Genomic DNA, 115,343 nt, shown 5'->3' with positions numbered 1-115,343 from the left:
TTTAGGTTCTAAACGAGAACGTTCAGGTTCTAAACGAGAATGTTTAGGTTCTAAACGAGAATGTTCAGGTTCTAAACGAGAATGTTCAGGTTCTAACTCTGCCTCATCTCCCTCATCCCCCTTATCTCTGCCCAAAAGCCGCCCCAACTCTTCCACCCAGTTGGTGTAAACGCGCATCACCACTGGTAAATTATCTTGAATACCGATCGCTTGATTCTTTAAAGCTGGCACTAGTCCCGCATTCACTAGCGAACTTTTACCTACACCTGATTGTCCATGAATTACAATCAACTTTTTATCTGGGCGACCAATGCGTTCTATTAAACGTTCTACATCCAATTGACGACCAGATGCAGCAATCTCTGGGGCAATACTATCTTTATTATTAACGCGCAGCGGTACAAATCCTGTGGCTCCTAATTGTTTTGTCGCCTGTAATCTCCCAGCACCAATAAACGCACGCAGCCCAAATTGCTGTTCCACAGAACGCTGTTGCTGTTTCATTTCGTAGGCTGCGAGATATGCTTTTTGCTCAAAATAAAGCTTTTGCAAATGAGCGAGAATGTTGAGATAAAGCTTTAAATCTACCTGCGGGTTACTGATATCTTTTGCAGTTTCTAAGTTATGAATTGCCTGTTGATAAGCACCTAAATGATATTGAGAACGAGCCAAAAGAAACCGATAGAGGCTCAAATCATTTGATATGAGGAGGGTGGTGCTGTGTCCGTCTACAATCTTGATGGCTTGCTGTGCAAATTGATTGGCTTCTAACCAAGATTGTTCAGCTAAAGCTACCTCAGCTAGAAAACCGTAATCTTTTGCTAATTCTATTATTTGATTATCATAACGATGTATTTCTAATGCTTGTGCAGCGAGATTTTTTAAATGTTCCCATTCTTGTAAATCACGCAAAATCACACCAATTTTCAAGATGGAATTTGCAATTAATCGTTTGTGTTCTCCAATTTGATTGATATATTGTTCAAGATAGTTACGAGTGCTATGCCAATCTGGATGATTAATATCTTGATTTTTAAAAGCTTTGAGATAATAACAAAAGGTAATCTCACCAAGAATTTTAATTTGTTGCTTTTTATAATTAAGTTGCCGAAAAAGCTCTAAAGCAACTTTATAATGTTCTAACGCGATATCGATTTTATTACTAACTTGTTTTACCAAACCTAACAAAGATGATAAATTAGCTTTCAGTTCTGGACGAGAATCCTGTAAATCTCTTTGGGCTGCTGCTAATTCTGTTTCTAAAACGCCATAATCATCTAAATTTAGATTGAGGGTGTTATTAAAATATTGCTCGGCGAGTTGTTGGAGTAAATCGATTAATTCATTCTGAGCGATCGCAAAATTCCTCGTAGTAGCCCAACTCTCTAAATCTGGAGCTATTTGCATCAGTTGTTTGTAGATTTCATCATCAATCCACAACACTAAAGGAAAAGCAAAATTCTTGCGAAACTCTTCCCGCACCTGATTCGCAGAAGTCAACATCGCAGCTATATTCGGTACTGTCTCTAAACCCACAACCATCACACACGCTGGTAGGTTCTGGCCAAATTCTTCCCGAATGGCTGTAAAAAGAGTTCTGTGAGATTGCTGCACCACCAACAGTTTAATTTCGACTTGGCAGATTTCCCGCAATTTTTGGATCAGGCGATCGCGCAGTTTGGCATAATTACATCGTGCCAAAATTAGCTTGAATTGTCCCACAGAAGATTCAATTGCCCATGCTAATTGTTGCAAAGAGCGTAGGCGTAGCCCGTCGTAGACATCGTTGTTTACAGGATTATCTTTTGGTGGTTGCGGTGAGTCTGTCATACCAATTTTGGATTATGTTGAAATTTCAACGCAAAGTAGCGCAGAGGTAATCGCAGAGGAACACAGAGAATTCGCCACAAAATTAAATTTCTTGGCGTTTTAACTCCTGTATCAATACTTGAGTGCGTTTACTAGCTTCTCTTGCTTGTTGTCTAAAATATTTGGCTTGCTGACGGTCAGTTAAACAAACTTCAGATGCTTTTCTACTAAATTCAACAGTTTGTTTGCTGAGTTCTTGAATACGAATCTTTAACTCTTGGATTGTTTTCATATCTCCTCTTGTTCTGAAATTACAATCTCTAAATTTTCTATTTCTTCATAAAGTCTATCTGCTCTACTAGCTAGTAAGCTAGCGTCCTCAAAATCATTATTTTCTACAGCTTTATCGGAGGCTGAATACAATTCTTCAGTGATTTTGTGCAACTGTGCGTAAGCTTTTAACAAAACATTTCTGGTTTCTGGTTTCATAATCTAATTATTTTCAGTTCCTGATTCCTCACTGCAACTCCCTTGCCTCCGCCAAAATGGGGTTGACATCGAACCAAGATTCGCCGCTGTCTCGATATTCAAAGACAAAGCGACTGCGGATTAATTTCTGGTATCCTTGGTCATCGCTGACTTTTTTGTTTTGCTTGACGTGTCGTAGGAGTTGCCATTCATCATCGGAAATTGGCATCATCATTTCGTTACGACGGGCGCGAACAACTTGGTCTAAGGTTTCACGGGAGAGGGGAAGCGCCATTTCTTCCATAATCCAAGTGTTCAGGAGTCTGAGCAAGTCTCGCACGTGACCGCCACTCAATCTACATAAGCGGTCTAGGGTGACGGGATTATCAAAAATTTCAGTAATCTGATGCAAGCGCTCATCTGCTGGCAAGTCAGGAAAGGCTCTTGCTAGCACCATTTGTTTCATGAGTGCCATTCCCTGTTCGTGAACGCTGCCATCAGGCCATTGCACTGGCACCATCGGCAATACTTTGGGGTCTTCGGGGAATCGCTGGGTAAGCATTCCATAATCGTTGGAAAATTTCAGCGATAAAGGCATGGTGTAAATTAAATGACAATTCAGCTTTGTCAAAAATTCACCCTGGTCTACAAATAAATATTCTTGCTGCGGACGACCCCAAGCTTTAACGCGATTATCTATCCGGTCGAGATTATCGACAATTACCACCAGACCATTTTTACCCTGCTGTTTTAGTTTAGCGATCGCTGTTTCCAATAATTCCCGATTTATCGCTTCTAACAAGTTAGTTTTCTGCGGCGCTAAATATTGATTGAGTTTTGCACGTAACGTCGGGTCACTTTTCATCTTGGTAGTGATTTCACCAATACCAAAAGCCAAAGACAACTTTTCTTGATCAACACCAACATCAACACCACCAAACTTGACTTTTGCTCCGGTGACTTCGGAGTTTAAGACCTTCCACGCACCTTGGAGTAAATCGTTAAATTTGCTGGTTTCCTCCAGTGTAATTTTATCCAGACTTTGACTAACACGACGAGCGATCGCCAGCAACACATCAGCAATATCCACATCAGTCATTTCCAAGTCTTCGCTGGACTCAAAATACACTACGTGAAAGCCTGATTTTTCCAGTTCTGCCTGTAATCTTAATAGTTCGGTAGATTTTCCACAGCCAATATGCCCAGTAAACAGGGTGCAGGTAGCTTCATTTGGCTTGAAAAAAGTAATTTTTTGCTTCAGCTTACCAATAATATCTCCGCCTCGTACCGAAGAAAAATCAATGTAGTATTTTACATCTGACAGATTGTTGACGAACAGGGTTCGACTGGGGTCAGTGGCCTGAAAAAATGCTCGTAAATCTATGGACATGGGGCTAGTAATATGCTTATCTTTTATAACTTTAGATATCCTTGAACACAAGAATAAAGCTAGTTACAGCATTTCAGGTGGATATTTCGCAGAATTTTTGGTTTGGGTAATACCGAAATAGATGTAGAGACGTTGCAATGCAACGTCTCTACAGATGTTATTTATCTATTGGGAAATTCACAACTATGGGTGGAATACCGTTTTCTGGGGTTGGTTGGGTCGGGGCTATCGGTTGTGGATGCAAAGGCGTGGCTGTTAAATCGCCATTTTTACTAGCAGTTTGATTCCATAAAATCAACGATAGTAGACCATCTACTAAGCCGTTATTATTGCCGTTACTGCCAACGAGAACATCTGGAATCAAGCGGACATGGCGATCGCCTATAATTTGCATCAGTTGCATTGCTGTATAACCTTGTGCTCCCAAGGCTTCCACACCAGCGCGGTAGGTTTCTGCTTTGGCGTTACCTGTGGCGCGAATACCTTCAGCTTCCGCAATTGTCCGGAGTTTTATCCCCTCGGCTTCACCTGTGGCTTCCTTGATTTGGGCTTGGGCTTTGAGGTCAGCTATATGTACGCTTTGCTCTGATTTCACCATTTCTTGCTGAATATTAGCCAGGGCTGTTTCCCGAACAAGTTGTTGGCGTTGGGTTTGCGCTAGCTGCTGGACTTCATAAGTTTTGCGTTCTTCTTCAGCAATTTTCCGGTCTGTTTGTGTTTGCATTAACGACGCTGGTGGCTGAATATCACCAATCAGGGTGTCGATCGCTTGCACGTCATAAGCCCGCAGTGCTGTTTTAATATACTCAGCAGCTTCCGCTTGTCGTTCGCTCCGAGCTGTCAAGAAATCTAATACTGTATAGTCTTGGGCTGAGTTGCGGAAATAATTCCCGATGGTTGGTTCTAATACATGGTCTACGAGGTTTTGCATTGCACCAACGCGGGAAATTACCTTCGGTGCATCCAAAGCACCCACATGGATAATTTGTGCTACTTCTAAATCAAAGGCAAATCCATCACGCGATCGGACTGTCAGGGATGCTAGTTGAGCATCATAACTATGACGTTCAGTGCGGTCTGACCAGTTTAATACAATGTTGGTCGTTGGCACCAATTCAATTTTCATGATCCGCGAATTAATCGGGTGCTTACCAGGATACAGCGGTTCCACCCAGACGCCCTTGTGTCCTTGATTCACCAAGTTACCATGTGTGAAAGCTGCGCCACTGACATCTTGATGCGCTTTACCCACGAAAGAAATCACCACACCTACATAGCCAATGGGAATTTCCGTCATCGGCACTTGTTCCACCTGAACAAACCAGGGATTTAAATTCCAAGAACCAGAAAGTAGAATTTGCTCTTGTAAACCTCGCCGTCCACCGCCATCAATAAATTTCTGACCATTTTGAAAGTTGTTGTGTCCCTCAATTATCGGCCCTGCAATTTCACCGTCGGAAATTGGTAAACCATCGAGAGTAGTAACAATGCCAACTTTATCAGAAGCTAGGCTATAAACCCGCAACTGTTCTGGAGTCATGCCATGTTCTGTAGCATTTGCGGCAGTGATAACTTTAAACAGCGCAGTGTTAATCCGGTAAGTCCCAGCTGTGAGAAAACCCATTTGCCGGCCTTTTTCTCCACCTTGAGTGAGGAACTTCCGGGCATCTTGATAATTGTCACAATCGACAATTTTGCCGAGAATGCGCTGTGGTGGGTTGGGTTCACCATCTGCGGCGACAATTAAAGCGATTTCACCTTGGGGGACAACAATTACCGACTCTTTGCGAACCGAATATTGCCAAGGCCAATATCCCCAGTGCCAGCCAGGAGCCAGAGTATCTGCCTGTAAACCAGCTTCACCGTTGAGAGCAATTAAGCTTCCAGCGGGGAGTCCGCGCCCGGAAAAGGAAAATTTTCTGACAACAATGCCAACTTTCCGTTCGTCAATTACCACCAGCCCGCCAAAGAACACTGGTACAAATTTAACTAAACCACCAACAAGGATGATACAAATCACTACAAAAGGATCGATTCCAGCAGTTTGATACCGAGTTTGATTAGTTTGTAACTGGGCAATACTTGGTTTAGTTGGACTTGGCTGGAGCGATGTCGAAGTTAATTCTTTTGCAGTAGTGATTTTTATGGAGGTAGCACTGGCATAATTAATACTGCCTGCAATCGCCAACGTCGCTATAACAGATGCTGCAAAACTGACTACTTTATTTTGTTTGCGTTTAGGAAGACAAGATTCAAAACTTTTCATAATTTTTGCCCAATTGGGCAACTAATTAGCTAAGTTAACACTTCACCAAGCCAGTGCTCGATTTCTTAAACTTGGCTTCAGGAGTAGGGAATGCTAATTGTTGACTTTTGACTGTTGACTGTTTAGTCAGGAGTTCTGAGTTAAGAATTCTCCCCTCTGCCCCTTTGCCCCTCTGCTCCTTATCCCCACTCTCCATTTTTTATGTCTCTTCCTGTTCTGAAACAGCGCTTTCGCACTTGGTGGCAGCCTAGAAGAGGTTTAGCGATCGCTGAAGCTTGTGTTATAGGTCTAGTTGCTGCCTTATCTGCGGTGTTGCTGAAAGTGGGTTCGGGATGGCTGGGAACATGGCGAGTCCATAGTACTAGCCTTTTACCTGCATGGCTGGCACTGCCGATGGTTGGTCTTGTTTTAGGGTTTGTGGCTGGCACTTTGGTGGAGAGGTTGGCACCAGAGGCTTCTGGTAGCGGTATTCCCCAAGTTAAAGCAACTTTAGCTAATGTACCCATGAGGTTATCTTGGCGTGTGGCTGGTGTAAAGTTACTCAGCGCCATCATCGCCATCGGTTCGGGTATGACTCTGGGACGCCAAGGCCCCACTGTCCAAGTCGGCGCAGGTTTAGCAGCAGGGATGAGTCGCTGGGTTCCCACATCTCCAGATCATCGGCGGCAAATGATTGCAGCAGGCGCGGGTGCAGGTTTGGCAGCTGCTTTCAATGCCCCGATCGCAGGTGTATTATTTATCGTCGAAGAATTACTCCACGATTTATCGGGGCTGACTCTGGGAACTGCGATTATTGCTTCCTTTATTGGTGGGGTGATATCCCGGCTTTTAGGTGGTGGCAGTTTAGACTTAAACCTGCGATTGGTGCAATCTAGCAGCCAATTCTCTATCCCCGAAATTCCTTTTTTCCTAGTATTGGGTATTTTGGCAGGGTTATTCGGTGGATTGTTTAATCAAGGAATAATATTTAGTATTAAATGTTATCAACGATTACATATCAGTTTACCGCTACGGGTAGCTTTAGCCGGATTTATCTCTGGTGTTGTGGTGGCAATACTCCCGCCTTCCTTCCGCGATAATACTGGTTTAAGAGAGTATGTAATTACTGGAGTAGCCCATCCCTCCGTAGCAGCGATCGCTTTTGGGGCACAGTTCATCCTCACACTGGTAGCATTTGGTTCGGGAGCGCCAGGAGGTTTATTCGCTCCTAGTCTAATTTTGGGTTCTTGTTTAGGACATATCATCGGTGTACTTGAGCTTTATATCACAGGAGCGGGTTCGCCGACTACTTATGCCCTAGCGGGTATGGGTGGATTTTTTAGCGCCGTCTCTAAGGTGCCAATCACAGCAATTGTGATTGTGTTTGAAATGACTACAGATTTCAATCTGGTGCTACCTTTAATGATTGTTTGCGTAGCAGCTTACTTAGTTGCGGAGAAGGCGGTACCTGGTTCGCTTTATGAAAAACTTTTGGAATTGAAAGGTATTACTCTCACCCAAGAAGTTGCTGTGGAGGGAGCATTAACTAAGTTAACCGCCAAGGATGTGATGCAAGAACGGGTGGAAACTTTGGATGCAGATATGAGCTTAGAAGAAGTAATGCAAGCTTTTGCTCGTTCTCATCACCGGGGTTTTCCCGTAGTAGAAGAAAACAAGTTAGTAGGAATTGTAACGCAAACAGATTTGCTGAAAATTCGCGATCGCAATCTAGCTAACGATCTTTCTTTAAAAGAAATTATGACGGCTTCCCCAATGACAGTAGCACCGATCTACACCTTGAGCAATGTTTTGTATTTACTCGATCGCTATCAAATCAGTCGCTTACCAGTGGTGGATGGACGAAAACTGATTGGGATTATTACCCGTGCAGATATTATTCGGGCGGAAGCAGGCCATCTCAATGCTGATGACAGGAAACCGAAACTCCGCTCAGAACCTTCTTATGTAGTTTATCAAACGCGATCGCCCAGCATTGGTAGAGGTAGATTATTAGTACCAGTAGCTAATCCCGAAACAGCAGCTATATTATTGCAGATGGCAGCTGCTATTGCCCGCGATCGCCATTATGAAATAGAGTGCATACAAGTAATCCTCGTGTCACGCCACAGTTCCCCATCTGAGACACAGGTAAGAACAGCAAAAAGTCGCCGTCTCCTCCGCAAAGCAGAAGTATTAGCGAAAAAGTGGCAAATTCCCCTACACACACAAATTCGAGTTACCCACGATGTCGCCCAGGCAATTTTGGAGACAATCAACGAACAACACATCGACCTACTATTAATGGGGTGGAAAGGTAACACATCTACCCCAGGTCGGATTTTTGGCAACGTCGTAGATACCATAATTCGCCAAGCCACCTGCGAAGTAGTCTTAGTAAAGTTAGGCAAAACTCCCCAAGACGCGTCACCGCGTCCCCCACTCTCTGCGTCTCCTCCCTCTCCCCACTTCAACCGTTGGCTAGTCCCGATGGCTGGCGGCCCGAATTCACGAGTAGCGATTAAATTACTTCCGGCTTTAATCACCTTGGGAAATAACCCAAAAATACGCCTGACACAAGTGTTTAAGCCATCTGAGTTGCAGCCAAACATGGAAGTTTTAGAAAATGCTATACGTGAGTTAATGCGCCGCCGGAAATTGTCTAGTACTGTTGTTGCTCTCCCAGTACAAGCTGATTCAGTTGCCGAAGGTGTGATTAAATTGGTGAAAACTGAAGGTTATGATGTCGTAGTTTTGGGAGCCTCCCGTGAGGGATTGTTGCAGCAGGCGATTCAAGGTAATATTCCAGAAGCGATCGCCTCTGGTGTAGAAATTACAGTAATTCTGGTCAGGAGTGCGATTAATAGTTAAAAGGCAATAGGAATCAGGGTTTGAGCCTGGTTTGTTTTTATTCGGATAGTTTCTAGTTTTTATTGTGCCAACTGTAATTAATTGCTTGAATTAGTGATACCAAACACCAATAATCAGAGTAAAAATTATTGGTATTAAGATTGGAATAGCAACTACAAGTCCCCACTTCCCAAACTTAATCTCCTCACCCTCAGATTTTAAAAACGCAATCCAGCCTACAACTCCCATCAAAACCCAAATAAACCCAAAAACAAGAAATATAACAAACACTGAATCTTGCATTTTTCAAACTACCAAATTATTTTCATAAATTCCCACAATCTAATTAATATAGTACTCATTACCTATTAGACTTCTTGCAGAAGTAGGGAAAAGGGGAAAGGGAAAGGGGGAAAGGTTTGGTATTTTCCTTTCCCCTTTAACCTTTTACCTTTTCCCACCTCTTGCAAAAAACACTTTTGCAAGAGGTCTATTGCCTATTACCTATTACCTCTTACCTATTACCTCTTGCCTATTCTCTACTAAACCAAATAACTTTGCTAATCTTGCACTAAACTGTCTAAATTCATAAGTTTCAATAGTTTTTTGTTGCAGGTATTCTGGTTGATAAATCGCTGGATTAGAGAAATTACCTTGCAAGATTTGAATGAGATTCTCAGAAATTTCTTCGACGTTATCAGGGTCAACTAAACATCCCAATTTTCCTTGGGCCAATGGGTCTACAGAACCATCTTGATTACCCGCTAATACTGGTTTACCACAAGCTAAAGCTTCTAGATAAACAATACCAAATCCTTCGCCTTTACTAGGCATAGCAAAAACATCGCAGAGATTGTAATGAGCGCACAATTCTTCATCTGGTATAAATCCGGCAATGGTAATAGAATCTTCCAGATTTAAGCTGTTAACTAAAGCTTTAATCCGAGGTAAGTCATCTCCTTTACCTGCAAGAATAAAGCGAACATCTGGAATCTGCGATCGCACTTTTACTAAAGCATGAATAATTTGGTCATATCCCTTATATTTTGCCATGCGTCCCAGGCGCGTTACAGTCAGAATTACAGGCTGATCCTCTCTCAAATTGTAGCGTTTGAGTAAGTAAGTAGGTTTAGGCTTGATTTGAAATTCTTTAGCATCAAATGTATTAGGCAAAACCACAATTTTTTGGGGATCGATATCTGTTTCTGCAAGCAACCGCTGACGAGTGTAGTTACTAACACTAATAATTCTGTCTGCTTTTTCTAATGCTAATTTTGTAAGTTTGCTATCAATTTCCCAAACTTCTAAGCCATGAGCAACTACCCAATAAGGAATTCCTGTTATTAGTTTGATAATATAACAAGCAGTGGCATAGTTAACATGAGTTGGTATAACTACAGTAGGACGTTGCAAAATAGCTAAAACAATTATGTTTATGGCAAATAAAATAGTTTGTAATAATCTTGGTAAATGTCCAAAATAATGGAATTTCGTTGAATCTAAAAATTGCAAATTTGGATCTTTTTTTAAATTGTGCTTATCATACTTGAGAAACACATCATAATTAGCTTCCGGATATAAATCTTGTAATGCTTTGAGCAAAAAAATTGAATAAACTTGAATACCTCCCTTAAAACCAAATATATTGGGAAATATTAGCTGGAAATGATATTGATTTTTCATGTGTTTTTTCAGCATTGCAACTAATTTTACTTGTTCGTTGAGATAAGAAAATAATTAGAGTTCAGAACTAAGCAGCGGAGTCAGAGATTGCGCTTTTGAATTTTCTGGCACAAGTTTTCTAGAATTGATTGCTGCTGCCAAAAAATAAAATTCAATAGTTGTAAAAGTATAATCTTCAGCAAAAAAGTCTGGTAATTGAGATGCTAAAAACATCATAATCGGAGCGATCGCCACTGGATTAGCATATTTAACTTTAGATCCAATTATTACTAAAAAATTAATAAAAATGAGTAATCCCGGAACTCCTTCTTCTACAAGCACATTTAAAAATATATTGTGTGCATGAAAACCTTTAGGGCCAAAAACTTTGGTTCCTATATGTTCTGCAAAAACTCCTACACCTATACCAGTCAGAGGTCTTTTAATAGTTTCAATAATAGCTGCCTTCCAAAGAGCAAACCTTGATAACGCTGTTCCCACAGGACTAGGAAGCACAATTTCACTCGGATTTGCTGAAAATAAATTAATTAATGGAAAGATTTTACTATCTCCCAAACCTATTCTATATGTAGATACTGGTATAGTTAGAATACACAAAAGCCATAGGCTTATAATAGCGATCGCTCTTTTGAAATCAATAACTTTATATCCCAATAAAATAATTAAACCAAAAAGAAAAATTAGCCAAGCATTTCTGCTGGCAGACAAAGCTAGGGAGATTAAAAAAATAAATTCACTTATATATAACTCAATTGCAGAAATTTTATTTTGTTTTTCTAAAGTTAAACTTAAACATAAACCAATACCCATTATTACTCCAAACTGATTAGGGTTTTGCATTATTGAACCAATTTGAGGATAAAAGCTGGGAAATTTCAATAGTTCAAAAATCCAGTGATTTGGAACCAAAGCTTCTAAAAAACCCAAAACTCCAATTATTTGTAATAAGTACAATATACAACGATAGTAAAATGTTAAAGATGAGGTTTTGAGCTTTCTAAAAGTTAAGACTAGAAAAGCAAAATATAATATAAAATAGCTGGAATATTTAATACTATAAGTAATAGCAGTACTGGGGAATTGGCTAGTTAATGACGAAACCCACATCCATACATATAATATTCCCACAGATATCACAATAATTTTATTTTTTTTAATAAATTCTTTTGTATCTTTTAAAGACAAACTAATTATACCAAAGCTGAAAGCAGGCAGTAATAAATAATGAATACCAATATTCAGCCCCGGAAATTTAATTCGCCCTAAAAGCGAAGAAAATAGTATCAGTAGGAAAAATATATTAATCATAAATTTTTAGTTTGGGGATAATTTTGTAACAACAAAAAACCTAGATTAAAACCTAAATTTATAGGTTTCAGTGTAGATTTTGATATTGTTCAAAGTGAAATTTTTTAATCCTGTGGAGGATATTATCACAAATAGTCCCCCACTGATATCAAGCTTGCAATTAATTTGCCATCAGCAGTTTTTATTGAATTGTCTGCCAAATTTTCAAAATATTTTCACCACTTCCACCACCAGCAATAGTATGTCCATCTGGGCTGATAGCAACAGTATAAATATATCCAGAACCCGTCTCTAAAGTGCGGATTTTTTCTCCTGTGACTGGATTCCATAGTTTAATAGTCCTGTCACTGCTACCACTTACAAGGGTGATATCATTTAAAGCTGTCCTTGGCAAAAAAGCGAGGGAGTTAATCTTATCATTATGTCCCTTTAACGTGTGTATTAACTTTCCCGTTTCCAGATTCCACAATTTAATTGTTTTGTCATTACTACCACTGGCAAGAGTTTTGCCATCAGGAGCAAAAGCAACTGAAAGAACTGAGCCACCATGTCCATTTAATGTGCGGATTAACTTTCCTGTCTCCAAATTCCACAGCTTAATTGTTTTATCCCAACTACCACTAGCAAGGGTTTTGCCATCAGGACTGAAAACTACAGATTGAACGCCATTGGTATGTCCTTCGAGAGTGCGGATTAACTTTCCTGTCTCTAAATTCCACAGTTTGATTTTCGTATCCTTACTAGCACTTCCACTGGCGAGGGTTTTGCCATTAGGACTGAAACTCACTGAGGTAACTCCGTCATTATGTCCTTCGAGAGTACGGATTAACTTTCCTGTTTGTACATTCCAGAGTTTAATTTTCGTGTCTGCACTTCCACTGGCGAGGGTTTTGCTATCAGGACTAAAGGCTATAGTCCAAATCCAATTAGAATGTCCTTCGAGACTGCGGATTTCTTCTTTAGTTCCAAGATTCCATAGTTTGATTGTCTTGTCGTCACTGGCACTACCGAGGGTTGTACCATCGGGACTGAAGGCTACGGAATTCACATCGCTGGAATGCCCTGTAAGAGATTTGGCTAGATAAGGGACTTCCAAGATGTTTTTTGCTGGGGAACTCACAGGCTGAGAAATTGGTTCAGAAAGCTGGCTCATTTCGCTGGGACGAGTTTGGAAATACCAAACTCCCCCCAGTCCCAACACTAAAACGCTAGTACCTAACAGCAGTGGAGTTTTGAGGTTGTTATTTAGTTTTGGTAAAACTGGAGTCGTGTTTCGTTTGTTATTTGGTTTTGGTGAAGCTGGGGCTGTATTTGCTGAAGTAGTTGTAAATGTTGGTGTCAGTATAGTTGGCGGAACTGGTGGCAATGGTGGTAGCTTTGATGTTATGTCAGCGATCGCTTCATCAGCTGATTGATAGCGCTTTTGGATATCGACTTGCAATAGCTTATCGAAAATTTCAGCCAACTGAACAGACACAGGAATTACATCTTTACCTGGAGGGTTCAAATATTGGCGCCACGATGTAGTCCAACCATAACCCTGCTGTATCCACAGTTGAGATGGGCGAACCCCAGTCAGTAGATGAAAACAAGTTGCTCCCAAACTGAATAAATCACTGGCTGGGTAAGCTTTGCCATCTTGCATTTGCTCTAATGCTGTGTAGCCGTGGGAGCCAATGACAGTGCCAATTTTAGTCTGCACGGTTGCTGTTAGCTGCTTAGAAGCTCCAAAATCAATTAATACTAATCGCCCATCAATTTGACGGCGAATAATATTTTGTGGCTTAATATCTCGATGAATCACTCCCAGTGCGTGAATAAATTTCAGCACCGGCAATAAATCTAGCAAAAGTTCTCGAATCTCTATTTCGTTATAGTTTCCCCGCGTTTCCCATTCTTTGAGCAAGTTTTTGCCATCAATAAATTGCTGTACTAAAAATAAATAGCCACTCTGCTCAAAATAAGCCAATAAAGTAGGAATTTGCGGATGTTCAGCTAATTGTTGAAGTCGGCTGGCTTCTTGTTTAAATAATTCAACAGCCTTTGTTAAAGGGCCGGTTCCTTGAAGTTTTGGTGCAAATTGTTTGACAACACAGCATTCATTGAGCTTGTGTACATCTTCCGCTAGATAGGTTCTACCAAATCCACCCTCATCTGATAATACCTGAGTCGGACGATAGCGACCTCCCAGTAGGGGTATCAATTCCGCTCGACAATTGTGGCAATACTTGTTTTTATCAGGATTTTGGGGTTTTTGGCAGTCGGGATTCACACAACAAAGCATACTGGGAATCCATTTCCATATTGGGGTATATGTTCATTTTAAGTCATGCAGTATAATCTCTCTTGTTAGTTAATCTTACTGAGATACCATCCAAATCGCTAATTTCCTTACCTCATCAGGTATTCAACAATTTAGATAACTTGAAAAAAGTTGCGATCGCACAATGCCTTTGAAGCAATTGATTGGCGCTAATTCTATATGCATTCTCCATTTAGTAGTCAAGCATCATTTGGGTGAGTCTCGTAAAAATATATCGACAAAAATCCGAAAACCAGTGATTTCAGTTTGTAGGTCAGTATATACCTACCAACTTGGAATTTACTCTGGTAGTCTAAATTGAGGCAAGAATTCAGAAGTCAGAATAATTAAAGAATCAACAAGTTAAATTTCAATTTAGTCTACACAAAATTCCAACTCGATTGAACTGGGGTAAAAACAGGAAATATTAAATTTATTCCCTAAAGATAAAATCGTCAGCAAAATTAGGAGCGTAATCATGCTAAGAGAAGACAACAGCTATCGTCACAAATTAAATCAATTTTTAATTTGTTGCTTGAGTAGTAGTTTGTTGATCGCAAGTAATGGGCTGCCTATCAGTGCTTTGGGAAAACCTCAAAATTCTCAAAACTTTTTAATTGCTAAATCTCCAGATGAGAGACAGCCAGAAGCAGTGAAGAAAGGAATTGAGCAGATTCCTGTTTCTAATGCGGTAACATCTCCAAGACGGAAACAATCTGTTGAGTCACCAATACAACAGCAAACTCGTCGGATATCGTCTAATACACAAAATTCTCAGCGTTCCTCTAGCACTGCGAATAATAGTGGTTCTAGATCCTCTGGACGGAGAGTTGCTAATTCTAATTCAAGCGGGAATCGTGCTAGTAATAGTGGTTCTAGATCCTCTGGAAGGAGAGTTGCTAACTCAAACACCAATCGTTCTAATGACCGCCCAGCGAGAGTTCGCAAGCCAAGTACTAATGTAGCTGTCAACAACCAAAACATTCAGGAGTCACCAGCACCTACTTACAGAGAAATTAACTTTGTAGATGTCGCGTTGGGTATTTTGAATAAAAATGACTTTCAATCTCAAGGTAGATATTTCCATTTCTACGAGTTTGAAGGTAGAGAAAATCAATTAGTGCAAATTAGACTGATTGGCAGTAATGATAACCGCAGAACAAATAATTTGAGTTTAAAACCGTTATTGTTTTTGCACGATCCCGATAATAATATCATCGTCAGAAAAGGTACTTTAGACAAAAGCAGTGGTGGCGATGATGCATTCATTTTTGCACGATTGCCTGTGAATGGCACCTACAAGATTGCAGTTACTAGCCAAGATCCCGGAGAAATAGGTCGCTATAGTTTGGCTTTGAGAAATGATAGAGCTAGCTATACTTTAGATGAAGCGGGTCAACTCAGTGCCAACAGTTCCACTTTGAAACAAAATGGTGGAGCTTACAATGTTTCTAATTTTCAAGGAAGAAAAAATCAGCTAATCAGCATTCGTGTAGATAGTGTTGATGAAGAGTTTTCTCCTTACGTAACCTTGCTCAATTCTAAAGGGCAGACCATAGCCATAGATCAAAATAAAGACAAAGGTGGCGTATATACTGCTTTAATCGACCGAGCTAGGTTACCTGAGGATGATACCTACTATATAGTTGTCACTTCCAAGAATCCACAGGAACAGGGTAAATATAGATTGACTATTTTTTAAATTGGGCAGAGGGGCAAGCAGGAAGTGTGGGAGGGGTGGGAGGTGTGGGAGGAGACGGAGGTGTGGGAGGTGTGGGAGGTGTGGGAGGTGTGGGAGGTGTGGGAGGTGTGGGAGGTGTGGGAGGTGTGGGAGGTGTGGGAGGTGTGGGAGGTGTGGGAGGTGTGGGAGGAGACGGAGGGGTGGGAGGAAAGGGAAGCATAAATTCTCTTTTTCCCCACACTCCCCACACTCCCCACACTCCCCACACTCCCCACACTCCCCCATCTCCCCACACTCCCCCATCTCCCCACACTCCCCACACTCCCCACACTCCCCACACTCCCCCATCTCCCCAGTCCCCAGTCCCCACTCACCAGTCCCCACTCCCCACTCCCATCTCACAGGCATACATGGCGGCGTAGCGTCCACCTGAGTGCAGCAATTGTTTGTGGGTACCTTGTTCTAAAATCTGACCGTTTTCGATGTAAAAAATTAAATCGGCTTGCTCGATCGCTCTGAGGTTATGAGACACTACAAAAGTGGTGCGTTTGTGAGTTAAGCGATCGAGTGCTTCGTTGACGACGCGTTCGTTTTCGTTGTCTAAGCCAGTGGTCGGCTCATCTAAAATTACGATCGCAGCTTGACGAATGGCAGCACGAGCAATGGAAATTCTCTGCCGTTGTCCTCCGGAAAGTGTCGCCCCTCTCTCTCCCAAAATTGTCTCGTAGCCTTCGGGTAACGCCATGATAAAATCGTGGGCGTTTGCTAGACGCGCAGCTTTTTCAATTTCTCGGTCACAAGCCCCCAAACAACCGTAGGCGATATTATCTCTAACGCTGGCAGCAAATAAAATCGTATCTTGCAGCACCACACTAATTTGCTGGCGGATAGATTGCAGTTTGTACTGGCGCAAGTCATGACCATCAACTAAAATTCGCCCTGACAATGGATCATAAAGGCGTAACAGTAAACTTACTAAGGTGGATTTTCCGCCACCGGATGGCCCCACCAAGGCAATGTGTTGACCAGGTTGCACTTCAAAACTGATGTTATGCAAGATTCTCTTTGTGGGTTCGTAGGCAAAGCTGACATTTTCAAACCGCACGCCTCCCCGCAAAGGCGGTGCGTCCGTTGCTCCCCGTGCATCGCGGATATCGGGTACTGTGTCTAAAATATCTAGGATGCGTTCGCCGGAGGCGGTGGCTTTAGCGATTTGTCCGGTATACTTGGCAAGTTGGCGCATTGGCTTAAAAGCAATCCGCAGATAGTTGACAAATACAAGTAAATCCCCTGGTGTGATTGCTTGCTTTAATACCAACTGCACGCCCCGCCATAACACCAAGGCAGTGGCAATGCCTACTAGCAGTTCTACCATCCGTTCTAAACCGGCTGTTAGTCTTTGGGCTTTGGCACTTTCTTTTAAACTTTGGCGGTTATGGCGAGAAAAGCTATTCTCCAACATATTTTGCAGGGACAGGGCTTGCACAACTTTGATGGCGGCGATGGATTCGGCTGCTGTTGCTGCCATTGCCCCTTCGCGTTGACGTTGCGATCGCACTACTTGGCGGATGCGTTTTGTCAACCGTATGGTACAAAAAATAAATAAGGGAAATACAGCGACGGCTATCAGCGCTAGTTCCCAATTCAGCCAGAACATTACAAAAATCATCCCCACTAAAGTCAGGGAATGGGCAATCAATGGTAGTACTGCCATCACCGTCACCTCCCGCAGCCGTTCAATGTCGGAGGTAACGCGGGTAATTAAGTCGCCCGTCTTGGCTTTGTGGTGAAATGACAGCGAGAGGTTTTGCAAATGACTGTAAAGTTGAGAGCGAATTTCAGTCAATACATTGCTAGCTGCCAGCGCCATACCCACTACACTAAAGTAAGCAGCAGTAGCCCGCAGTAAAGCGATCGCTACTAACCCCAATGTCAAAGTTGTTAATAGCCCAAACTGTCCCAGTCCTGATAACAGCGGAATTCCCAAAGACTGAGGCCGGAAACCAGGGACAAGAATATAGTCAAAAATAAACTTTAGCGGCCAGGGTTCCAGCAAATGTAAGAAAATCTCAGCCATCAGCGCCACAAAAGAAACAATCAGCAGCGTCTTTTGTTTGCTCAACTGAGGTGAAAATCGCCGCAAAATCCGGACAATTCCCGCTAAAGCTGCCCTCAGACTTTTGGAATTAGCCGCCATTATTACTTGTCTCCCTCCAGCGAATGAACGAGAGACACTAACTCGCGGATGGGTTTGATTGTGTTGGGTATGATTTGGTTTTGAGTGTAGCGATCGCTAATGTAATAGTTTAATTTTGTTTCTAGAGCGATCGCTATTTTCTCCAACCACAAGGGATTTTGCCCAAAGGTGAGGCGATTTAACAACGGCTTCAAAAATCCTTGATGGCGGCGATGTCCCATGCGCTGATAGCGTTTCTGAAAATACTTGTCATTCATCGTCAAATGCCACTTTTGGGCGAAGTGTTCTAAACTAGCAATTTCCCAAGCATTACTCCAACGCAGCATAAAAAATGCTAGTTCTGACAATTCAAACTTCAGCCCTGGCACATAGGTAACTACCGAAGTCGGTTCGCAGTAAAAAGTGCCTCCAGCCTCAGCCACCGTCAGACAAAAATCGATGTGTTCCCGCGTACTGAGCAGTTTTTCGTCTAACAGTCCGATTCGCCGGAAAATCTCAGTGCGAACTAACATACAATGAAACTCGGCAAACTCACATTGTTGGCGATGGAGTTTATTCCGTACCTCAACAACTTTGCGATTCACAAAGTAATGTTTTTCATGTACTCGGCGTTTAACTTTAGTTTCCTTTTGTTCCACAACAATATGAGCTTCGCCACCCGCCAGATGTACTGTTTCTCCCAAAGTGCCGATACAAGTCAGCGGACAGACTACAGTGGCTTTCGTTTCTTCGGCGCATTCGAGTAAGGAATTTAACCAGCCTGGACTGACAATTACATCGTTGTCGATAAATACCAGATACTCGCTGTTAACTTGTTGTAAACCCAAGTTGCGGGCTTGGTTTGGTGAAAGGTAACGTTCTGTGCGGATTAATTGAAATTTTTTTTCTTGGGCTTGTTGTTGCAGGTAGCGGTGGATATGTTGCGGTGAACCGCCGTCTACATAAATTAGAGAAAAAGGTAGTTGGGTGTTTTGGTAAATGCTTTCTAGCGATTCACGGGTGTAACTGAATCGCTCACGCTGGGAAACAATTATAGTGATTTGTGGTTTTTTCATGGTTAATAGTAGGGAGTAGCGAATAGGCAATAGGCAATGGGTAGAGAGAGGATTAATCGGGTTTGTTGGTGTAATACCAATTTGGAAGAATCCCACAAATACACCACTTGTAGAGACGCGATTCATCGCGTCTTAAGCTTTTAAGTGGACACAATTAAGTTGCGAGTCAATGCAATTGAGTTGCAAGGCGATGCAATTGAGTTGCGAGGCGATGCAATTGAGTTGCAAGGCGATGCAATTGAGTTGCGAGGCGATGCAATTAAGTTGCGAGGCGATGCAATTAAGTTGCAAGTCGATGCAATCAAGTTTGCGTGAAGAAGGCAGCTATGCAGAGGACAGAAATCAGAATTCCCTTCTGCCTTCTGCCTCCTGCCCTCTGCCTTTATTGCTAATCAATTTCTCCGCGTCCCTGCGTCCCCTCGTCCCCGCGTCAGCCCCAATTATGCCTAAAAAAGCTGCTTCAGATCTCCCTAAAGCTCGTTGATAAACATTTATCCAGTTTTGGTATTCTACTGATGGGGCAAGCTGTTGAGTTACTTTTGTTTTGGCTGCTGCGCCGAACTTTTGCCGCAGTTGTGGTTGAGTGGCTAAATATCGCAGTCCAGCGGTTAATTCTTTTGTATTGCCGGGGTTGACTAGCAAACCGTCTACGCCGTGTTCTATAATTTCAGCGATCGCATCTACACGAGTGCCAATTATTGCTCGGCTGGCTGACATTGCTTCCAACAGCGTATTCGGGCAACCGTCATGCACTGAGGGAATTGCAAAAATATCTAAATGTGGCAAATAAGCTAAAGCTTCTTGACGACTAGTAATTCCAGTGATGCACAGCCGATGCCCAATTTGACTTTGCTGGATTTGCTGCTGCCAATATTCTCGCTCTTTCTCAACAAAATCCCCTACCAGCAACAGTGTTAAATCTAACTCTTTACCCAACTCTGCACAAGCATCGAGGAGAAATTCAATTCCCTTTTTGTCTCGAAACCTACCCAATGAACCGATAACAATACCTGACAATTCGTTAACTAAAGATGGGGTAGGGAGTTGTTCAAAGTTGATGGGTGCAATGGAATTCCAAAAAGCTGAGGATTTTAACTTTACACTTGGAGCGATAATACTAGCCCTTTTGAGCAAGTCACGACTGACAAATGTTACCCAATCAGAATTTTCTAAAATCCACGCTATTTGAGCATGATTTTTAGGATGAAAAATATGTTTATGCAAATCATTACCGCGAACGCTATTGATTACGGGAATGTTATTTTCTTTAGCTAAAAGCGTGGTTACATAACCTGTTTCATTGAGAAAAAAAGCGTGAAATAAATTAAAATTGTACTTTTGATGTAAATATTTAATTTGAAAATAAATTTCACTAAAAAAATCTTGGACTTCTGTAACATTGCTGCGAATGGCTGACTTAATGCGATGCACAAATACGTTATCTTGAAACTTTGTTGTGCAACTTGCTCGTCTGCGAGTTCCATCAGAGGCTAAGCGTTGTTTCGAGCGAAAAACTACAATGTGAACTTCATAACCGTTATTAATTAGCATCTTTGCAATTCGATGCACTGATTCACCAACGCCGCCGATGTCTGGAGGATATTCGAGTGTGGTAATGCAAATTTTAGTTTTATCCATGATTTATTATGTTATTTGGGCAAGAAATCAGAACACAGAATTCAGAATTCAGAAATGAATTAAAGTCTAAATATTATTCTGACTAGTGAATTCTCTCTTCTGTATCCTAACTTCTGAATTCTGACTCCTGAATTCTGAATACTAAGCAATTTGTTGCTTAACTGCTAGATTTTTTAAGATATTTGCAGTTTTGTCAACTCCAGCAAAATCAACACTAATTTTAGTATGTTGTTCTTTGAGGTAATTGATAATTTTGATAGCCAAGTAATCAGGTTGCAAATCATGGTGGTTGAGAAGTTTGACGATTCCTAAATTACTTAACTTTTCGGCTCTGATAGTTTGTTCTCGATCTTCGTTACCTGTAAAGGGAAGAATCATAGCTTTTACACCGGTGGTTAAAATATTCATTGTGGTGTTATAACCAGACATATTTATCGAGAGTTCTGCCTTTTTCATATAACTTAGCAAGTAAGGAGTATAGCGTCGAATGTAGATATTTTTGCTATCTCTTGCCAGTGCTTGCAGTTCATTAAATTTAGCATCTGGAATAAATGGCCCTGTGAAAACTTGAATATTATGCGGCAATATTTTCTCTAAAAATGGTGCGGTTTTGACTACACAATCAAGCAATTCATGACCAAATCTGCCACCTCCTACGCTGGTCAAAATTAGAGGTTTATCTGATTTAAGAATTTCTTGGTCTTCATAAGTAAAAACAGGATTGCTTGGTGGTTCTTGCACCACATATCCAGTGTAATAGAGTTTGCATTTGAGGTCATCGACTCTGGAAAATGTTTCTTCTAATGGCACAAATTCAGGGTCGCCATGAACCAGCAACATATCAAAATATTTGTTGATTAAGTTGCAGACTTTTTCTTCATTTTTTGCCTGTTTATGCTGTTTAGTAACTACAATATCTCGCAAGCTAGAAACGACTTTAGTTCTACTTTTTTTTGACTTTGCTAATTCTAATAAAGGAATTAGTTCAAAAGAAAAGCGTCTCCTGCCAAAAGGAAACAATTCGACGATTAAAACATCAGGCTGGAATTCATTAAAGATTTTCAAAAGTAGGTTTTTTCTGATTTCTTTGACTTCATTAAGACTAAAAGCGTCATCCACCACTTGGAGTTCTGTAAATTCTGCATCAGTTTTAATTGCAGGCAAGTTAATGACTTCCACACCAGCAGGAATTTCAAATCCTTGAATTATTTCACCGCCATTAATAAAACAAATTTGGAAATCTTTAGTTAAACCGCGTATAATTTCCCTGCTGCGAACTAGATGCCCCATACCTAAAATATGTTGGCAGTAAAACATCAAACGTTTCATAAAAATTTTACCTCAATACAATTTTGGATTCTGAACTTCGACTATGCTCAGTCGAAGGATTTTAGATTTTTGATTGCCAAATCATTAAAGAAAAGAAAAGTTAGTGTTTATTCCTACTTTTTATTGAAGTAATTTTGGCAATCATAACTAAATCAGGTAATTGTTCCAGTTATTGGTAGCAAAATGGAATCAGGTTATTTTTTTTTGCCAGTAAGTTGGAGATGTATTGGCTAATTTTAGGCAAGCCATTAAGATTAATTTCTGGAATGGAAATCTTGGGAATATGCAGTTGTTGTAACAGCGATCGCAGTAATATATCTGGAGTCAGATCGTTTGGGTGAATAGCCGTCAAAACACCTAGCTTGGCTAGGTATTTTGCACGAATATACTGTTCTTGTGATGGCTTAATTCTGGGTACTATAACTGCTGGTTTATTGACTGAAAGAATTTCGCAAATTGTGTTATATCCACCCATTGCTACTACCGCATCTGCGGCGGCGATGTAACTCATCAAATCATTGGTAAACTCGCCTATTTCCACGTGGGAATATGCAGCTGCTTTCTGTTGTAGTGTAGCTTGCTGTTCTAGCGGCATTTCAGGGCCACATATAATTAAACTTCGCAGTTTGTAACGTGTAGGCAGTAATGCCAAACTTGATAGATAAGTGTCAATTAAACTGTAACCATCTTCACCACCACCAGGCGTAACCAAAATGAGTTGTTCTTCTTGGGAGAGTTTTAACTCACTGCGGACTAAATTTGGGCTTTTGCTTCCTAGTTGTTGACGGATGTAGCCGCAAAATTGCACCTTTTTAGCTACCATTGGCGGTAGTTGATATTGTTCGCGGATGTCAAAAATTTCTGGAGTCCCAACAACAAGCACGCGGTCATAATATTTTTCAATTGCTTCGTAGTAACCGTGCTTTTGCCATTCTGGGATTATTGCCTCTGGGCGATCCAAAATATCCCGCAATATTAAAATTAACGGAGTTTGCGGTAATTTTGTTGTGAGATATTCAATGGTAGATTTTAATTCATTACGAATACCATAGGGTTTTTTGTCTACTAGAAAGACATCTGGTTTAAAATTAGCGATCGCTGATAAAATTAACTCCGATCGCAACTTTATTGTTTGATCGATTCCTATCCCTAAATACTTGACAGATATCTCACCTGATGTTCCCCGATTTAAGCAGGGTAACTTAATATAATCTAGTCTTTTCTGTAGCCGAAAGCTGTGTAACATTGGCGAACCAGAAACTACTAAAATTGAAAGTCGATCGATTGAATCTAACAAGTGAGTGCAGATTCCTAACATCCTGCGAATATTACCAAGACCGAAGCCATCGTGGGAATATAACATCAGTTTCATGGCTAAATATCCCTCAATTATTCAGTGGAGTTTGTTCTTTTAAATTAGAAAAGTTTATGTATAACTCACGCATAAATAAGTGGATTTCAAGCCAATTTGAACTGGGATGTAGAATTTAAAACCCCTGTTTAACTAGGCTCTCAATGTTTAATGAATGTTTTGTGAAACTTTTATGAGAAAATTCTCATGAAATTTACCAAGAAGGGGAAAAGGGGAAAGGGTAAGGGAAGAAGAAAAAACTTTTCACCACAAGGTATAAAGCCCCTGTTTTTAACAATGGTGAACAAAAAACAATATTGAGGTATCTACATCGATATTGGTCGAAGTAGTATTTTTCAAGTCAGTCCCGATGAAAATTTTTTCATCGTCATGCATGTAAATATATAGTTCTTCCCTGTTGCCTGTTGCCTACTTACAAGTCAGAAGGTAAGAAAAAGTTTTAATTTGAACAAAAATCTGGTATCGCATAATTGTCTATCTGCACTTGGTTTTATGTGCGTAAGCGATAACCCATTCCTCTAACTGTTTCAATGATGTCGCTGCCTAGCTTCTTGCGGAGATAACCGACATAGACATCGACAATATTAGAACCTGGATTATAGCCGTAGCCCCAAACATAATCAAGCAGTTGTTCGCGACTGATAACTTGTCCGGGATGACGGCAAAACATTTCTGCCATTGTAAATTCACGAGCAGGTAATTCTACAAAGCGATCGCCTACTTTCACTTGTCGAGTCCGCAAATCCAGTACCACATTACCCGCACTCAGGATAAACTCTTGGGCGTCTCTGGCTGGTCTAGCAGTTCGCAAACGCAACTTTACCCGCGCCAAAAGTTCTTCAAATCGGAAGGGTTTGGTAACATAATCATCTGCGCCTCCTTCTAATCCAGCGACTTTATCATGAATGTCACTCCGAGCCGAGAGAATAATTACAGGCAAATCTTCTCCCTGTCCGCGCAGTTCTTCCAGCACTTGAAATCCATCTTTTCCAGGCAATCCCAAATCCAAAATTAGTAAATCAAAAGCTCCACTGTGTACAACATCTACCACATACAGTCCGTCGGCAACTGTTGTCGTTGTAAATCCTTGCGATCGCAATCCTTTTTCAAGAAATGAAGCAATCCGGGCTTCATCTTCAGCGATGAGAACGTGAGGCATAGTGGCGACTGGGGACTGGGGATTGGGGATTGGGGATTGGGGACTGGGGATTGGGGATTGGGGACTGGGGACTGGGGACTGGGGAGATGAGGAGTGCTGACTTCTGAATTCTGACTTCAGATTTTCGGAGAATCGAGGGGTAAAACGATGGTAAACATTGAACCTTTTCCTAGCTGACTCCGAAGTAATACTTGCCCATCGTGTGCTTCGGCGATGGCTCGGACAATTGACAGACCCAATCCCGCACCCTCAGAACGACGACGACTGTTAGAAGTTCGAGCAAAACGTTCAAAAATCCGTTTTTGATCTACAAGGGGAATGCCTTCGCCTGTATCACGTACCCAGAAATGCACTTTTCCTTTAGCGATCGCAGAACCTATGGAAATCGTATCACTCTTGATAGTATGCTGAGTTGCATTCTGCGCCAAATTCATTACAGCCTCAGTAATTCTTTGGCGATCGACTATAATCTGACCCCTTGCCACCGCATCTATTTGCCAGTCTCGCTCTCCTAACGCTTGAGCTTTGACAAATAACTCTTGGGTTAACTCTGCCACATTCACCGTTGCCAACTGCAAAAAGTCTAAGCGTTCTGCCTTTGCTAGCAAAATCAAATCATCCACTAGACGGCTCATCCTGTCTAATTCTCCCATCACCAACGCCAAGGTTTCCTGCTGCTCTTGGGGGTCATCTCCCATCAGTTCCAGATGTCCGCGAACGATCGTGATGGGAGTCCGAATTTCATGCCCAGCATCGTTGACAAATTCCCGTTGGCTGGCAAAAGCTGACTCTAGTCTGTCCATCATTTCATTGAACGTTGTTGCTAGTTCTGCCAGTTCACCTTTGCCTTGTACAGGTAAGCGCTGGGTTAAATCTGACTCGCTAATTGCATGAGCAGTGCTAGTAATTGTGCGTAGAGGTGCTAGCACCCTTCCTGCTGCAAACCAAGCCAGAATTAAGGAAATCACAAACACTAAGCTAGAAACTTCGATAATCACGGAAACTGCTTCTAAAGTCTCTGCCCGCTGGCCGGTTGTATTATGGGCAACCACAAAGACTCCCTGAGTTTTTCCATTAATTTTAATCGGTTCCACCATGTAAAGAATTTTACTAACATCCGGGTCAGAAAATTCTTTTTCTCCCTGCTCTGGTTTAGTTTGTTTTGCCCACCGTTGCATCAGTGGTGATTCCTTGGCAAGGGGTTTAGGACGCGCTCTAGGGCTAGATTTGTAAAATTTGCCATCAATAAAGGTGATGAAGTAAGAGTCATCCTCTGGTAAGCGATACAACAGATAAGCTCTCAAAAGCCGAATCAAATCTTCTTTGGAAGCCGGAGGAGCGATTTGTTTTTTGCCGCCGAGCAACCATTTCAACTGCTGTGGTTCAATTACTATGTCTTCTGGATTGCTTTCAGTTAGTGCATCATGTGGCTCAAAGGTTTCACCTTTAATTAACGCATTAAAAGCTGCCATGTCTTCTAGCATCTCCTGGCGAACGCGTTCATCAATGCGCTGGTAGAGATGATAGCGAAAAGCTGGAATGGCAATGAGAAATGCGATCGCCAAAATCAGCAAATACCAGAACAAAATTCGGGTACGTGCTTCTTTAAATACCTGCTGCCAACCAAACAACAGTTTCGGTATTTTAAGCCAAGATCTGCGATGGCTGGTGATACTGCTCATTTTCACCCCTGCTCACTCACTTGAGACAGTTTATCCTAATTGGGTGCTAGGCAGTGGGGATTGGTTTGAGGATCGAATGAGTATCCTTCAAGTTCTAAATGTTGCTTTTCCCCTGGCCATTTAAATTTCAAAGCTCAGCAAAGAGGGCTGAGGATCTCATTCATTTACTACGGTTGATCCAAACGGCTCTCAAACCAGCAGCTTTAGCTCCGTAATAATCTTCAACAATGCTATCGCCAACATGCCATGCTGCTTCTGGAGAACACTTATGTTTATTTAAAGCAATAGCAAAAATTTGCGGATCGGGTTTAGCTGCACGTACCTGGGTAGAAATGGTAATAGAACTAAAAAATTCTCTCAATCCCAAACTTTGCAATACTGAATAAATCCGGGAATCAAAATTAGACAACACTCCTAAAGTAATTCCCAACTGTCGCCAGTTAATTAAAGCTGGTAGGACATCGGGATAGACAAACCAAGGTTCACCAGTTCCAAAGTGGATGTAAAGTTCACTAAAAAAAGCCGAAAAGTCAGAAAACTGCTTGAGAACACCTGCACTTTCAAAAGTGTTTAGGGCAATTATCCGCCACCAATCAAACTCACGCTGGGGAATATCTTGCAGTTCTGCATCTGGAAATATGGGCGGCGGCGATGCTTTAAAGCTTTGGATAAAGGTTTTATTTAATGTTTCAGGGGAAACTGTAACACCAAATTCCTCAGCTATTTGACTATAAACTTCACCCACACTGCCTTTAACATCGAAGAGTGTGCCCACAGCATCTAAAAAAATAACTTTCGGTTGTTCCATATTGGGGACTGGGGAATGGGGACTGGGGATTGGGGACTAGGGATTGGGGAATGGGAAATGGGAACAGAGGGAATATGATAGTAAGTGTTTCCACTGTACCCTATTACCTCTGCCCCGTGCCTTTTACCAATACCCAATACCCAGTACCCAGTCCCCAGTCCCCTATTTAGAAAGTGTCTCTATAATAGGACGGACTAGCCAATTAAAGCCAACTTTAAGCTGATGGTCTAAAGTTGGCAACCTGTATAAATAAGCAAGACGACGACCGATGTATCCCAAACGCCCTTCTAGTTTGATTCCCAAGCCAGCGAGGGTGGCGTTATCTTTCCCCAATGCCATCATTTCACCTAAGTGTTGATAGTGGAAGGGAAGTAAAGGACGATTGGTAACAGAAGCCCAGATATTCCAAGCAGCGTAATCAGCTTGCTGGAAAGCTGCTTGAGCGGTGGCGGGGACTTGTTGTCCTTCTGCATCGTGACAGTCTGCTAAATCTCCCAAGGCAAAGATTTCTGGATGCTCGAAGACTTGCAGGTTAGATGTAGTGCTAATTTGACCGCGCTGATTTTGCTTGAGGGGAAGGGATTTCACTACTGGTGCAACTCGTGTTCCCACTGTCCAAATTACTAATTCAACGGGAATTATGTCTACCTGATTTTTATACTCTAAAGAGATGGTATCTTGTCCGATTGATTCGACTTTGGTTTCTAAATCAAGAAACACGCCACGTTCATCTAAAGCTTTCTTGGCTGCTTCCCGGTTAAATTCTGGGGAAGTTCGCAGAATTTGGTCGGCGATTTCAACGATGCGAAAGCGTCCTCTTTGGCCTAATCTATCGGCTAACTTACAAGCTAACTCTACGCCACTGTAACCAGCCCCAACGATCGCCACTCGAATTTTATCAGCATCGGATTCTTCTAAAAATCGCAAGCGTTCTTCTAAACGATAAGCGTCGGAGATTGTCCGGAATGTGTAGGCGTAGGCTGCTGCACCAGGTACTAAGTCTAGCGGTGTCTCTCCTCCTAGCGCCAGCACTAATCGGTCGTAGGGGATTTGCGGTCCTTCGTGTAAGTTTACCCGCCGCTGGTCGATGTCAATTCCAGATACCACTCCTTGATAAAAACGTACCCCTGTACCTTGTAAAAGTTCTTCAAATGGTGGGGCAATTTCCCAGGTTTGCAGTTCGCCAGTCAGTAATTCGTAGAGAAAGGGGGAAAATAGAAAGCGATCGCTTTGATCTACTAAAACAATTTCCGGTTTTTGTGTAGATTCCCAAGGTAACTGGCTTAAACGCAAAGCTGTGTAGAGACCACCAAAGCCTCCACCAAGGATGCAGATTCTAGAAGTTTGTTGAGTCATCGATTGTATGGGACGGTCAATACTAGGAGGGCAACTAACTTAAGTGTAATGATTTCTTTGCCGCGATCGCCATTATGACAAGGCAGGAGGCAGGAGGCAGTGTTTCGACTACGCGGTAATCGAGCGAAGTCGAGATTCAACAATCAGGCAGTAGGCAGAAGGCAGTGTCGATGGCGGTTTTAAACTTTTGTATTTTGCATTTAATTATGTCTACCTACTTAATAAAAAATACAGAAAATAACTGCTTCATCTCATTCTTTGATAAGTAATTTGTCTGCTTATATCACTCTTTATGAACTAGAAATATTATCTCTTTCATGATAGAATCTCAATAGTTTTTTATGAGTTAAACATTTTGCTATCAACTCATAATTATAATATTTTATATTGCATAATAATGTATCACTTGAATTGTGATATGAATAGGTTGATAGGGGCACGACAATGCCGTGTCCCTAAGGGAAATCTATATTTATTCAGCGTTTTAGTCAAATGGTACGAATTCTGAATTCTCAATCCTGAATTCTGCTGTATCCACAGATTAGATTTACTTAATTACCGCCAGAGGTAACAGATTTATTATGTATGGCAGTGTCTTCACCCTTTCTCTGCCATTTACCATCACTGCCTGGTTCATATTCATTTCTGACACTATTCCAAGCAACCTCGCGGGCACCTTCTTCACTTAAACCATCTTTTTGAGCAGCGTTTAATGCTGCTGCAAAAATCTGCTGTGCGTGTTCTGGCAATTGCTGTTTAATGTCTTCAGGTAATTGATTTATTCCTTGCTCTGGCATAAACTTAATTCCAATTTTCTTAACTTAAGTTCATACTAGAAAATTAGTAATCGAATGCCATCTTTCTCTAAGTAGAGAACTAAATAATCATACTTTTGGCTGATTCAAACAATTTTTAAATCAACGACGCAATAATATTAATACTCATAGCCAAAATCGTGGTATTGAAAAAGAAGGATAATATACCATGTAGCAACGTCAAGCGCCTCATGTCGCGTGATGTCGTTTGCACATCTGAAACTTGGCTAGTCATGCCAATTACAAATGAATAATATAAAAATTCCCAGTAGTCTGGATAGTCGTTATGAGGAAAATCTAAACCTCCAGTAATTTCTTCGGTATTATTGTGACTAATATATTTGTAATAAGTGTGTGCATACTGCACTGCAAATATCGTATGCACTAGTAACCACGAGCCTACAATTGTCATAATTGAAAGTATGACATGTAGGATAAGCATAATTGTTGAGAACTCTTTTTTATCAGTTAATAAAAACCCAATGGCTAAAACACTGGCACAAGCCGCAGCTATGACTAACATGAATATAGCTAAATGTCCTTCATATTCACTCTCAGCATAACGGCGAATTTTTTCTGGGTTAGCTTTGAGCATTTTCCACCAAGTTAGGGCTAAAAATAAATCAGCGCCAGAGTTCCAAGCACACAAAATCCGAGTGGGAAAATGCAGCCAAGGCGGAAGTATTACTGAAATTAATACAGCGACTCCAATAGCAATGAGCAATCGAGGTCGTGGGTCAAAGTTTTTCAATAAATTCAGTTTCACAAATATTGCGATCGCATACTTAATCCAAGAGAGTTTCAATCAGCTAAATATAGACTTATGGCAACCCACAGAGGTCTATTTAGCTGTAATTCAAAATCCAATAAGCTACTAAACTAGCAATCACTTTCCCATTTTAATTGTCTCGGTCAAAAGGGAAAATAATATTTAGCTAAATTTGGCTCTAATCGTCTCTATACGTTTGCGATTCACACCCAAATCACTTTGACCTAAACGGGAAGCTGAACGCACTTGTATTACATTAGCATTCCTGTCAAGATAGAATTCTACATCGTCTACAAATCCCAACAAAGCACTTTTAAATTCTGCATATAAATAATCTTGGCTTTCAGTAATTATTTTAGTCCTGGGTAAGGACTCAATAATCTTTTTGAGATTAGCAATTGCTTGTTCTGGAGTAGATGTAAAAGTCAGCGGTGCAATTTTGTGGAGTACATCTGCACTTTGGCTAGAAACGCAGTTAGGAGAGTTAGGACAAGGTGCTAGTTGACCGTTACTGACACCTAAATTACTCGGTCGTTTACCTGCAAAAACCATAATTGTGTTTGTTAGTAAGTGAATAAGTCAAAACCAAATAGTTAATGCTTGATATATAGCAGTCCTAAATCATTTGTGAAAATTATATATCTCTTTCTTCTTTCTTACCTTTGCGCCCTTTGCGCCCTTGGCGGTTCGTTTCCTTATCCATATTTTTCACGACTCATTTAGGATTGCTATAGCAATCTTATTTGATTATGGAAAAAACGATCCATTACCTTAGGGAATAAGCAATCGATCTTTCCCTATTCCCCATTGCCTGCGATCGCTTTATGATGCGGTAAGTACGTCTAAGCGAAGACAAATTATGACGCCAACAATTTCAATTAACGACTCTGGGCGCTTGCAACTCTCACCTTTACAAATCCCATCTCGTTTACTGTTGGGGCCTGGCCCCTCCAATGCCCATCCAACAGTTCTTGAAGCGATGAATACTTCACCAGTCGGGCATCTTGACCCCGCTTTTCTCGCACTGATGGATGAAATTCAGTCGTTGCTACGTTACGTATGGCAAACAGAAAACCCACTCACCATTGCAGTCAGCGGTACGGGAACAGCCGCAATGGAAGCAACCATCGCCAATAGCGTGGAACCCGGTGATGTAGTTTTGATTGGTGTAGCTGGTTACTTCGGTAATCGCTTAGTCGATATGGCTGGACGTTATGGCGCTGATGTGCGAACAATTACTAAATCTTGGGGACAAGTTTTCAGCTTGGAAGAATTGAAAACTGCCCTGGAAACTCATCGTCCAGCTATTCTAGCCTTGGTTCATGCCGAAACTTCCACTGGGGCACGGCAACCTTTAGAAGGAGTTGCTGATTTATGTCGTGAATTTGGCACTTTACTATTACTAGATACGGTTACAAGTCTCGGCGGCGTACCTTTATTTTTGGATGCTTGGGGGGTTGACCTTGCTTATAGTTGTAGCCAAAAAGGCTTGGGTTGCCCGCCTGGTGCTTCGCCTTTTACCATGAGTCCGCGTGCAGCCGAGAAATTGCAAAAGCGTGGCACGAAAGTTGCCAATTGGTATTTAGATATGTCTTTGCTGAGTAAATATTGGGGTAGCGATCGCGTCTATCACCACACAGCACCGATTAATTTATACTATGCATTGCGGGAAGCACTGCGTTTAGTTGCCGAAGAAGGATTAGCCAACTGCTGGCAGCGTCATCAAAAGAACGTAGAATATCTCTGGGAAGGTTTGGAAGACTTAGGATTAAGTATGCACGTTGAGCGGGAGTATAGACTGCCAACTCTTACCACTGTCCGCATTCCAGAGGGAGTAGATGGCAAAGCGATCGCTCGTCAGTTACTCAATGAATATAATATTGAAATTGGCGGTGGACTTGGCGAACTCGCGGGTCTTATCTGGCGCGTAGGATTGATGGGCTTTAATAGTCGTAAGGAAAGTGTTGACCAACTCATAGCAGCATTGCGGCAAGTTTTACCTTTTACCTAAGTAGTTTTTAGATAATTAGGTGCGTTAACAGTAGAGACGTAGCAATGCTACGTCTCTACAAGGGTTTTGGATAACGCATATTTAATTTCACCAGATGTCTAATATCCAAAAATTTTTTCGCTAAACAGACTCTACGACAGAAACACCAAAACGATAACCTTTGCCGTAAACTGTGTGAATTAGCGTAGTTTCTTTACCTAACTCAATCTTACGCCGTAGCAAACGAATTAATGCTGCTATGACGTTGCTACTAGGTTGTTCTTCCTCTGGCCACAAAGTCTGCATAATCTGGGCATGAGTCAACAGTTGTCCGGTGTGTTCCATAAAGTATTGCAACAACTGGCTTTCTTTTTGCGAAAGTTCAATTATCCTTCCTTGGCGATAGGCTACTTGATTTTCACAATCGAGTTCTAAATCAGCTACAGTCAGGCGTCCGGTGGGGGTTTCATAAGTTTGGGAACCAGAACGACGCAATAAAGCCCTGACTCTCGCTAGTAATTCCCGCAGTTCAAATGGTTTCACTAAATAGTCGTCTGCACCAGCATCTAAACCTTGAACCCGGTCATCTAGGGTATCTTTGGCTGTAAGAAACAGCACAGGAGTGGTTTTGCCTTGGCGTCGCAATTCCTGACAAATTTCTAACCCTGTTTTTCCTGGCAGCATCCAATCTAAAATTAGTAGGTCGTAATTACCTAGTCGGGCGCGATCGCTACCGCTTGTACCGTCATAAGCGGCATCTACACTATAACCTTCACGAGTTAACAAGCGACTCAAGGGTTGAGTTAGTTCAACTTCATCATCAACTAATAAAATTCTCATGCTGCTTGTGGTAAGCATATAGAGATATTCTCAATAATATTGAACCGCTAAGACGCAGGATACCAAGAAAAATAATGCTGACTGTTGCATTACCAAAAGGGGAACTTCTTAAACATAGCATCCGGTTGCTACAAGCTGTAGGGTTAGATTTCAGTGCTTTTTTAGATTCAGGAAATCGCCAACTTCAAATTCCTGACGCTAACGGGCTTGCAAAAGGGCTATTGGTGCGGGCGCAGGATGTACCCGTTTATGTAGAATATGGTCAGGCACAACTGGGTATTGTTGGTTACGATGTGCTGCAAGAAAAGCAGCCGCAAGTTGCCCACTTAGTCGATTTGCAGTTTGGATATTGTCGCATGTCGGTGGCGGTAAAAGCATCGAGTTCTTACCGATCGCCGCTAGATTTACCACCTCATGGTAGAGTTGCCTCAAAATATGTCAATTGCGCTCGTGAATATTTCCAAAGTCTTGATTTACCGGTAGAAATAGTGCCGCTATATGGTTCAGTAGAACTAGGGCCTATTACTGGTATGTCAGAAGCGATCGTGGATTTAGTTTCCACGGGGCGGACTTTACGCGAAAATGGTTTGATTGAAATCGCGACTCTGTATGAAAGTACAGGGCGATTAATAGCCCATCCCCTGAGTTACCGTCTGAACACTGGCAATTTGAGTGATGTGATTAGCAAGGTGCGGGAAACTGTTGTGTTAGGGGTTTAATAGTCATTAGTCATTAGTAAATAACAAATGGCAAAGGACAAAATTCAGGATTAATGGTGCGTTAGGACTAACCTCCATAACGCACCCTAACAGATCCTATTTGAACTACTAGACATTTTTATTTTTGCCTTGTTGGGTAAGTTTCAAGATTCTGTTTCATTGCAACACCTATGGACTTAACAATTGAATCCGGACTTTGTAGCAATGCATCTGCAACATTAGATTGGTCAAAATGGCTGCGGTTTTGGCTGAGTTTATATTTGCCTTCCAATCGCGTCACGGTCATTTCAAAAGCAATAATGCCATTCATCATTCCCTCACGAAAGTTATCGGATAAGTCATGCCATTGAGATTTATAATCAGAGTCATAGGTATCAATCATCTCGCCAATCATCTTATCCATCAGTTCTGGTGAATCGCTGAGGGTGATAACTTGGGGTAAACCATAGGCGTGTACAGCGATGTAATTCCATGTTGGTACGCTCTCTTTCTTTTCATATAAAGATGGTGAAATATAAGCGTGCGGCCCACTAAAGACAGCGAGTGTCTCACCAAAGCCAAAAGCTTTCCACTGAGGATTTGCTTTGGCAAGATGACCTGCTAGCTTAACAACATTGTTCTCCACTGTGACCACAAGGGGAATATGTGAGGCAACAGGAACATTATTCACAATAGATACCAAGGTGGCAAAACTATTAGCACGCATAAACGCCACCAATTTCTCAATGTCATCTTCTCGAAAATTAGTTGGGATATACATAGTGTTTTTCATTTGTTTAAGCCATGCTGTGCTATCCTACAGCATTGTTTAATGACCTGAAAATTAATGTAGTCTGCAACAAACGAATCTTTTGATGCATTTAAATGTCTATTTGTAAACAATATCAGCCCAAAATTTGTTTACACTGGGATTATGGCGATCGCCAAAGTTGGCGGGGTAAATAGGATAGCTGACTGTGGGCATGGCTTTTCTCAAATATGAATCTAGCTTTTAAAAAAAAGGCCTCATGCCTTCTTCTCAAAACTCTCCTGAATAAACAGAAGCACACAGATAGTTAGCTCATGTTAAAAAAGGTTAATCTATTTGTGAGGTACTTACTCTGCTGGCTGGATATCATAATTGAGATTTTTTAATAAAAGTTAATGAACATCGGAGACACAACTACAGAACAGGCGAGGCTAGAAGCCTTGCGCCAGTATCAAATTCTTGATACGGAGCCTGAAGAAGCCTACGACAATCTCGCCCAGTTAGCGGCATTTATTTGTAACACTTCTATATCTTTAGTAAATTTTATTGATGAAAACCGTCAGTGGTTTAAGGCAAAAGTAGGCTTAGATGTATCAGAAATGCCCCGTAGTATTGGGTTATCTTACCTTTGCCAAGAACGGCGTACCGTTGTTGTGGTTCCAGATACGCTAGCTGATGAAAACTTGGCGAACAATGCAGTAGTAACTGGCTACCCCTATGTGCGATTTTATGCAGGTGTACCTTTAATCACTCCCAAGGGGGATATGTTGGGGACTCTGTGCGTCATTGACCAAGTTCCCAAAGAATTGAGCGAAAAACAAATTCAGGCCCTTGTAGCTCTGAGTCGCCTAGTGATTGACCAGCTAGAACTGAGGCGTCATGTAACTGAGGTATCTCAAGTTACAGAGAAATTGATGTTGCAGGAGCAAACAGCACGCGCACAATCGGAAGCAGCCAGAACCCGGATTACTAATCTTCTTGAAAGTATCACTGATGCGTTTTTTGCCTTAGATCGAGAATGGCGATTTACTTATGTTAATGGTCAAGCAGAACAGCTGTTACAGAAAACCCAGAATCAGCTTTTGGGTAAAAATTTCTGGGAAGCATTTCCCAGAATTATCGGCACAAAATTTGAACAGCAGTATCGTAAAGCATTATTCAACCAGGTAAGTGTGGAATTTGAGGAGTTTTATCCACCCCTCAATCGCTGGTTTCAAGTCCACGCTTATCCAGGGAAAGACGGCTTATCGGTTTATTTTCAAGATATTACCGAACGACGCCAAACAGCAGAAGCACTTAAGGAAAGTGAGGAACGTTGGCAATTAGCATTGCAGGGTAATAATGATGGTATTTGGGACTGGAACCTCAAGACTAATGAAGTGTTCTTCTCAAATCGGTGGAAGCAAATGTTGGGGTATAAAGACCACGAAGTTTCCAATTGTTGGGATGATTGGACAAAACGAATCCATCCTGATGAGCGAGATTTGGTAGTTGAGGCCTTCCAGGATCACTTTGCCAAGAAAACACCATTTTATGTTTGTGAGTATCGAGTCCAATGCCAAGACGGCAGCTATAAATGGATTCTGGATCGAGGACAGGCACTTTGGGACGCATTAGGTGATGTGGTGCGAATGGTCGGTTCTTATACTGATATCACAGATCGCAAGCGAACAGAAGAGGAATTGAAGCGACAAAATTTGCGATCGCAATTATTTTCGGAAATTACTTTTAAAATCCGAGAATCTTTACAAATAGATGAAATTCTGCAAACCACTGTTACCGAAGTTCAAAAACTACTGCAAGCTGACCGAGTTTTAATTTTTCAACTTTGCCCTGACGGTTCAGGAAAAGTAGTACAAGAAGCTGTACTACCTGATTGGCCTGTAATTGTGGGAAAAAATATTATCGACCCCTGTTTTAAAGAAGAATATGTAGAAAGATATCGTCAAGGAAGAATCAGTGCAATTGAAGACATTGAAACTGCTAATATTCAACCTTGCCATCGAGAATTTCTTGAGCAGTTTGGTGTCAGGGCTAACCTCGTAGTGCCAATTCTTCTCAGAGAAGGGATTTGGGGCTTATTGCTAGCTCACGAATGTGCCGCGCCTCGAAAGTGGAATAACTTTGAGATAGAGTTGTTACAGCAACTAGCTAACCAAATTGGCATTGCTTTATCTCAAGGGCAACTACTAGAACAACAAACCCGCCAAAGTCAAGAACTCGCCCGTTCCAACGCCGAATTAGAACAATTTGCCTACGTAGCTTCCCATGACTTGCAAGAGCCATTGCGGATGGTAACCAGTTATTTACAATTGCTGGAGCGAAGATATAAAAATCAACTCGATACTAATGCCGATGAGTTTATCAACTACGCAGTAGATGGGGCACGTCGGATGCAAACACTAATCAATGATTTGTTGAACTATTCCCGCGTCAGTACCCGCGGACAGCCCTTTAAACGAGTTGATTGTAATGCTGTTTTAAAACAAGCGATCGCAAATCTCCAACTGGCGATCGCTGACAGTAAAGCAATTATTACCTATGATACTTTACCTAAAGTCATGGCTGATGCTACCCAAGTGACACAAGTATTTCAAAACCTCATCGGTAACGCCGTGAAATTTTGTCAAAATCAGCAGCCAAAAATTCATATTGGAGTGAGGAGAGGAGATGGGGAGATGGGCGAAACTACTCCACATTTCCCTACTGCTAACGAATACGTCTTCTGGGTACAGGACAATGGCATTGGTTTAGAACCCCAATATGCTGAACGTATTTTTATAATTTTTCAGCGCTTGCACACTAGAGATAAGTATCCAGGTACTGGTATTGGTCTGGCAATTTGTAAGAAGATTATAGAACGCCACGGTGGGCGTATCTGGGTTGAGTCGAAACCGGGGCAAGGCTCGACTTTCTACTTCACAATTCCAGATAGAAGCTCTTGAGCAATCGTAAACATGCAAACGATTATGCCTATTGAGGTTTTGTTAGTAGAAGACAATCCTGGGGATGCCCAACTTACACGCATAGCCTTGGAAGATAGCAAAATCTCCATTCACCTGAACGTCGTAGAAGATGGTGTCGAAGCAATGGCATTCTTGCGAAAACAAGAAAAATATGTCGAAGCAGCCCATCCAGATATTGTGCTGCTCGATTTGAATCTCCCCAAAAAAGATGGGCGAGAAGTATTGGCAGAAATTAAAGCAGATGACAACCTCAAGCGAATTCCTGTAGTCGTCTTGACGACTTCCCAAGCTGAAGAAGACATCCTCAAAGCCTATAATTTGTCTGCAAACTGTTACATAACTAAGCCAGTAGACTTCGATCAATTCGTTAAAATTGTAAAATCAATCGAAAATTTTTGGTTTGCGATCGTAAAACTGCCACCGGAGTAATGGCAATGGCAGGTGAAAATATAAAAGTCTTATTAGTAGAAGACAACCCTGGCGATGTATTTTTGTTACAGGAGTTTTTAAAAGAAGTTAACACAGTTGTAGTTGATCTGATGCCAGTTGAGCGGCTTTCCAAGGCTCTCAACCACTTAGAAAAAGAAATTTTTGATGTCATTTTATTAGATCTTTCCCTACCAGATAGTCAGGGACTGGAAACCTTTGTTACTGCTCATCAACAGGCAAAAGCAACTCCAATTATTGTGCTGACAGGTATAAACGATGAAACCCTAGCAACTAGGGCAATGCAAGAAGGAGCGCAGGATTATTTAGTCAAAGGGCAAGTAACTGGTGATTTGCTGGTGCGTTCTATGCGTTATGCAATTGAACGTCAACGAGCAGACAACGCATTGCGACAGAGCGAGGAGCGATTTCGCGTAGCCTTGAAAAATTCTCCAATTTTTGTCTACAACCAAGATCGGGAGTTACGGTACACTTGGGTTTACAATCCCTCCTATGGATTGACGGTTGAGCAAATATTGGGCAAAAAAGACATGGATATCATCTCGGTCGAAGATGCTCAACGTCTTACCAATATTAAACTTCGGGTACTCAACAGTGGCATAGGAGCGCGAGAAGAAGTATCAATTAGAACTACAGAAACAACTCGATATTACGATTTGACAGTTGAGCCATTGCGGAATGAGTCCCAAGAAGTTGTCGGGGTGACTTGCGCCAGTATTGATATTACCGAACGGCAAGCTGCATTGCGCGAACACAAGTTAGCCCAAGAAAAAATTAAAGAACAGGCTGCATTACTTGATGTCACCACAGATGCCATTTGCGTGCGAGATTTAAATAATCAGATTCTGTTCTGGAACAAAGGCGCAGAAACACTTTACGGTTGGCGAGCTACAGAGGCTAGGGGAAAAAGTGTAAGTGAACTTTTGTTTGACGAACCTTCACCGGAAATCGAAGCGGCTCTTTTAGAAGTTATTAATAAAGGTAACTGGCAAGGCGAGTTAACTAAAATTACTAAAACTGGTAAGGAAGTCCTCGTTGCTAGTCGTTGGAGTCTGGTATGTGATGAAGACGGAAAGCCCAAGTCAATTTTGAGCGTTGATACAGATATTACTGACAAAAAACATTTAGAAGCCCAATTGTTTCGCGCTCAACGTTTGGAAAGCATCGGCACATTAGCTAGTGGTATTGCTCACGACCTAAACAATATTCTGACGCCGATTTTGGCAGGAGCGCAACTACTACCGCTGAAATTTCCCGATGCAGATGAACGGACTCGCCATTTACTGGAGATTTTGGAAATCAACGCTAAACGCGGAGCGGATTTAGTGAAACAGGTGCTATCCTTTGCACGGGGTGTGGAAGGAAAACGCATCACTTTGCAACTCAGGCACTTAATTGTAGAACTTGCTAAGATTCTCAAAGAAACGTTTCCCAAATCTATAGAAGTTAGTATTGACATACCGCAGGATTTGTGGATGGTTTCTGGAGATAGTACCCAACTCCATCAAGTACTGATGAACCTCTGCGTTAATGCTCGTGATGCTATGCCTAACGGCGGTAGCTTGAGAATCTCTGCGGAAAATCTGTTTATTGACGAAAATTATGCCCGGATGAATCTTGAAGCTAAAGTCGGCCATTACACAGTGATTACTGTCTCCGACAATGGAGTTGGTATTGCTAGGGAAATCTTAGATAGAATTTTCGAGCCATTCTTTACGACAAAAGATGTCGGACAAGGCACAGGGTTAGGACTTTCCACCGTGCTAGGGATCGTTAAAAGCCACGGAGGTTTTGTGAATGTGTACAGTGAACTCGGAAATGGCACTAGCTTTAAAATTTACTTGCCAGCCGTAGGGGGAATGGAAACACCCACCTTAGAAGATTCACTATCACAAACAGGACATGGAGAGTTAATTTTGGTTGTGGATGATGAAGCCGCCATTCAGGAGATTATTAAATCATCACTAGAAGCCTATAACTATAAGACCCTAATTGCTGATGATGGGATTGAGGCGATCGCACTGTACGCTAAAAATATGGACAAAATTAGTGCCGTATTAATCGATATTATGCTGCCCTCCCTGGATGGTTTAACTGCCATCCGTACCTTAAAAAAAATTAACCCACAAGTCAAAATTATTGCCAGCAGCGGATTGATGTCCGATCATAAACTTAGCGCAATCACTGACAGCGGTGTGAATATGTTTTTATCCAAACCATATACTGTCAAAGAATTATTACTTTCTTTACAAAAAGTACTTTAACCAGCGAGAGGAAGTAAAACGGTAAAGGGCAAAATTAAAAATCTTTTGCCTTATTAGTTTTTACTTCTTACTATGACTCAATTTCTCAGGTTAATCATAAATATAGTAGTCGTTGCTGCATTTTTACTCATATCCCATCAAGTTGGGGCACAAGATTGGCGTCCAGTTCGCGGCGGTATTCCTTTTGGCATCAGTGGTATGGCTTTGATAAAGCAGCAAAGTAATTCTCTAGATTTTCTAATTGTTCATGATAACAAAAAACCAAATCAAAGCCGGGTAGCAATTATTAGTCTTAAAGGCAACAAACAACCGGAATATTTTCCTTTAAATTGGCCAAATCAAACAGAATTGCCCATTGATTTAGAGTCTTTAACATCTGTTCCGCAAAACCAAAATTTGGATTTTATTTGTGTAAATAGTACAGGTAAAGCTTATTATCTGAGATTAGATATTATCGATAAAAATATCTCTATTATTAAAGAATTTGAGTTGCCAGTAATTACACCAAAAACCAATTTAGAAGCATTTGCTTTGCAATATATAGATGGTAAATTTGTAGCTATTTGGGCCGATCGCGGAGAAGGAGAAACAGCAGCAACCGTTTATTTTGGAGAATTTAATCCCAAAATATATGAAATTAAACTTTCAGGTTCTAGTAAATTAAAAGTGCCATTCCCAGAGGGAAATGTCCGACATATTTCTGATTTAAAAGTAGATTCATCGGGAATTGTTTACATTACATCAGCAAGTGACGCTGGAGATGATGGCCCATTTCAGTCAGCTGTATATGTTGCTGGTTACTTGAGATTATCTGGTAATTTTATCAGCTGGCGATCGCATCCTCAATTTGTTCCCCTTTATCGTTCTTACTACCACAAAATTGAAGCTATGGAACTAATTCCAGGTGCCCAAGGTGGTGTGATAGTGGGCACAGATGACGAAAATCTCGGTTCCTATGTATACATTGTGGGTGGAAGTGACTAAACACTATGTCTTGATTTTGAAAATTGCAGGTTGATTGGCGATCGCTTCCTCAACTTGTTCCCCTTTAACACTCATAATAAGGTTGAGGACGATTTCAATGTCAAGTACTTACAGCAGATTGCTACTTTGTGAGGTAAAAATAGTCCTAGGGGCACAATATATTGTGCCCCTACCGATGTACTAAAATTGTTAAATCTCTAAAATTCAATTCAACATTTCCTAAACTTTTAAAATTCTTGATATTTGCAGATATTAAGTTTAATAGACATAAATAGATCCACTATTTTTTATGCTCATTGAAGTGTGAATAATTGAAAACTAGACTAAGAAAAATAAATTCCTTGCTCTAGTTTTCAATAAAAAACCTATACTTCCTTACACATTAAAGCGGAATAACATCACATCCCCTTCTTGCACAATATACTCTTTTCCTTCACTACGAACCAATCCTTTTTCCTTGGCAGCATTCATGGAACCAGTGGCTACCAAGTCTTTGTAAGCGACGGTTTCAGCGCGGATAAATCCCCTCTCAAAATCACTGTGGATGACACCTGCGGCTTGAGGTGCAGACATTCCTGCATGAATTGTCCAAGCGCGGGTTTCTTTGGGGCCGCAGGTGAAATATGTCCGCAAGCCTAAAAGGGTGTAGGTAGCACGAATTAATGACTTCAAACCACCTTCTTCCACACCTAAAGACGCTAGAAAATCAGCTTTATCTTCCTCTGGTAATTCCACTAATTCAGCTTCAACTTGAGCAGAAACTATGACAACTTGAGCATTTTCTGTTGCAGCAACTTGTCGCACTTTTTCCACAAAATCATTACCCGTTGCCAAGTCATCCTCAGATACATTGGCGGCATAGATAATTGGTTTATTAGTGAGCAGTCCTAATCCTTTAATAATCTCTACTTCTTCGTCATTCAAACTGACTTGGCGCACCGATTTACCTTCATTTAAAGCCGCAGCTAACTTTTCTAAAACTGTGACTTCAAACTGAGCATCTTTGCTAGTGCGGGCTTGTTTGCGAGTGCGGTCAATTCGTCGCTCAATTTGTGCTAAATCTGATAAACCCAGTTCTAAATTAATGATTTCAATATCTCGCATTGGGTCAACAGAACCAGCAACGTGGATAATATCATCATTTTCAAAACAGCGTACCACGTGGACGATCGCATCAACTTCCCGGATGTGGGACAGAAATTGATTACCTAGTCCCTCACCCTGACTTGCACCTTTAACTAAACCGGCAATATCCACAAACTCCACACGTGCGGGGACAATTTGTACCGAACTGCCAATTTTAGCGAGAACATTTAACCGCTCATCCGGTACTGCGACAACGCCGACATTCGGTTCAATCGTGCAAAAAGGGAAATTAGCCGCCTCTGCTTTGGCGTTAGCAACTACAGCATTAAATAAAGTAGATTTTCCGACGTTGGGAAGTCCGACGATTCCGGCTCTTAACATTTTGGATTTTAGATTTTGGATTTTGGATTATATTACCAAGGTAATTCAAACAGGTTCCGGTATGGTTTGGGGAATTGTTCCTGGAACTGTTTGAGGAATTGGCCCTGGCACAGTTTGAGGAATGGGAGCAGGTACTGGTTCTGGTACAGGCTCTGGTAAGGGTTGGGGGATGGGAGTAGGTACTGGTTCAGGACTTGGTAGTGGGCCTGGCTCAGGACTGGGAATTTGTGGTTCGTTGGGTATATAAATAGCAGTAGGGTTAATCATCATGACTCTAAATTTAAATTATTCAACCCCCCCAAACTAGATGACAACCCCAGTCGTTGACATCTCCCCAAAAGACTATACCCGTAATTGGGCATAGGGCATAGGGCATGGGGCATGGGGCATGGGGCAGAACAGGCAAAGGGGCAGAGGGGAAACCTAAAGCTCCCCTGCTCCCCTGCTCCCCTGCTCCCCTGCTCCCCATCTCCCCACTCCCCAACTACTTCTCTTCCACCTCCGGCACTGGGTCGTAACCGCCTGGATGAAAGGGATGACAGCGCAAAATCCGTAGGGTTGCCATCCAGCTACCGCGCAATACTCCAAATCGTTCAATGGCTTGAATGGCGTACATCGAACAAGTTGGTTGAAAACGACAGCTCGGAGGAAACAATGGCGAGATAAACATTCGGTAGCCGCGAATCAGCCAAATTAATAATAGTTTCATTACAGTTCCCTAAATCTTATAAATTAGTAATAGAGGTAAAAATATTCATTACTCTTGCATCTTTGTTGATTACATTTTCTGATTTCACCTCAATTTTGTTTTTATGGCTGCAAATTGCGTTGCCAAAGCCTGCCGTAGGCATCGCTGCAATTTGGGTCTTATTTATCCTCCTGATTGCATGGGTGGTCAACCGCTTTGCTAATGGCGAGGCAGAGATCGTCAGGAAAATAGTTCATATTGGCACTGGTAATGTGATTTTACTCGCTTGGTGGTTAGATATTCCCCCTAGCGTTGGGATTACGGCCTCGATTTTGGCAAGCGCAATCACTTTACTATCTTATCGATTTCCGATTCTTCCTGGCATTAATAGCGTTGGGCGCCAAAGTTTAGGAACATTTTTTTACTCTTTGAGTATCGGTATTTTAATTGCTTGGTTCTGGTATTTGCAACAACCACAGTATGCAGTATTAGGCATTTTAGTTATGACTTGGGGAGATGGATTAGCTGCTTTAATTGGGCAGCGTTTTGGTAAACACAAGTACAAAGTCTTCGGGGCAGAAAAAAGTTGGGAAGGCTCTTTGACTATGATGCTTGTTAGCTATCTCGTCAGCAGTTTGATTTTAATCGGAACTCAAGGAAACAGTTGGCAAAATTGGGCAATATCACTGTTAGTGGCGTTGATTGCTACTGCTTTAGAAGCTTTTTCTTTTTTGGGTATTGACAATTTAACAGTTCCTTTGGGAAGTGCGGCTGTTGCGTTCTTTTTAAGTCAATTAGTTTTGTAGTTAGATTCAACAAGAAAGGCAGAGGGCAGGAGGCAGGAGGCTTTTATGAATACTGTTTTGCGCTAAAGCCCGTGACCAGAGGGAACATGGGTCTTGAGTCTCCCACCATAATTTCTGATTTGGTGGCCAATGGGTTACAAATTGTGCCCTGAAAACGTATTCCACTTAGCTGAAAATAGCCATAACACAAGTCTGTTTCTGATAACATGAAAGCGAAAGCTCTTGCAGGCTGCGCGTAATACGGAAACGTCAAGGCGAAAGCTCTTGCAGGCTGCGCGTAATACGGAAATGTCAAGGCAAAAGCTCTTGCAAGGAAGGCGAAAGCTCTTGCAGACTGCGCGTAATATGGAAATGTCAAGGCAAAAGCTCTTGCAGGGAAGACAAACAGAAAAAAGCAAAAGGTTTTTTCTTATACCAATTCCAACAATTTTTGCAACATATCCTTGGGTGAAGGTGAAGACGCGATTCATCGCGTCTCTACAATTTGTGTATTTGTGGCATTATTTTTTTAATTGGTAGATTTTGGAATCTATATCAACCTAATTCCGGCGTCTTTGTGTCTCTGGTTTAGCCTCAATCATCCCATTATTCAGTTGCTTGTTTATTTGAATTTGTACTATTAAGATTTACCCAACAACTGATTAATTTGAATTTGTAGTTTTTCTCGTAATTTTTGCGCCTGCTGATAAGCTGCTGTACGTCCTTTGTTTGAGCCGCTGGCTAGTTCTGCTGATTCCAAGGGCTGAATAAAATAACGCAGACGAGTTTTCATTGCCCAAATTCCCATTGAGGGAAACAAAACTAAGGCAAACATCAAAGGCGACAAAGGCAAAAATGGTAATTTGACTAGTCGTTGTAATTTGGTGACATTAACACTCCAAGGATGGAGAAATTCACTACCGATGCAAACTACTGGAAGAATGGGAATATGATAGCGATCGCTCAGTTGCATAAAGCTGACATCAAACTTTTGTAGTTGATGGCGTTTGCTCCAACCTTTCCCAGGCCCCCTTATCCCTTCGGGTGCATATAGGAGAATTTTATCTTGGGCAATGGCAGCCTCAAAATCATTGAATTCTGCTCGCACACCACCTAAAAGTTGCGACCATTTGGGTGGTAACCACCAAATCATCCAAGGATGGTCAAATAATGCTGGACTTGCTATGGGTTGTACTCTCCATCCTCTAGTTTCACTTAATAAATAAGCTAAAGTCAAAAAGTCCCAAGGAAAACACATCCCGGCGTGGTTCATCGCCACAATTAATGGCCCCCTTGACGGCAAGTTTTCGATTTGCTGTAATTCTCCCCGAAAATAATATTTGACGATGGGGCCTAGAACTTCTTGGCCAAAGGCTTGTTGATAATTGGGATCGAATTCACCGACTTCTTGACGCGGGGAACGACAACCCAAACGCAACCAACGACTCAGCATTGCTAAATAAAATCCGCCAGGAATTAAAAATAATCCATATTCAAACCAATTCCAACCATCTGGATCTTGATGATAGTGTTGCCAGTGGCGGTTAAATAAAATCAGCCAACCTGGAGGATACCAAAGACAAAACCAGTCGAACCAACTAAATTTATAGCCTTGGGCTGGTGCTTTTTCCTGTTGAGTGTTGAGAAGATTTTCTGAGTGTTGATTAATCAAAATAGCAAGGAATACAAAATAGGCAATAATCGGCTTAACAATATATTCTAGCTTTACACATTTGCCATTGACATCTTACCCTAGAAGTAAAATTAACTACAGCTTTTTACTAAACAAGCAATATCGCAAACTTATTACATAAATCGAAGGTTTGACCTTGGTAATTTTATTTATAAATAAAATCTCAAGTGTAAGAATTTTAAATATTATCCATCAGTTTTTATAAATATGATAATAGTACAGAAAAATATTTAACAATCGACAATATTACTATCAATGGTCGACTAACAGAAGAAATTTTATTTTTATTTTATAAATTACCTTGGTGCTGCCTTCACCTTGACAAGTTTTTACTTGCGTGAATTCTAGCAATCATCAGGAGCAGAGCATTGGTGTAGCAATAGGTTATACGCGCAGCAGCCAACACTAATAACTGATGTTTGGGTTTGACCAAAAGATGCAATTTATCTGTGGGTAGATGGTATCTCATGATTATTAAAATTCTTCCTCAAGCCGGAGACAAATGACGCAAGACTTGTCTTAATCTGCTGACTATGGAACTAGGAAACTCTTTAAAAATTGCAGATTTAATTCGCGAAATTCGGCAGCAACTAGATCTGTCTCAGAAAAAGTTTGCAGCCAATTTAGGAGTTTCCCTGCGAACAGTCAATCGCTGGGAAAACGGATCTGCGGTGCCTTCACGGATGGCACTAAAGCTAATTGAAGAAATGCTAGAGAAAATGGGCGAACCAGGGAAAAGACTACTAAGCGAGTATCTCTCTAAAGCAAAGCAAAGGGAGGACTCTTGAGATGAGCGTTAAATTACTGGAAAAATTCTTGATGATGCGCTCTGGCTCAGTAAGTCATGGCGTGATGATTTTGGCGATAGTAGTTGCCTTAATTATGGCGCGATTATTACAGCCGGTATTCGATCCGAGTGTGTTTACCTTTTTTTATGCTGCCGTGGCGGTTAGTGCGTGGTATGGTGGCATGGAAGTGGGAATGCTAGCGATCGCTTTATCTGCCATAGTCGCCTTCTACTTTCTCATTGAGCCAGTCTACTCCTTTGAGATCCCAAGCTTTAGCGTTTTGGTACGATTAACAACTTTCTCACTCGTCTCTTTATTAATAACTGCACTTTTCTCAGAATTACAAACTGCTAAAGCTAAAGCAGAGTCAAGTCTAAAGTTGTTACAAAATAGCGAAATGCGATTTAGCCGACTTGCAAAATCTAACATCATTGGAGTCATTGTCAGCGACCTCAACGGCCGCATCATCGAAGCCAATGATGCGTTTCTGAACATGGTGGGCTACACGCGAGAAGATTTGTCTGCTAAGCAAATGGACTGGCGGGACATCACCACGCCTGAGTCTCTGATTTTAAGCGAGCGTTGCGCTGAAGAACTGAGAACTAGCGGAGTTTGTAAACCTTTTGAGAAAGAATATATTTGCAAAAATGGTTCTCGCGTTCCTGTTTTGCTTGGTTCTGTCCTCGTAGAAGATGGTCAAGAAACAGTTATTGGCTTTGTTGTTGATTTGAGCGAACGCAAACAAGCACAAGCGGCATTACAGCAAGCCAACGACCGAGTGACGCGCACCCTAGAAAGCATGAGCGATGCATTTGTCAGTTTAGACCGACATTGGCGAATTATCTACCAAAATGCTGAAGCAGAGCGAATTAACGGCAAATCCCGTACAGAAGTCGTTGGTAAGTGCCACTGGGAAGAGTGGCCGGCATCAGTAGGCACAAATGTTGAGCTACAATACCGACGAGCGATGGCAGAACAAATTCCCGTCCACTTTGAACATCATTATTACTTGCCATGCGAATATGACTTGTGGTTAGAGATTCACGCTTACCCTTGTAAAGATGGTCTTGACATTTTTTTTCGTGACATCAGCCAACGCAAACAAGTAGAACAAACTCTGCGTGAAAAAGAGGAACGCCTGAGGTTAGCTAACGAGCGTTTCGAGTTAGCCGCAGCTGCTGTCAATTGTCTCATATATGACTGGGATATAGAGCAGGATCGGGTTGAAAGAACCGATGGTTTAACCCGAATTTTAGGCTATCCCCTCGATATTGCCCAAACAACTGGTAATTGGTGGCGTCAGCTTGTTCATCCAGAAGATTTACAACGTGTAGAAAGTGAAGCGGGGGTTGCGTGGTCAAATGGCAACCGTTACACTGCTGAGTATCGAATTCGCAGCCAAAACCATCAGTATATCTACGTGCTAGACCAAGGAATAGTCGTCAAGCGAGATGCTGACGGTAAACCACTGCGCGTAGTTGGCAGTACTACAGATATTAGCGAACGCAAGCAGATAGAAGCAGCGCTGCAAGAACAGGAAAGAAAATACCGTTATATTTTTGAAGCCGCAGGAGTGTCAATTTTTGAAGAAGATTTTTCCCTTGTCAAAGCCGCCCTTGATGATTTGAAAGCCCAAGGTGTGGAGAACTTTCGCACTTTTTTTGCCGAACACCCTGAGTTTATTCGACAAGCCGTTGACATGGTAAGAATTGTCAACGTGAATAACGCAGCTGTGAAAATGTTTGGTGCTGAAAATAAAAATGAACTCCTGGTTCCGGTTCATCAAATATTCGTACCGGAAACTCTAGAAGTATTTGTCGAAGAATTGCTAGCAATTACTGATGGGGAAACTTACTTAGAATCAGAAACGATTCTCAAAACTCTCCAGGGAGAACCTCTTAACGTCCTATTTACAATTACCTTTCCCCCCGCAAATGCTAAATTTGACAGCGTATTGGTGAGCACCATGAATATCACTGCTCGTAAGCAGGCAGAAGCCGCAGTTAAAGCTAGTGAGGAGCGGCTGAGGAGTTTTGTAGAAGCGAATGTAGTCGGGATTATATTTGGTGATGTGGAAGGAAGTATTAATGAAGCCAATGAAGAGTTTCTGCGAATTGTCGGCTATAGCCAAGAGGATTTGCAAACTGGTAAATTACGCTGGACTGATATTACACCACCAGAATATCTTTATTTAGATGAACTAGCCATTGCCGAAGCCAAAGCCAAAGGAGCTTGTACTCCCTATGAAAAAGAATACATTCGCAAAGATGGTTCTCGCGTACCCGTTGTCATTGGCTACTCTGTGTTAGGAGAATCTCGGCACAAAACAGTGGTATTTATTCTTGATATTAGTGAGCGCCAGCAAATAGAAAAAGCTTTGCACCAGAGTGAAGAACGCTTCCAAGCTTTTATGGACAACAGTCCAGCCGCAGCATGGATTACAGATGCAAACGGGCGCATACTTTATCTCAGCCCGACTTATTTCCGCACATTTGAATTAGCAACAAATAACGCGATTAATAAAAATATTTTTGAGCTTTATCCAGCTGAAATTGCTCAGGTATTCCTCAGTAATATTAGAACGGTTGCCGAAACAAATCAGGTATTGGAAGCTATTGAATCTGCCCCGCGCACAGATGGTAGCCCTGGCGAATTTTTAGTATACAAGTTTCCCATTGCAGACCCGTCTGGGCAACACTTAGTAGGAGGAGTTGCAGTTGACATTACCGAACGCGAACGCGCCCTGCGAGAACGCGAACAAGCCCAAAAAGCTTTACAAGAGCGTAGTGAAGGACTGAAGTTGCTGTTTGAAACCGCCAGCGATTTGCTGTCAACCGAGCGGCCTTTGGATTTGATGAATAGCTTGTTCAGCAAACTCTCGGCGCAGATGGATTTGGATTTTTACTTCCACTATCTAATTGAAACCCACCAAAATAAACAGAAACTTCATTTGGTAGGTTGGAACGGCATCAGTGAAGAAGTATTTAAAGCAATTGAATACTTAGAATTTAATCAAGGAATGTGCGGACTAGTAGCTCAAGAACAGCGTCAAATTGTCGTCAACGATGTGCCGCACTCAACCCATCCCAATGCATACATCCTTGGTACTTTGGGAATTACAGCCTATGCAGGTCAGCCATTGATTGTTCAAGGAAAGTTGCTGGGTGTACTTTCTTTTGCCAGTCGCACCCGTATTCACTTTACTCCAGAGGAAACTGCTTTACTGCAAGCAACTTCGGATCAGGTGGCGGTTGCTTTGGAACGTTTTGAATTAATGGCTTCGTTACAGCGACGAAAAGAAGAATTAATTCAAGCTAACCGCATCAAAGATGAATTTTTAGCAGTTCTTTCCCACGAACTTCGCACGCCACTAAATCCCATCCTGGGATGGTCAAAGATGTTGCAAACTAGAAAGTATGACGCAGCAACCACCGCTCGTGCCCTGGAAACCATTGAGCGTAATGCCAAGCTGCAAACTCAGCTAATTGAAGATTTGCTAGATGTTTCTCGCATTTTGCAAGGCAAACTGAGCTTGAATATTGCTCCTGTGAATTTGGTAAGTGCGATCGCCGCAGCTTTGGAAACCGTTCGTCTAGCTGCCCAAGCTAAATCTATCAATTTACGATTTGTGATTTTAGATTTGGCATCAGAAAATACTAACAGAAATTTAGCATCCATTGAGTTTAATAAACAACCCGACAATCTCAAATCTCAAATTCAAGTGGTGCTGTCGGCGCACCAAGGCTATGACTCAAAATTTTTAGTAGCGGGTGATTCAGTCCGCTTACAACAAGCAATCTGGAATTTGCTCTCCAATGCCATTAAGTTTACACCCCAAGGCGGACAAGTAGAAATCAGTTTAGCCTCTGTTGATTCTCAAGCTCAACTGCAAGTATGTGATACAGGCAAAGGAATTAACCCCGACTTTTTACCATTCGTCTTTGACTACTTCCGACAAGCTGACGGTGCAACTACCAGAAAATTTGGGGGTTTGGGGTTAGGATTGGCAATTGTTCGTCACATCGTCGAATTACATGGCGGTACAGTTCAGGCAGAAAGTTTAGGTGAAGAACAAGGAGCAACCTTTACAGTCATGTTGCCGTTGATTAAGGTTCATCTGAATAATCGCGAGATTGATAGACAATCAGATGATTTACCTGATTTAAATGGGCTGAAAATTCTGTTGGTGGATGATGAGCGCGATACGCGAGAGTTGATTGCTTTCATTTTGGAGCAGTCTGGGGCGATGGTAACCCAGGTAGGCTCAGCTGTGGAAGCACTACAAGTTCTGCCTGAGTTACAGCCAAATCTACTCCTAAGTGATATTGGAATGCCTGAAGTAGACGGCTATATGTTGATCCGTCAAATCAGAAATATGCCACCAGAACAGGGAGGAAAAATTCCGGCGATCGCTTTAACCGCTTATGCAGCTGAAATTGATTATCAACAGGCAATTGCCGCCGGATTTGAGAAGCATATCACAAAACCAGTGGAGCCAGCGAAGTTAGTTCGAGCGATCGCTAACCTGGTTTTTTGATTCAACTGCCTTCCGGAGAGGGAACAGGAAATAGGTAACAGGCAAAGATGAGGTTTGTGCTTGCAGATACAAGTTTTACAAACCTATACTTTGAAGAGAGCATTTTGGTAAGTAGCAATTTGAGGTATCTACGATCTGTCTTGTGTAGTGAATGCTATTCATACCATAAGTAGAGATATTCATATCGATTAATTCGTTAAGTTTAATGAAGTATTGAGATTAAGTTTTCTCAATCACTTGAGCAATCGAGAGTAACTTTAACTTCTTTGGAGTTTTCTATGACTTACACAGTTGACGAAAAAACAAGACCAGCTTTAGAAACTTTTCGACGCTTTGATGTAGATACTCAACTGGCCATACTTTGGTTTGGTTACCTAGATATTAAAGACCAGCTACAACCAGCACCTCCTGAAAGTGTAGAAGTCCCCGGAAAAGCAATATTTGACCAAATTCAAGCTTTGTCTAAAGAACAACAACTGCAAGCACAACGCGACCTACTTACAGGTGCAAATGATATCGGTCGAGGCTATAAGCAACTGATTCCTAACTCTAGATTGGTAGTTTGGCTATTGTTAGCACAAGGAATAGAAAATGGAAGTATCATCGGAGTACCATCTGATTATCAGCTACCAAGTGATACTAATGAGTTGAGAGCGCAAATTAACGACCTAGACTTTGAGCAACGGATTAGTTTCTTGCTAACTGCTGTATAAGCAATAGGTTCACTCATACCATTTTGAATGTTGGATTTGCGTTAATCTATCCCATTCATTTTCCAAATTGGTATCGTTCCAGCAATCTTTAAAAGCTTTGAATCATTGGGAATAACAGAAACAGTTTGTTTCGTTGCAGTTGAGAATAATGCAGAGATGCTAGCCCCTGCATTATTCCCAAATTACAATAGATGTAGAGACGTTGCATTGCAACGTCTCATTTTGCTGATATTTGTTTGCCAGATAAAGTTAATTTAGGGAATCAATTAACTTTAAAACTCGTTCTTTAACTTCATCCCGAACGCGGCGAAAAACTTCAATTGATTGTCCTTCTGGGTCGTCAAGTTGCCAATCTTCAAACACATCTCTTAACACCCATGCTTCAGGTAAGTTAACGCCACACCCACATAATGAAATCACAGCGTCATAATCTTCAGCTTGAAAATCGCTTAAAGCCTTCGAGGTTTGATTGCTAATATCAATGCCAATTTCTGACATAATATCAACAGTTTTTGGGTCTACATGACTTGCTTCCAAGCCCGAACTACTAACAGAAATTTTCCCTGCTCCTAACGTCCGAGCAAAGCCTTCCGCCATTTGCGATCGCCGAGAATTTTTCTTACAAACAAACATCACCTTTTTCATCAATTCTCCCCTCCATTTCTCTGTGTCCTCCGTGCCTCTGCGGTTCGTTTTTCTTGCTTTACCCACAACAAGACTTACTCACACCTTGCCCCACCGCCACATTTTTTTCCGGTGCTGTATCTCCCACTTTCACCACAAACACTTCCCAACGATTGCCATCTGGATCTGTTACCCAAACTTTATCTTGCAAAGCGTAACAACAGTCAGTATTATCTTCAGTAAATAAGGCCAATCCTGCTTCTGTAAATCGCTGTATAGCCGCTTGTACTTCTTGCGTACTTTCAACTTGTATTCCTAGATGAGACAATGCACCGCCAGACTGCACATTATTAGTTAAATTCAAAGTTAAATTTAACGCTGGATTAGCAATATCAAACTTAGCGTAGTCAACCTTATACTTAATAGGCTCCACACCAAACATTGCCCGATAAAATGCCACAGATTTTTCAATATTGGTAACATTTAAAGCTACATGAGTTTTCAAAATAGTCATAAATTTGCTCCTTTATTCTTTGAAATCGCGAAATCCATAAGAAAGCTGTCGATATACTATCACTGCTAATTGCGCTCCTAAAATGGGTGCAACCCAATAAACCCAATGATGTTGCCAAATTCCTCCCACCAAAGCCGGGCCAAAGGAACGCGCCGGATTCATACTTGCACCCGTAATCGGCCCCATAAATGCTGCTTCCATTCCCACCGTCAATCCAATCGCGATTCCCGCAAACCCAATGTGGGCGCGTCGGTCTAGTCCGGAACCCAGAATTACAAACATCAATATAAAAGTGAGAACAAATTCCAACACCAACGATTGCAACCAGTTACCGTTTAGTGGTATTGTCGCCCCCAAATTAGCAACTCGCCCCAAACTAAGTAGCAGTAAAGTTGAAGCCGCGATCGCCCCCACCAACTGCCCTAAAATATACGGCAAAACTCGCTTTTTCGAGAAAAAACCACTACTCCAAAACGCTAACGTTACCGCTGGATTGAAGTGTGCATCGCTAATATGCCCTAATGAGTAAATCAACGCTGCAACAACGGCACCAAAGACAAAGCTGATACCAATATGGGTGACTGCACCTTGACTAAGGTAGTTCACCATCACCGCACCAGTACCCGCAAACACTAAAATAAAGGTGCCTATTGCTTCTGCTAAAGCCTCCCGCCAGCAAGACACCAGCGATTTAGTTACCCAAATCTGCAAACTTAACTCTATGCCCCTTGCAGGCATATCAACAACCTACATTTCAAAAAAAGTTGATGTATTGATGTTATTTCAAAAAAAGTTGATATGTCAAGCAGGATTATTGAAAACAATAATTATAGGACTTACGCACACTCTACGCTTCTTGGCGTTCTTCTCTTCGAGATGCTTTGCGTTGGCGGAAGCCTCTCGTAGAGAAGGCGGTAGCCTACCCTTCGGGAACGCCAAGGGCGAACGGCAAGCCGCAAAGCGTCTACGATAAATTAAGCTTTTTACAAATTTTTGCGTAATACCAATTCTTCGTGAAGCTGCATAGAATTTTACCCCTCCCCAACCCTCCCCTTGGCAAGGGGAGGGTGCGCGCTAGCGCGGGTGGGGTATTTATATGCGTCTTCATATTAAATTGGTATAAGTCCTAAATTACAAGTTATTTCAGGTATATGAACTACCTGGGTAGGGAATTGTGTTCCTACGATTATCTCTATGGGAGATTCCCGGCTTCTGTTGAATCTGGGCGTACACCTGCTAAAACAAAATTTAATGCTTCTTGAGAATGTTCGTGTAACATACCTTTACTTAGCATTCGCTTTCCCGGCCACAGATGCTTGACATTTTCATAGGCTGCTACGTAGAACACACAAGTTCCGATAATATTGACTGCCATGTGTCTCGGATCTAAAGGACGAAAAACACCTTCTGCAATTCCTTGCTCCAAAATCGCAATTAACTTGCCATATATTTGTTCTATCGACTCCTTTGGATAGTACTTTCCTCGATTCTGAATGGCTTCTAGAAATAAAATTGAAGGAATATTGGGATTTTTCGCTGTCTGTTCTAGAAACAACTGAGTGAAACTCTCCAATGCTGCTTGGGGCGGTAGTTGTTCTAAATCCAACTGTACAATTTCATCAAGCGGCTTGATAAATGCTCGGTTGAGAACTTCCTGATATAACGCTTCTTTATTTTGATAGTAGTAATAAATCATAGTTTTCGTGACACCTGTCTGAGCTGCAATCGTCTCCGTGCGAGTAGCAGCTAATCCGGCGATCGCAAATTCCTTTTCCGCCGCATCCAAAATACGTGCCTTTGTCGCTTCTGCATCGTGTACCGATGATGAACGTTTACTTTTTGCTGGTTGAGAACTAGGCATATAAACTAAAACTAACTAACTAGTAAGTTAGTCTAGCTCATCAAAACCCTTATATTACAGAGTATTGGCAACTTTTTACATCATTACCTGTTGACAGAAAATTATAACTATCATAAACTTACTTACTAGTAAGTAAGTTTTATTGTTTTATGAATAAGCTGTCTCAGGTAGAAACTGACCTAGCAACAACAAAGTTAATGACCAACCGAGTTGCCTTAGTAACGGGTGCTAGCCGGGGCATTGGTGCGGAGATTGCGAAATTGTTCGGTAGGCATGGTGCGGCGGTTGGTGTGAACTATTACAGCAATGAAGCGGCTGCCCAATCGGTTGTAGATGCGATTGTTACTGAAGGAGGTAAGGCGGTGGCTGTGAAAGCCGATGTCAAAGACCCTCGCCAAGTTGAAGTTATGGTGCAGCAGGTGGTGGAAGCCTTAGGGGCAATCGACACCCTTGTATTAAACGCGGCTGGTTCCTTTAAAGTCGCGCCATTTACTGAGTACAGTTGGGAGGACTTTGAGGCAAAACTGTTGGGTGAAGTGAAATCTACATTTCATCCAGTAAAAGCAGTCGCTCCGGCAATGATAGAACAAAAACGGGGTTGCATCATTGTCATGAGTTCCGAATATTCCCGTTTTGCAGGTCAAGGGTTTTCTGCTCATAGCACAGCTAAGTCAGCATTAGATGGTTTAGTCAAAAGTTTAGCTTTTGAGTTAGGGCCGCATGGCATCCGAGTAAATGCTGTATCTCCAGGTTTGACTATAACAGACGCCTCCGCATTTGTTCCTCAAGAACGTAGAGATGCGATCGCTCAAATGACTCCCCTAAGAAGAATCGGTGTGCCTGAAGATATTGCTGGTGCTGTGCTTCTTTTAGCATCCGAACAGGCTAGGTTTATTACTGGAGCCTACCTTCCTGTAAACGGTGGCATTTTTATGCCTTAAAACAATGAACGATCCTAAATTTACTGAGCATCACGTCACGGCTGTAATTACTCATTTAGTCAAACCGGGACGAGAAGAAGGATATGAAGAATGGATGCGAGGAATTATTCCTGTTGCGAAAACATTTGATGGGCATTTAGGAGTCAATATCTTACGGCCTGAGAAAAATCTGCACCCCGAATATATCATTGTTCTTCACTTTGACAATCAAAAGAATCTCCAAGCATGGCTAGATTCAGATGTGCGTCACGAGTGGATTGAACGAGCCAAGCCTCTGATTCAAACATCAGAGAATGTACAAGTTGTCACAGGTTTAGAAACTTGGTTTGTCTTGCCAAGACAACCGCCAAAGCTTCCTCCTAAACGTTACAAGATGGTTTTACTCTCCTGGTTAGCGGTTTTTGTGACACTATCAACTGTGAGATATTTCCTTAAATCTTTACTTGCCTATCTTCCTGAATTACTGGGGCAAATTATCATTATTGGGATTGTTGTTTGCCTGCTTACTTATGTTGTAATGCCTCAGTTAACTCGATTGTTCTACAAATGGCTGTACCCAAATTCCTAAATGGAATAACAGGTGTTTAAATTTTGTTTTGTATTGTTTAAAATTCTCAAGGAAAAAAGATGAGCGATAAATTTACATCTGATAACTCAGTCATGCTTTTAATCGACCACCAAGTTGGAACTATGCAATTAATTAAGAATATTCCCTTGGAGGTTGTGAAGCGAAATACCCTCGCTTTAGCCAAAACTGCAAAAATTCTCAATATTCCAATCGTACTTACTAGCAGTCAGGAACAGAATGTTCAAGGTGCGCTGATGCCTGAGTTAGAGGGCATTTTACCTGAAGCTTTTGAAAAGCGGATTAAACGGGCTGGTCTTGTGAATGCTTGGGAAGATATTAACTTTAAGCAAGCAGTAGAAGACACTCAACGCAAAAACATCATCATGGCGGGTGTGACAACAGATGTTTGCCTAGTCTATCCAGCGATTAGTGCCCGGCGTGAAGGATACAATGTCCAAGCTGTGATGGATGCTTCTGGCTCACCCTTCGATATTTCCGAGGAGATGTCTAGACGCAGAATGGAGCGTGAAGGAGTTGTGTTAACAGCAACTAATACCTTAATAGCTGAACTAGCTCAAGATTGGAGTCGTCCACAGGGAAGCCAATTATTGCAGGTTTTGTTTGAGGATGTTCTGCCTAAGATTGGGTAGTAATAGCAATTCGTAATGGGCTACGCCCCGCTACGCTAACGTAATTCGTAATTAAGAAACTTAGATGCAGCAATAGTTTCCTAGTTTACACTTTTGCCGAATTTTGTAGAATTGGTATGAGTTTTAGCCACCACTAGCAGATAGCCGTGTTATCGGACTTCAGGCAAAAAAATAATAAGCTGCCTTTGCATTTAACTTGGACGTTTTTTCGTGTTGACTGTTGACAGTTAACCGTCAGCAGCCAACTAACTTAGGAAGTGACCATCGAGTCCTGATGATATCAAACATCATCTAATCAAATAACGAGATCGGCGATCGCTTTTTAAGCAGAGACTACAGCTTCAGGTTGATAGCGAATGCCTGCTTGCTTAAAGCGATGTAAAGCTTCACCCAAGCGATCGCAATCTGCAATCAAACTAATTCTCACATATCCTTCACCCGCAACCCCAAAGGCGTTACCAGGAGTAACCACAACGCCAGTTTGCTGCAACACATTCAAGGCAAAATCTGTGGAACCCATGCCCACAGGACATTTCACCCACAGATACATCGTCGCTTTGGTTTTAGGAATATCCCAACCCAACTGTCCTAATCCTTCAATCAGGAAATCGCGGCGGGTGCGGTAGCGTTGTTGTACCTCATGCAAATACACATCTGGTAGTTGCAAAGCGGTTTCGGCAGCTGTTTGCAAGGCGGCAAAAATGCCGTAATCCAAGTTAGTTTTTAGCGTCCGCAAACCTTGAATTACATGGCGGTTACCCACCACAAACCCGACACGCCAACCAGCCATATTGTAAGTTTTGGATAAAGTGTGAAATTCCACACCAATTTCCTTCGCGCCGGGAATTTCTAACAAGCTAGTGGGTTGATAACCATCAAACGCTAACTCGGCGTAACACAGATCGTGTACCAGCAAAATTTCATATTTGCGGGCGAAGGCGACGATTTCTTCAAAGAATTCGCGGGGGGCGGTGGCGGCGGTGGGATTGCTGGGATAGTTGAAATAGAGGATTTTGGCTTTTCGGGCAACCTCATCAGGAATGGCAGCTAAATCAATTAACCAGTCATTTTCCGGTTTGAGAATCAAGCTATGAACTTGACCGCCAGCAATTACGGGGCCGCGAAAGTGGGCGGGATAAGCGGGAGAAGGAACCAGAACTACATCGCCTGGGTTGATGTAAGCGATCGCTAAATGTGCTAATCCTTCTTTAGAACCGAGTAGCGGTAAAGCTTCACTATCAGGATCGAGAATCACATCATAACGCCGACGATACCAATTAGTAATCGCTCGCCGGAAACTCGCAGTGCCTTCAAAGGGAGGATAACCGTGATTGGCGGGATTTTGCAAAGCAGCGATGGCGGCTTCTACGACTGGTTGTGGTGTCGCACCATCGGGGTTTCCCATCCCCAAATCAATTAAATCTAACCCTTGTTCCCGTGCTTTAGCTTTTAGTTCGTCTAAACGGGCAAATACATAAGGCGGCAGTTTTTGTATGCGTTCTGCTGGCACTATCCAATTCAAACTCATGGTTCAACCTCGTCACTCATTCCCTTGGGCGAAACTCGATTCATGTCTCTACTATCTATCGGTGCAGTGGTAGAAACCATTGCCGCCATCAACTGTTCCAGCGCGACTTTAAAAGGTAGTCGATGGATGTCAGAATTAGGAGCAAGGGCAATTTCGGCGGCTGTTTGCAACTCACCTAATGTAATATTGCCCAATCCCAAATCACTTAATTTCTGGGGTAGTCCAATTTCTGCGTAGAACTTTAACAACTGCTGCCGTGCCGATGCTGCTAGTTGATTGTTTTGTAGCATTTCTTCTAAACGCAGTTGCACCAAAATTCCGAAAGCAACTTTTTCGCCGTGAATACTGGCGTGTCCCGAAATGTGCGTTAACCCATTATGCACTGCATGGGCGGCAACAGTGCGACACTGCGCCCCTCCAAGTCCGCCAACTACGCCAGCGAGTAACACACTAGCGTCTACAACTTCTCGCCAAACTTCACTACCCGGTTCTTTGAGGGCGGCGGCTGACTTCTGTAAGAGGATATCCCGCAAAACTCGTGCTTGTTGGACTGCGGCAATAATTAGAGTGTCTTGTAGGTGTCCGCTACTCACTGAGGCTTCGTACCACTTGGCGATCGCATCACCAATTCCAGCTATTAAAGTACCTTGTGGTGCTGTTTTAATCAAGTCATAATCGAGTATCAATAAATCCGGACAACGAGACAGTCCCACATCATAAAGAAATGCCCCGTCTTCGGAATAAACATTCGACAGGGCACTCCAAGCTGCACAGGTAGCCGCAGAAGTCGGAATCGTCACCACTGGTAGCTGTAATTGATGCGCGACTAATTTCGCTGTATCCAAAGCTTTGCCACCACCAACACCGATAATGACATCAGCTTTATGTTCTTTAGCTGCCTTGCGTAAAGATTTCAAACTAGCTTCGCAGCAATCTGCACCATAACTAGCTTGGGCAGGATGTAACTGTTGCGTTTCTAAAATCGGTTGCAGATTTTCTTGGCTGAGGGCAAGAGTGCGTTCTCCCGCCACAATTAAAGGACGATTTCCCAAGGAGGCGATTTCTGCTGCGGCGGCTTGCAACACGCCAGAACCACGGATTACTTTTGCTGGGGCAACTGTAAGGGTAAAGAACGAACTAGAAGTTTGAGTAGACAAAGAAGGTTGAGTAGAAAATTTATTAGACATATAGACTAGTTTGCCAAAACTTTGATATTTCTTAATCAAATTGACTTCGACTTAGGGATACTTGTTGCCAACTGATTTAAAGATGGCTACAAATTTTACACCCCTTCAACTGGATTTTAGCCGAGCCATGAAATAGACAAAGCCTGTTGCCGAGTGTTTAAGTAATTTGACGACCTTGCTTGAATCTACGATCTTCATCGATCTAAAATTCCGAACTATCAAAGTTTTGAACAACCGTATAATTAAATAACATTAGCACTCTTAGATTCCCAAAAAAAGCGTAGTTGACCGCCGCAGGCATCGGCAACTGGGATTTTCTTCGTAGTCTTACCATTCAAGCAATTGCAGCTACAGAATAGATAAATTAAGGGCGTACATCTGTATGTCCCTACAGCCAATCATGTGCTGAAAATATTTTTGAAATAGCAAAACTGGTAACTACGAAAACAACTGACAAAGCGCAAGGTCGGAGCGCCGGCTTCCGGCGCTCGGAACTTTGTAAGACATCGCAACTGCCAGTACCCATTACCCGTATACTGATTAAATTTTGCCTACAGCCCGATCGCTAAAGTGTGAATATCTTAATCTAAAAATAATCTTTAAAGTATCGGTAAATACAAAATAAATTATGTCATCCTGATAACAAGCATTGGGGATGGGCATAGGTCATGGGGTATGAGGAGATGGAGATAATGGGCACACAGACAAGGAGCAAAAGAGCAGGGGAGCAGGGGAGGCAGAGGGAGAAATAACCAATGCCCTATGCCTTATGCCCAGTTCCCTTAAGCCTTCGATTTCGGCAATTGGGCAAATTTGTCTTGATAAATTTCCACTTTTATTGGAGAGTTGTCACGAGAGACTAGCGATCGCTTCACCTCACCCAAGTAAACTGGTACTGAAATCCCTGGTTCTGGGTGCAGAATGGTACGGGCGCGAACTGTTAATTTGTCGTCTTGGAGCGTACCAGAACGACCATAAGAATAAAGATTGCTAGCTGCTTGACGTAAAGTTGCTTCTAATTGTGTAGTAGAAATTTGAGGTGACACGGCAATCACCGCTTGGGTTGAGGCATTGTCATAAACTAGACTGTAGCGCACTGCTCCCGGAATCACAGTGCGACTCAAGGGGACTATAGAGAGTGCAAATAAACCAGCTGTTAGCACTACCATAAAGCCAGTCGTACCTACCAGCCGAAAGCGAATGCCCCATTTGAGAACAAAAGCCAACACTGCTAAAGCAGCGAATACCAAGGTGGCTATACCCGACCATTGGGTGTATTGAAAAAAATCAGCTGTTGTGGGCATAAGGTTAATTACTGAGGCGTCTTTTTTTGTTGACTGACAACCCCATTTTACCGAGATGTGCATTAAAAATAGGGCATTGAGCATCGGACATGGGGCATTATTCTCTCCCTGACTTGAAAAAGGGTGTAGGGTGTGGGGTGTAGGAAATATTCCTTTTTCATGCATGGTAGTGAAATTTATGTCATTGTGAGTGACTGATTTAAGGCGGTGAAGAACGACGCCGATATCCCGTGCCGAACGTAGTCTTTGCTGATTGTTGCGGCTGTAGCAGTATGATTATTTGTAGCTTGCAAGCGTCTATCATCACGATTAAAAACTGGAGCCAGAATTCCAACGGTTCTAGGTGCTGGCCGTCGGTTTTAAGCTTTTTTATAAATCTCCAACACTTTTTATTGTTGTCCTAATTGTAATTTTTTACTAAATCTTTAAGAAATAAATTATCAAAAATAATGCCAAAAATTGGAAAATAATTTAATGGAAAAATTATAATTTAATTGCTGAAAAATAAACATACAAAAGGGCATCTACAAGAGATGCCCGTCATGCAGGAAAACCCCAAAGGGTTGTCCCTACACCTTCCCAACAATCAGCAACAGTGACTAATTAGGTTTTAGTCACACTCACAGTCACAGACGTGAATATAGTTATATTATTAACTTAAAGCTTCAAATGCCCCCAGTGCATACACTGAAAAAAAACCAATAGACTTCCATTCTAAAAAATAAGCTGTTGCGGATTGAACGTACCGCATCTTTTCATGTTGGTTGTTGACTGTTTACGGGTGACAGTTAACCATCAATATGATGACTGATACCAATTCTCTATGAAGATGCGCCTAATTATTCTCCGACATAGCGAATTATCTTTAAAAAACCTCCGCGTTCCTTGGCGTTAACCATTGCGTACCTTTGCGTTGAAAAAAAGACGATGTATTATTCCACAAGTAGCAGCCAAAATTAACCATGAAAGCGTATTCAAACGAAAATCAAACAGGGTTACGTCTACGTTATTTAATAGAACCCACCCTACACAGGCCAGAAGATAACTAAAAATTAGCAATCTATCTTCTGTATATATGTGTTTGGAATTTCGCAGTAATTGGACTCCTGCAATCAAAATCCAACCTAGTAAGCCACAGAATAATAAAGTAGCGATAAAACCAGTTTCAGCAGATAACATTAAAAACAAGTTGTGGGGATGACCCAACTTAATTTGCGTATGTGCTTTGTAGAGTCCAGTAAAACTACGTAAACCCCAACCCGTCCAAGGATGTTGCCAAGCCAAAGACCAGGCGAACTCCCACTGAGTTTTTCGCATCAAAGCTACTGGTCTATCTGGATACATATCGTCGTTTAACCTTGCCCAAAAGAAAGCAGGAACGTACTGGCGAAAAAACTGAGCGATTGGTGAGGGAGCAAAAGCCGCTAAAAGTACGCTAGTGACGATACCGACAACGCTACCCACAATAATCCGCCAACCCTGATAGACTGCATAAGCGAAACAGGTAAAAATAGCGATCGCCCATCCATTACGTGAGTTGGTAAAAATCAAGGTGATGAAATTCGTAAGCACCGCGATGGTAAGGAAGATGAAGGGGAGTGTAGGGGATGAGGGGGCAGGGGGGCAGGGAGCAGGGAGCAGGGGAGAAGAGTTTTTGCCCCTGCCTCTTACTATGTCCCATGCCCTATGCCCAATCTTCAATTGCCATTGTTCCAACCACAAACCTACACTAACGATGAATACTATTACTAAATAAGCCGCGAAGGTATTGGCGTGCAAGAATAATGAAGCTATGCGGCCTGGTGGATTTCCTCCTGGTCTAATTGTCCAACTCAATACAACCCAGATAAACTGGAACTTAAAATTCCAGCCCAAAAATAATTGTCCTAAACCAAGAATCGCCACAGGCATCGAACCTATTACCAAAGCCCAAGCCATTTGCCGCAATTGGGCAGTTGTTTGAATCAGGGTGCTGAAGGCGGCGAAAACTAAAAAGAATGGTAAGAAATTAAATAAGCCGAGGAAAGCTTCTATTTTGTTCTGAGCAAACCCACAACTGACTATTAGCAACAGACTCAAAAGGGCAAATCCCCAGTTGAGGGGGCGGCGACTAATTTGGCGGTATTGTTTAATCCAAGTTATGAATGATACCAAAACTATAGTTACAGCCCCGACAAAAGGACTCAACGGGAAGATTAATACCGCCAATAAAGAGTAGTTCCAACGAGAGTTTAAAGGGTAAAAAGCTTTATTCAAGCTGGCTCCCAACATTCAGCACGAGTGAGACGAATTTGAGCAAGGGCGAAAATCGTAGGAATGATGCGACCATAGTTAGTAGCGATCGCTCTCCACCCTAAGTCCGCAAAAAACCAAGCCCACATCATTGGCCCAATCACGGCAAACATAGTGCGAACTGCTCCATAACGAGCTGCACTCACGGTCATACCCCGTCTGGCCATTTGCATAGTTACATAGCTTTGAAACTGCGTTGTGGCTGCTTCCGTGCCTTTAATCGCTGCTTGTTTGGCTACTTCGTAGGTAGCAAGGTGTATAGCAAATTGACGGGCAATTTGCTTGAGTACAACTGGTTGCAGCATGGAAGTAACAGCCAATGCACTACCACCTTTAAAAAGTAGCCCCAAGGGATCGCGTTGCAATAAAAGTGGTAAAGGTTGTTTTAATTCTGATTTGACAAGCTGACGCTGTATCCGTATTGTCAATTTTTGCTTTTCCTGTTCGGGCAATTTTTTCCACACCTGTCCTAGCAGATGCAAAAATACTTCTGCTTCTAAATCAACGGTTGTCAACTGATTAGAATAAGGAATCTTAAGATATCTACATACTTGAACAAGTGCTTGTCGGTAAGTTACTTGGTCTGTGCGCCCCCGCAATACCGTCATCCCATCTGCCGCCAAAAAGCGGAAGCGACCTTCTAATGCATCTAGCCAAGCTTTGCGGTCTTGGCTTTGCACTTCGATGGGTTCGGGTGTGTGAACGTAGTCTAGGGGATTGAACTTACGACTAAATAAAATTGCCGTTAAGTCTTGTAGTTCTTCTTCAGTCGCTAACTCTAGCGCCGCCCTCATCTCATCCAATTTCGCTTCCTCCCTTCCATGCAGCTTTTCTGTACCTTATTCTACTATTAGCTTTCAGCAGTCATTAGTAGTAATTTTGTCGTTTGTCATTTGATGATAACTAATGATGATAGCTAACGATCGCCAGAGAAGTCTCTTGCGAGGCTACCCTTGTCCCGCAAAGACGCTAAGTGTAGCTTGCTTCTTTCAAGGAGTAACGACTATCAGAACTTGGGATAGTTGATGACTAATATTCAACTAATTAGTACCTCAACGGCAGGTTTAACCTGCACCCAGTAGTGACAGCGCTTTTTCAGTAATTGAATCACACTGCCTCTAATCTTCACCTTTCCATCTCAGTAGTAGTCTAAATACTTAAAAACCATTATCAATATTTATTACCTCCTCTTACCTATCAGGTAATGAGTGCTTTATAGCTTCTCTTCTGACAATAGAGAAGTTCCCGGTATATTTTTTGACTTTGAATACATGCTTTTAGATAATGTGAACTTTTTCAAAGTTTTTACTCAATCATTTCATCTGTCGCTAGACTGATTTGACAGTCTAAGAGTTAAGTATTTTCCCGATTACTAAAACTAATGTGCAACAAATAACTTCTGTCTATGAAACAGTAAATTGTCTAATCAACCCCAAAGCGATCTTAATTACCAAGAAGCTTAAATTTAACTAAAAATTTCCAACCAAAGTAAGTTGCCGACTTGCCCATAATCTTGATCCCCTAAACTTTATGCTGCGTTTTATGTAGATTTCTGCCAAAAAGGCATAAATTTGAAAGAATAAGTATTATAAATATAAAATGTCGGCAGTTTATCAGTTTCTTCAGTGCTGTCTTTATGCAAAATACTGCAAATCAGTATAAGCTTTAACTCAAATCTGCACAGTAAAATGTTTGATATTCTACCCTAATAAAAGGCTAACTTCAGAGTCTATTGCATCTATCAGTTGAATCATTTATAACTGATTGTCATGACAACCTTACCATCTAAAAAAGTTGTTTACTGAATTAATCTTTGACTGAATTAAAAAAGGAGTTTAAAAAATTATGAAAACTGTAGTGAATTTGACTCAGCAATCAGTAATAGGAGAGATTGAAAGCGTTTTGGATACATATCCATATCATCCATATCAACAAGCTTTTGCGATGCCTGACTTACGCCAAGAGCTAATTGCTTTCGTCCTCAACCGTATTCCCTCTTTTTATAGCGTCATATCTGACGGAAATATTCCACTAGCTGAGGCTGAACAAGAAAGCTTGCTAAATTATCAGTTGCCTCGTAAACGCTTAGAACAGCAACTACATTTACAAAATTTAATTCACCAAGGTATTTGCTCAATCGTTCAAGAAAAGTCAGATTGGATTAGCCATCACCTTTGTGAAATAGTTCAACCCGGTTGTGAACCCTCTCACTGGTTTGGTTAATACTCTAGAATTCAGAATTCAAAAAAGATGCCTGATGTTTAGCTAACACTTATGGGGCATTGGGCATGGGGGAGCCACTGATGGGTAAAGGCACTGGCTCCCCATGAGCAATTGCCGTGAAGTGGCGTCATGGGGCATTGAGAGGTGTGGAAGGAGGAAGAAGCATAAATTCTATTTCTCCCTACACTTCCCCATCTCCCTACTCCCTAGTCTTTTTTAGTAAATTATTTAGAGCAAAGCTTAAGTATATTGTTCTTGAAGTGTAAACTTTGACAAATAGTATGTTCAAAGGACATTGCCAGAACATGAAAAAAATAACTGCTGTGATGCTGGTAAGTATAACTATGACTGTTGGGATGGAAGCATTAAGGCCTAAAGTCGCTAATGCCCAATTATTTTATCCACCAGCGAGCGATCGCCATTCATTAATGGTAATGGGTCAAGGGGTAGTAAGAGTACCAGCTGATACAGCGGATATTGAATTGGTAGTCAGTAGTAAAAATAGTAATGAAGAGTTACAAACGCAACCATCAACGCTCTCACAAGTCCGTCGGGTAACTTTACCAGTTCTCCTCTTAAATACCAAAACACCAATAGGACAAATTCCACCTACACCTGCTTTAGAAAGTCAAAAACCCTTAACTAAGGCAAATCTCCAGCCAATAATTGATAGCCTAGTTACTAATGGAATTAGTGCCGATAAAATTCAAGTGCAAGTTAACCCTAACTCCACTGAAAATAATGCCAAGATATTAGTGAGGGTGGAAAAACCAACCCGCGATCGCATTCACGAAATTGTTGGTACAGCGAATAAAGCAACGAGCAAACTGGAAAACTTAACTATCAATAACGTCGGCGTGGAATACGCAGTTAATGATTGTCAAGCTTTGCAGAGTTCAGTTTATCAATCAGCAATGAAAGACGCTCAAAGTCGCGCTCAGGCTTTAGCAACTGCTATGGGTGTTAAACTTGGTGCTGCTTCTGTAGCCGAACCATTTTATACCTTATTCTATCCTTCGTGTAATTCTAAATCTGGAGTTACTTTACCGTCTTTTGCTAGTTTTTTATTGACACCAACTTACGATCCAGATGCCCCGGCGGAAGTTGAGATGAAAAAGGATATTTTTGTAACATACACAGTGAAATAAATATTTCTATTAAGTGCGATCGCATTAAAGTTAGCCTTAAAGGGTAAAGTGCGATCGCTTGACTATTTAATGAAAAAACTCCAGAAATGTTTATGACAAATCTGGAGTCAGGAAAGATACGCATTTACCTATATCAATTTTTTCCATGAATGAATCATACGTCATCAGGGTATACACCCAAATGTACTAAATTATGTTCCTTGACTTCATATTGTGCTTCTAGTTCACACACCTTCAACGCAAAACAGCCCCAGTTCTGCTGGGGCTATTTTGCGAGAGTTGTTTGGCACAGGAGTACATCAACGAGTGATGCTCCGTATTAGATATAAATAATTCGGTATGCATCCCCTTTCAAGCTTGTTTTGGCATATCCGGATGATTTAGAAAATTTTGATCGCTTTATCAAAAAGAAACTCCAGAACCGCCTAAGGCGTTCTGGAGCAGTAACAGGTTTCTAACATAAATAAATTTTTACCTATGCGATCGCCAGATGTCGTTAGGGTATATACTCAAATGTATTTTATGTCTCATCAACTCCAAATAGATCAACAGATTACCTTCTTCTATACCCACGACCTTAATGCGTCTACAGAATTCTACGAACAAAAGTTAGGCTTCGAGTTGTGGCTTGACCAAGGTAGCTGTCGAATTTACAGTGTTACTGGCTCTGGATACTTGGGGTTATGCCAAGCAAGTGAAACATCAATTCTTTCATCTGAAAACGAATCACGTGTTATTTTTACCTTGGTAACACAGCAGGTAGATGAATGGTTTGAATATCTCCAACAACGTGGCATCAGGTTTGAAAAGCCACCAACAATGAATAAAAAGTATAATATTTATCATTGTTTTTTACGCGATCCCAGTGGTTATTTAATCGAAATTCAACGTTTTGAGACTAATAACGAAAAAAGACATAACTAAATGTTATGTCTAGACACTGAATTTACAGGGCAGGATTTGTACAGGTTAGAACTTGCTGATTTACTAGGGTACATGATAACGATTAATGCCCTATGGTCATCATCGTTAGGTATGTACCTTTTCTTCTACAGAGTTATCAAGGCAGTTTGCGAGGTTTATGCAGCCAGCCTCAAACTTTTACATTTCTTTACAATTAGCTGCGTAGGCGTAGCCAGCCTGAGGTATCGCTTTGAAATTTTTCATACAGAAAGTAGGATATAGCAGTGCTAAATAAGTTAGGAACAAATCCACTTATGTACAAATGCGATGAGCCGTGTCTCTACTCCATGAGCTTATAGATCAAATAGGATTGCTATACAGTCGTCGATCTAAGAATGTTTCATGGGTTTTTAGAGCTACTTTTTACAGTATCTTCCTTGGCAATAATACTGATTGTAGAGCTATTATTTTTAAGTAATTATTAAGATGTTATCTTAGGGTGACTACATGAGTGGCGTAAACCTGAAATGGGTAAACACGACATTACGACTCAAAGGTTCAGTAGTACACGCCATTTACAAAAACGTTTTATGGTGTGGGTTTTTTGGATTTTTTGTTTCTATCCTTCATCATTTGCAGCTGCCTGTATCCCAACCTATTTTAGGTAGCGTTATCCCTAGTATTGTTTTGGGCTTGTTACTTGTATTTCGTACCAATACTGCTTATGAACGATTTTGGGAAGGGAGAAAATGTTGGGGTTCTATAGTAAATAATGTCCGAAATCTAGCGCGGCAGATTTGGGTATCCATTGACGAAATCTCTCCAGATGATAAAGATAATAAAATTGCAGCATTAAATTTATTAGTAGCTTTTGCTGTAGCGACCAAAATACACTTGCGCGGAGAAACCATTAATGACGAATTAGAAGAATTTATGCCATCTAGCAGATATCTCAAGCTGAAAATCATGAATAATCCTCCTATAGAAGTAGCTTTTTGGATAGGAGATTATTTACAGCAGCAATATTATCGTAATTGTATCAATAGCTACCAATTAACAGGAATGCAAGAATTATTGAATAATCTTGTGGATAATTTAGGTGCTTGTGAACGGATTTTAAAAACACCAATGCCGCTGGCTTATGCAATTCATCTAAAGCAATTACTGGTACTATATTGTTTACTACTGCCATTTCAAATTGTCAATAGTCTGGGTTGGTGGACAGGTTTAATTACTGCGTTAGTTGGGTTTACAGTCTTTGGCATTGAAGCCATTGGTTTGGAAATAGAAAATCCCTTTGGTTATGACGCCAATGACTTACCCCTAGATTTAATTTGCAAGACAATGAAACGCAACATTGATGATTTAATCAGCTTGACTCCAAGTGCGCGATCGCCTGAAAATAATGCCAGTTATTAAGTAAATTTAATAAATTATTTGAGATTTGCAACCTCACACAAATAAAACTTTTGAACAACGAAGATACTAATTAACTGAGTCATTAGTAAAAGTCTCAGTCTACTTCAACTTGACAAGACTTAACTTATTAATTGGAGTATGGGATTTTAGCGAACACGTAAGTTAGATTATTGAGTATTAAGTGCTACTTGTAAGTACTACTTACTTGTGACTTTTTGTTAGACTTAACAAAATCTCAAAATCCTTGCCAATACTGGGTTTTAGTCTTTTTTTATGGGCGAAAACACTATTTTTCAATCAAATATCTTGTCCTAAAACGTGGACAAATTGAATCTTTACTGTAGAATCAAAACCAACTTCAAACATATAAAATACGTATTACTTTTGGAGGTAGGATTATTAATCCTTCTAGCAACTTACCAGATGCCAAATTTGCTCCGAAAGCAGACTCCTCAGTCTTGCAAATTTCGGGTGGGCATCCCTTACGAGGTCATGTGAAAATTAGCGGGGCGAAAAATGCAGCATTGGTAATTATGGCTGGAGCCTTGCTGTGTCCAGGTGATTGTCGCATCCGTAATGTTCCCCTATTAGCCGATGTAGAGCGGATGGGTCAGGTGTTATCGGCTTTGGGTGTACGCTTGACACGACAAGGTGACATCTTAGACATCAACGCCAGCGAAATTAAAACATCAAAAGCTCCCTACGAACTAGTTACGCAATTGAGGGCGAGTTTTTTCGCCATTGGTGCGATTCTGGCAAGACTAGGAGTCGCGCAGATGCCTTTACCAGGCGGTTGTGCTATTGGGGCCAGACCAGTTGACTTGCATGTCCGGGGACTGCAAGCAATGGGAGCTGAAGTGCAAATCGAACACGGCATTTGTAATGCTTACGTTCCTGGCAGCAGCCGCAGGTTAAAAGGAGCGAAGATTTACTTAGATATCGCCAGCGTCGGAGCCACAGAAAACTTGATGATGGCGGCTACCTTAGCAGACGGCGAAACAATCATCGAAAACGCTGCCAGAGAACCGGAAGTAGTTGATTTAGCTAACTTCTGTAATGCGATGGGAGCAAAAATTAGTGGGGCGGGGACTAGCAGAATTATCATCGAAGGAGTCCCCAAGTTGCATTCTGTTGACTACAGTATTATCCCCGATCGCATTGAGGCAGGAACGTTTTTAGTCGCAGCAGCAATTACCCGCTCAGAACTCAGTCTCTCGCCGGTGGCTCCAGAACATCTCATACCAGTGATTGCCAAGCTGCGGGATATTGGAGTCACAATCATCGAGGAAGCACCGGAACACTTACGTATTTTCCCGGCAGAAACCTTGAAGGCAACAGATATAGAAACCCAATACCATCCAGGTTTTCCCACAGACATGCAAGCGCCGTTCATGGCTTTGCTGACATTGGCCGAAGGCGACAGCGTAATCAACGAATCTGTATTTGAAAATCGCTTGCGTCATGCCTCAGAGTTAAATCGTTTGGGGGCAGATATTCGCGTCAAAGGCAATGCTGCTTTCGTTCGGGGAGTACCTAAGCTGTCTGGCGCACCGGTATTAGGCACAGACTTGCGAGCATCAGCAGCGCTAGTCTTGGCAGGACTAGCCGCAGAAGGACAAACCACAATTCAGGGATTGCAGCACCTCGATCGCGGCTATGATCGACTTGATGTGAAGTTGCAGCAATTAGGCGCTAAAATCCTGCGGGTGGGCGAAGTATCACCAGATTTAGAAATCCTTCCCAGCGTCAGTAGTCTGTGAAGTTGTGATGCTTTGATGAGGTAGACAAGGTAGACAAGGGGGACAAGGGAGACAAAGCAATCTTTCTCCCTCGTCTTTCCCCTCTCCCTTGTCTCCCTTTGTGCCCTACCCCCTCCATAAAGCCGACCCTACTTAATCGCTATACTATCTGTGGGAGGCTGTTTACTTAACCAGCCAGCTTCCATACTTATATTTTTTATAGCTTGCTGCACTATGTCCTTCTTCAAAACCCCCCTGATTGGTTTAAAAGCTGACTCATTTCGCCATCCATTAGACCTAGAATCTACTAATGCGCTCAAGCAGATACCAGGCATCGATATGTTGGTGCGAAATTGGCTAGGGCCAATGGCAGAGCAGGTTTTTTATGTGGAAAATATTGCCTCAAGTGTTCTAGTGGGTGAAAAACAACTGCCTGATTTACACCAGTTGCTGTTAGAAGCTTGCAAAATCTTGGATATAGAGCCTCCCCAGTTGTACGTCCGACAGCATCCGGCTCCTAATGCTTACACTTTTGCGGTGCGCGGTAAGCAGCCTTTTATTGTCTTGCACACATCTTTAATTGATATTCTCACACCAGAGGAAATCCAAGCGGTAATTGCCCACGAGTTGGGACATCTCAAGTGTGACCATAGCGTTTACTTAACGCCTGTAAATTTATTAATATTAGCTGCGGCAATTGTCCCCAATGTTGGAGGCTTCATTGCCCAAGCGATACAAGCACAACTTTTGGAATGGGTACGCTGTGCTGAGTTTACCTGCGATCGCGCCGCATTGCTAGCAACCCAAGACCCCAAAGTTGTGATGTCGGTGTTGATGAAACTAGCTGGTGGTTCTCCCGCCTTAGCACCCCAACTAAACCTCGATGCTTTTGTTGCTCAAGCCCGTGCTTACGATGATATTAGCAAGACCGAACTCGGTGAAATGGTCAAAGCTGCCCGCACAGCCCAATTAACCCATCCAGTACCAGTACTACGGGCGCGAGAAATTGACCGCTGGGCAAGCAGTACAGAATATCAATCTTTAATTGAAGGTCACGGACTCAAGCCGACGATTGATGAAGTTGCACCCAAAGGCGGCTGGCGAAACTGGTAAATCTACTTACAGGCTTTGCTCAACCATGAGGATAGTGGTTTAACAAAGCCTTCTAAAGTACAAGCACAAAAACTAAGAGCAATTTCTCAGCAGCGGATTATTGGTGAAGTAGTAGGTAGTTTAAATCCAGAAACAATAGTATTAGTTGATGCGGCACTGAAATTGTATTTAGGATTGGGTTGAGTTTGACAGGAGTTTAGCAATTGTACGATGGGCTAGGCTCCACCAAAGGCGATCGCACTTGCTGTCTCTCTTAACTCATCGAAGAAGCGTCTGGTCACTATTGTAAAGTACTGGTACATCTAAAAAATTAACTAATGACCAGGTTTCCCTACGACCAGTTCGCAAAAGACTATCTTAAAGAATTGTTACAACCACTCGGAGAAGTGGAAACAAGTCGCAAAGTTCCGGCACAAATCCGCGAGATTGATGTTTATTTTATACCTTCATCTCAATCAAGCGAGACGATAGAATTAGGATTGTTAGGTAAATTTGCAGCCGAACCTGCTTTAATTGAACCATTTAGAAATGCGGCGACAATTGCAGAAATTCGCAGTTGCATGAATAAGTTATTTGATATATTTGCCGAAATCAAGCGCCAAACCAAAGTTGATAAAAACCGAATTCCAGAATCAGAATTACCACGTTTGTGGATTTTGTCACCCACGGTTTCTGAATCTATCTTAAATGGTTTTAGAACTAGCTCAGATGAAGATAACTGGGGAGTAGGAGTACATTTTCTCGCCGAGTATTTAAGAACATCTATTGTCGCTATTCACCAATTACCTTCTACACAAGAAACATTATGGTTGAGAATTTTAGGCAAGGGTAGAGTCCAGCAACAAGCCATAGATGAACTAGAAGCACTTCCCCGAAATAATCCCTTGCGTTCTAAGGCAATAGATTTATTATTGAGTTTAAAGACGACCTTAGAAGTAAATCAAAATATAGACGACGAGGATAGAGATTTAATTATGCGCTTATCACCCATTTACGAGCAAAAATTAGCGGAAGCTAAACAAGAAGGAATTCAAGAAGGACTGGACGAAGGAATTCGAGCAGAACGTCGTAATGTTATAGAAAATTTGTTGCGAGTTAGGTTTGGTTCTTTAGATCCAGAACTAATCATAATTATTGAACCTTTATTGGCATTATCTCCAGAACAATTTACTCCTTTATTGCTGCAACTATCACGGGAAGAGTTATTAAATAGGTTCCTCGGCGATTTATCATAACTTTGATGGGATTAACAAACATCCCATCCCTTAACCCACGATCGCTACCATGACAGCTGTACCCAACGAAGATCGTTTTCAACCCATTAACCTGTTTGAGTACGAAAAGCTCGCAAAACACTATCTATCTCAAATGGCCCTTGATTACTACAGTAGTGGAGCCTGGGACGAAATCACCCTGCGAGACAACCGTACCGCCTTTGAGCGAATCAAGTTACGACCTCGTGTTTTAGTCGATGTTAGCGATCGCCATCTTAATACCTCCATTTTAGGACAACCCCTGCAACTACCTTTGTTGATTGCACCAATGGCTTTTCAATGTCTGGCTCATCCCGACGGCGAAGTTGCTACGGCTTTAGCTGCGGCATCAGCTGGTGTGGGCACGATCTTAAGTACAATGGCAACAAAGAGCATTGAAGAAGTAGCAACTGCGTGCGAACAATTTCCAGATTCGGTACGCTGGTTTCAACTTTACATCCACAAAGACCGGGGATTGACTCGCGCCTTGGTAGAAAAAGCTTATAAATCAGGTTATAAAGCACTTTGCCTGACCGTAGATGCACCAGTCCTCGGACAGCGCGAAAAAGATAGACGTAATGAGTTTGCTTTACCTTTAGATCTACATCTAGCGAATCTCGCAACTATCTCAGGGCTGGATATTTCCCATGAAAAAGGTGAATCGGGGTTGTTTACCTATTTTGCCCAACAACTCAACCCAGCAGTTACTTGGAGTGACTTGGAATGGTTGCAGTCCATATCTCCACTACCCTTAGTAATCAAAGGAATTTTACGCCCAGATGATGCATTGCGGGCTGTGGAATATGGGGCCCAAGCAATTATTGTTTCTAATCATGGAGGCAGACAACTTGATGGTGCAATCGCTTCTTTAGATGCTCTCGCTGAAATTGTGCCAGCAGTCAATGGTAAGGTAGAAGTATTGCTAGATGGAGGTATCCGTAGGGGTACAGACATTCTCAAAGCCTTAGCATTAGGAGCAAAAGCAGTACTCATCGGCCGACCCATTTTGTGGGGGCTAGCAGTAGCAGGACAAACCGGTGTATCTCATGTCATCTCACTTCTACAAGATGAGTTAAATATCGCAATGGCACTTAGCGGCTGTGCCAAGCTACAAGATATTGACGCTAGTTTATTAAAGTTTGCACACATTTAAGCGTTAAACTTCAGCGAATCCCTCCAAGAGTAGGGAAACACATCCTGGTTATAGATCTTTTGTTTGCAAATACTTGCTAGCTGTCTAAAAAACTAGATCGGGATACAGCTTCGATGAGCGTAAAACTATTCATCACAGCAAAACTTTGAGAATCAATCTTGAAATTTGTTGTTGCAAAATTAGTAAATAGGCTATAATAGTGAAGTTGAATATAAGGGCGGGTGGCGAAACTGGTAGACGCACCACACTCAAAATGTGGCGACCTTGCGGTCATAGGAGTTCGATTCTCCTCCTGCCCACTACCAAAAAACTTAATATTTTTCATGTTACAGAGAATATGTAGCTTGAAATTACGTCATAATTAAGAGAAATCAATAAATATCAGGTAATTTATGTTATATTATTGCAATATGGTGTATTTTACAATCATAAAGTAAACAAATATACTATAAAATATACATGATTACAGGATTTTTGGTCTCCTGTAGTTAACTATATAAATATCACAGAGGTCAAACTAACTTTATGCGACTTAAAAGATGGGAATCTCCCCGAAAAGAAGGGAGGAATGATAAGGGTAGAGGCGGTTCTGCTAGAAAGCGGCAACTCAAAAAGCAAAGGCAAATGTTACGGCAAAGGCTTAAGGAAGGTAACAAAGCCAACGAAAACAAAGAAAACAAAAATAATACAGCAGGGGAAGATAAGTTTATCTTCCCTTTATTTTTTGCTTTTTGCTTTGAGCAAAAAATAAAAATTATGAATTTTTAAATACTGGCTTTGAGTTTAATCTGTAATAATAAAGAAATAATAAAAGTTTTTGAAAAAAATAACTATAATCTAACCTCTTAAGCCAAGCGCATACCTACGTACCAAAATTATGACATTGATTTTCTAGTATTTTTCCTAGCTTTCAAAAGAAGGTGTAACGAATATTACGTAATACAAAACATAATCTTTAGGAATTTATCGCAATTGTAATGCTTACATGAATCAATCAAAAATTAATTATGAAGGAAATATGAATTTTGTCAAACAGCCTCTGAAATCCTTTGGTTAAACCAGTAAACTAAAACACAGCAAAGAATAATTCTAGTATTACCGGAAAAACCCAAAAGTATACAGAGAAGGCAATTGCACCTCCATGTGTTAACTTCCAAAGGTAACACAAGCCTAAAAAAAAGGCCAGGAGTTATCTAATCTGAATTGTTCAATATTCGGAATGGTCTAGGTAATCTATGGATTCTTTTATTGGACACAGGAATTATTTATGGTGGCAAGAGTGCTTCTACCTACTCAAAAAGTACTTGATTTTCCTATTACGGCTCTACGCTTTAACGACCAGGTACAAACAATACTCAAGTGGGCAAATAAGCGTGAGAGTAGAAGTGTATACGTAGCAAATGTGCATATGCTGATTGAAGCTCATTGGAACCCAGAGTTTGCCAGCTTATTACGAAATGCAGATATAGTTACCCCCGATGGTATGCCTCTTGTATGGATGATGCGGAAAATGGGAGCTATCTACCAAGACCGCGTTGCGGGGATGGATATTTTTCTGGCTTTGTGTCAGTTATCTCAAACACAAAATCTCAGTATTTTCTTTTTGGGTTCCCAAACAGAAATTCTTTCGAGAATGGAAAAAAGGTTAGAACGCGAGTTTCCTCAAATGAAGATAGCGGCTATGGAACCTCTGCCGTTTCGTCCCCTGACTCAAATTGAAGATGAAGCTTTGATTCAAAAGATTAATTCGAGTGGTGCGAACGCTGTCTTAGTCTCTTTAGGATGTCCAAAACAAGAAAATTGGATAGCTCAACATAAGGGCAAAATCCAAGCTGTAATGATTGGACTGGGTGGAGTTTTCCCAGTTTATGCAGGAATCCACAAACGCGCACCTCGGATAATTCGAGACTTAGGGCTTGAGTGGCTATATCGATGGATTCAAGAACCACGTCGGCTTTTTGGTCGCTATTCTAAAACAATTCCGCTCTTTATATGGCTAGCTACTAAGCAATTAGTGTCATCAAGTCGTATTGCAGCAGTCTTCCTGCAAGAAACTGGAGACTAAGTAAAGTCAAAAAAATATAAATATGTCTATGCTCTTATAAGCAAAGATTAGCAGATTTACACATTACCTCAAATTCCAAAATATAAGTACCCATTTATTTAATACCGAAATTTAAAAGACTCACTTATCAGTGAATTCTATGGGAACAAAGTTTATTAAAAAGTTATAAATCTATAAAAAGATTATGGTAGACTCTTATTCAAGGTTGAGTGCTGAGGAATAAAAGTATACTTAAAAATAGTACGCATCGATTACTAAGTGTTTAAATTCGATTTGATTTTTCAAAAACCGCTTACTTTATAATTACATCGCAAATACTTTAATGAAATTACCTAAATATTTATCAAAATTATGACATGCTCTAGAAAGTTGCGATCGCCAAGCAGTTTCTATAGTTATTTTATTCGTCCTAGTTCCTTCAATCGATCGAGAAACTTACTTTAATTGGTTAGCATCTTTTATTATGATTGTGCAGATTTTCATCCAAGACGCACAACCGCTGAAGTTTTGATTACAAGTCTTTTTGAGATTTCAGAGATAACTAGGACACTTACTTAATTAACGTCAAATTAACCACTAATTTATAGTAGATAGCAGAGAGCAAAGATGAAAATTGGAATTTTAACTTTTCACCATGTCACTAATTACGGAGCAACACTCCAAGCTTGTGCCCTTTGGACTTTCCTTAATAGCCAAGGTTATGATGTTGAAATCATAGACTATCGACCTCTAAAGATAGTATGGAAATACCTCAGGCCTTTAATTCCCCTGAAACAGCCTGAAAAAATCCTTGTTAACATTCCAAGAGCTTGGAAAATGAGACGGTTTTTACTTTCTCATGTGAAGTTGAGTCCGAAAAAATTCTATGATAAAAAAGGCTTGGAATACTATCGCGATAAGTATGACGTAGTAATATGCGGCAGCGATCAAATATGGTGTCTAGATTCATTTAGAGGTTTTGATTCTGCTTTTTTTTTGGATTTTGTTAGCAAAGAAACTACCCGTAAGATAAGCTACGCCGCTAGCTTTGGTAATACGGTAAAGTTAGGAAAATACCACGAAACAATCCGCAATTTAATCGATCAATTTCAAACTATTTTAGTTCGCGATTCTAATAGCGCAAATATTATTAATAACGAATGTAACCAAAAAGCAATAAAAGTTTTAGATCCTACTTTTTTAATTAAGTATGACGCTATTAAAACACCTCCGAAAATTCAAGGTAAATATCTTTTGTTATATTTCCATGCGGAAATAGAACCAGAAGAAGAAGAATTTATCAAATCATTAGCCAAATCTGAAAATCTCACTATAGTTTCGGTAGATCAACCTAAAAAAATAGCACAGATAAATCTGGAAAGTGCTAGTCCAAAAGAGTGGGTTGGGCTATATAGTGAAGCATCTTACATAGTGACTAACACCTTTCACGGCACTATATTTTCTCTGCTTTTCCAAAAACCTTTTAATGTATTTCTCCGTAGCGACAAACAGAATAAAGTCACAGATCTTCTCAGAGATTTAAATTTAGAAAACCGGATATTTTCCGTTAAGGGAAAACCCCAGCCAAGCCAGGAAGAAATTTTTGATATTGATTATGAATCAGTATCAAAAATATTAGAATCAAAAATACTCGAATCAAAACAACATTTACTTCAAGCAATTTCACTAGAAACAGTTGATGATAGAAATAAGGTGGTTATGTAATCAGGAGTAAAAATAATAAAAATGTCTAATTTGAAAATTGAATCTTTAACATCGAATAGTCTTTCCCACTATAGAACTCAACATCACTTTCAGCGAGTAGGAGAGCTTAATAGTATTGACGATCTTCAGGAATACTGTAATTGGTCCCAAGAAAATAAAGTAAATATTTACATAATTGGAAATGGTTCTAATACATTATTTGCGAAAAAGAATATCCAATCATTGATCTTGAAAAATAAACTACCTAAATATATAAAACCTCTAGGTGAAAATAGAGTAGAAGTCTCTTCTTCTGTTTCAATCATGGAGGTATTAAAATACTGTTACCAAAACTCTGTAGATTCTTTTTATTATCTTGCGTCTGTACCGGCAACTATTGGTGGTGCATTAGCAATGAACGCTGGTAGGGGAAGGCAACACAAATGTACGATATATGACTTTGTTGAAAGTGTAACTTTCTTTGAAAATGGCTCTATAAAAACACTTGATAATAGTGAAATTGTACGAGATTATCGACAAACTATATTCACTGGTGTCCACTCCAAACTGATATTGAGCGCAGTTTTCAAATTTGAACCAGCCGAATTTACAGAAAGTCCTATAGTTTCAAGACAGCATTGGGCAAAAGAACATCAAGATAATACAGCACCTAACTGTGGTTCGGTATTCAAAACTGCGAATTTTAAAATACTTAGTAAGCTCAGAGGTATGTCTATTGGCAAAGCTATGTTTTCTGCCAAAACAACTAATTGGATACTGACTAAATCACAAAATAGCCATGCAATACTTTTGTTGATTAAAATAGCTCAAATTTTACATTTTGTCAGCGGGCAAAAAATTGAACTCGAACTAATTGTAATTGATTAATTTGTTTAAAAAATAAATTAATGCTTGAAGCAGGAATTTTTTGAGCGATCGCCTGCTTACATACACCACTGAGGAAATCTTAGGTTATTATACCCCTACTTGTAATATGTCCTGCTTGTGAAGAACATAGACTAGGTATTGTCCAAACTCTTCACGTCTATTGGCTTGCTTGTGCCAAAGCAATCCCTTTTCAACATGCCAAGGTTTGTGCGATCGCTTTGGAAACTCACTGCTGTATTCTAGGACTGTGTAAAAATCCACCATTCAAAATCAACTATAAAAATACTTGACACAAACCCATGACTAGCTGTTATATTAATTAGGGTGAAGTTGTTGGGGCGTAGCCAAGTGGTAAGGCAGCGGGTTTTGGTCCCGCCATCCCTAGGTTCGAATCCTAGCGCCCCAGTAAAGAAAAAGACAGGCATAAAACAGCCTGTCTTTTTGCATTTGGATTTAAACAACTTAAGATTTATTCTTTAAGAATTACTTATCAGGCGACTTCAGAGCTAGATCCAGAACTTGCCGAGCTTGTTCTGCTTTAGCTCGTGCTTCCTGATAACGCACATTAGCTTGGGCAAAATTTTTCAGAACTTTAAAGCCTTCCTTGAGGCGAGTAATTTCCTCTTCACTCACCGATTCGTCAGTGAACAGAACATCAACTGCTTTCCGAATCTCCAAGGCTTCAGTCCGTGATTCTTGAACTTTTAGCTTGAGCGTCGCCAAGTTACTCAGAACTTGCACAGCTTGGGTAATAGCATCCTCACCGTTAGCACTATCAACACTTGGCTCTTTAACCTCAATTAATTGTTGAGGGCCAAATCCTTCTTCTAGTTCCGTGGGTAGCTTACCTGCATCCATCAGTTCCATTAACTGATCCATTGCTTTGTCACGGGCTTTAGCTGAATCTTTTCCAGAAACAGTGAGGATAATTTCTGGGCTTTGGGCGAGAGTATACTGAACCATATTTAAGCAGAAAATTTGCTGGTTAATTAAACCAAGGATGATAATTATAACATGTTGTGTGTCATGTTATTTGTTAGTTTATTTATGCCTTTGAGGAGGGTTTTAAAATAAAACTTTATACTTGAAAAAAGAAGAGTATATTTTCGCAGGAGGGCAAAATAATGGCTCTCAATCCCACCATCATGCAAGCAGTGGAACATCTGGGTTACCGCGTCACCGTCGGTGATGTGGCAACTCAGGCAGGATTGAACGTTGCTGAAGCTAATCAAGGTTTGTTGGCATTAGCATCTGAGGCTGGCGGACATTTACAAGTAGCAGAACATGGTGATATTGTTTACCTATTTCCCAAAAATTTCCGTACAATTTTACGTAATAAATACTTCCAGTTACGATTGCAGGAATGGTGGAAAAAAGTTTGGAATGTACTGTTTTACTTAATTCGGATTTCTTTTGGTATTTTCTTAACTGTTTCCATCGCTCTGATAACTATTACCATCATTATTATCATTACCGCTGCCAATTCAGACCGTGACGGCGATAACCGAAGCAGTAATTCCGGCGGTGGGTTCTTTTATTTCCCAAATTTATTTTGGTACTTTAGCCCAGATTATGACACTCACTACCAGCAACAGCGGCATGAAAGGCGACAACAAAGCGATTTGAATTTCTTTGAAGCTGTGTTTTCCTTTTTATTTGGCGATGGTAATCCTAATGCCAATTTAGAAGAACGTCGCTGGCAAGAAATTGCTACGGTGATTCGCAATAACCGTGGCGCAGTGGTAGCCGAACAAATTTCCCCATATCTCGATGACATTGGGGAGGAATATCAAAGAGATTACGAAGATTATATGCTACCGGTTCTGACACGATTTAATGGGCAACCATCCGTCAGCGAACAAGGGCAAATTGTATATTACTTCCCAGAGTTGCAGGTAAGTGCAGCTAAAAACCGTCGTCGTTCAATAGCAGTTTACTTAGAGGAATTTCCTTGGCGTTTTAGTGCTGCAAGTTCAGGACAAATTATGCTCAGTGCTGGCTTGGGCATACTCAATTTTGTTGGCGCTTTAGTGTTGGGAAGCTTATTGAGAGATGGTACTGTTGCTGCTCAATTAGGGGGACTGGTAGCTTTTGTTCAAGGAATTTATTGGGTGCTGTTGGCTTATGGAATTGGTTTTTTAGGCATACCGTTATTGCGTTATTTTTGGATTCAGTGGCGGAATAAAAAAATTGCTGCACGCAACCGCGATCGCCTTTCTCGCGCTAGGCTATTAGCAAGCGCAGATAGTTCCTTGCAGCAAAAGCTTGACTTTGCCCATCAGTTTGCGGCAGAAAAAGTAATTGGCGATGAAGAATTGGTTTACTCCACTGAAACCGACTTACTAGAACAGGAAGTTGAACGTTCTGCACAAATTGATGCTGAATGGCAACGGCGGTTGGATGAAGGGAATAGGCAATAGGCAATAGGCAATAGGCAATAGGCAATAGGCAAAAAGGCATATTGCCTATTGCCTCTTCACGTTGGCGTATCATATTAAACTATCGTGGAGAAACTTTTCAGAGATTTTATCAGTCTGGTTCTCCAAATTCTGCAAGAATACGCCAATGTCATCTTCTGCTCAAGGTATCCCTGGATTACCTGATTTAACACATCCCACTGAGCTTGTGCAATTTGGAACTCAAGCACTGAAAGCTTCGGTATTATTAGTATTTTTAGTTATAGCTTTAGGAATTGCGATCGCTCTGGTGAGTTTTTCTCTACGCCGCCACCAAGGCGAGAATGTTATTGTCATTGGTGAATGGGCTGTTCGTTATTCCCAACTGCTGCGGGGATTACAACATTTAACTTTAGTATTAATTCTGTTAGTGCCGGGATTTTTTCTCTGTTCAACTTTGAGCAACCGCTACCATCACTGGGAACAAGCAAAGGTGGCTCAAGTGGTAGAAAGCGTTGCAGGTGAAAGGCTAGAACAGTCTGCGCCACAAGTGCGCTACTCTATTCAAGAGCCATACTCTTATACCACCCAAGTCAACGGCAAGATAGTTAAGGTAAATGATACGCGAGAAGTTACCCGCTTCTTGACGTTGGGTGGTTCGCAAATTCAAGTCAAACTCGACCAAAGCGTAGATGTTCCAGGTCGCAGTTCAATTTATCGTGTGGAATATACCGCTGATTATAAAGTAGTTAATCAACTCAACGATATTAATAATTTTTTCTTTGAAGCACCGCCGCCTAACGGCTATTCGCTGCTTGCTAGCTACAAGGTAGAGCGTGACGGTACTAGATTACAACAAACCAATCCCGGAGACTATGGCTTTCCCTTCCGTCTGCAACCAGGGGAAGCAACCACGTTTCGAGTTACCTATCAAGCTCAAGGAGGGCCGCGTTGGGTTTACAGCGCCGAAGGACAGTTGCTTTCTAACTTCCGCCTCACCGCAACTGCTAACTTTGCTCCGGCTGATTTCGCCAGTGGTGTTGTACCGAATGAGATTAAAGTTGATGGACGCAGCACTCAATTTACTTGGATATTTAACGATAATGTTTCAGTGAAAAATCCATTTGGAGTGTTTACCAACACAGAACCCATTCGTCACACTGGTATCATTCCGCGGCTGTTGTTGCTAGCACCAGCAATATTTTTGTGGTGGATATTATTGTTATATTTATCACTGCCAATGAATTTCAAAAATATAGCGATCGCTGGTAGTATTTTCTTTGCTTGTCTATTAGCTTTGACCTATCTCGCTCGTTTGATAAATCCTCAATTGGCTTGGGCTTTCATTTCCATCATCTTATTGTTTTTGACATGGGGATTAGGTGCTAGCCGCAGTACTTCCCTTGCTGCTATCATCTGCACTATTGCTGGAGCAGTATTACCTATATTTGGATTGTTAGTACCGTTTAGCGGCCTCACCCTCAGTCTCGCGGGTTTGCTTTCTGCCATCTGGCTAGCAGTTCGTCACTGGTACGGTTGGTTCAGTTTGCATCCAGAAGACCAAAGATTACAGGTTCAGAGAAACGGTAGAGATTAAGAAACTCCAAGAAATAAATTATCTTGCTTTAAGTTGATGACTGTTGACCATTGACTGTGAACAGTGCAATATTTTTTATTACTCACAAGCGATTAGCCGGACATGATATCACGGTAATCTGATTATGATAAGCAAAGTTTTAGCTAATAATACTCATGGATGGCGATTTACTAACTTTCTTTGCAGCTGCTGGGTTACTGATTCTCTATCTCATCTTCTCAGGATTGACGGAAATGGGTACTAAATTCCCTTGGAAAAAATAAGCTAATCGGGCGATGAATTGAGGAATGGACAGTTTCTAAAATCAAAAATACAGAAGAATTCAGAATTCAGCACTCAGAATTCTAAATTCAAAATTACAATAGGCTCTGTACCTAGCTAACAAAGCTAGATACAGATTTACACTTCTCAACCTTATTGGACTTGGAAAAAGCTGTAAATATCGATTAGGCTGGGCTATTATATTTAATTCATTGAGAGAATACCAAATGAGCGACCCACAGAAGAACCAAATTAAAATTGAGCCAGCAACCCTCGTTTTGATTGTGTCTGTCTTAATATTTTTGCCTCTGCTGGTTGTTGGTTTTTTCTCCCAGTGAAACTATAGCAGGCAATAAGCAATAGGTAATAGGCCAAGAAAGTTTTTTGCGATCTGGGTTTTACGGGAAGCTAAACCTGTACATAGGTACGGGCGTACAGTAGCAACTATAGCACCAGGCAGGAGGCAGCTATGCTGGAGGTAAAAGTATTACGATTCCTAGCATTCAAGCTTTTAAAATGTCCTAACCTATGTGACTACCGCTATACTACCCCATTACGATCTTGGGTATACCAAATTTTTACAGGTATATTTTCTTCCTCTTAACTTGTTGTTGTTTTGTTAACGGTTAATTGTCAACCCTCAACAGCCAACAATATGGGTAACTGTGCAATAAACTAATCGTAAAATCATGGCATCAACAGATTTTGAAGCCTGTTGGCTATACTTCGACTTCTCTACGAGACGCTACGCGTAGCTTGCTTCCCCGTAGGGGTACGCTCAGTACAAGTTGCCTGTTCCCTACAATATCCCAGATTCCTTAATATTATGTTCAAATATTCTAAATATTTTCAAAAACACAAAATATTGACTATACCTGCTCTAGCGTATTGCCATATCTAAAAAAAATAGAAGATTTTATATCTACCTTGAGAAACAAAAATGGAATTTTCAATTATGTCTCAAGATTTATGAAATCCTGACAAACAATGCCTATAGTTGGGTCTTAGGTGGTGAAACACCTGATTTTGTAAGTGAGGCCAATAATCATGTCATATCAAATAATTGCATCAGAGTTGCTACTCGATTTATCTGATGAGCAACAACAGCTGTTAGCTGGCGGCGTTGACTCAGAGAATAGTCGCAGCATCTACGGTCAAAACCAAGGATTTATACAAGGAACAACTAGTTCCGGTCCCCAAGGCAGCAGTTCTAATTCCCTAGCCAGTAAGAGTAAGTTAATTACTGGGGCACAAGATACTCTAAGCTTGGGAGGAGAAGGTTTTCCTCGCCTTTTGAGACGCTTTGCTAGATAACTTGTACAAATCATCTGTTAAACTAGAGCGCTGAAGATAAAACAGCTAATTGCGAGTAGTGACTGTCAAAAAGTTAAGAGTCGAGAACGAATCAATGTTTCTAGCAGACTCATTGTTTGTTGATACTCCTTTCCAGTATCAAAATCTGGACTTTTGACCCCAATAATTCATATTCCAGGTGTTAGCCTACTCCAATTTTTTTAACAGACTGCGAACTCCACTATTGTAATAGTGGTAAGCAATATAGGCGCTCAGGTTTCTTAGTTCTTAAGCACTGGAATCAGTTGCTGGTTCCAGAGCTTTTCTCAAAATTTCGCATTTGGATAACCCAATAACTTGGCTAAATGCCTTTTTTATATTGAGAGGTAAGTTGCACAAGTATTTGTCACCTATTAAGCAAAACTGCCACCTTTTCGGTCTACATAAATAACGTTAGTAACACTTCACAAAATTCTTGAAGCTTGAGTTAAATTATTCTTACCAGCGTCACAAATTTGAGTTCTGTATTACTCTTAAACGGTAGGATAAGAACTGCAATCTTCCTAACTCGCTCATTTACCACTATCAACAACTCAGGTTAAGTCAGCGCTATTATCAAAATTTGCTGTTACACCAAGATGCTTTAGATATCTAAAAGTAATTTAGGGATAGACTCATAAGTTGGATTTTTCAAAAGCTCAAGATTTAAGGATGAATTTTTACATCTTCCTTCTTCTTTGTCTAACTGAAAATCTTCAAGTTTGTAGCTGTAACACTCAAAAATTCCAAAGCTTTTGTGTAATTTTCATTTTTGCATCTATAAGACTTTGGTTGAGTGCTTTTGGTAAAATTCACTCTGCAAGCAAGCAAATCTATGAGATTTTGTGGTTGCAGATAAAAGGGGGACAGAAGATTTTTATGACTCGCTCAATGTAAGTGAGGACTTTGAGAGAGTTTGAGCGTTCTTCTTGATTTTATCAACCCTTTGTCGGCGTCAAAAATATAAAAAAGGCGATTCTAGCGCATCGCAGTTGCCTTTTTTCCCCCTTTATTGATTATAAACAATTATGGAAAATGATGTTGGTTCCTATGGGCAATGTATGTAAAAATTTGAGTCTTTTGTAAAAGTTTGTAGTCACCAATTGAGGGCTTGAAATGGAGTGATAAGTCCCTCACAAAGAATATTGCACAATTAGTCAAACAGACTCTAGTGGTTTGCCAAGGGAATTTGGCCAGTTAATGAGTTGGGATTTGAAGTATCTATTAATACGAAAGGTGTAATGTTGTGAGCTTGTCACGCCCTGAAGAAAACTATTTTGGAAATAGGTTTAATCAACCATTACCAGAGCAACTCAATCTAGTTGAAGCTAACGAGTTTCTCCCCCCTATCGGTAAATGGACTACTATCGGTGCGGGAGTTCTGCTAGGTACTTTTCTAGTAGGGGTGACTTTAACATCTGTTCTGAATTACAACGTTACGGTCAAAGTTCCTGCAAGTATTCGACCGGTGGGAGAACTTCGGGTTGTTCAGTCTGCTATGACTGGAAGCGTTCAAAACATTAATGTTCAGGAAAATCAGGTGGTGACTCAAGGGCAAGCTATTGCGACTATTGATGATTCCCGCCTCCAGACTCAAAAGAGCCAACTAGAAAGTAGTATTAGGCAAAGTAAATTGCAACTAACTCAAATTGATGCTCAACTGCATGAAATTGAGATTCAGATTGCGGCGCAGACAAGTTTAAATAACCGCTCGATTATAGCTGCACAAGCCCAATTAGATGGTACACAACGCAACTATGAAGATCGACGAGTTGTAGCTACAGCTGAAATGGCGCAAGCACAAGCAATTTTGACTTTAGCCAAGGCGCAACAAGAACGATCGCAACAACAAAAACTCTTCAGAGCAACTCTCGAAGAAGCCGAAGCCGCTTTGACTTTAGCCAAAGTTCAACGCGATCGATTACAACGAGAAAAAGTTTTAACGGCAACTGTACAAGAAGCCGAAGCTGCTTTAACTTTAGCTAGGGTGCAACGCGATCGCTTGCAGCCAATAGTAGCATCAGGGGCTGTTCCTCAAAATCTATTTGAGGAAAAAGAACAAGCAATTATATCTGCCGAGGCGAAACTAGAAGAAGCTAAAACTAATGCTAAAAATCTCCAGGAGGAAAAAGAACAAGCGGTTAAAGCGGCTCAAGCCAAGCTAGAACAAGTTAAAGACAGCGGTAAAAATATCCTAGAGGAAAAAGAACAAGCCTTGAGGGTCGCCGAAACAAACCTCAAAAAGGCTAAAACCGCCATTAATCCTACTACTTCTCCTGTAACCGTTGCATCTGAGCGGATTAAGCAGGAACAAGCCAGAGGTGAGGCTACCTTAGCTGGTTTGAAAAAAGAACGAGAAACTCTACTCCAGCAGCACCTCGAACTTCAAAAGGAAATCGATCGCACCACTAAAGAACTGCAACAGATCAAAACCGACCTCGATCGAAGTATAGTGCGATCGCCAATCACCGGAACACTGCTGCAATTAAATCTTCGCAACCCCGGACAGGTAGTACAGCCAAGCGAAGCCATTGCTCAGATTGCTCCTCTTAATGCACCTTTATTAATTAAAGCTCGTGTGCCGGCTCAAGACATTGACAAGGTAAAACCAGGGCAACAAGTTAAAATGCAGGTTTCTGCTTGTCCCTATCCAGACTACGGTACCCTTAACGGCAGCGTCAAAACAATTGCCCCAGATGCGCTACCAATTGTCAAAAATAATGCAAATCCAAGTCTAGCCCAAGTAGTTGCCTACGAAGTAACTATTGAACCCCAAACTCCATATGTCGGTAGCGATCGCCAATGTTATCTCAAATCTGGCATGGAAGGTAGATCTGATATTATTTCTCGCCAAGAAACTGTACTTAAATTCATTCTCAGAAAAGCCAGATTTATTACGGAATTTTGAATTTAGGGGTCAGGAGTCAGAATTTAGAATTCAGAATGAATAGTATTTTTAGACTCAAGCTTAATAAATTGAATAAAATCTTTCCTCCTGCCCCCTGCGCGGTCACTGAGCGTAGTCGTACCCCTACGGGGAAGCAAGCTACGCGCAGCGTCTCCTAGAGAAGTGCTGCCTCCTGCCTTCTCTTGTAATTAAGAATTATTAAAGGTTAACATGTTTAATCTATTCAAACTCGGTAAAAATTACGAGTGTGTTTTACAGTTGAGTGAAGAAGACTGTGGGGCAGCTTGTCTAGCTGCAATTTGCAAACATTATGGACGTTTTTTAAGCATCAATCGCAGTCGAGATGCAGTTGGGACTGGACAGCTAGGAACAACTTTGCTGGGTTTAAAACGTGGGTCTGAGGCTTTAGGATTTAATGCTAGGGCAGTTAAAGCTGCACCTGCGCTGGTAGACAGAATTAAAGAAATACAACTACCAGCAATTATCCATTGGCAGGGTCACCACTGGGTTATTTTATACGAGCAGCAGGGGAAGAATTATGCGATCGCAGATCCAGCAGTGGGTATCCGTTATGTCAACCGAGAAGAGTTGACAAGAGCCTGGAATGGCGTAATGTTATTAGTCGAACCAGATCCAGAGCGCTTTTTTGGGCAGCCCCAAGAAGAAGCAAAAGGTGGTTTAGTACGCTTTTTTCATCGGATATTACCTTATCGTGGGTTATTGACTCAGGTTTTAGCACTCAATATTGTCCTGGGTCTATTAGCTTTAGGTACTCCAGTTTTAATCCAACTGCTAACAGATGATGTCCTTGTACGCGGCGATACTCAGTTACTTACTGTTGTCGTCTCTGCCGTTGTAGTCATGAGCTTGTTCAGCAGTTGTCTGCAAGTATTACAAAGCACCATGATTGCTCATTTTGGTCAACGACTACAATTAGGCTTAGTTTTGGAGTTTGCCCGAAAAATTCTTCAGTTACCCTTAAATTATTACGAAGCCCGCCGCAGTGGTGAAATCACTAGCCGACTGAGAGATATCAATGAAATCAATCAGCTGGTATCGCAGATTGTGGTTCTTTTACCCAGTCAGTTTTTTATAGCAGTTATATCTTTCTGTTTGATGCTGTTTTATAGCTGGAAACTCACACTAGCAGTTATTTTGTTTGCAGCGTTAATGACTTTATCTACCCTACCTTTTTTACCCATCCTTCAACAAAAAACCCGCAGTTTGTTGGTTTTAGGAGCGGAAAATCAAGGGGTTTTGGTAGAAACTTTTAAGGGAGCGCAGGTACTCAAAACTACAAATGCTGCGCCGCAATTTTGGGATGAATTTCAAAGCCGTTTTGGCCGCCTAGCAAATTTGACTTTCAGTACCATCCAAATCGGAATTATTAACGGTACAATTGCTAAACTTTTAGCTACTCTCGGTGGGGTAATTTTACTTGGGCTAGGAAGTATTTTGGTAATTCAAGGTGAATTAAGCATCGGTCAAATGCTTGCTTTTAATGCCCTACAGGTGAATGTCCTAAATTTAATTGACTCTTTAATTAACTTTGTGGATGAATACTTTCGCTCTCAAACAGCAGTCTCTCGCTTGCTGGAAGTTATCGATGCTACGCCGGAAGTAGTTGGAGGTAGTCAAAAGCCAGTTGCTCAAATCGCTGGAGATGCAGATATTCGCTGTTCTCATCTGCAATTTCACCACGCCGGGAGAGTTGATTTATTAGAAGATTTTTCTCTCAAACTTCCTGGGGGGAAAGTAACTGCTTTGATTGGTAAATCAGGCTGTGGTAAAAGTACTCTGGCGAAAGTGATTGCAGGTTTATATCAGCCGAACTCTGGCAATATTCGCATTGGCTTCTATAACATTCAAGACCTTTCGTTGGATTGTTTGCGACAACAAGTAGTTTATGTCCCCCAAGAGCCTCATTTTTGGAGTCGGTCGATTTTGGAAAACTTCCGCTTAGGAACGCCTTACATTTCCTTTGAAGAAATTGTCAAAGCTTGCCAAATCGCAGATGCAGACGAATTTATCAGCCAACTTCCAAATCAGTATCAAACTGTTTTGGGTGAATTTGGGGCGAATCTCTCTGGTGGACAAAGACAAAGATTAGCGATCGCTAGAGGCATTCTTACTAATCCACCCATACTCATTTTAGACGAAGCAACCGCCGGACTCGATCCACTCAGCGAATCTCACGTACTAGACCGACTCTTGGAATATCGGCAAGGCAAAACCACAATTTTAATCACCCATCGTCCCAGCGTAGTTAATCGAGCCGATTGGATTGTACTACTAGACAAAGGTCAAGTGCAAATACAAGGCACTCCTGAAACTTTTCTCTCTCAGCAAGGAGAGCATTTAAAGTTTTTATCACTGTAAAAAATAGTCTTTGAGTAAATAAAACTATGTCTGAAAATATCAAATCTGAAAATTATCAATGGTTCAGAGATTTGTCATCAAAAGAACAGGAAACCTTAGCTGGTGGGCAGATTAAAAATATGCTAAATGAAGGGAATTTTTTACTCCAGCAAACTAAAATCGAAACTACAGCAAACAACACATTAATAAGTGCAAATGGTGATATTTCCTCACAAAATACTAAATATCTTTCATCACAGCTTACCCTAGCGTCTTCTATAAACCTAAATCTGGCGATACCAAATTTTAGCTCATTGCTGAATCTAATCAATGAGCCTATTGTAAATATTCTCAATAAAATCTTAGCAGATAAGTAAATCATTTATTGAAAAACATTTTAATTTTACAAACGCAAAATTAAAATGTTTTTTAAATAATTAAATAAAATTGATTTACTATTAGGACTTACGCAAAAACTCTCTGAAACTCTTATTTCTTTGTGTCCTTTGCGTCCTTTGCGGTTTGTTTTTTCATAATTTTGCGTAAGTCCCGACTATTTTGCTGAGTATATGTCCTATACAGGCATTAAATCAGTAGACCAGAGATAAGAAAAGTGAATGTTAAAGATAGAATTTACTTTTTTGTTTCTCTTTCTTACTCTATATGCAAATCTTTTTAACTACTTGACTAGTAATTTTTGGATTGAATAACTCAATGTTGCAGCTTAAATTTAGTACCCATGAAGGTATTTTGCCAGTATGGGTGCTTACTTATTTATCAATTAATGCAGTTTATTTAAGCAAAAAAATAGGTGCGATCGCTAACACCTATCTCAATACTGATCGGGTTTTGCCAAATTATGTTTCTAATTTTGCCGAGTCTATTAACTGCGATCGCTCCCAAATCCAATCTTGTCAGGTGTGTTAGGCGAAACCCGTAACGCACCCATACCCACTTTGAAAGGGCTAGTCCTACACGTGCTAAGGACTACAAGTAAACATAGTTGCAGTAATTTGAGGGCAATTGACAGCATAGCAGAAGTGGGTCAGCCCAAAGAACTGACCCACTTATAGTACAGACTTCTTAAGCCTCAAGAATAAAGTTAGTTGCCGCCAAAAGAGGATTGGTCGTTAGCGTAGCAAACCCAGCCCCTGTTCCCAAACCAGCCGAAGATCCATTCTGGTTATAGAATAGATTTCCTGTTCCTTGGCTGTAGACAATAAAAGCTTTACTAGTGGCAGCAGCAGCGTCATTAGCAACAACAGCAAACTCACTCGACTTACTAAAGCCAATACCCACATTACTAGTTAGGGCAGTGAAAGTTTTCTTACTTAAGACTATTTTGTCATTTGCTGTTTGAAAGTCAGTGATTGTATCCACACCAAGTGTAGCATTGCTAAAGGCAGCACCTGTGGCATACTTAAAACTATCGTTGCCTCCTCCTCCTACTAGTACGTCATTTCCCGAACCCCCAATTAGAGTATCATTACCTGACAAACCACTTAGCGTATCGTTGCCACCGCTACCATTGAGGACATTATTGGCATTATTGCCTGTAATTTTATTACTTCCACCATTCCCCGTACCGTTGATTGCATTACTTCCTGTCAGGATTAGGTTATCTAAGCGATCGCCCAGTGTATAGCTAACAGAAGACCTAACTGTATCGTTGCCTCCATTGGCCAATTCTATAATCGTATCAGTAGTACTATCGATAATGTAAGTGTCATTTCCGGCGCCACCAATTAGCGTGTCTTTGCCTGCACCACCATTGAGAGTATCATTGCCATCTCCACCTGACAGACCGTTGTTACCACTATTACCGTTAATAGTATTGTCAAGACTGTTACCTGTACCACTAATTGATGCTGTGCCTGTTAAAGTAAGATTTTCTAGAAAAGTACCTAGTGTCCAGCTTACAGAAGATTGAACCGTATCTGTGCCATCTTGAGCACTGTACTCAGTGATGCTGTCACCAATACTATCAACTACATAAAGGTCATTACCAAAGTTACCAATCAAAAAGTCATTTCCTGTGCCACCGATAAGGGTGTCATCCCCGCCGCCACCATCCATAAAATCGGTTCCGGAACCACCGATTAGTGAGTCATTGTCAGCCCCACCTTGGAGATTATCATTTCCTGCACCGCCATTAATGGTGTCATTGCCACTTCCCCCTTGCAGGTCGTCGTCACCATCAAACCCATTTATTACATCGTTTTCTGGAAAGAAATTTATATCGCCAAACAAAACATCGTTGCCAGAAGTGCCATTGATAGTAGCCATAAGAGTTATTTCCGGTGAATAGGTAAAGAAATAAGGATAAAGTTAAGCTCAGTGAACCTCGCTGTTGAGCTTATGTACGATGGGTTTTATTTTTTATGCACCCCAAGCAGAAAATTTTTTTAAAAGAGCAGGGGGACAAGAAGAGGAGTTATAAAACAATACAGTTGAGATAATACCAAAACACTTGTAGAGACGGCGATTTATCGCGTCTGGTAAAACCCACAATATTGTAGAATTAGCCTTTAACCCAAGCGTATTGGATTATTGTTAAAAAAAATTAAAAATCGGGGTAACTCTGAACAATTCTAGAGTTACCCCGATTTTTTAAAGTTAGAAGTCATGAATTATTATTAACTCCTAACTTTTCTTTGATAGCTATAGCTTTTGCTTAATTAAGCAAACGCAGCAGTTTTGACATCGTTATTTGCTAGAATTTCTTGCAATTCTTCGGCGTCTACTGTTTCTTTATCAACCAGCATTTGCGCTAATTGATCTAGAATGTGGCGGTTGCCCACTAATACTTCTTTAGCGCGGGTATAAGCGACATCCACAAGTTTGCGGACTTCTTCATCAATAGCAGCAGCGGTTTCTTCCGAGAAATCGCGTTCTGACATGATATCTCGTCCCAGGAACATGTTACCTTGTTGACGACCAAGGGCGACTGGGCCGAGTTTATCGCTCATGCCAAATCGGGTAATCATTTGACGGGCAACACGGGCTACTTGTTGCAAGTCGTTGGAAGCACCAGTGGTAACTTCTTCTTCACCAAAGATTAATTCTTCGGCGATGCGTCCGCCCAAAGCCACAGCCATCTGATTTTCCAGATAAGCGCGGCTGTATAAGCCGGTGTCCATACGGTCTTCGCTGGGAGTAAACCAAGTTAAACCACCTGCACGGCCGCGAGGAATGATGCTAATCTTTTGTACTGGGTCATAGTCGGGCATCAAAGCACCAACTAAAGCGTGACCAGCTTCGTGATATGCTACCAAGGTCTTGCGCTTTTCGCTCATTACCCGGTCTTTCTTTTCTGGCCCGGCTAATACGCGGTCGATCGCATCGTTGATTTCATCCATCGAAATCTCAGTTAAATTCCGCCGTGCTGCTAAAATTGCGGCTTCGTTTAACAAGTTGGATAAATCTGCACCGGTAAATCCAGGGGTACGACGGGCGATTTTATCTAAGTCCACATCTTTCGCCAAGGTTTTGCCACGGGCGTGTACCTTGAGGATTTCGCTACGTCCAGAATAGTCGGGACGGTCTACTACCACTTGACGGTCGAAGCGACCAGGACGCAACAATGCTGCATCGAGAACGTCGGGACGGTTAGTAGCAGCGATAATGATGATGCCGGTGTTACCTTCAAAGCCGTCCATTTCTGTGAGCAGCTGGTTGAGGGTTTGTTCGCGTTCATCGTTACCACCACCCAAACCTGCACCCCGTTGACGGCCTACGGCGTCAATTTCATCGATGAAGACGATACAGGGAGCGTTAGATTTGGCTTGCTCAAATAAGTCGCGAACGCGGGAAGCACCGACACCCACGAACATTTCCACAAATTCCGAACCGGAGATTGAGAAGAAAGGTACGCCCGCTTCACCAGCTACGGCACGTGCCAGGAGGGTTTTACCTGTACCAGGAGGGCCAACTAACAGCACGCCTTTAGGAATTTTTGCACCAACGGCGGTAAAGCGATCGGCGTTTTTCAAAAAGTCTACGACTTCGTTTAATTCCAACTTGGCTTGGTCAATACCAGCTACATCACCAAATGTCACCTGAGTTTGGGGTTCCATTTGTACTCTGGCTTTGGATTTGCCAAAGTTCATGGCTTGGCTACCGGGGCCACTTTGAGCGCGACGTAGCAAGAAGAATAAGCCAACCAAAAGCAATACAGGAAAAAATAAGCTGCTCAGTGCCTTAAACCAAAATCCTTCGTCGGTTTGGGGCAAAACTGAAATATCAACGCCTTTTGATGTCAAAGTATTGATTAAATCTGGGTCGTTGACCAAGGTTACTAAGCGTTTATTCCCATCATATTTGGGTGTAACCAATGCTGTAGAACGGTCTGCACTCAAGCTGACTTTTTCTACTCTGCCTTGTTCAACTTCTTGAATAAATCGGCTATATCGCCATGTCTCTCTGCTTTGGGGTTGTTTGTCAAAAAATGCTGTTCCCAGGGCAATGACAACAATAAATAGCAGTGCATACAGCCCTGCGTTTCTCCATCTTTTATTCACTAAGGTCTATCCTCCTGTATTTTTCGCGCCATCGCGTAGCGAGTGCTGTCTGTGAGCGGAGAGGTCATTATTAAGAATTATGTTAACTTATCTTAAGATATAACAGAATGGCGTGGCTGTCATGCTAAAAAAAGCCCCCTTATTTGCTGAAAACTGGGATGGTGTGGATTATATTGTAGCGATCCTGTAGGCTGATGAACGGTATGAATGGGGATAATCTCTACCACACTATTAGTGTAGGCGATCGCTTCAAATTTCTTGACTAGCTCTACACTCCAAGGTTCTTGCTGTATTGACTCCTGCTGGCTTTGCAAATAATTTATAAGTTGCGATCGCATAATTCCCGGCAAAATTCCCGCTTTTATTGGCGGCGTCCACCAAGTACCGTCACACCATCCCCAGAGGTTACCTGTGCTGGTTTCTAGCCAATTTCCTTGAGCATCTACTAATATTGCTTCTTCGGTATGTGAGCTAGTTTTTGCTAACCAAGCACTCAGGTAATTTCCAGTTTTATGAGAAGGCAGAGAACGAGAAAATTCTGAATTGGCAACGCAGCACGCAACACCATTTTTTTGTTTTTCTGTCAAATCTAGCGTTAAGAATCTGCCAATTATCCACTCTCGTCCATCGGGAAAGAGGGTAATTCTGAGAACGGGGAAGTGTGAGAGGAGAACTTGGGCACCTTGGCGGACACGCTGCCAGTCGGGTTGTTGCCAGCCAAAAGATTGTAGTGAAAAAACTAGGCGATCGCAATGTGCTTGCCAATTAGTTAAATTACTATCCAAAGAGTTCTCATAAACTCGCAAAGTTGTAAAAACAGTCGCCCCATAAAGTAAACCTGGATCGTTAATATTTAATTCCAGAATTTGCGACTGTATTAATTTGCCTTCATACCAAAAAATGTCATTTTTTAGACTCATCTTGCTTGTCGCTACAACTCTATTGAAAAGTGATGAGCTGTAATACTCATACGCTGCGTGAGATAAAATCTATGAGCAGCAAATCGTTGAACACCAGAATCAAGGCTTAGTTGTTGACAGTGGTTATTTGTTGCATATTCAATTAGCCATTGAAATAACTGTTGACCATAGTTTTGTGACCGCTTCCACTCATCAACCACTAAATCATCAATATATAAAAATTTACCGGACGATAAACATGTAGAAATGCGAAATCCAGCAACCGCTAAAGTTTGCTCATCTATTTCTAAGAATGCAATTTTGTATCCTTCTTTCATCTGATATCGAACTTGTTCTATAAACTTGTCCTCCTCAAGGTGAGGACGCAACTGAGACATCACAGGAAAACATCCTAGTATTTGAATATCAGATTCTGCTAATTGTATTGACACCGCTATTACTCCTAAAGATATTACGCGTTTTCTTTAGTCATTAGTCATCAGTCAACAGTCAGCCAGCAATTTAATCCTTTGGCGGAAATATAATTTTATAATTTCCTTCAGGAGTTTGAATTAGTTTGCCTCCCAAAGCTTCGATTTCGCTAATTGCCCGTGTCCGAGTTTTCTTGTCAACTTGATTATTTAAAACCATTGACCAGGTAGCAATTTGAGCATATTTACTGTTAGGATTTCGGCTGAGAAATTCAGCAGTTTTTTGAGAAGTAGCAGCTATCATCTGGCTTTCTTCATCTGAAAAGTTTTTCGCCCAATTTGCAGCTGTTCCAAAAGATTGTTGGGCAGCTTGAGGATTACCTAAAAATAGTAACTCATCGGTTCCTTTATAACGCCAGACGTAATAAGACTTTTCCGGAACCGACGGAGATAGGTGTTTTAAGCCTTTTTCTGATAATGCGATCGCTCGTTCTGGCATGGCAGCATACAATGAAGTACTAACGGAAAGACTGCGATACGCTGCTAAAAATCGTGGGTCACGTTCTAAAATTACTTCAAAATATTCTGGACTTAAACTATAACCTGTTTTATCCCGGACTTCATCATCTCCAAAATATTGTAAAAAATTTAGATATACCCAATCTCCAATCAAGTTATCATAACCAAAACTAGGCATTTTTTTCAGAAAATCAAGTGTGGTTTTTTCTGCTTTAATATCTTTCTCTAGAGTTTCTAACGACGCAGATTTTTTACTAGTTAGTAGTTTTTCTAACCGAGGGAGTTGCATCAAGCCAACTCCTAAAATACACGCACAGATTATAAAAGGTGTGACAATGCCTTGACGCAATAGCAACATGTTAGCCAATTCTATATCAAACTGAAAGTATTATATTATACTTTAAACTGATTGGCATCTTAGGAGCAGCCGCACAGACGGCACACTACCTAATATGAATGACAGAAACACTTTCTTTGCCAATACCTACTTCTATGTTTCTTGAAACATAACTTGCGCTTAGCTTGTGATGGCATTTAATACCGTATTTTATTCTTCAAGAGAAAATTAATTGAATATATTAGCGTTACTTTTGTCGATCTATACTTTCTTAAATTATTAAGTTATTTTGATTTTACTTATTTTTGTTGCTTGAAGTCGTAGAATATTTAACATTGCCTAAAAATAGGTTTAATTTTGGCTAAAAGTTTTTAATTTTATAAGGTTATAGAAAATATAATATGTCTAATAATATTCAAACTAAAGAACGAAATGAGATTTGGACTCTAAACCACAATGGTGTTGAATCCCAAAATATTCAAAACCTAGCTAGAGGAGTCTTAAATAATTTAGTATCGTCTGTAGAGACATTAGTTTCTGACATCACAGCTTTAGAAGTTAATACTATAGTTGTGGATAGAATTAATGGGTCAAAATTTAATGCTTGGGAAGCATATCAAGAAATTTATTCTATACATGACCCAAACTATTTTGACGCCAAAGGAATTCCGAAAGAAGGTTCTCAAGCTCAAGAACTGCGTCAGCATTATAAAAGTTTATTTGACCAACTTGAAAGAGAATATTTTTACCTTTTGCTGGAACAGGGTTCTGGTTTTTATAATCCTGTGGATGAGAGAATAAAACGATATCGTCAGAATCTTGAAGACGCAAAAAAACGTCAAAAAAATCTAGTTGAAGCTGATGAAGATAATATCAAGCTAGCCAAACCCATACTACCTGCTCCAACTCCGATTATTGATGAAAAAGATGGAAATGACCAAGAAGATTGGATTGAAAATTATCACGATATTCAAAAACTTTTAAAAAATGGGAAATTTGTTCGGACTTTGCGAAAAATAGCTGAACTAAAAGCAGCACTTGATGGTGGTAACATTACAAGTACTCAAACTGATATTATTTATGCTCAAACTGTGATGCAGTTGGATGGAGATATTATCACTCGTTACAATAAAGAATTGTTTAATTTACCTGAAGAAGCCAAAAATTCCATCATTAGTACACATAATGAAGGGCTGGTTGCTGGCGAAAAGCAGTGGCGTGGAACATTTAGTTTTTTAATTAGTTTGGTACAAAATATTGCAAAATTATCTTGAAAATGAATGCCAGTTTAGAAAAAACAAATAATAAAATATTACTACAGATTCCTGAAGGCGATCGCTTTGAACTTAAGATTGAAGAAGGAGTGTGTAGTTTTTATTTAAATCAAGCAATTATAGAACAGATTCAGCAAGCAAAAGAAAATAGCGTTTCTCTTGAAATTCCCCCAAAGCTGATAATTTATCTCTGGTACTATAGCTGTTTTAGTAGTCATTTAGTATTTGAAAATCAAAATTCAATAAGTCAAAATTTATATTTACGTATTTTCCAGATTTTTTTCAGTAAAACTGCACAACAAGAAACAAGCTTACAGTCTGGAATCAACTTCAATTCTTACTACAAACACGATAACTCAGCTTCAGATACTTATGAAGATGAAGATATTATTTTGCAAACTACTGTAATTTTTAATGGTGATATATTTCACAAAATTAAGCATAACTTTCTCCAAAATTCTAACTTTTCAAAAGTTGTCTCTGCCCACTATTGGCTGACTGAACAATTAATAAGCAGTTTGCAAATTCAACCCAATTTATTAATTTGGGAAATAGCTTCGTCGTTTACTGCCGGTTTTGTAGTCTACAATCTTAATCCAGCAAATGCAATGCTATCAATATTTACTTGGTTAGGCTTAACTATATTATTTGCTACTACCCGCTATGTGCTTGCTAATCAGTTTAAAAGACTTACTTCTATCAACTCTAAATTTATAAATTGGTTAGCTTGGGCACTAGTTTGTCTAATTCCTACCATTGCTATTGGTGGTATTCATGGCTTTACTGAGATTAATGTTTTATTATTGCCATTATTATCAGTTATTGCACCAAAATTGGTGGAGTACATTTTAAGTTTTATCCAGCCACGAGTTGGTAAATTGATTCTGCGTCAGTTGCTATTTTAAATCAGCGAAGAGTAGACCTCTTGCAAAAGTGTTATTTGCACTCTTGTGGGAAAAGGGAAAAGGTTAAAGGGGACAGGAAAATACCAAACCTTTCCCCCTTTCCTCGACTTCTGCAAGAAGTCTAATACTTATATAGCGGTTCACAAGCAAATGAGGTACAGAAATTTGTAGGGACGCAAAGCTTTGCGCCCCTACCTTGTATTTCGCTAGAACGAGAAATGCTATAAGTAGGTAGACATAATTAAATGTAAAATACAAAAGTTAAAAACCCTGATCGAGATTGGCTTTTCCCTTCTGCCTCGTGCCTTCTACTTATTCAGCTTTCTGTCTTTCGTTATTGAACGCACAAGCCCTACGTCTGACTCAAAAACAGACGCGGGCTTGAACACAAACTGCTTTAAAATACGAGAGCTTGGGCTGTACCAAACAAAGGAGTAACTGTGTATGTCTGTCTTTGTCCTTCATTAAATGCCGGAATCGTTGAAAAACGGTTCACAGTCGTAATACCCTTAGTTATAATGTTGGCTTGGTTGCTTGCTCCTATATTCACAGCAGGTATAAGTAAGGTAAAAGTAGTAGAGCCAGTATCTACAGTTTTGTAAAGAGTTACTGTAACTAGCGTTCCAATTTCTGTTTTTGTAGTTTGGATTTCGTCTCCAGCAAATTGCAATATTTGTCGTCCCTTTTGATAGTCTAGACGTGGCTCACCAGTAAAGCTAGTTGTTGAATAAGTAACCTTGAGTTGCTGCTGCTTATTTTGCAGCTCGTAAGAGGTTGGTACTTTAAATGTTTCTTCGGCGTGAGATGGCATTACGGGTATAGCCGTTAATGTTACGCCTAGTGTAAGTATTGAAGCCAGATATTTTGTTTGCATGTTTCAAAAAATTGTTTTGGGTTGGATAAAAATATGAACTCGGTACTTTAACAGGACTGTAGGTGCAGCAAAATTCAGTAATCAGTAGCCAAACAACTTAATATTTGACTCTGATACCGAAGCTTGGTGCGGCACTCAGTAGCGAACTGTTGTATTTAGTATTTGGTGGGATAAATATGCTTTTTTTAGGTGAGCACATACCTGTAGCTGTAAGACACATGATTCATCATGTCTTTAAGCTATTAAGATGAGGTTAAAATTAACTACAGCTATCTTAAATGATTGCTGGGTAAATACACAGGTAGCAACAATAAAAGTAACATTTTTAACGAATATTGCAGCAGCTAATATGAGTGCAATTGCATCATAACCGATCAAAATATACAAGACAAGCAAAAAGTTCAAAAAGCGATCGCTACTTCTAGTCAGAAACCCACCACGTCAAGTAGTGGGTAGTTCTATTTTTGTCTACATAACCTAAATATTACAGTTATCCCAGCCACTGAGGATTCTTAGCTGTACTATCAAATTGGTTAGTAGTTTTAAATAATTCATACTGGCCTTTTGCAGCAGGCTGACGAGTTCGATTCAGCAAGGCGCTGACTTGTTCTTGACTCATTGGCTTAAAGGTGCGTACCGCCTCAAACGCTTGGTTGAGAATTTCTATACTCTCAATACCTGTAATTACTGTTGAGGTTGGCAGATTCATTGCATAATGCAGACATTCGATGGGTTTGACTGTGTTGCTCTTGAGAATGTTTTGGTCGCCCATTGATTTCATACCTAGCACGCCAATTTGATTTTTGACCAAAAGGGGTAGAACTTGCTTCTCAAAACTTCTAAAATGGGCATCCATTACATTTAACGGCATTTGCACCGTGTCAAAACGAAAGTTGTTTTGAGCAGCAACTTCCAACATTCGCAAGTGAACTAAAGGATCTTTGTGGCCGGTAAATCCAATGTAACGAATTTTGCCCGCTTTTTGTGCTGCTACCACAGCTTCCATTGCACCGCCAGGAGCAAAAATTCGGTCTGGGTCTTCCATGCGAATTATTTCATGATGCTGTAACAAATCAATGCGATCGCTCTGCAAACGTCTTAAAGATTCGTCAATTTGCTTAGTAGCGGCCTCTTTTGTGCGACCATCAATTTTGGTCATCAGAAAAGCTTTTTCTCGATAACCATCTTGGAGAGCTTTACCCATGCGAATTTCGCTACCGCCATTATGATAATCCCACGAATTATCCATGAAATTAATGCCGCGATCGATGGCAGCACGAATTAGACGAATACCCTCTTGCTCGTCTTTTGGTCGTCCAATATGATGACCTCCCAAACCAATTACAGATACTTTTTCTCCTGTACGTCCCAGCGTCCTATAGATCATTTCGCCGCTTTTGGTCTGAGTTGGAGTAGGTTGATTTTGGGCTGAAACTTGTTTGAAAATTCCTTCTGAAGTTGCTAACCCTGTTACAACCAAACCCGAAGTCGAAGCAAACTTTAACAAATCACGTCTGCTGATATCCACAAATATGTCCTTTAGAAAAGCTATAAGAATTCACTTTCATAGCTTTGCAATATTGTACAATCAAACACATCTAACTGTTGAAAGATAGCAAACATCTTGAGAGTGAGAGATTATTCGACGGCAGGAATAATCGTAAAACGGACGAGCAATTAGGGTAGCTCCTTTAAGCCAAGGATGTCTTGGGTAAGAGGACTCCTACTGCCACAATAGCGTTGTTACGCGAAATCTTATTAATAAGTAAAAAGTCAAAATTCAAAAGATAAGCCCATATATAAATTTAGGCTGTTTGTTTGATTATACTTTTTCTTTCTTTTGGCTTTTAACTTTTTACTTTTGCCTTGTTCGGTCAATAATTTTGCAATATCATTTTTACTGCTGTTGTCTGAATTCTTGTTGAGATTGTTGTTGAAGTTGTAATCTCTCCATTTCCCGTCTTTGTTGTTGTCTTAGTTTATCCATTGTAGTAGGTTGCCCAAACGGTTGTTGTCTGAGTTGATTTTGCAAGCGAATTTGTTCAATGCGCTGCTGTTGTTGTAATCTAACTCGATCTTGTTGCTGTCGAAATCCTTGCCATAGTTGTTGAGAAGATTGTTGTTTTAGCTGCTTTTGGTTTTGAGATGTGGTCTGTGTGATGCCTGCTTGCACAGGAGAATAATTGAAAAATCCTATTGTCAGGATAAAAAGTAGTAGCCCTGGTTTAACTATCAATGAATGATTCATACAGTTCCTCAAAGGTGTGTAGAACGGCGATTTTAACTGAATGAAAATATCAATTACACTCTTGTCCGTAAATAACTGCTTTTAATCTTGATTTGACTCAATGTCAGCTTCTTCTAGTATAACAGTGAGTAATTTTGCTGTTTTGGTATCGACCATAACAATCTAACTCCTTGTTTATTAAAGCACAATCTTCACCTGGGTGCTACTTCCTAAAGTTCATTTACCTTTTGATAGACCTATGAAATAAGGTCGAGTACAGCGACAATGAACCTGGCTTGAGAATAGGGAGTAGGGAACAGAAATTTTCATCGCCACTCGTGGAGTCTGTTGGCGGTGGGGTTTTACCATCGGTTTATGTTAGAAACTATGCTTCAACTGCTATAAATGTGAGAAATATAAAAAACTCTTTCCCCACTCTTCTCTTCACGGATTATTTTTGGTTTGATACACTACTTGTTTGTCAATGTTTATGCTATGAGTATTAACTTTGAAACCTATTTATCCAATAAATGTTATTTAAATTACTCTCAATTGGATCGACCAAGCTGTCATTTATATCGACCAAACTATTTTTGAGTCTTTATTCATAAATGTTGACATAGGATATTTTATTGACTATCATCTTCCATGTCATGATTTTATTTTTCTTACTGGAAAATTCTTGTAAGTAAATATTAAGACTAATTTAGCAACAATACATGAAACTACGCTGGTTTTATCTTAGCCTCATCAGTCTTTTTCTGCTTTCGTCACCAGTAAAGGCAAATCCTAACAGTAATAAAGTTTACTCGTCTAATGACTGGAATAGAAATCAATCTAATTTACAATTACCACCACTGAAATTTGTTCCTCCAGTTCCCAGTAATGTTGTTAGTCCAACAAATCAACCTCAATTCACTGGTGTAGTTCCTTTAGGGCGTGAGATCTCAGAACTAAAAACTCCAATTAATAAACTAGTTTCTCGCTATAAATTCCTGACTCCTGGAATCTTTTTTATGGACTTGGAAACAGGAGACTATATTAGTATCAACGGCAACAAAGCTTTTCCGGCGGCTAGTACAATCAAGTACCCAATTTTGATTGCTCTATTTCAAGAAGTAGACGCAGGAAGAATCAAGCTAGACGAGACTCTAGTAATGCAGCGTAAATATGTCGTTGGTGGTTCGGGTAGTATGCAGTATAAACGGGTGGGGAGCAAGTTTAGTGTCTTAAAAACTGCAACTATGATGATGACCATCAGTGATAACACTGCCACAAATATGATTATTGCTCGCTTAGGCGGAATTGCTAAATTAAATCAGCGATTTCGCAGTTGGGGATTGCAAAGTACTGCTCTGCGCCGGATGTTAGGGGACTTTAATGGAACTAATAAAACTAGCGCAAAAGACTTAGTAAAACTTTCTGCTTTGATGGTAAATAATCAGCTACTTTCTGATAAAAGTGAGTCTCAAGTTCTAGGTATTATGTATGGTTGTCATAATAGAAAATTGCTTCCATCTGGTTTAGGTTCTGGTGCAAAGATAGCTCATAAAACAGGAACTTTGCGTTTTGTATTAGGTGATGCGGGTATTATTCAAACACCTTCAGGTAAGCGTTACTTAGCAGGAATTTTTGTGAAAAGACCAAATAATGACCTAAGAGCAAGAGATTTTATTCGTCAAGTTTCTCAAGTCGTGTATGGCTATTTTCAACAAGCAAAAGTTAGTCATTTACCGTAGAGACGCGATTACACCAATTTTCAGGTAAATAGATTACGCGGTAGGGGCGCAAGGCCTTGCGCCCCTACGACAGATGTGGTTCAAATAGATGAAAACTGCTGTAATTGTAGAGACGCGATTAACCTTTGTCTGTGGTGGTAGATGGGGAGAAATGGGATTTTTAGTGTTTACTTTTTCTCTAGTTGCCAACATTGTTGAGCGATCGCCCAGTCTTCCTGAGTATGTATTACTAATATTCTCACTTCTGAGTCAGGTGTGGCAATATCTTCATCAACTGGCTGCTGTTGATTTTTTTTAAGGTCTACTTTTAGTCTTAAAAATCCAAAAGCTTCACAGGCGGCTTGACGAATTTCTGGAGAATTTTCGCCTACGCCTGCGGTGAATACCAAAGCATCTAATCCCCCCAAACTTGCGAGCATTGCACCAATATTAGAACATAAGCGATGGACGTAGATATCCCACGCTAGTTTAGCGCGGGTGTTGCCTTGGGCGATCGCTTTTGTCACTTCACGCATATCGCTAGATACGCCCGAAATTCCCCGCAAGCCTGAAGCTTTATTTAAAACAGAATCTAATTTTTCTACTGAGTAATTACAATAGCGTAACAGGTGAATCAAAATCCCCGGATCGATTGAGCCAGAACGGCTACCCATCATCAATCCTTCCAAAGGCGTGAATCCCATAGTAGTATCAATACTGCGACCGTTTTTAATCGCGGTTAAAGAGCAACCGTTACCGAGATGACAGGTAATCAATCGTAGAGATGCTAAATCTTTACCGAGAATTTGGGCGGCACGAGCAGAACAGTATTGATGGCTGATACCATGAAAGCCATAGCGGCGAATACCTTGTTCTACCCATTCGTAGGGGCCGGGATAAATTGCTGCTGCATCCGGGATAGTGCTATGAAATGCAGTATCAAATACTGCAACTTGGGTGACTTCTCCTAAGATATTTTCAATTGCTTTTATGCCTGATAAAGCAGCAGGATTGTGTTCTGGAGCTAGGTTAGAGAGGTCAGCGATCGCCTTTTTCACATCCTCAGTAATCACCACACTTTCGCGGTAATCTTGTCCACCATGTACTACACGATGCCCGACCAGATCGATTTCTGACAACTGATTAATTACTTTGGTAGCACCGTTAGTGAGTGTGTTAAGCATATAAGCGAGGTGTGCTTCTGGAGACTCACCAGAAATTGATTTTTCCACTTCTGCACCTGTAGCAGTTTTCACCTCAATTTCTGCCACACCGTGGTCTTGAGTCCAGTTGACTTTCCCTTCCCAAAGAGGTTGGGGTGCTTGGGTGGGGAGAGCCTCATCTGCAATTTCATACAGACAACTCTTTTGGCTGCTCGAACCAGCGTTTAGCACCAATATCTTCATAATAGGAAAACTTGACCTGCTGTAATATGCCATAATGCTACACTTAGTCGCGACAGTGTGCTATTGGGCATTAGACATATTTTGAAGGCAGTGCGGGGAAATGCCGAAGGGCTAAAGAGTAAGGTCTTAATTTTTGCAGGGCGATGCAATTGAGTTGCGAGTCGATGCAATTGAGTTGCGAGTCGATGCAATTGAGTTGCGAGTCGATGCAATTGAGTTGCGAGTCGATGCAATTGAGTTGCGAGTCGATGCAATTGAGTTGTAAGCCGATGCAATTGAGTTGCGAGTCGATGCAATTGAGTTGCGAGTCGATGCAATTGAGTTGCGAGTCGATGCAATTGAGTTGTAAGCCGATGCAATTGAGTTGTGACCTCAATACGCTTGAGATGACCCAGAAAACCCTCATGTAGAGACGCGATTTATCGCGTCTAAAAAACTGGCACGTTAACAAGACGCGATAAATCGCCGTCTCTACAGAAAATTTACTCGTCAATTATTCCTTGACAGACTAGTATTTGTGACTTGTGTGTACACCGTAGCCTTTTTCAGGAGGGTACAGGGGATCTGAAATATTTTGCTACCAACAAAAAGACTTTTCAAACATCCTCTAAGAATTGTGAATTACCAAAGGCTGATATTTAGGAATATTTTCTCCATCAATCAGCTCATCTGATTGAGGACGCAAATTGATTATCCGCTTTAAAACCTGCATGAGAATACCTGGCTGGAAAAATGCGCTGGGTGGCTTGAGTAAATTCATCACTTCCGAGAAAAGCTGATGAATTTCTGGACTGTCAGCTTGCAGTAGTAATAATCGATCCATATACAACTGCATAAATTTGCTAATCGGATCGGGTTTTCCTCCCTCAGTAGCAGGCCAACGGAAGTCTTCGCCTGTAGCCATCAACCAAGGTACAGAAATGGCTTTGCTTAGTTGCTTTTGAAAATATCGTGGAAAACCGATTAAATTACCTTGGGATTGCTTAGATAATTGCTTGCTTAAACATTCATCTAGCGTCAAAGCACCCAAAGCAGCGGTGGTCATACCTTGACCGTAAACAGGATTGAAAGCACAAACGGCATCACCTACCATTATCAAACCTTCTGGTAATCTAGAAAGTTTTTCGTAATGACGCAGGTTATTTTCTGTGCGTTTATAGCCGTAGATGGGGGAGATGGGTTGAGCGTCTTTTATGGCTTGATATAAAATAGGCGATCGCAAGCTCTTGGCAAAGTCTAAAAATCCGGCTTCATCAGTTGGTGGATAATCTCGATTTACACCCGCGAGTGTGACAATCCAACGATTACCTTCAACTGAATAAAGCACAGCACCGCGAGTCTTATGTGGTGGTTTTGCGGCAATCAGCAAAATCTTCCAGTCTGCTTGAAACCCTTCAGGAGGATGATACCAGCGGGTGGCATAGCCTAAAAAAGAATTAACAACTGTCTGTTGCGGTGGCTGATAACCCAATTCTTCCAACCACTGTGGTGTGTGAGAATTGCGCCCACTGGCATCTACGACTAAATTAGCAAGTATCTCTGCTTCGGGTTCGTTGCGAAAACTAACTCCTACTCCTGTAATGGTGGTTTTGTCAGGGTTAGACAGCAAGTTAGTTACCTGTGCTGCTTGCACAAATTCAATTCGCTCGTTAGCTGCCAAACGGCGGCGGATAGTCCACTCCAAGAGATTACGGCTACAAGCGCGGCTGATTAAATGAGAAGAAAAGCGCGGTGCCCAACCGTTATAACCCAGCCAAGCAAAATCTGCTATGGAGTCTACAATCGGTGTCCCTGCATTAGTTAATTCTGCGATGATGCCAGGAAACAGCTGCTCTAAAATCTGCTGACCCCGAATGAGTAAAACATGGACGTGATGAGCTTGGGGTATACCGTGACGCTGTTCTGGTTGTTCGGGAAAGCGATCGCGCTCTACAATAGTCACGCGATCGAAGTATTTGGTCAGTACTTGAGCTGTCAACAGTCCGGCAATACTTCCCCCAATGACAATAGCTTTATTTTCTGTAGCTGTAGAAATTTGTAAATCTAACATTTGAGACTTAGTTTAGCTTTATTGTTATGTTCTTATACTTAACAAAGCAATTAGGTAATAGTCAATAGGGAAGAAGGCAAAAACGCAATAGGCAATAGGCAATATGAAAATCCCTCTAATTTAAATTAGGGGATTTAAAAAGGAAAGATTAAACTATTGCAGCAAGCCTCCAAGTTTCAAATATTTAATGTTCTCCCTAAATAAATTAAGAGCAAAGATTCCAATTAATAGGGCATATTTTATTCCCTATTCACTTATTTAACCAACAGTGGTACTAAATAACTTTTCTAAGTTTTTCTTGTGAATAAAATTGAGATACTGGGACACAATTTCTGGACTGAGCAATTCTATCATTAGGCGGTTCTCAATCCAAAATTCGATTACTTCAAATTTACCCCGGTTACAATGCAGTACCCGCCATCCTTCGCTAGCACCAATTTCTTCAATTTCTTTTTGACTAACAGGCACACTCACGGCTGCGTGAACTGCATCAAATTGGCTGGAATTCTTATTTTCACGAAATTTAACTTGTTGTTCGCCATCACCAGGAATCAATTCAGTTCCTAGCGGATAAACTTCAATTAAAGTGCCTTGTTCATCCATAGCTACTGCTACATAGCTTCCAGGATGGGGGGTAAATGGAGCAACTTTTCCACCCAAGAGTTTAGCTAAAACCTCAGCAACATGACGGGGGTTATTTGCTGCAATAGAAATGTGGTGAATCATAAGTCTTGCCTCCAAAGTTTATAAAATTTTTAGTTATTTAAAGCTGTAATCAACAACGAACCTCAACTTTATATAGCAATCCGCTTTGATTTCTAAAGTTACAGCAGAATTCAAAATTCAGAACTAATACGGCTTTATAGCAAGGTTTTAGATTTAGATTGCGTACTTCATCAACTTAAAATCTGCTGTTTTTGCTCCCTGCCAATACTCAGCAGCAGTAAATTCGCCTTTTGAAAATGAAGGCAAATTTTCTTTACCACAATTAAATAGGAGTACTATACATACTAACTATTAAAAAATAAGTTGTTTGATTAATGCTTATTTTTTAACAAAATTTAGTATTAGTTATATTTTTTTGAATTTTAGCATTTGGAGAAGCTATGTAATAATGTATTGATTACATCTATCCTCAGTAGTGTTCTGTTTATATCTGTGGAAAGGTGAATTTATGAGTCTCAATTTCCTCAACCTATAAGCTTAGATCGTGTATCGTAAATTCCGATTTATCAAAACACTAAATTTATGATTTTAGAAAATTATTATTTTAACTATTCTTTAATTAATGCAACAAATAAACCAGTAATTCTTTTTCTACACGGCTTCATGGGTAACATTGATGAATTTGATGAAGCAATCAAATTATTAGCTGATGAATTTTCTTATTTAACACTTGACCTACCCGGACATGGCAAAACTGAAGTTTTGGGTGGGGATGAATACTATTCAATGCCTAACACTGCCCAAGCGATAATTAACTTATTAGATAAATTAAAAATCCCTAAATGCTTTTTAGTTGGTTATTCAATGGGTGGCAGATTAGCTTTATACCTTGTCCTACATTTTCCCGAACGTTTCTTCAAAGTGATATTGGAATCAGCTTCACCAGGTTTAGCAACGGAAACAGAACGATTAGAACGAATTAAGCGTGATACACAAATAGCCAGGAAATTGGCAAGAATTACTAATAAAGTTGCTTTTGTTGATTTTCTGTCCAATTGGTATAATCAAGCAATTTTTAGTTATATAAAAAATCATCCACAATATGACCAAATGGTAGAAAATCGTTCGCAGAACAATCCGCAAGAATTAGATAAATCACTGCGCTTCATGGGTACTGGATGCCAGCCTAATTTGTGGACTAAGCTAGCACAAAATACAATTCCTATGTTCTTATTAGCTGGTGAATATGATGAAAAATTTGTAGATATTAATACAGAAATGGCTAAACTATGCAAGCTTACCCAGCTAAGAATAGTTGCTCGTGCTGGACATAATATTCACTTTGAAAATACTTTAGCCTTTGTCAAAATTATGAGAGAGTTTTTAAATTATACTAATCCGCTTTAAGTTTGAGAACTTATACTAACAGGCATTATACAAATTTGAAAAAAGAATGCGACAGATACACACGCCTAAACCCTTGTAATATCTGGGTTTGTTAATGCAAGAATTTTGTTAAGCCGTGTCCGCGTACTTCCAATACGGTTCGGTTAAGATCCCCCCGCCTACGGCGACCCCCTTTTTAAGGGGGTAAAAGAGGGTTATAAGCCCCCCTTTTTAAGGGGGTTGGGGGGATCTTCGAGGAATAAACACGTTAACCGAACCGTATTGCGCGTACTTCTGCAAAGAAGCAACCTACGACCAGCCTGTGCTAGAGAGCGTCATTTTAAATTTTTAATCGGTATTATCTATTGCCTATTGCCTGTTGCCTATGCCTTGAGCGATCGCTTCCTTTACCCTTCTATCTAAACAAAGCATGGTTACCCATTATTAGTCAATCATTCTTTAGTTAGTTTTTTAATCATCCTTTAGTATAGTTAAAATCAAACTCGTGGAAGAAGCTTAAATGAGTGAGATTTTCTAGTCTCTTAGAAGAACTAAAATCAAGCTAATAAGCAAACATAGGTAATGCTATAAATAACTGGCACTATCCATATTTTGTATTGGCTAATAATCATGAATTAGTAATTTATTCATTATTTTGATTGTCATTTTTGCGTCACATTTATTAACTATATTTTATATCAAGGAGATATGGATATGGGTTTATATTCCTATCTCCATAAACATGATTATCTGAGGTCATTTTTGATGAAACAAAGTAAAAAGTCCCTGCTCAACACTAAATGAGGAACTAATGTGAGTAGACCTGAAGACTACAATTTGCTTGATCGGACAGAGATAATTGAAACAGCATCACCCAAGCCATCACTGACATTACCAGACGCAGTAGCTCTGATTGTTGGTATTGTCATCGGGGCGGGGATTTTTCAAACCCCGGCTTTAGTAGCAAATCAAGCGGGTAGTAATATTGCGGTACTACTTTTTTGGTTCATTGGTGGTGTGATATCTCTGGTAGGAGCGCTGTGCTATGCAGAATTAGCAACAGTTTATCCTGATGTTGGAGGTGCTTATTACTATTTGAAACGTGCATTTGGGCGAGGAGTCGCCTTTTTATTTGCTTGGGCACGGATGACAGTAGTTCAAACTGGTTCCATTGCTCTTTTAGCATTTGTTTTTGGCGATTACGTTTCACAAATATGGCGACTAGGCACGTTTTCATCTTCTGTTTATGCAGCAGTGGCGATCGCCCTTTTAACTGCTTTGAACATTGTTGGTTTGCAACAAGGTAAGTGGACACAAAACTTACTCAGTGTTGCTAAAGTTTTGGGTTTGTTGCTAGTAGTAATTATCGGACTGAGTGCCACTCCTAATAATACCCCCGTTGTAGAATCTGCATCATCAGGAACTTGGGGATTGGCAATGGTGTTTGTGCTGCTGTCCTACGGCGGTTGGAATGAAGCCGCTTACATTTCGGCAGAAATTCAAAATGGACGACGTAACATCGTGCGATCGCTCGTTTGGAGTATTGGTATAATCACCGCCATCTATCTTTCGATCAACCTAGCTTACCTGCGGGGACTGGGATTAGCCAACATGGCACAATCAGAAGCAGTAGCCGCAGATTTAATGCGATCGCTTTGGGGTACACCGGGAGCCTTATTCATCAGCATCCTGATTGCGATCGCCACCTTAGGTGCAACCAACGCCACAATTTTTACTGGAGCGCGTACCAATTACGCACTGGGACAAGATTTTTCCCTATTCAGTTTTATGGGACGCTGGCAGCAACGTCCTAGCAGCCCTACCCATGCCTTATTGTTGCAAGCCGCGATCGCCTTAGCACTTGTTTTTTTAGGCACACTCACCCGCAAAGGCTTTCAAACAATGGTGGATTACACCGCCCCCGTGTTTTGGTTCTTCTTCCTACTTTCAGGCGTCTCTCTCCTGGTCTTACGGATGCGAGAACCCCACATAGTGCGCCCGTTTCGTGTGCCATTTTATCCCTTCACACCATTACTCTTTTGCGCCGTCTGCGGTTACTTACTGTATTCCAGCTTAGTTTACACAGGCGTCGGAGCAATTGTAGGTGTCTTAGTTGTCATCGCAGGTATTCCACTGTTGCTCTGGAATAATCAACCGCGCAGAAGGGACGCAGGGACGGAAAGATGAGGGAGTGTGGGGAGTGTGGGGAGAGAGGGGAGTGTGGGGAGTGTGGGGAGAGAGGGGAGTGTGGAGAGATGAGGAAAAAGAGAATTTATGCTTCCCTTTCCTCCCACACCTCCCACACCTCCCATACCTCCCACACCTCCCACACCTCCCACACCTCCCACACCTCCCCATGCCCAATCACAATTCACAAAGGAGAAAATTCATGAACTTCAAAAAAATTCTGTTTTTAATGGTTACAGGAGTTAGTATTACCAGCTTGGGAATTGCCGGGTGCACGACGGAACAGCGTAATGCTGAAACTCCGACAGAACCTTCTACTTTAACAGCTGAGACTGAAACAGTAACTCCCGCAGCTACACCGACTACTCAACCCCAAGAACGCCCTGGTGATGTTCCTTATGTGCCAACTCCACAGCCAGTGGTAGATGCAATGTTAAAAGTGGCAAAAGTGGGCAAAAATGATGTACTTTACGACCTTGGCAGTGGTGACGGGCGAATTGTGGTTACTGCGGCACAAAATTTTGGTACCCGCGGTGTGGGCATAGATATTGACCCCCAACGCATTCAAGAAGCTAATGAAAATGCAAAGAAAGCAGGAGTAACAGACCGCGTGAAGTTTGTTCAGCAGGACTTGTTCAATACTGATTTTAGTGAAGCAACGGTAGTTACGCTTTACCTATTACCAGAAATCAACGAGAGACTCCGCCCCATACTCCTAAAACAACTCAAACCTGGTACTCGCATTGTTTCCCACGCCTTCGATATGGGAGAGTGGAAACCAGACCAAACGCTAAATGTAGAGGGCAAAACTGTTTACTATTGGGTAGTTCCTAAAGAAGTACCAGCGAATTTGCGATAGGTACTACTCCCTTCCGGTATTCTTTGAGCCGGAAGGGAGTAATTTGAGATTTGGCGAAAAGTTTGAGCGTCGGCTTTTGGCGTTCCCGCAGGCATCAAAACTTTTCAAGACTGATTTTGGATTCAATAAATAATCTAAAATCCAAAATTCTTTGATTAATACCAAATTCCACAAAGTAGTAAGTAGTGTGAAAAAATTCATTACACAATATCATTGTAATTGTTCGCAATGAGTGTAAATATTTTTGTCATCTACTTATTGTTTGGAATTCTACTTTACAAGTTAGTAATTAAGACTTTTAATCTAAAATTTAAAATCTAAAATCCTTGGAGTGAGAAAATATGATAGGGTTAAAAGGAAAGAATGCCTTAATTACAGGTGCAACATCAGGTATCGGTCAAGCGATCGCCATTAAACTTGCTCAAGAAGGGTGCAATATCGCTATCAATTACCGCAAAGACCCTGAAGCTGCGGCAGAAACACAAGAAATGGCATTACAACAAGCTTGTGGAGATATTCAAAGTTGTGGTGTGAATTCGTTGTTGGTTCAGGGAGATGTTTCCCAAGAATCAGACATTGTTGAGATGGTTAACACTGTTGTTAAGGAATTTGGCAGTTTAGATATTCTCATCAACAATGCTGGTATTCAAACAGAAAGTCCATCTCATGAAGTTACCACAGCAGATTTTGACCGAGTGATTGCAGTCAATCTCCGGGGTGCTTATCTCTGCGCCCGTGAAACTATTAAACACCTACTGTCTGCTAATCGTCAGGGAGTGATTATTAATATTTCCAGCGTTCACGAAATTATTCCTCGACCGATGTATATCAGTTATTCTATTAGCAAAGGCGGGATGGAAAATATGACCAAAAGTTTAGCATTGGAATATGCTAGCCAAGGTATTCGTGTTAACGCCGTTGCCCCCGGAGCGACAATCACACCAATGAATGAAGCCTGGACAAATGACCCTGAAAAAAAGGCGATCGTGGAAAGTCACATCCCAATGGGGCGGGCTGGCACTACTGAAGAAATGGCAGCCGCAGTGGCTTTTTTAGCTTCGGATGAGGCAGCATACATCACCGGACAAACGCTGTTTGTAGATGGTGGATTGACTCTGTATGCTGATTTCCGGGAAACCTGGTCGGCTTAAGAGTTGAGCGGGCGTGCTTTCCACGATTGAGCCGATATAGCAGGGAACAGGCAATAGGCAATAGGCAATAGGCTTGCGAAAGTCTCTTGATATAAGGCTTTTAGTTCGATTTATTCCCTAAATTCTGCTTCAACTGCTATACATACCATTAGTGGAATTACACACCTATGACTCCCACGAGCAATAACAAGAGTTTGCTAGAAGCAGAAGCTTGGAAATTTCTGGAAAAGTCAATAATTTATTATCAAGGAAAACCCATCGGTACGGTAGCCGCTCACGATCCACATTCAGATTTACTCAATTATGACCAGTGTTTTCTTCGGGATTTTGTGCCTTCTGCTTTAGTGTTTTTGATGCACGGCAAAGCAGAGATTGTTCGCAATTTTTTAATAGAGACACTGAAATTACAAAGTCATGAAAAGCAGATGGATTGCTTTGAGCCGGGAGCAGGGTTAATGCCTGCCAGTTTCAAAGTCCAATCCATTGAAAGCGAGGAATTTTTGGTTGCTGATTTTGGCGAACAAGCGATCGCTCGCGTTCCTCCAGTTGATTCTTGTATGTGGTGGATTCTGCTGCTACGTGCTTATGAAAAAGCTACAGGCGATTTGGCTTTGGCGCGTCAACCAGATTTTCAAGGAGGAATCAAGTTAATTTTAGATCTTTGTTTGGTACATCGCTTTTCCATGTACCCAACAATGTTAGTTCCCGATGGCGCGTTTATGATTGACCGTCGTCTGGGAGTTTACGAACATCCTTTAGAAATTCAGGTATTATTTTATGCCTCATTGAGGGCAGCTAAGGAATTACTTTTACCAGATGGCAATGGTGATTATCTGGGTAAAGTTAATAGGCGATTGGGAGCTTTAAAATATCATATCCGCAATTATTATTGGCTAGATGTACAACGATTGCGGGAAATTTATCGTTACAAAGGTAACGAATTTGGTAAAGAAGTTGCGAATAAATTCAACATCCATTCCGAATCTATTCCCAGTTGGTTGACTGAGTGGTTACCGGACACTGGAGGATATTTAGCCGGGAATTTGGGGCCGGGACGAATGGATTTTCGCTTTTTTACTTTGGGGAATCTGATGGCAATCTTAGCTTCCCTGGCAAGCGATACAGAATCTCAAAGCATCATGAATTTGTTCGCCGAACGCTGGGAAAACTTGATTGGCTACATGCCTGTTAAAATCTGCTTTCCGGCTTTGGAAGGTTTAGAGTGGAGAATTGTTACAGGATGTGACACTAAGAACATTGCTTGGTCTTATCACAATGGTGGTAACTGGCCTGTTTTATTGTGGATATTTACCGCTGCGGCAATAAAAACAGGTAGGATAGAACTTGCCCAAGAAGCGATCGCCATTGCTGAAAGTCGTTTATTTGAAGATAAATTCCCGGAATATTATGATGGCAACAATGGGCGTTTGATTGGCAAGGAAGCCAGAATTTATCAAACTTGGAGCATTGCCGGATTACTAGCAGCAAAACAATTACTAGCAAATCCAGATTACTTGGAATTAATCAGTTTTCCAGAAGGTCTTGAAGGCCCTGGCTGTAGCATATAACATCAGCTAAACGGACGCTCGTAAGTAGGTCGGTGTTGAAAATTGTCGTTATGACAAGGCAGGGGGCAGGAAGCAGGGGGCAGGAGGCAGGGGGCAGAAGGGAAGAGCTTTTTGGGCAACTTACTTTTCGTTACATATTTTGGTTTTTTTACGCTGTTCTACTTAAATACCAGCAACAGTGTCATATTGCTCAGTCATAAAATCCTCAATTAGCAGCAATCCTATTTGAGTCGTGAAAAATATTAGTGATGGTTGTTGACTGTTAACAGTTAACAGTCAACACCCTGGCCATTAGTAAAGCAGTAATTTACAGCAGTTTGCAACTAAATGAGGTATAGAACCAAAGATTCAGAAATCAAATTATTCTTCTGCCTCCTGCCTTCTGCCTCCTGCCTCCTGCCTCCTGCCTCAAAACCAGTGACTTTGTACCTCATGCAAAAGAAAACTGCTGTATATACGAAAACTTTAAGCCTTTTTAGTCGGTGCGTTAGTTACTCGCGCATCTACAATATTTTGGGATACGTTTGGAATAAACCAATTCGCTTCACCAGCTTTCAAGATTTTAGTACCAGCTTGATTGAATTCGATCGCTCCAGTATCTGGATTCGCCTTCAAAACTAAGTTAGTTCCATTGGGAACTTTAATCGCAACACCACCAGGCAATTCTTCTTGTTGTCCACCTGCGCCGGAAGCGATCGCTGTAACATCATTTGGTAGATAAACTCCCTTACAATTCCATCTATCTTGAGTTGTCTCACCATTTCCCAGAAAATACAGTGCAGCCCCTTCGGAATATTCATCATCATCAACATCTGGTTCGGGCCCATAGATAGCTAGAGTCTTCCCTGTTTGATTACTGCATTGCCCCCAGTCGATTCCTGATTCAAAGGCGTATTTTTGCAACTCTAACTCATTG

General features: G+C 41.0%; 97 protein-coding genes and 2 tRNA genes (2 of these 99 cut by a window edge). 48 read left to right on the top strand and 51 right to left on the bottom strand.

Annotated features, from left to right (window positions below; all coding sequences use genetic code 11):
- The 5 genes from H6H03_RS05985 to H6H03_RS05965 all read right to left on the bottom strand — a co-directional run.
- Positions 1-1,830: the start of a WD40 domain-containing protein gene (locus H6H03_RS05985; RefSeq protein ID WP_190954219.1), read on the bottom strand. Its footprint begins 3,453 nt before the window's first position; the window shows 1,830 of its 5,283 coding nt (coding positions 1-1,830); its start codon is at positions 1,828-1,830; its stop codon lies beyond the left edge, outside the window.
- 82 nt (positions 1,831-1,912) lie between these two features.
- Complete coding sequence (locus tag H6H03_RS05980; protein WP_099072218.1) at positions 1,913-2,101, bottom strand: hypothetical protein; 189 nt, start codon at positions 2,099-2,101, stop codon at positions 1,913-1,915.
- Positions 2,098-2,298 (bottom strand): hypothetical protein, encoded by a 201-nt coding sequence (locus tag H6H03_RS05975; RefSeq protein WP_096535068.1) that lies wholly within the window; start codon positions 2,296-2,298, stop codon positions 2,098-2,100. The genes H6H03_RS05980 and H6H03_RS05975 overlap by 4 nt, the downstream gene beginning before the upstream one ends.
- A gap of 28 nt (positions 2,299-2,326) precedes the next feature.
- Positions 2,327-3,667 carry an AAA family ATPase gene (locus tag H6H03_RS05970; protein WP_190954218.1) on the bottom strand — a complete coding sequence of 447 codons (1,341 nt, stop codon included), beginning with the start codon at positions 3,665-3,667 and terminating at the stop codon, positions 2,327-2,329.
- Between the two features lie 157 nt (positions 3,668-3,824).
- Entirely contained in the window at positions 3,825-5,933 is a 2,109-nt protein-coding gene (locus H6H03_RS05965) for an SPFH domain-containing protein (protein ID WP_190954217.1), read from the bottom strand.
- A gap of 201 nt (positions 5,934-6,134) precedes the next feature.
- Between H6H03_RS05965 and H6H03_RS05960 the strand changes: the two genes are divergently transcribed.
- Positions 6,135-8,780 carry a chloride channel protein gene (locus H6H03_RS05960; RefSeq protein WP_190954216.1) on the top strand — a complete coding sequence of 882 codons (2,646 nt, stop codon included), beginning with the start codon at positions 6,135-6,137 and terminating at the stop codon, positions 8,778-8,780.
- Between the two features lie 486 nt (positions 8,781-9,266).
- On the opposite strand, the gene H6H03_RS05955 is transcribed toward H6H03_RS05960, so the two are convergent.
- The 3 genes from H6H03_RS05955 to H6H03_RS05945 form a co-directional block, all read right to left on the bottom strand.
- Positions 9,267-10,442: a glycosyltransferase gene (locus H6H03_RS05955; protein WP_190954215.1), complete on the bottom strand. Its 1,176-nt coding sequence runs from the start codon at positions 10,440-10,442 to the stop codon at positions 9,267-9,269.
- A 54-nt stretch (positions 10,443-10,496) separates the two neighbouring features.
- A complete protein-coding gene (locus tag H6H03_RS05950) occupies positions 10,497-11,750 on the bottom strand; it encodes an O-antigen ligase family protein (RefSeq protein WP_190954214.1) in 1,254 nt (417 codons plus the stop codon).
- A gap of 181 nt (positions 11,751-11,931) precedes the next feature.
- A complete protein-coding gene (locus H6H03_RS05945; RefSeq protein ID WP_190954213.1) occupies positions 11,932-14,034 on the bottom strand; it encodes a serine/threonine-protein kinase in 2,103 nt (700 codons plus the stop codon).
- 496 nt (positions 14,035-14,530) lie between these two features.
- On the opposite strand from H6H03_RS05945, the gene H6H03_RS05940 reads away from it, so the two are divergent.
- Complete coding sequence (locus H6H03_RS05940) at positions 14,531-15,754, top strand: peptidase (protein WP_190954212.1); 1,224 nt, start codon at positions 14,531-14,533, stop codon at positions 15,752-15,754.
- Between the two features lie 26 nt (positions 15,755-15,780).
- Positions 15,781-16,155, top strand: coding sequence for a hypothetical protein (locus H6H03_RS05935; protein WP_190954211.1), 375 nt, complete (start codon positions 15,781-15,783; stop codon positions 16,153-16,155).
- On the opposite strand, the gene H6H03_RS05930 is transcribed toward H6H03_RS05935, so the two are convergent.
- Together H6H03_RS05930 and H6H03_RS05925 are read right to left on the bottom strand one after the other, a co-directional pair.
- On the bottom strand, positions 16,104-17,930 hold the full coding sequence (locus H6H03_RS05930) for an ABC transporter ATP-binding protein (RefSeq protein ID WP_190954210.1): 1,827 nt from the start codon (positions 17,928-17,930) through the stop codon (positions 16,104-16,106). The two genes, H6H03_RS05935 and H6H03_RS05930, sit on opposite strands and share 52 nt — an antisense overlap.
- 2 nt (positions 17,931-17,932) lie before the next feature.
- A complete protein-coding gene (locus tag H6H03_RS05925) occupies positions 17,933-18,985 on the bottom strand; it encodes a glycosyltransferase family 2 protein (protein ID WP_190954339.1) in 1,053 nt (350 codons plus the stop codon).
- A gap of 144 nt (positions 18,986-19,129) precedes the next feature.
- Here H6H03_RS05925 and H6H03_RS05920 point away from each other — a divergent pair, with 144 nt between their 5' ends.
- The gene (locus H6H03_RS05920; RefSeq protein ID WP_190954209.1) at positions 19,130-19,300 is read left to right on the top strand and encodes a hypothetical protein; all 171 of its coding nucleotides are present in this window, start codon (positions 19,130-19,132) and stop codon (positions 19,298-19,300) included.
- Positions 19,301-19,327: 27 nt separating this feature from the next.
- On the opposite strand, the gene H6H03_RS05915 is transcribed toward H6H03_RS05920, so the two are convergent.
- The 10 genes from H6H03_RS05915 to H6H03_RS05870 all read right to left on the bottom strand — a co-directional run bounded on the left by H6H03_RS05915 (position 19,328) and on the right by H6H03_RS05870 (position 30,465).
- Positions 19,328-20,623, bottom strand: coding sequence for a glycosyltransferase (locus H6H03_RS05915; protein ID WP_190954208.1), 1,296 nt, complete (start codon positions 20,621-20,623; stop codon positions 19,328-19,330).
- Positions 20,624-20,764: 141 nt separating this feature from the next.
- Positions 20,765-21,952, bottom strand: coding sequence for a glycosyltransferase family protein (locus H6H03_RS05910; RefSeq protein WP_190954207.1), 1,188 nt, complete (start codon positions 21,950-21,952; stop codon positions 20,765-20,767).
- A 169-nt stretch (positions 21,953-22,121) separates the two neighbouring features.
- On the bottom strand, positions 22,122-23,324 hold the full coding sequence (locus tag H6H03_RS05905) for a glycosyltransferase family protein (protein WP_313931797.1): 1,203 nt from the start codon (positions 23,322-23,324) through the stop codon (positions 22,122-22,124).
- Positions 23,325-23,814: 490 nt separating this feature from the next.
- Complete coding sequence (locus tag H6H03_RS05900) at positions 23,815-24,483, bottom strand: response regulator transcription factor (RefSeq protein ID WP_190954206.1); 669 nt, start codon at positions 24,481-24,483, stop codon at positions 23,815-23,817.
- A gap of 116 nt (positions 24,484-24,599) precedes the next feature.
- The gene (locus H6H03_RS05895) at positions 24,600-26,165 is read right to left on the bottom strand and encodes a sensor histidine kinase (protein ID WP_190954205.1); all 1,566 of its coding nucleotides are present in this window, start codon (positions 26,163-26,165) and stop codon (positions 24,600-24,602) included.
- Between the two features lie 160 nt (positions 26,166-26,325).
- Positions 26,326-26,973, bottom strand: a complete 648-nt coding sequence (locus tag H6H03_RS05890) for an HAD-IA family hydrolase (protein ID WP_190954204.1) — start codon at positions 26,971-26,973, stop codon at positions 26,326-26,328.
- A gap of 162 nt (positions 26,974-27,135) precedes the next feature.
- Positions 27,136-28,329, bottom strand: a complete 1,194-nt coding sequence (locus tag H6H03_RS05885; protein WP_190954203.1) for an NAD(P)/FAD-dependent oxidoreductase — start codon at positions 28,327-28,329, stop codon at positions 27,136-27,138.
- A gap of 551 nt (positions 28,330-28,880) precedes the next feature.
- Positions 28,881-29,126 carry a ChaB family protein gene (locus H6H03_RS05880; protein ID WP_190954202.1) on the bottom strand — a complete coding sequence of 82 codons (246 nt, stop codon included), beginning with the start codon at positions 29,124-29,126 and terminating at the stop codon, positions 28,881-28,883.
- Positions 29,127-29,241: 115 nt separating this feature from the next.
- Positions 29,242-29,910: a DUF1345 domain-containing protein gene (locus H6H03_RS05875; RefSeq protein ID WP_190954201.1), complete on the bottom strand. Its 669-nt coding sequence runs from the start codon at positions 29,908-29,910 to the stop codon at positions 29,242-29,244.
- Positions 29,911-30,075: 165 nt separating this feature from the next.
- The gene (locus tag H6H03_RS05870; RefSeq protein ID WP_190954200.1) at positions 30,076-30,465 is read right to left on the bottom strand and encodes a DUF1499 domain-containing protein; all 390 of its coding nucleotides are present in this window, start codon (positions 30,463-30,465) and stop codon (positions 30,076-30,078) included.
- A 307-nt stretch (positions 30,466-30,772) separates the two neighbouring features.
- Between H6H03_RS05870 and H6H03_RS05865 the strand changes: the two genes are divergently transcribed.
- On the top strand, positions 30,773-31,924 hold the full coding sequence (locus tag H6H03_RS05865; protein WP_190954199.1) for an alanine--glyoxylate aminotransferase family protein: 1,152 nt from the start codon (positions 30,773-30,775) through the stop codon (positions 31,922-31,924).
- A 120-nt stretch (positions 31,925-32,044) separates the two neighbouring features.
- Here the strand turns inward: H6H03_RS05865 and rppA are convergent, their stop codons facing one another.
- Entirely contained in the window at positions 32,045-32,743 is a 699-nt protein-coding gene (gene rppA, locus H6H03_RS05860; RefSeq protein WP_190954337.1) for a two-component system response regulator RppA, read from the bottom strand.
- A gap of 74 nt (positions 32,744-32,817) precedes the next feature.
- Between rppA and hisG the strand changes: the two genes are divergently transcribed.
- Positions 32,818-33,462, top strand: a complete 645-nt coding sequence (hisG, locus tag H6H03_RS05855) for an ATP phosphoribosyltransferase (RefSeq protein ID WP_190954198.1) — start codon at positions 32,818-32,820, stop codon at positions 33,460-33,462.
- Between the two features lie 118 nt (positions 33,463-33,580).
- On the opposite strand, the gene H6H03_RS05850 is transcribed toward hisG, so the two are convergent.
- Complete coding sequence (locus tag H6H03_RS05850; RefSeq protein ID WP_190954197.1) at positions 33,581-34,222, bottom strand: FMN-binding negative transcriptional regulator; 642 nt, start codon at positions 34,220-34,222, stop codon at positions 33,581-33,583.
- Between the two features lie 383 nt (positions 34,223-34,605).
- Between H6H03_RS05850 and H6H03_RS05845 the strand changes: the two genes are divergently transcribed.
- From H6H03_RS05845 to H6H03_RS05830, 4 genes are all read left to right on the top strand, one after another.
- Positions 34,606-37,155 carry a GAF domain-containing protein gene (locus tag H6H03_RS05845; RefSeq protein WP_190954196.1) on the top strand — a complete coding sequence of 850 codons (2,550 nt, stop codon included), beginning with the start codon at positions 34,606-34,608 and terminating at the stop codon, positions 37,153-37,155.
- Between the two features lie 24 nt (positions 37,156-37,179).
- Positions 37,180-37,605 carry a response regulator gene (locus tag H6H03_RS05840; RefSeq protein WP_242057815.1) on the top strand — a complete coding sequence of 142 codons (426 nt, stop codon included), beginning with the start codon at positions 37,180-37,182 and terminating at the stop codon, positions 37,603-37,605.
- 5 nt (positions 37,606-37,610) lie between these two features.
- Positions 37,611-39,887, top strand: coding sequence for a hybrid sensor histidine kinase/response regulator (locus tag H6H03_RS05835; RefSeq protein WP_190954336.1), 2,277 nt, complete (start codon positions 37,611-37,613; stop codon positions 39,885-39,887).
- Positions 39,888-39,959: 72 nt separating this feature from the next.
- Positions 39,960-40,871 (top strand): hypothetical protein, encoded by a 912-nt coding sequence (locus tag H6H03_RS05830; RefSeq protein ID WP_190954194.1) that lies wholly within the window; start codon positions 39,960-39,962, stop codon positions 40,869-40,871.
- A 375-nt stretch (positions 40,872-41,246) separates the two neighbouring features.
- Here H6H03_RS05830 and ychF read toward each other — a convergent pair whose 3' ends face one another.
- The 4 genes from ychF to yidD are packed head-to-tail and all read right to left on the bottom strand — an operon-like array spanning position 41,247 to position 43,047.
- Entirely contained in the window at positions 41,247-42,338 is a 1,092-nt protein-coding gene (ychF, locus tag H6H03_RS05825; RefSeq protein ID WP_190954193.1) for a redox-regulated ATPase YchF, read from the bottom strand.
- A 45-nt stretch (positions 42,339-42,383) separates the two neighbouring features.
- Positions 42,384-42,605, bottom strand: coding sequence for a hypothetical protein (locus tag H6H03_RS05820; protein WP_190954335.1), 222 nt, complete (start codon positions 42,603-42,605; stop codon positions 42,384-42,386).
- A gap of 22 nt (positions 42,606-42,627) precedes the next feature.
- Positions 42,628-42,807, bottom strand: a complete 180-nt coding sequence (locus H6H03_RS05815; protein ID WP_190954192.1) for a hypothetical protein — start codon at positions 42,805-42,807, stop codon at positions 42,628-42,630.
- Between the two features lie 15 nt (positions 42,808-42,822).
- Positions 42,823-43,047, bottom strand: coding sequence for a membrane protein insertion efficiency factor YidD (gene yidD / locus H6H03_RS05810; RefSeq protein WP_190954191.1), 225 nt, complete (start codon positions 43,045-43,047; stop codon positions 42,823-42,825).
- A 62-nt stretch (positions 43,048-43,109) separates the two neighbouring features.
- Here yidD and H6H03_RS05805 point away from each other — a divergent pair, with 62 nt between their 5' ends.
- Positions 43,110-43,832, top strand: coding sequence for a diacylglycerol/polyprenol kinase family protein (locus H6H03_RS05805; RefSeq protein ID WP_390841853.1), 723 nt, complete (start codon positions 43,110-43,112; stop codon positions 43,830-43,832).
- A 619-nt stretch (positions 43,833-44,451) separates the two neighbouring features.
- Here H6H03_RS05805 and H6H03_RS05800 read toward each other — a convergent pair.
- Entirely contained in the window at positions 44,452-45,483 is a 1,032-nt protein-coding gene (locus H6H03_RS05800; RefSeq protein WP_190954190.1) for a 1-acyl-sn-glycerol-3-phosphate acyltransferase, read from the bottom strand.
- Positions 45,484-46,037: 554 nt separating this feature from the next.
- Here H6H03_RS05800 and H6H03_RS05795 point away from each other — a divergent pair.
- The 3 genes from H6H03_RS05795 (at position 46,038) to H6H03_RS05785 (ending at position 51,542) form a co-directional block, all read left to right on the top strand.
- Positions 46,038-46,292, top strand: a complete 255-nt coding sequence (locus H6H03_RS05795; RefSeq protein WP_190954189.1) for a helix-turn-helix domain-containing protein — start codon at positions 46,038-46,040, stop codon at positions 46,290-46,292.
- Between the two features lies 1 nt (position 46,293).
- Positions 46,294-50,829 (top strand): PAS domain S-box protein, encoded by a 4,536-nt coding sequence (locus tag H6H03_RS05790; RefSeq protein ID WP_190954188.1) that lies wholly within the window; start codon positions 46,294-46,296, stop codon positions 50,827-50,829.
- A 278-nt stretch (positions 50,830-51,107) separates the two neighbouring features.
- Positions 51,108-51,542 carry an orange carotenoid protein N-terminal domain-containing protein gene (locus H6H03_RS05785; protein ID WP_190954187.1) on the top strand — a complete coding sequence of 145 codons (435 nt, stop codon included), beginning with the start codon at positions 51,108-51,110 and terminating at the stop codon, positions 51,540-51,542.
- A gap of 249 nt (positions 51,543-51,791) precedes the next feature.
- Here the strand turns inward: H6H03_RS05785 and arsC are convergent, their stop codons facing one another.
- From arsC to H6H03_RS05765, 4 genes are all read right to left on the bottom strand, one after another.
- Positions 51,792-52,187 (bottom strand): arsenate reductase, glutathione/glutaredoxin type, encoded by a 396-nt coding sequence (arsC, locus tag H6H03_RS05780; protein WP_190954333.1) that lies wholly within the window; start codon positions 52,185-52,187, stop codon positions 51,792-51,794.
- A gap of 58 nt (positions 52,188-52,245) precedes the next feature.
- On the bottom strand, positions 52,246-52,680 hold the full coding sequence (locus H6H03_RS05775; RefSeq protein ID WP_190954186.1) for an ArsI/CadI family heavy metal resistance metalloenzyme: 435 nt from the start codon (positions 52,678-52,680) through the stop codon (positions 52,246-52,248).
- Between the two features lie 12 nt (positions 52,681-52,692).
- Entirely contained in the window at positions 52,693-53,418 is a 726-nt protein-coding gene (locus H6H03_RS05770) for an MIP/aquaporin family protein (protein ID WP_190954185.1), read from the bottom strand.
- 454 nt (positions 53,419-53,872) lie between these two features.
- A complete protein-coding gene (locus H6H03_RS05765) occupies positions 53,873-54,541 on the bottom strand; it encodes a TetR family transcriptional regulator (protein ID WP_190954184.1) in 669 nt (222 codons plus the stop codon).
- Between the two features lie 149 nt (positions 54,542-54,690).
- Between H6H03_RS05765 and H6H03_RS05760 the strand changes: the two genes are divergently transcribed.
- From H6H03_RS05760 to H6H03_RS05750, 3 genes are read left to right on the top strand one after another with little or no spacing between them, the layout of a single operon-like run.
- The gene (locus H6H03_RS05760) at positions 54,691-55,482 is read left to right on the top strand and encodes an SDR family NAD(P)-dependent oxidoreductase (RefSeq protein ID WP_199338805.1); all 792 of its coding nucleotides are present in this window, start codon (positions 54,691-54,693) and stop codon (positions 55,480-55,482) included.
- 4 nt (positions 55,483-55,486) lie between these two features.
- Positions 55,487-56,050, top strand: coding sequence for an antibiotic biosynthesis monooxygenase (locus H6H03_RS05755; RefSeq protein ID WP_190954183.1), 564 nt, complete (start codon positions 55,487-55,489; stop codon positions 56,048-56,050).
- A gap of 59 nt (positions 56,051-56,109) precedes the next feature.
- On the top strand, positions 56,110-56,700 hold the full coding sequence (locus tag H6H03_RS05750; RefSeq protein WP_190954182.1) for an isochorismatase family protein: 591 nt from the start codon (positions 56,110-56,112) through the stop codon (positions 56,698-56,700).
- Positions 56,701-57,022: 322 nt separating this feature from the next.
- On the opposite strand, the gene H6H03_RS05745 is transcribed toward H6H03_RS05750, so the two are convergent.
- The 5 genes from H6H03_RS05745 to H6H03_RS05725 all read right to left on the bottom strand — a co-directional run bounded on the left by H6H03_RS05745 (position 57,023) and on the right by H6H03_RS05725 (position 63,814).
- Positions 57,023-58,228 carry an aspartate aminotransferase gene (locus H6H03_RS05745; protein WP_190954181.1) on the bottom strand — a complete coding sequence of 402 codons (1,206 nt, stop codon included), beginning with the start codon at positions 58,226-58,228 and terminating at the stop codon, positions 57,023-57,025.
- Positions 58,225-59,415 (bottom strand): iron-containing alcohol dehydrogenase family protein, encoded by a 1,191-nt coding sequence (locus H6H03_RS05740; RefSeq protein WP_190954180.1) that lies wholly within the window; start codon positions 59,413-59,415, stop codon positions 58,225-58,227. Before H6H03_RS05740 ends, H6H03_RS05745 begins: the two co-directional genes overlap by 4 nt.
- Positions 59,416-60,197: 782 nt before the next feature.
- Positions 60,198-60,719, bottom strand: coding sequence for a Ycf51 family protein (locus tag H6H03_RS05735; protein WP_190954331.1), 522 nt, complete (start codon positions 60,717-60,719; stop codon positions 60,198-60,200).
- A gap of 891 nt (positions 60,720-61,610) precedes the next feature.
- Positions 61,611-62,990 carry an O-antigen ligase family protein gene (locus H6H03_RS05730; protein ID WP_190954179.1) on the bottom strand — a complete coding sequence of 460 codons (1,380 nt, stop codon included), beginning with the start codon at positions 62,988-62,990 and terminating at the stop codon, positions 61,611-61,613.
- Positions 62,972-63,814, bottom strand: coding sequence for a hypothetical protein (locus H6H03_RS05725; protein WP_190954178.1), 843 nt, complete (start codon positions 63,812-63,814; stop codon positions 62,972-62,974). The genes H6H03_RS05730 and H6H03_RS05725 overlap by 19 nt, the downstream gene beginning before the upstream one ends.
- A 1,042-nt stretch (positions 63,815-64,856) precedes the next feature.
- Here H6H03_RS05725 and H6H03_RS05720 point away from each other — a divergent pair.
- From H6H03_RS05720 to H6H03_RS05655, 14 genes are all read left to right on the top strand, one after another.
- Positions 64,857-65,234, top strand: a complete 378-nt coding sequence (locus H6H03_RS05720) for a hypothetical protein (protein WP_190954177.1) — start codon at positions 64,857-64,859, stop codon at positions 65,232-65,234.
- Positions 65,235-65,539: 305 nt separating this feature from the next.
- The gene (locus H6H03_RS05715) at positions 65,540-66,382 is read left to right on the top strand and encodes an SIMPL domain-containing protein (RefSeq protein WP_190954176.1); all 843 of its coding nucleotides are present in this window, start codon (positions 65,540-65,542) and stop codon (positions 66,380-66,382) included.
- A 522-nt stretch (positions 66,383-66,904) separates the two neighbouring features.
- Positions 66,905-67,306, top strand: a complete 402-nt coding sequence (locus H6H03_RS05710; RefSeq protein ID WP_190954175.1) for a VOC family protein — start codon at positions 66,905-66,907, stop codon at positions 67,304-67,306.
- Positions 67,307-67,792: 486 nt separating this feature from the next.
- Positions 67,793-68,704, top strand: coding sequence for a bestrophin family protein (locus H6H03_RS05705; RefSeq protein ID WP_190954174.1), 912 nt, complete (start codon positions 67,793-67,795; stop codon positions 68,702-68,704).
- A 398-nt stretch (positions 68,705-69,102) separates the two neighbouring features.
- On the top strand, positions 69,103-70,464 hold the full coding sequence (murA, locus tag H6H03_RS05700) for a UDP-N-acetylglucosamine 1-carboxyvinyltransferase (RefSeq protein ID WP_190954330.1): 1,362 nt from the start codon (positions 69,103-69,105) through the stop codon (positions 70,462-70,464).
- Between the two features lie 213 nt (positions 70,465-70,677).
- Complete coding sequence (locus H6H03_RS05695) at positions 70,678-71,556, top strand: M48 family metallopeptidase (protein WP_190954173.1); 879 nt, start codon at positions 70,678-70,680, stop codon at positions 71,554-71,556.
- Between the two features lie 15 nt (positions 71,557-71,571).
- Positions 71,572-71,739: a type II toxin-antitoxin system PemK/MazF family toxin gene (locus tag H6H03_RS05690; RefSeq protein WP_199338800.1), complete on the top strand. Its 168-nt coding sequence runs from the start codon at positions 71,572-71,574 to the stop codon at positions 71,737-71,739.
- A gap of 134 nt (positions 71,740-71,873) precedes the next feature.
- Positions 71,874-72,791: a hypothetical protein gene (locus H6H03_RS05685; RefSeq protein WP_190954172.1), complete on the top strand. Its 918-nt coding sequence runs from the start codon at positions 71,874-71,876 to the stop codon at positions 72,789-72,791.
- A gap of 49 nt (positions 72,792-72,840) precedes the next feature.
- A complete protein-coding gene (locus tag H6H03_RS05680) occupies positions 72,841-73,962 on the top strand; it encodes an alpha-hydroxy acid oxidase (protein ID WP_190954171.1) in 1,122 nt (373 codons plus the stop codon).
- A 215-nt stretch (positions 73,963-74,177) separates the two neighbouring features.
- Positions 74,178-74,261, top strand: a tRNA-Leu gene (locus H6H03_RS05675).
- 226 nt (positions 74,262-74,487) lie between these two features.
- The gene (locus H6H03_RS05670) at positions 74,488-74,730 is read left to right on the top strand and encodes a hypothetical protein (RefSeq protein ID WP_190954170.1); all 243 of its coding nucleotides are present in this window, start codon (positions 74,488-74,490) and stop codon (positions 74,728-74,730) included.
- A gap of 499 nt (positions 74,731-75,229) precedes the next feature.
- Positions 75,230-76,027, top strand: a complete 798-nt coding sequence (locus H6H03_RS05665) for a WecB/TagA/CpsF family glycosyltransferase (RefSeq protein ID WP_190954169.1) — start codon at positions 75,230-75,232, stop codon at positions 76,025-76,027.
- Between the two features lie 606 nt (positions 76,028-76,633).
- Entirely contained in the window at positions 76,634-77,731 is a 1,098-nt protein-coding gene (locus tag H6H03_RS05660) for a polysaccharide pyruvyl transferase family protein (RefSeq protein ID WP_190954168.1), read from the top strand.
- A 21-nt stretch (positions 77,732-77,752) separates the two neighbouring features.
- Entirely contained in the window at positions 77,753-78,598 is an 846-nt protein-coding gene (locus tag H6H03_RS05655) for an FAD-binding protein (protein WP_190954167.1), read from the top strand.
- An 87-nt stretch (positions 78,599-78,685) separates the two neighbouring features.
- Here H6H03_RS05655 and H6H03_RS05650 read toward each other — a convergent pair whose 3' ends face one another.
- Positions 78,686-78,862, bottom strand: coding sequence for a hypothetical protein (locus H6H03_RS05650; protein WP_190954166.1), 177 nt, complete (start codon positions 78,860-78,862; stop codon positions 78,686-78,688).
- A 70-nt stretch (positions 78,863-78,932) separates the two neighbouring features.
- Here H6H03_RS05650 and H6H03_RS05645 point away from each other — a divergent pair.
- Positions 78,933-79,004, top strand: a tRNA-Gln gene (locus H6H03_RS05645).
- Between the two features lie 77 nt (positions 79,005-79,081).
- Here the strand turns inward: H6H03_RS05645 and H6H03_RS05640 are convergent.
- Positions 79,082-79,561, bottom strand: coding sequence for a hypothetical protein (locus tag H6H03_RS05640; RefSeq protein WP_096534367.1), 480 nt, complete (start codon positions 79,559-79,561; stop codon positions 79,082-79,084).
- 161 nt (positions 79,562-79,722) lie between these two features.
- Here H6H03_RS05640 and H6H03_RS05635 point away from each other — a divergent pair, with 161 nt between their 5' ends.
- The 7 genes from H6H03_RS05635 (at position 79,723) to H6H03_RS05605 (ending at position 90,377) form a co-directional block, all read left to right on the top strand.
- Positions 79,723-81,018, top strand: coding sequence for a hypothetical protein (locus H6H03_RS05635; RefSeq protein WP_190954165.1), 1,296 nt, complete (start codon positions 79,723-79,725; stop codon positions 81,016-81,018).
- 145 nt (positions 81,019-81,163) lie between these two features.
- Positions 81,164-82,591, top strand: coding sequence for a hypothetical protein (locus H6H03_RS05630; RefSeq protein WP_190954164.1), 1,428 nt, complete (start codon positions 81,164-81,166; stop codon positions 82,589-82,591).
- A gap of 1,308 nt (positions 82,592-83,899) precedes the next feature.
- Positions 83,900-84,166, top strand: a complete 267-nt coding sequence (locus H6H03_RS05625) for a CTB family bacteriocin (protein WP_190954163.1) — start codon at positions 83,900-83,902, stop codon at positions 84,164-84,166.
- A 1,264-nt stretch (positions 84,167-85,430) separates the two neighbouring features.
- On the top strand, positions 85,431-87,092 hold the full coding sequence (locus H6H03_RS05620; protein ID WP_190954162.1) for an HlyD family efflux transporter periplasmic adaptor subunit: 1,662 nt from the start codon (positions 85,431-85,433) through the stop codon (positions 87,090-87,092).
- A 210-nt stretch (positions 87,093-87,302) separates the two neighbouring features.
- A complete protein-coding gene (locus H6H03_RS05615) occupies positions 87,303-89,471 on the top strand; it encodes a peptidase domain-containing ABC transporter (RefSeq protein ID WP_190954161.1) in 2,169 nt (722 codons plus the stop codon).
- Positions 89,472-89,497: 26 nt separating this feature from the next.
- Positions 89,498-89,827 carry a hypothetical protein gene (locus H6H03_RS05610; protein WP_190954160.1) on the top strand — a complete coding sequence of 110 codons (330 nt, stop codon included), beginning with the start codon at positions 89,498-89,500 and terminating at the stop codon, positions 89,825-89,827.
- A gap of 337 nt (positions 89,828-90,164) precedes the next feature.
- Positions 90,165-90,377: a hypothetical protein gene (locus H6H03_RS05605; RefSeq protein ID WP_190954159.1), complete on the top strand. Its 213-nt coding sequence runs from the start codon at positions 90,165-90,167 to the stop codon at positions 90,375-90,377.
- A 156-nt stretch (positions 90,378-90,533) separates the two neighbouring features.
- Here the strand turns inward: H6H03_RS05605 and H6H03_RS05600 are convergent, their stop codons facing one another.
- The 5 genes from H6H03_RS05600 to H6H03_RS05580 all read right to left on the bottom strand — a co-directional run bounded on the left by H6H03_RS05600 (position 90,534) and on the right by H6H03_RS05580 (position 96,177).
- On the bottom strand, positions 90,534-91,736 hold the full coding sequence (locus H6H03_RS05600) for a calcium-binding protein (RefSeq protein WP_190954158.1): 1,203 nt from the start codon (positions 91,734-91,736) through the stop codon (positions 90,534-90,536).
- Between the two features lie 392 nt (positions 91,737-92,128).
- The gene (gene ftsH3 / locus H6H03_RS05595) at positions 92,129-93,970 is read right to left on the bottom strand and encodes an ATP-dependent zinc metalloprotease FtsH3 (RefSeq protein ID WP_096535515.1); all 1,842 of its coding nucleotides are present in this window, start codon (positions 93,968-93,970) and stop codon (positions 92,129-92,131) included.
- A gap of 119 nt (positions 93,971-94,089) precedes the next feature.
- On the bottom strand, positions 94,090-94,890 hold the full coding sequence (locus H6H03_RS05590; protein ID WP_199338798.1) for an aminotransferase class IV: 801 nt from the start codon (positions 94,888-94,890) through the stop codon (positions 94,090-94,092).
- 11 nt (positions 94,891-94,901) lie between these two features.
- Entirely contained in the window at positions 94,902-95,321 is a 420-nt protein-coding gene (locus H6H03_RS05585; RefSeq protein ID WP_313931796.1) for a GNAT family N-acetyltransferase, read from the bottom strand.
- 70 nt (positions 95,322-95,391) lie between these two features.
- A complete protein-coding gene (locus H6H03_RS05580) occupies positions 95,392-96,177 on the bottom strand; it encodes a hypothetical protein (RefSeq protein WP_190954157.1) in 786 nt (261 codons plus the stop codon).
- 380 nt (positions 96,178-96,557) lie between these two features.
- On the opposite strand from H6H03_RS05580, the gene H6H03_RS05575 reads away from it, so the two are divergent.
- The gene (locus H6H03_RS05575; protein ID WP_190954156.1) at positions 96,558-97,430 is read left to right on the top strand and encodes a hypothetical protein; all 873 of its coding nucleotides are present in this window, start codon (positions 96,558-96,560) and stop codon (positions 97,428-97,430) included.
- A gap of 2 nt (positions 97,431-97,432) precedes the next feature.
- The gene (locus H6H03_RS05570) at positions 97,433-98,335 is read left to right on the top strand and encodes a hypothetical protein (RefSeq protein ID WP_190954155.1); all 903 of its coding nucleotides are present in this window, start codon (positions 97,433-97,435) and stop codon (positions 98,333-98,335) included.
- A gap of 397 nt (positions 98,336-98,732) precedes the next feature.
- Here H6H03_RS05570 and H6H03_RS05565 read toward each other — a convergent pair whose 3' ends face one another.
- The 3 genes from H6H03_RS05565 to H6H03_RS05555 all read right to left on the bottom strand — a co-directional run bounded on the left by H6H03_RS05565 (position 98,733) and on the right by H6H03_RS05555 (position 101,457).
- Positions 98,733-99,209: a hypothetical protein gene (locus H6H03_RS05565; protein ID WP_190954154.1), complete on the bottom strand. Its 477-nt coding sequence runs from the start codon at positions 99,207-99,209 to the stop codon at positions 98,733-98,735.
- 490 nt (positions 99,210-99,699) lie between these two features.
- Entirely contained in the window at positions 99,700-100,737 is a 1,038-nt protein-coding gene (locus H6H03_RS05560; protein WP_190954153.1) for an aldo/keto reductase, read from the bottom strand.
- 369 nt (positions 100,738-101,106) lie between these two features.
- Positions 101,107-101,457, bottom strand: coding sequence for a hypothetical protein (locus H6H03_RS05555; RefSeq protein WP_190954152.1), 351 nt, complete (start codon positions 101,455-101,457; stop codon positions 101,107-101,109).
- 698 nt (positions 101,458-102,155) lie between these two features.
- On the opposite strand from H6H03_RS05555, the gene H6H03_RS05550 reads away from it, so the two are divergent.
- Positions 102,156-103,175, top strand: a complete 1,020-nt coding sequence (locus tag H6H03_RS05550) for a serine hydrolase (protein WP_190954151.1) — start codon at positions 102,156-102,158, stop codon at positions 103,173-103,175.
- A gap of 167 nt (positions 103,176-103,342) precedes the next feature.
- Here H6H03_RS05550 and H6H03_RS05545 read toward each other — a convergent pair whose 3' ends face one another.
- Positions 103,343-104,560, bottom strand: a complete 1,218-nt coding sequence (locus tag H6H03_RS05545) for an acetate kinase (RefSeq protein ID WP_190954150.1) — start codon at positions 104,558-104,560, stop codon at positions 103,343-103,345.
- Positions 104,561-104,693: 133 nt separating this feature from the next.
- Here H6H03_RS05545 and H6H03_RS41160 point away from each other — a divergent pair, with 133 nt between their 5' ends.
- Positions 104,694-104,825 (top strand): hypothetical protein, encoded by a 132-nt coding sequence (locus H6H03_RS41160; RefSeq protein WP_277926146.1) that lies wholly within the window; start codon positions 104,694-104,696, stop codon positions 104,823-104,825.
- Positions 104,826-105,167: 342 nt separating this feature from the next.
- Here H6H03_RS41160 and H6H03_RS05540 read toward each other — a convergent pair whose 3' ends face one another.
- Both H6H03_RS05540 and H6H03_RS05535 read right to left on the bottom strand, forming a co-directional pair.
- Entirely contained in the window at positions 105,168-106,610 is a 1,443-nt protein-coding gene (locus H6H03_RS05540; RefSeq protein ID WP_190954149.1) for an FAD-dependent oxidoreductase, read from the bottom strand.
- 258 nt (positions 106,611-106,868) lie between these two features.
- Entirely contained in the window at positions 106,869-107,336 is a 468-nt protein-coding gene (locus tag H6H03_RS05535; protein ID WP_190954148.1) for a hypothetical protein, read from the bottom strand.
- 522 nt (positions 107,337-107,858) lie between these two features.
- Here H6H03_RS05535 and menH point away from each other — a divergent pair.
- Together menH and H6H03_RS05525 are read left to right on the top strand one after the other, a co-directional pair.
- Positions 107,859-108,683, top strand: coding sequence for a 2-succinyl-6-hydroxy-2,4-cyclohexadiene-1-carboxylate synthase (gene menH, locus H6H03_RS05530; RefSeq protein ID WP_190954147.1), 825 nt, complete (start codon positions 107,859-107,861; stop codon positions 108,681-108,683).
- Positions 108,684-109,475: 792 nt separating this feature from the next.
- Positions 109,476-110,849: an APC family permease gene (locus tag H6H03_RS05525; RefSeq protein ID WP_190954146.1), complete on the top strand. Its 1,374-nt coding sequence runs from the start codon at positions 109,476-109,478 to the stop codon at positions 110,847-110,849.
- On the opposite strand, the gene H6H03_RS05520 is transcribed toward H6H03_RS05525, so the two are convergent.
- Complete coding sequence (locus H6H03_RS05520) at positions 110,813-111,037, bottom strand: hypothetical protein (protein WP_190954354.1); 225 nt, start codon at positions 111,035-111,037, stop codon at positions 110,813-110,815. The genes H6H03_RS05525 and H6H03_RS05520 overlap by 37 nt on opposite strands.
- Positions 111,038-111,051: 14 nt before the next feature.
- Between H6H03_RS05520 and H6H03_RS05515 the strand changes: the two genes are divergently transcribed.
- The 3 genes from H6H03_RS05515 to H6H03_RS05500 all read left to right on the top strand — a co-directional run bounded on the left by H6H03_RS05515 (position 111,052) and on the right by H6H03_RS05500 (position 114,427).
- Positions 111,052-111,708, top strand: coding sequence for an SAM-dependent methyltransferase (locus tag H6H03_RS05515; protein WP_190954145.1), 657 nt, complete (start codon positions 111,052-111,054; stop codon positions 111,706-111,708).
- 341 nt (positions 111,709-112,049) lie between these two features.
- Positions 112,050-112,859 (top strand): SDR family oxidoreductase, encoded by an 810-nt coding sequence (locus H6H03_RS05505; protein ID WP_190954144.1) that lies wholly within the window; start codon positions 112,050-112,052, stop codon positions 112,857-112,859.
- A 167-nt stretch (positions 112,860-113,026) separates the two neighbouring features.
- Positions 113,027-114,427, top strand: coding sequence for a glycoside hydrolase 100 family protein (locus H6H03_RS05500; protein ID WP_190954143.1), 1,401 nt, complete (start codon positions 113,027-113,029; stop codon positions 114,425-114,427).
- A gap of 465 nt (positions 114,428-114,892) precedes the next feature.
- On the opposite strand, the gene H6H03_RS05495 is transcribed toward H6H03_RS05500, so the two are convergent.
- A protein-coding gene (locus tag H6H03_RS05495; RefSeq protein ID WP_190954142.1) for a hypothetical protein crosses the window boundary here: on the bottom strand, positions 114,893-115,343 show its 3' portion. It continues 203 nt past the right edge of the window; the window shows 451 of its 654 coding nt (coding positions 204-654); the start codon falls outside the window, past its right edge; it ends in the stop codon at positions 114,893-114,895.

Source organism: Nostoc paludosum FACHB-159 (assembly GCF_014698835.1).
Taxonomy (GTDB): Bacteria; Cyanobacteriota; Cyanobacteriia; order Cyanobacteriales; family Nostocaceae; genus Nostoc; species Nostoc paludosum.
Note: the sequence above shows the minus strand (reverse complement) of the source record. Positions and strands in the feature narration are given on the sequence as shown.

Coding starts and splice junctions, on each gene's coding strand:
- H6H03_RS05980 (WP_099072218.1), bottom strand. CDS start 2,101: ATGAAAACAATCCAAGAGTTAAAGATTCGTATTCAAGAACTCAGCAAA.
- H6H03_RS05975 (WP_096535068.1), bottom strand. CDS start 2,298: ATGAAACCAGAAACCAGAAATGTTTTGTTAAAAGCTTACGCACAGTTG.
- H6H03_RS05970 (WP_190954218.1), bottom strand. CDS start 3,667: ATGTCCATAGATTTACGAGCATTTTTTCAGGCCACTGACCCCAGTCGA.
- H6H03_RS05965 (WP_190954217.1), bottom strand. CDS start 5,933: ATGAAAAGTTTTGAATCTTGTCTTCCTAAACGCAAACAAAATAAAGTA.
- H6H03_RS05960 (WP_190954216.1), top strand. CDS start 6,135: ATGTCTCTTCCTGTTCTGAAACAGCGCTTTCGCACTTGGTGGCAGCCT.
- H6H03_RS05955 (WP_190954215.1), bottom strand. CDS start 10,442: ATGAAAAATCAATATCATTTCCAGCTAATATTTCCCAATATATTTGGT.
- H6H03_RS05950 (WP_190954214.1), bottom strand. CDS start 11,750: ATGATTAATATATTTTTCCTACTGATACTATTTTCTTCGCTTTTAGGG.
- H6H03_RS05945 (WP_190954213.1), bottom strand. CDS start 14,034: ATGCTTTGTTGTGTGAATCCCGACTGCCAAAAACCCCAAAATCCTGAT.
- H6H03_RS05940 (WP_190954212.1), top strand. CDS start 14,531: ATGCTAAGAGAAGACAACAGCTATCGTCACAAATTAAATCAATTTTTA.
- H6H03_RS05930 (WP_190954210.1), bottom strand. CDS start 17,930: ATGGCGGCTAATTCCAAAAGTCTGAGGGCAGCTTTAGCGGGAATTGTC.
- H6H03_RS05925 (WP_190954339.1), bottom strand. CDS start 18,985: ATGAAAAAACCACAAATCACTATAATTGTTTCCCAGCGTGAGCGATTC.
- H6H03_RS05915 (WP_190954208.1), bottom strand. CDS start 20,623: ATGGATAAAACTAAAATTTGCATTACCACACTCGAATATCCTCCAGAC.
- H6H03_RS05910 (WP_190954207.1), bottom strand. CDS start 21,952: ATGAAACGTTTGATGTTTTACTGCCAACATATTTTAGGTATGGGGCAT.
- H6H03_RS05905 (WP_313931797.1), bottom strand. CDS start 23,324: ATGAAACTGATGTTATATTCCCACGATGGCTTCGGTCTTGGTAATATT.
- H6H03_RS05900 (WP_190954206.1), bottom strand. CDS start 24,483: ATGCCTCACGTTCTCATCGCTGAAGATGAAGCCCGGATTGCTTCATTT.
- H6H03_RS05895 (WP_190954205.1), bottom strand. CDS start 26,165: ATGAGCAGTATCACCAGCCATCGCAGATCTTGGCTTAAAATACCGAAA.
- H6H03_RS05890 (WP_190954204.1), bottom strand. CDS start 26,973: ATGGAACAACCGAAAGTTATTTTTTTAGATGCTGTGGGCACACTCTTC.
- H6H03_RS05885 (WP_190954203.1), bottom strand. CDS start 28,329: ATGACTCAACAAACTTCTAGAATCTGCATCCTTGGTGGAGGCTTTGGT.
- H6H03_RS05880 (WP_190954202.1), bottom strand. CDS start 29,126: ATGCCAGAGCAAGGAATAAATCAATTACCTGAAGACATTAAACAGCAA.
- H6H03_RS05870 (WP_190954200.1), bottom strand. CDS start 30,465: ATGGTTTTTGCAGGTAAACGACCGAGTAATTTAGGTGTCAGTAACGGT.
- H6H03_RS05865 (WP_190954199.1), top strand. CDS start 30,773: ATGACGCCAACAATTTCAATTAACGACTCTGGGCGCTTGCAACTCTCA.
- rppA (WP_190954337.1), bottom strand. CDS start 32,743: ATGAGAATTTTATTAGTTGATGATGAAGTTGAACTAACTCAACCCTTG.
- hisG (WP_190954198.1), top strand. CDS start 32,818: ATGCTGACTGTTGCATTACCAAAAGGGGAACTTCTTAAACATAGCATC.
- H6H03_RS05850 (WP_190954197.1), bottom strand. CDS start 34,222: ATGTATATCCCAACTAATTTTCGAGAAGATGACATTGAGAAATTGGTG.
- H6H03_RS05845 (WP_190954196.1), top strand. CDS start 34,606: ATGAACATCGGAGACACAACTACAGAACAGGCGAGGCTAGAAGCCTTG.
- H6H03_RS05840 (WP_242057815.1), top strand. CDS start 37,180: ATGCCTATTGAGGTTTTGTTAGTAGAAGACAATCCTGGGGATGCCCAA.
- H6H03_RS05835 (WP_190954336.1), top strand. CDS start 37,611: ATGGCAGGTGAAAATATAAAAGTCTTATTAGTAGAAGACAACCCTGGC.
- H6H03_RS05830 (WP_190954194.1), top strand. CDS start 39,960: ATGACTCAATTTCTCAGGTTAATCATAAATATAGTAGTCGTTGCTGCA.
- ychF (WP_190954193.1), bottom strand. CDS start 42,338: ATGTTAAGAGCCGGAATCGTCGGACTTCCCAACGTCGGAAAATCTACT.
- H6H03_RS05820 (WP_190954335.1), bottom strand. CDS start 42,605: ATGATTAACCCTACTGCTATTTATATACCCAACGAACCACAAATTCCC.
- H6H03_RS05815 (WP_190954192.1), bottom strand. CDS start 42,807: ATGGGGAGCAGGGGAGCAGGGGAGCAGGGGAGCAGGGGAGCTTTAGGT.
- yidD (WP_190954191.1), bottom strand. CDS start 43,047: ATGAAACTATTATTAATTTGGCTGATTCGCGGCTACCGAATGTTTATC.
- H6H03_RS05795 (WP_190954189.1), top strand. CDS start 46,038: ATGGAACTAGGAAACTCTTTAAAAATTGCAGATTTAATTCGCGAAATT.
- H6H03_RS05790 (WP_190954188.1), top strand. CDS start 46,294: ATGAGCGTTAAATTACTGGAAAAATTCTTGATGATGCGCTCTGGCTCA.
- H6H03_RS05785 (WP_190954187.1), top strand. CDS start 51,108: ATGACTTACACAGTTGACGAAAAAACAAGACCAGCTTTAGAAACTTTT.
- arsC (WP_190954333.1), bottom strand. CDS start 52,187: ATGAAAAAGGTGATGTTTGTTTGTAAGAAAAATTCTCGGCGATCGCAA.
- H6H03_RS05775 (WP_190954186.1), bottom strand. CDS start 52,680: ATGACTATTTTGAAAACTCATGTAGCTTTAAATGTTACCAATATTGAA.
- H6H03_RS05770 (WP_190954185.1), bottom strand. CDS start 53,418: ATGCCTGCAAGGGGCATAGAGTTAAGTTTGCAGATTTGGGTAACTAAA.
- H6H03_RS05765 (WP_190954184.1), bottom strand. CDS start 54,541: ATGCCTAGTTCTCAACCAGCAAAAAGTAAACGTTCATCATCGGTACAC.
- H6H03_RS05760 (WP_199338805.1), top strand. CDS start 54,691: ATGAATAAGCTGTCTCAGGTAGAAACTGACCTAGCAACAACAAAGTTA.
- H6H03_RS05755 (WP_190954183.1), top strand. CDS start 55,487: ATGAACGATCCTAAATTTACTGAGCATCACGTCACGGCTGTAATTACT.
- H6H03_RS05750 (WP_190954182.1), top strand. CDS start 56,110: ATGAGCGATAAATTTACATCTGATAACTCAGTCATGCTTTTAATCGAC.
- H6H03_RS05745 (WP_190954181.1), bottom strand. CDS start 58,228: ATGAGTTTGAATTGGATAGTGCCAGCAGAACGCATACAAAAACTGCCG.
- H6H03_RS05740 (WP_190954180.1), bottom strand. CDS start 59,415: ATGTCTAATAAATTTTCTACTCAACCTTCTTTGTCTACTCAAACTTCT.
- H6H03_RS05735 (WP_190954331.1), bottom strand. CDS start 60,719: ATGCCCACAACAGCTGATTTTTTTCAATACACCCAATGGTCGGGTATA.
- H6H03_RS05730 (WP_190954179.1), bottom strand. CDS start 62,990: ATGTTGGGAGCCAGCTTGAATAAAGCTTTTTACCCTTTAAACTCTCGT.
- H6H03_RS05720 (WP_190954177.1), top strand. CDS start 64,857: ATGAAAACTGTAGTGAATTTGACTCAGCAATCAGTAATAGGAGAGATT.
- H6H03_RS05715 (WP_190954176.1), top strand. CDS start 65,540: ATGAAAAAAATAACTGCTGTGATGCTGGTAAGTATAACTATGACTGTT.
- H6H03_RS05710 (WP_190954175.1), top strand. CDS start 66,905: ATGTCTCATCAACTCCAAATAGATCAACAGATTACCTTCTTCTATACC.
- H6H03_RS05705 (WP_190954174.1), top strand. CDS start 67,793: ATGAGTGGCGTAAACCTGAAATGGGTAAACACGACATTACGACTCAAA.
- H6H03_RS05695 (WP_190954173.1), top strand. CDS start 70,678: ATGTCCTTCTTCAAAACCCCCCTGATTGGTTTAAAAGCTGACTCATTT.
- H6H03_RS05685 (WP_190954172.1), top strand. CDS start 71,874: ATGACCAGGTTTCCCTACGACCAGTTCGCAAAAGACTATCTTAAAGAA.
- H6H03_RS05680 (WP_190954171.1), top strand. CDS start 72,841: ATGACAGCTGTACCCAACGAAGATCGTTTTCAACCCATTAACCTGTTT.
- H6H03_RS05670 (WP_190954170.1), top strand. CDS start 74,488: ATGCGACTTAAAAGATGGGAATCTCCCCGAAAAGAAGGGAGGAATGAT.
- H6H03_RS05665 (WP_190954169.1), top strand. CDS start 75,230: ATGGTGGCAAGAGTGCTTCTACCTACTCAAAAAGTACTTGATTTTCCT.
- H6H03_RS05660 (WP_190954168.1), top strand. CDS start 76,634: ATGAAAATTGGAATTTTAACTTTTCACCATGTCACTAATTACGGAGCA.
- H6H03_RS05655 (WP_190954167.1), top strand. CDS start 77,753: ATGTCTAATTTGAAAATTGAATCTTTAACATCGAATAGTCTTTCCCAC.
- H6H03_RS05650 (WP_190954166.1), bottom strand. CDS start 78,862: ATGGTGGATTTTTACACAGTCCTAGAATACAGCAGTGAGTTTCCAAAG.
- H6H03_RS05640 (WP_096534367.1), bottom strand. CDS start 79,561: ATGGTTCAGTATACTCTCGCCCAAAGCCCAGAAATTATCCTCACTGTT.
- H6H03_RS05635 (WP_190954165.1), top strand. CDS start 79,723: ATGGCTCTCAATCCCACCATCATGCAAGCAGTGGAACATCTGGGTTAC.
- H6H03_RS05630 (WP_190954164.1), top strand. CDS start 81,164: ATGTCATCTTCTGCTCAAGGTATCCCTGGATTACCTGATTTAACACAT.
- H6H03_RS05625 (WP_190954163.1), top strand. CDS start 83,900: ATGTCATATCAAATAATTGCATCAGAGTTGCTACTCGATTTATCTGAT.
- H6H03_RS05615 (WP_190954161.1), top strand. CDS start 87,303: ATGTTTAATCTATTCAAACTCGGTAAAAATTACGAGTGTGTTTTACAG.
- H6H03_RS05610 (WP_190954160.1), top strand. CDS start 89,498: ATGTCTGAAAATATCAAATCTGAAAATTATCAATGGTTCAGAGATTTG.
- H6H03_RS05605 (WP_190954159.1), top strand. CDS start 90,165: ATGTTGCAGCTTAAATTTAGTACCCATGAAGGTATTTTGCCAGTATGG.
- H6H03_RS05600 (WP_190954158.1), bottom strand. CDS start 91,736: ATGGCTACTATCAATGGCACTTCTGGCAACGATGTTTTGTTTGGCGAT.
- H6H03_RS05590 (WP_199338798.1), bottom strand. CDS start 94,890: ATGAGTCTAAAAAATGACATTTTTTGGTATGAAGGCAAATTAATACAG.
- H6H03_RS05580 (WP_190954157.1), bottom strand. CDS start 96,177: ATGTTGCTATTGCGTCAAGGCATTGTCACACCTTTTATAATCTGTGCG.
- H6H03_RS05575 (WP_190954156.1), top strand. CDS start 96,558: ATGTCTAATAATATTCAAACTAAAGAACGAAATGAGATTTGGACTCTA.
- H6H03_RS05570 (WP_190954155.1), top strand. CDS start 97,433: ATGAATGCCAGTTTAGAAAAAACAAATAATAAAATATTACTACAGATT.
- H6H03_RS05565 (WP_190954154.1), bottom strand. CDS start 99,209: ATGCAAACAAAATATCTGGCTTCAATACTTACACTAGGCGTAACATTA.
- H6H03_RS05555 (WP_190954152.1), bottom strand. CDS start 101,457: ATGAATCATTCATTGATAGTTAAACCAGGGCTACTACTTTTTATCCTG.
- H6H03_RS05550 (WP_190954151.1), top strand. CDS start 102,156: ATGAAACTACGCTGGTTTTATCTTAGCCTCATCAGTCTTTTTCTGCTT.
- H6H03_RS05545 (WP_190954150.1), bottom strand. CDS start 104,560: ATGAAGATATTGGTGCTAAACGCTGGTTCGAGCAGCCAAAAGAGTTGT.
- H6H03_RS05540 (WP_190954149.1), bottom strand. CDS start 106,610: ATGTTAGATTTACAAATTTCTACAGCTACAGAAAATAAAGCTATTGTC.
- H6H03_RS05535 (WP_190954148.1), bottom strand. CDS start 107,336: ATGATTCACCACATTTCTATTGCAGCAAATAACCCCCGTCATGTTGCT.
- menH (WP_190954147.1), top strand. CDS start 107,859: ATGATTTTAGAAAATTATTATTTTAACTATTCTTTAATTAATGCAACA.
- H6H03_RS05515 (WP_190954145.1), top strand. CDS start 111,052: ATGAACTTCAAAAAAATTCTGTTTTTAATGGTTACAGGAGTTAGTATT.
- H6H03_RS05505 (WP_190954144.1), top strand. CDS start 112,050: ATGATAGGGTTAAAAGGAAAGAATGCCTTAATTACAGGTGCAACATCA.
- H6H03_RS05500 (WP_190954143.1), top strand. CDS start 113,027: ATGACTCCCACGAGCAATAACAAGAGTTTGCTAGAAGCAGAAGCTTGG.